General features: G+C 35.2%; 106 protein-coding genes (2 of these 106 cut by a window edge). 67 read left to right on the forward strand and 39 right to left on the reverse strand.

Features of this window, described 5'->3' with window-relative positions; genetic code table 11:
- The 8 genes from ACRHOC_RS12135 to ACRHOC_RS12170 all read left to right on the forward strand — a co-directional run.
- Positions 1–261, forward strand: the final stretch of a protein-coding gene (locus ACRHOC_RS12135) for an MFS transporter (RefSeq protein WP_431158914.1). 1,305 nt of this gene lie to the left of the window's left edge; only the last 261 of its 1,566 coding nucleotides appear in the window; its start codon lies off the left edge, out of view; it ends in the stop codon at positions 259–261.
- A 23-nt stretch (positions 262–284) separates the two neighbouring features.
- Positions 285–1,202 (forward strand): glycosyl hydrolase family 17 protein, encoded by a 918-nt coding sequence (locus ACRHOC_RS12140; protein WP_431158915.1) that lies wholly within the window; start codon positions 285–287, stop codon positions 1,200–1,202.
- 12 nt (positions 1,203–1,214) lie between these two features.
- Positions 1,215–2,108 carry a glycosyl hydrolase family 17 protein gene (locus ACRHOC_RS12145; protein ID WP_431158916.1) on the forward strand — a complete coding sequence of 298 codons (894 nt, stop codon included), beginning with the start codon at positions 1,215–1,217 and terminating at the stop codon, positions 2,106–2,108.
- Between the two features lie 72 nt (positions 2,109–2,180).
- Complete coding sequence (locus ACRHOC_RS12150) at positions 2,181–5,480, forward strand: VCBS repeat-containing protein (protein ID WP_431158917.1); 3,300 nt, start codon at positions 2,181–2,183, stop codon at positions 5,478–5,480.
- 205 nt (positions 5,481–5,685) lie between these two features.
- Positions 5,686–7,080 carry a T9SS type A sorting domain-containing protein gene (locus ACRHOC_RS12155; protein WP_431158918.1) on the forward strand — a complete coding sequence of 465 codons (1,395 nt, stop codon included), beginning with the start codon at positions 5,686–5,688 and terminating at the stop codon, positions 7,078–7,080.
- 85 nt (positions 7,081–7,165) lie between these two features.
- Positions 7,166–8,458 (forward strand): T9SS type A sorting domain-containing protein, encoded by a 1,293-nt coding sequence (locus ACRHOC_RS12160; protein WP_431158919.1) that lies wholly within the window; start codon positions 7,166–7,168, stop codon positions 8,456–8,458.
- A 110-nt stretch (positions 8,459–8,568) separates the two neighbouring features.
- A complete protein-coding gene (locus tag ACRHOC_RS12165) occupies positions 8,569–10,686 on the forward strand; it encodes a thioredoxin domain-containing protein (protein WP_431158920.1) in 2,118 nt (705 codons plus the stop codon).
- A 58-nt stretch (positions 10,687–10,744) separates the two neighbouring features.
- Positions 10,745–11,749 (forward strand): LacI family DNA-binding transcriptional regulator, encoded by a 1,005-nt coding sequence (locus ACRHOC_RS12170; protein ID WP_431158921.1) that lies wholly within the window; start codon positions 10,745–10,747, stop codon positions 11,747–11,749.
- Between the two features lie 39 nt (positions 11,750–11,788).
- Here the strand turns inward: ACRHOC_RS12170 and ACRHOC_RS12175 are convergent, their stop codons facing one another.
- Together ACRHOC_RS12175 and ACRHOC_RS12180 are read right to left on the reverse strand one after the other, a co-directional pair.
- Positions 11,789–12,166, reverse strand: a complete 378-nt coding sequence (locus tag ACRHOC_RS12175; protein WP_431158922.1) for a hypothetical protein — start codon at positions 12,164–12,166, stop codon at positions 11,789–11,791.
- Between the two features lie 92 nt (positions 12,167–12,258).
- Positions 12,259–13,494, reverse strand: coding sequence for a 3-deoxy-D-manno-octulosonic acid transferase (locus ACRHOC_RS12180; protein WP_431158923.1), 1,236 nt, complete (start codon positions 13,492–13,494; stop codon positions 12,259–12,261).
- Positions 13,495–13,613: 119 nt separating this feature from the next.
- Between ACRHOC_RS12180 and ACRHOC_RS12185 the strand changes: the two genes are divergently transcribed.
- Together ACRHOC_RS12185 and galE are read left to right on the forward strand one after the other, a co-directional pair.
- Positions 13,614–14,774, forward strand: a complete 1,161-nt coding sequence (locus ACRHOC_RS12185; protein WP_431158924.1) for a DegT/DnrJ/EryC1/StrS family aminotransferase — start codon at positions 13,614–13,616, stop codon at positions 14,772–14,774.
- Between the two features lie 6 nt (positions 14,775–14,780).
- Positions 14,781–15,797 (forward strand): UDP-glucose 4-epimerase GalE, encoded by a 1,017-nt coding sequence (galE, locus tag ACRHOC_RS12190; RefSeq protein WP_431158925.1) that lies wholly within the window; start codon positions 14,781–14,783, stop codon positions 15,795–15,797.
- 13 nt (positions 15,798–15,810) lie between these two features.
- Here the strand turns inward: galE and lspA are convergent, their stop codons facing one another.
- Genes lspA through ACRHOC_RS12205 form a run of 3 tightly spaced genes read right to left on the reverse strand, consistent with a single transcriptional unit; the run spans position 15,811 to position 18,189 of the window.
- The gene (gene lspA, locus ACRHOC_RS12195; RefSeq protein WP_431158926.1) at positions 15,811–16,314 is read right to left on the reverse strand and encodes a signal peptidase II; all 504 of its coding nucleotides are present in this window, start codon (positions 16,312–16,314) and stop codon (positions 15,811–15,813) included.
- 12 nt (positions 16,315–16,326) lie between these two features.
- Entirely contained in the window at positions 16,327–17,220 is an 894-nt protein-coding gene (fabD, locus tag ACRHOC_RS12200; RefSeq protein WP_431158927.1) for an ACP S-malonyltransferase, read from the reverse strand.
- A gap of 36 nt (positions 17,221–17,256) precedes the next feature.
- A complete protein-coding gene (locus tag ACRHOC_RS12205; RefSeq protein ID WP_431158928.1) occupies positions 17,257–18,189 on the reverse strand; it encodes a dihydrofolate reductase in 933 nt (310 codons plus the stop codon).
- A gap of 286 nt (positions 18,190–18,475) precedes the next feature.
- Between ACRHOC_RS12205 and ACRHOC_RS12210 the strand changes: the two genes are divergently transcribed.
- Complete coding sequence (locus tag ACRHOC_RS12210) at positions 18,476–18,772, forward strand: isoamylase early set domain-containing protein (RefSeq protein WP_431158929.1); 297 nt, start codon at positions 18,476–18,478, stop codon at positions 18,770–18,772.
- A gap of 51 nt (positions 18,773–18,823) precedes the next feature.
- Here ACRHOC_RS12210 and ACRHOC_RS12215 read toward each other — a convergent pair whose 3' ends face one another.
- The 6 genes from ACRHOC_RS12215 to ACRHOC_RS12240 all read right to left on the reverse strand — a co-directional run bounded on the left by ACRHOC_RS12215 (position 18,824) and on the right by ACRHOC_RS12240 (position 24,428).
- Positions 18,824–19,234, reverse strand: a complete 411-nt coding sequence (locus ACRHOC_RS12215; RefSeq protein WP_431158930.1) for a hypothetical protein — start codon at positions 19,232–19,234, stop codon at positions 18,824–18,826.
- Positions 19,235–19,241: 7 nt separating this feature from the next.
- Complete coding sequence (locus ACRHOC_RS12220; RefSeq protein WP_431158931.1) at positions 19,242–20,066, reverse strand: thymidylate synthase; 825 nt, start codon at positions 20,064–20,066, stop codon at positions 19,242–19,244.
- Between the two features lie 158 nt (positions 20,067–20,224).
- Positions 20,225–21,922, reverse strand: a complete 1,698-nt coding sequence (locus tag ACRHOC_RS12225; RefSeq protein WP_431158932.1) for a nucleoside transporter C-terminal domain-containing protein — start codon at positions 21,920–21,922, stop codon at positions 20,225–20,227.
- 15 nt (positions 21,923–21,937) lie between these two features.
- On the reverse strand, positions 21,938–22,552 hold the full coding sequence (locus ACRHOC_RS12230; protein WP_431158933.1) for a bifunctional nuclease domain-containing protein: 615 nt from the start codon (positions 22,550–22,552) through the stop codon (positions 21,938–21,940).
- Positions 22,553–22,705: 153 nt separating this feature from the next.
- Positions 22,706–23,668, reverse strand: coding sequence for an electron transfer flavoprotein subunit alpha/FixB family protein (locus ACRHOC_RS12235; protein WP_431158934.1), 963 nt, complete (start codon positions 23,666–23,668; stop codon positions 22,706–22,708).
- A gap of 13 nt (positions 23,669–23,681) precedes the next feature.
- Positions 23,682–24,428, reverse strand: coding sequence for an electron transfer flavoprotein subunit beta/FixA family protein (locus ACRHOC_RS12240; protein WP_431158935.1), 747 nt, complete (start codon positions 24,426–24,428; stop codon positions 23,682–23,684).
- Positions 24,429–24,671: 243 nt separating this feature from the next.
- Between ACRHOC_RS12240 and ACRHOC_RS12245 the strand changes: the two genes are divergently transcribed.
- From ACRHOC_RS12245 to ACRHOC_RS12260, 4 genes are all read left to right on the forward strand, one after another.
- A complete protein-coding gene (locus ACRHOC_RS12245) occupies positions 24,672–25,649 on the forward strand; it encodes a pyruvate dehydrogenase complex E1 component subunit beta (protein ID WP_431158936.1) in 978 nt (325 codons plus the stop codon).
- A 90-nt stretch (positions 25,650–25,739) separates the two neighbouring features.
- On the forward strand, positions 25,740–28,250 hold the full coding sequence (locus ACRHOC_RS12250; RefSeq protein ID WP_431158937.1) for a DUF5686 family protein: 2,511 nt from the start codon (positions 25,740–25,742) through the stop codon (positions 28,248–28,250).
- Between the two features lie 131 nt (positions 28,251–28,381).
- Complete coding sequence (locus tag ACRHOC_RS12255) at positions 28,382–28,909, forward strand: inorganic diphosphatase (protein WP_431158938.1); 528 nt, start codon at positions 28,382–28,384, stop codon at positions 28,907–28,909.
- Between the two features lie 129 nt (positions 28,910–29,038).
- Positions 29,039–31,429, forward strand: coding sequence for a sodium-translocating pyrophosphatase (locus tag ACRHOC_RS12260; RefSeq protein WP_431158939.1), 2,391 nt, complete (start codon positions 29,039–29,041; stop codon positions 31,427–31,429).
- 57 nt (positions 31,430–31,486) lie between these two features.
- Here ACRHOC_RS12260 and ACRHOC_RS12265 read toward each other — a convergent pair whose 3' ends face one another.
- Entirely contained in the window at positions 31,487–34,003 is a 2,517-nt protein-coding gene (locus ACRHOC_RS12265; protein WP_431158940.1) for a prolyl oligopeptidase family serine peptidase, read from the reverse strand.
- A 155-nt stretch (positions 34,004–34,158) separates the two neighbouring features.
- Here ACRHOC_RS12265 and ACRHOC_RS12270 point away from each other — a divergent pair, with 155 nt between their 5' ends.
- On the forward strand, positions 34,159–35,163 hold the full coding sequence (locus ACRHOC_RS12270; RefSeq protein ID WP_431158941.1) for an App1 family protein: 1,005 nt from the start codon (positions 34,159–34,161) through the stop codon (positions 35,161–35,163).
- On the opposite strand, the gene ACRHOC_RS12275 is transcribed toward ACRHOC_RS12270, so the two are convergent.
- From ACRHOC_RS12275 to ACRHOC_RS12290, 4 genes are all read right to left on the reverse strand, one after another.
- Positions 35,160–35,774: a deoxynucleoside kinase gene (locus tag ACRHOC_RS12275; RefSeq protein WP_431158942.1), complete on the reverse strand. Its 615-nt coding sequence runs from the start codon at positions 35,772–35,774 to the stop codon at positions 35,160–35,162. The two genes, ACRHOC_RS12270 and ACRHOC_RS12275, sit on opposite strands and share 4 nt — an antisense overlap.
- A 3-nt stretch (positions 35,775–35,777) precedes the next feature.
- Positions 35,778–36,476 carry a hypothetical protein gene (locus ACRHOC_RS12280; RefSeq protein ID WP_431158943.1) on the reverse strand — a complete coding sequence of 233 codons (699 nt, stop codon included), beginning with the start codon at positions 36,474–36,476 and terminating at the stop codon, positions 35,778–35,780.
- A 151-nt stretch (positions 36,477–36,627) separates the two neighbouring features.
- Positions 36,628–37,311 (reverse strand): response regulator transcription factor, encoded by a 684-nt coding sequence (locus ACRHOC_RS12285; protein WP_431158944.1) that lies wholly within the window; start codon positions 37,309–37,311, stop codon positions 36,628–36,630.
- On the reverse strand, positions 37,304–38,839 hold the full coding sequence (locus tag ACRHOC_RS12290) for a sensor histidine kinase (RefSeq protein ID WP_431158945.1): 1,536 nt from the start codon (positions 38,837–38,839) through the stop codon (positions 37,304–37,306). Before ACRHOC_RS12290 ends, ACRHOC_RS12285 begins: the two co-directional genes overlap by 8 nt.
- 123 nt (positions 38,840–38,962) lie before the next feature.
- Between ACRHOC_RS12290 and ACRHOC_RS12295 the strand changes: the two genes are divergently transcribed.
- The 5 genes from ACRHOC_RS12295 (at position 38,963) to ACRHOC_RS12315 (ending at position 45,066) form a co-directional block, all read left to right on the forward strand.
- Positions 38,963–39,334 carry a hypothetical protein gene (locus tag ACRHOC_RS12295; RefSeq protein WP_431158946.1) on the forward strand — a complete coding sequence of 124 codons (372 nt, stop codon included), beginning with the start codon at positions 38,963–38,965 and terminating at the stop codon, positions 39,332–39,334.
- 17 nt (positions 39,335–39,351) lie between these two features.
- On the forward strand, positions 39,352–40,203 hold the full coding sequence (locus tag ACRHOC_RS12300; protein WP_431158947.1) for a GLPGLI family protein: 852 nt from the start codon (positions 39,352–39,354) through the stop codon (positions 40,201–40,203).
- 144 nt (positions 40,204–40,347) lie between these two features.
- Positions 40,348–41,190, forward strand: coding sequence for a GLPGLI family protein (locus ACRHOC_RS12305; protein WP_431158948.1), 843 nt, complete (start codon positions 40,348–40,350; stop codon positions 41,188–41,190).
- 160 nt (positions 41,191–41,350) lie between these two features.
- Positions 41,351–42,232: a GLPGLI family protein gene (locus tag ACRHOC_RS12310; RefSeq protein WP_431158949.1), complete on the forward strand. Its 882-nt coding sequence runs from the start codon at positions 41,351–41,353 to the stop codon at positions 42,230–42,232.
- Between the two features lie 71 nt (positions 42,233–42,303).
- Positions 42,304–45,066, forward strand: coding sequence for a carboxypeptidase regulatory-like domain-containing protein (locus tag ACRHOC_RS12315; RefSeq protein ID WP_431158950.1), 2,763 nt, complete (start codon positions 42,304–42,306; stop codon positions 45,064–45,066).
- A gap of 56 nt (positions 45,067–45,122) precedes the next feature.
- On the opposite strand, the gene ACRHOC_RS12320 is transcribed toward ACRHOC_RS12315, so the two are convergent.
- Positions 45,123–46,949, reverse strand: a complete 1,827-nt coding sequence (locus ACRHOC_RS12320) for a carboxypeptidase-like regulatory domain-containing protein (RefSeq protein WP_431158951.1) — start codon at positions 46,947–46,949, stop codon at positions 45,123–45,125.
- A 144-nt stretch (positions 46,950–47,093) separates the two neighbouring features.
- Complete coding sequence (gene metK, locus ACRHOC_RS12325) at positions 47,094–48,347, reverse strand: methionine adenosyltransferase (protein ID WP_431158952.1); 1,254 nt, start codon at positions 48,345–48,347, stop codon at positions 47,094–47,096.
- A gap of 205 nt (positions 48,348–48,552) precedes the next feature.
- Here metK and ACRHOC_RS12330 point away from each other — a divergent pair, with 205 nt between their 5' ends.
- A complete protein-coding gene (locus ACRHOC_RS12330) occupies positions 48,553–49,647 on the forward strand; it encodes an acyloxyacyl hydrolase (protein ID WP_431158953.1) in 1,095 nt (364 codons plus the stop codon).
- Positions 49,644–50,387 (forward strand): head GIN domain-containing protein, encoded by a 744-nt coding sequence (locus ACRHOC_RS12335; protein ID WP_431158954.1) that lies wholly within the window; start codon positions 49,644–49,646, stop codon positions 50,385–50,387. Before ACRHOC_RS12330 ends, ACRHOC_RS12335 begins: the two co-directional genes overlap by 4 nt.
- On the opposite strand, the gene gldA is transcribed toward ACRHOC_RS12335, so the two are convergent.
- The gene (gldA, locus tag ACRHOC_RS12340) at positions 50,380–51,273 is read right to left on the reverse strand and encodes a gliding motility-associated ABC transporter ATP-binding subunit GldA (protein ID WP_431158955.1); all 894 of its coding nucleotides are present in this window, start codon (positions 51,271–51,273) and stop codon (positions 50,380–50,382) included. The two genes, ACRHOC_RS12335 and gldA, sit on opposite strands and share 8 nt — an antisense overlap.
- Before the next feature lie 272 nt (positions 51,274–51,545).
- Between gldA and ACRHOC_RS12345 the strand changes: the two genes are divergently transcribed.
- Genes ACRHOC_RS12345 through ACRHOC_RS12360 form a run of 4 tightly spaced genes read left to right on the forward strand, consistent with a single transcriptional unit; the run spans position 51,546 to position 55,480 of the window.
- Positions 51,546–52,373, forward strand: a complete 828-nt coding sequence (locus tag ACRHOC_RS12345) for a prephenate dehydratase (RefSeq protein WP_431158956.1) — start codon at positions 51,546–51,548, stop codon at positions 52,371–52,373.
- On the forward strand, positions 52,370–53,512 hold the full coding sequence (locus ACRHOC_RS12350; protein WP_431158957.1) for a pyridoxal phosphate-dependent aminotransferase: 1,143 nt from the start codon (positions 52,370–52,372) through the stop codon (positions 53,510–53,512). Before ACRHOC_RS12345 ends, ACRHOC_RS12350 begins: the two co-directional genes overlap by 4 nt.
- Positions 53,513–53,517: 5 nt before the next feature.
- The gene (locus ACRHOC_RS12355) at positions 53,518–54,369 is read left to right on the forward strand and encodes a prephenate dehydrogenase (RefSeq protein WP_431158958.1); all 852 of its coding nucleotides are present in this window, start codon (positions 53,518–53,520) and stop codon (positions 54,367–54,369) included.
- Between the two features lie 28 nt (positions 54,370–54,397).
- Positions 54,398–55,480 (forward strand): chorismate mutase, encoded by a 1,083-nt coding sequence (locus ACRHOC_RS12360; protein WP_431158959.1) that lies wholly within the window; start codon positions 54,398–54,400, stop codon positions 55,478–55,480.
- Between the two features lie 38 nt (positions 55,481–55,518).
- Here the strand turns inward: ACRHOC_RS12360 and ACRHOC_RS12365 are convergent, their stop codons facing one another.
- The gene (locus ACRHOC_RS12365) at positions 55,519–56,001 is read right to left on the reverse strand and encodes a hypothetical protein (RefSeq protein ID WP_431158960.1); all 483 of its coding nucleotides are present in this window, start codon (positions 55,999–56,001) and stop codon (positions 55,519–55,521) included.
- Between the two features lie 79 nt (positions 56,002–56,080).
- Here ACRHOC_RS12365 and rsgA point away from each other — a divergent pair, with 79 nt between their 5' ends.
- The 8 genes from rsgA to rlmN all read left to right on the forward strand — a co-directional run bounded on the left by rsgA (position 56,081) and on the right by rlmN (position 65,352).
- The gene (rsgA, locus tag ACRHOC_RS12370) at positions 56,081–57,031 is read left to right on the forward strand and encodes a ribosome small subunit-dependent GTPase A (protein WP_431158961.1); all 951 of its coding nucleotides are present in this window, start codon (positions 56,081–56,083) and stop codon (positions 57,029–57,031) included.
- Entirely contained in the window at positions 57,028–57,480 is a 453-nt protein-coding gene (gene dtd, locus ACRHOC_RS12375) for a D-aminoacyl-tRNA deacylase (RefSeq protein ID WP_431158962.1), read from the forward strand. Before rsgA ends, dtd begins: the two co-directional genes overlap by 4 nt.
- 146 nt (positions 57,481–57,626) lie before the next feature.
- Entirely contained in the window at positions 57,627–59,531 is a 1,905-nt protein-coding gene (locus ACRHOC_RS12380) for a DUF3857 domain-containing protein (RefSeq protein ID WP_431158963.1), read from the forward strand.
- A gap of 25 nt (positions 59,532–59,556) precedes the next feature.
- Positions 59,557–61,518 (forward strand): DUF3857 domain-containing protein, encoded by a 1,962-nt coding sequence (locus ACRHOC_RS12385; protein WP_431158964.1) that lies wholly within the window; start codon positions 59,557–59,559, stop codon positions 61,516–61,518.
- Positions 61,515–61,841: a nucleotide pyrophosphohydrolase gene (locus ACRHOC_RS12390; RefSeq protein WP_431158965.1), complete on the forward strand. Its 327-nt coding sequence runs from the start codon at positions 61,515–61,517 to the stop codon at positions 61,839–61,841. The genes ACRHOC_RS12385 and ACRHOC_RS12390 overlap by 4 nt, the downstream gene beginning before the upstream one ends.
- 32 nt (positions 61,842–61,873) lie before the next feature.
- Complete coding sequence (locus tag ACRHOC_RS12395) at positions 61,874–63,103, forward strand: 3-phosphoshikimate 1-carboxyvinyltransferase (protein WP_431158966.1); 1,230 nt, start codon at positions 61,874–61,876, stop codon at positions 63,101–63,103.
- A 73-nt stretch (positions 63,104–63,176) separates the two neighbouring features.
- The gene (gene queA, locus ACRHOC_RS12400) at positions 63,177–64,226 is read left to right on the forward strand and encodes a tRNA preQ1(34) S-adenosylmethionine ribosyltransferase-isomerase QueA (protein ID WP_431158967.1); all 1,050 of its coding nucleotides are present in this window, start codon (positions 63,177–63,179) and stop codon (positions 64,224–64,226) included.
- 85 nt (positions 64,227–64,311) lie between these two features.
- Complete coding sequence (rlmN, locus tag ACRHOC_RS12405) at positions 64,312–65,352, forward strand: 23S rRNA (adenine(2503)-C(2))-methyltransferase RlmN (protein WP_431158968.1); 1,041 nt, start codon at positions 64,312–64,314, stop codon at positions 65,350–65,352.
- Between the two features lie 33 nt (positions 65,353–65,385).
- Here rlmN and ACRHOC_RS12410 read toward each other — a convergent pair whose 3' ends face one another.
- Positions 65,386–66,999 (reverse strand): choice-of-anchor J domain-containing protein, encoded by a 1,614-nt coding sequence (locus ACRHOC_RS12410; protein ID WP_431158969.1) that lies wholly within the window; start codon positions 66,997–66,999, stop codon positions 65,386–65,388.
- A gap of 171 nt (positions 67,000–67,170) precedes the next feature.
- Here ACRHOC_RS12410 and ACRHOC_RS12415 point away from each other — a divergent pair, with 171 nt between their 5' ends.
- The 5 genes from ACRHOC_RS12415 to dnaG all read left to right on the forward strand — a co-directional run bounded on the left by ACRHOC_RS12415 (position 67,171) and on the right by dnaG (position 72,854).
- The gene (locus tag ACRHOC_RS12415) at positions 67,171–68,148 is read left to right on the forward strand and encodes a polyprenyl synthetase family protein (protein WP_431158970.1); all 978 of its coding nucleotides are present in this window, start codon (positions 67,171–67,173) and stop codon (positions 68,146–68,148) included.
- Positions 68,149–68,265: 117 nt separating this feature from the next.
- A complete protein-coding gene (locus tag ACRHOC_RS12420) occupies positions 68,266–68,829 on the forward strand; it encodes an RNA polymerase sigma factor (protein WP_431158971.1) in 564 nt (187 codons plus the stop codon).
- Entirely contained in the window at positions 68,816–69,592 is a 777-nt protein-coding gene (locus tag ACRHOC_RS12425) for a hypothetical protein (RefSeq protein ID WP_431158972.1), read from the forward strand. The genes ACRHOC_RS12420 and ACRHOC_RS12425 overlap by 14 nt, the downstream gene beginning before the upstream one ends.
- A gap of 49 nt (positions 69,593–69,641) precedes the next feature.
- Positions 69,642–70,775 carry a hypothetical protein gene (locus ACRHOC_RS12430; protein ID WP_431158973.1) on the forward strand — a complete coding sequence of 378 codons (1,134 nt, stop codon included), beginning with the start codon at positions 69,642–69,644 and terminating at the stop codon, positions 70,773–70,775.
- A gap of 99 nt (positions 70,776–70,874) precedes the next feature.
- Entirely contained in the window at positions 70,875–72,854 is a 1,980-nt protein-coding gene (dnaG, locus tag ACRHOC_RS12435; RefSeq protein ID WP_431158974.1) for a DNA primase, read from the forward strand.
- On the opposite strand, the gene ACRHOC_RS12440 is transcribed toward dnaG, so the two are convergent.
- Both ACRHOC_RS12440 and nadE read right to left on the reverse strand, forming a co-directional pair.
- Positions 72,844–73,476, reverse strand: coding sequence for a response regulator (locus tag ACRHOC_RS12440; RefSeq protein ID WP_431158975.1), 633 nt, complete (start codon positions 73,474–73,476; stop codon positions 72,844–72,846). The genes dnaG and ACRHOC_RS12440 overlap by 11 nt on opposite strands.
- Before the next feature lie 136 nt (positions 73,477–73,612).
- Positions 73,613–74,401, reverse strand: coding sequence for an NAD(+) synthase (nadE, locus tag ACRHOC_RS12445; RefSeq protein ID WP_431158976.1), 789 nt, complete (start codon positions 74,399–74,401; stop codon positions 73,613–73,615).
- Between the two features lie 76 nt (positions 74,402–74,477).
- Between nadE and gldB the strand changes: the two genes are divergently transcribed.
- Together gldB and gldC are read left to right on the forward strand one after the other, a co-directional pair.
- The gene (gene gldB / locus ACRHOC_RS12450; RefSeq protein WP_431158977.1) at positions 74,478–75,452 is read left to right on the forward strand and encodes a gliding motility lipoprotein GldB; all 975 of its coding nucleotides are present in this window, start codon (positions 74,478–74,480) and stop codon (positions 75,450–75,452) included.
- On the forward strand, positions 75,452–75,790 hold the full coding sequence (gene gldC / locus ACRHOC_RS12455) for a gliding motility protein GldC (protein WP_431158978.1): 339 nt from the start codon (positions 75,452–75,454) through the stop codon (positions 75,788–75,790). Before gldB ends, gldC begins: the two co-directional genes overlap by 1 nt.
- A gap of 1 nt (position 75,791) precedes the next feature.
- Here gldC and ACRHOC_RS12460 read toward each other — a convergent pair whose 3' ends face one another.
- From ACRHOC_RS12460 to ACRHOC_RS12480, 5 genes are all read right to left on the reverse strand, one after another.
- On the reverse strand, positions 75,792–76,502 hold the full coding sequence (locus tag ACRHOC_RS12460) for a hypothetical protein (protein ID WP_431158979.1): 711 nt from the start codon (positions 76,500–76,502) through the stop codon (positions 75,792–75,794).
- A 170-nt stretch (positions 76,503–76,672) separates the two neighbouring features.
- The gene (locus tag ACRHOC_RS12465; protein ID WP_431158980.1) at positions 76,673–77,134 is read right to left on the reverse strand and encodes a hypothetical protein; all 462 of its coding nucleotides are present in this window, start codon (positions 77,132–77,134) and stop codon (positions 76,673–76,675) included.
- Between the two features lie 136 nt (positions 77,135–77,270).
- Positions 77,271–78,992 carry an amidohydrolase gene (locus tag ACRHOC_RS12470; RefSeq protein WP_431158981.1) on the reverse strand — a complete coding sequence of 574 codons (1,722 nt, stop codon included), beginning with the start codon at positions 78,990–78,992 and terminating at the stop codon, positions 77,271–77,273.
- 66 nt (positions 78,993–79,058) lie between these two features.
- The gene (locus ACRHOC_RS12475) at positions 79,059–79,406 is read right to left on the reverse strand and encodes a TfoX/Sxy family protein (protein ID WP_431158982.1); all 348 of its coding nucleotides are present in this window, start codon (positions 79,404–79,406) and stop codon (positions 79,059–79,061) included.
- A gap of 16 nt (positions 79,407–79,422) precedes the next feature.
- A complete protein-coding gene (locus ACRHOC_RS12480) occupies positions 79,423–80,328 on the reverse strand; it encodes a hypothetical protein (RefSeq protein WP_431158983.1) in 906 nt (301 codons plus the stop codon).
- Between the two features lie 220 nt (positions 80,329–80,548).
- On the opposite strand from ACRHOC_RS12480, the gene ACRHOC_RS12485 reads away from it, so the two are divergent.
- Positions 80,549–81,169, forward strand: a complete 621-nt coding sequence (locus ACRHOC_RS12485) for a DUF4230 domain-containing protein (protein WP_431158984.1) — start codon at positions 80,549–80,551, stop codon at positions 81,167–81,169.
- Here ACRHOC_RS12485 and ACRHOC_RS12490 read toward each other — a convergent pair.
- Positions 81,166–81,477, reverse strand: coding sequence for a rhodanese-like domain-containing protein (locus ACRHOC_RS12490; RefSeq protein WP_431158985.1), 312 nt, complete (start codon positions 81,475–81,477; stop codon positions 81,166–81,168). The two genes, ACRHOC_RS12485 and ACRHOC_RS12490, sit on opposite strands and share 4 nt — an antisense overlap.
- Before the next feature lie 32 nt (positions 81,478–81,509).
- Here ACRHOC_RS12490 and ACRHOC_RS12495 point away from each other — a divergent pair, with 32 nt between their 5' ends.
- The 15 genes from ACRHOC_RS12495 (at position 81,510) to ACRHOC_RS12565 (ending at position 94,576) form a co-directional block, all read left to right on the forward strand.
- Positions 81,510–82,157, forward strand: a complete 648-nt coding sequence (locus ACRHOC_RS12495; protein WP_431158986.1) for a TetR/AcrR family transcriptional regulator — start codon at positions 81,510–81,512, stop codon at positions 82,155–82,157.
- Positions 82,158–82,220: 63 nt separating this feature from the next.
- Entirely contained in the window at positions 82,221–83,294 is a 1,074-nt protein-coding gene (locus ACRHOC_RS12500) for a 2Fe-2S iron-sulfur cluster-binding protein (protein WP_431158987.1), read from the forward strand.
- A gap of 32 nt (positions 83,295–83,326) precedes the next feature.
- Positions 83,327–84,283, forward strand: coding sequence for a 1,2-phenylacetyl-CoA epoxidase subunit PaaA (gene paaA, locus ACRHOC_RS12505; protein ID WP_431158988.1), 957 nt, complete (start codon positions 83,327–83,329; stop codon positions 84,281–84,283).
- The gene (gene paaB / locus ACRHOC_RS12510; RefSeq protein ID WP_431158989.1) at positions 84,283–84,567 is read left to right on the forward strand and encodes a 1,2-phenylacetyl-CoA epoxidase subunit PaaB; all 285 of its coding nucleotides are present in this window, start codon (positions 84,283–84,285) and stop codon (positions 84,565–84,567) included. The genes paaA and paaB overlap by 1 nt, the downstream gene beginning before the upstream one ends.
- The gene (gene paaC / locus ACRHOC_RS12515) at positions 84,567–85,322 is read left to right on the forward strand and encodes a 1,2-phenylacetyl-CoA epoxidase subunit PaaC (RefSeq protein WP_431158990.1); all 756 of its coding nucleotides are present in this window, start codon (positions 84,567–84,569) and stop codon (positions 85,320–85,322) included. Before paaB ends, paaC begins: the two co-directional genes overlap by 1 nt.
- Before the next feature lies 1 nt (position 85,323).
- Complete coding sequence (paaD, locus tag ACRHOC_RS12520) at positions 85,324–85,827, forward strand: 1,2-phenylacetyl-CoA epoxidase subunit PaaD (protein WP_431158991.1); 504 nt, start codon at positions 85,324–85,326, stop codon at positions 85,825–85,827.
- Positions 85,827–86,177 (forward strand): VOC family protein, encoded by a 351-nt coding sequence (locus ACRHOC_RS12525; RefSeq protein ID WP_431158992.1) that lies wholly within the window; start codon positions 85,827–85,829, stop codon positions 86,175–86,177. Before paaD ends, ACRHOC_RS12525 begins: the two co-directional genes overlap by 1 nt.
- 6 nt (positions 86,178–86,183) lie before the next feature.
- On the forward strand, positions 86,184–86,963 hold the full coding sequence (locus ACRHOC_RS12530; RefSeq protein WP_431158993.1) for an enoyl-CoA hydratase-related protein: 780 nt from the start codon (positions 86,184–86,186) through the stop codon (positions 86,961–86,963).
- A complete protein-coding gene (locus ACRHOC_RS12535; protein WP_431158994.1) occupies positions 86,964–87,899 on the forward strand; it encodes a pyridoxal-phosphate dependent enzyme in 936 nt (311 codons plus the stop codon). It begins immediately after the preceding gene.
- An 8-nt stretch (positions 87,900–87,907) separates the two neighbouring features.
- A complete protein-coding gene (locus tag ACRHOC_RS12540) occupies positions 87,908–89,062 on the forward strand; it encodes a 3-hydroxyacyl-CoA dehydrogenase NAD-binding domain-containing protein (protein WP_431158995.1) in 1,155 nt (384 codons plus the stop codon).
- Complete coding sequence (locus ACRHOC_RS12545) at positions 89,062–89,469, forward strand: PaaI family thioesterase (protein ID WP_431158996.1); 408 nt, start codon at positions 89,062–89,064, stop codon at positions 89,467–89,469. The genes ACRHOC_RS12540 and ACRHOC_RS12545 overlap by 1 nt, the downstream gene beginning before the upstream one ends.
- Positions 89,470–89,477: 8 nt before the next feature.
- Complete coding sequence (gene pcaF / locus ACRHOC_RS12550) at positions 89,478–90,686, forward strand: 3-oxoadipyl-CoA thiolase (RefSeq protein WP_431158997.1); 1,209 nt, start codon at positions 89,478–89,480, stop codon at positions 90,684–90,686.
- Between the two features lies 1 nt (position 90,687).
- Positions 90,688–93,225: a phenylacetic acid degradation bifunctional protein PaaZ gene (gene paaZ, locus ACRHOC_RS12555; RefSeq protein ID WP_431158998.1), complete on the forward strand. Its 2,538-nt coding sequence runs from the start codon at positions 90,688–90,690 to the stop codon at positions 93,223–93,225.
- A gap of 2 nt (positions 93,226–93,227) precedes the next feature.
- Positions 93,228–93,980, forward strand: a complete 753-nt coding sequence (locus tag ACRHOC_RS12560) for an enoyl-CoA hydratase/isomerase family protein (protein ID WP_431158999.1) — start codon at positions 93,228–93,230, stop codon at positions 93,978–93,980.
- Positions 93,980–94,576, forward strand: a complete 597-nt coding sequence (locus ACRHOC_RS12565) for a transferase hexapeptide repeat family protein (RefSeq protein WP_431159000.1) — start codon at positions 93,980–93,982, stop codon at positions 94,574–94,576. The genes ACRHOC_RS12560 and ACRHOC_RS12565 overlap by 1 nt, the downstream gene beginning before the upstream one ends.
- 5 nt (positions 94,577–94,581) lie before the next feature.
- On the opposite strand, the gene ACRHOC_RS12570 is transcribed toward ACRHOC_RS12565, so the two are convergent.
- Positions 94,582–95,055 carry an Lrp/AsnC family transcriptional regulator gene (locus ACRHOC_RS12570; RefSeq protein ID WP_431159001.1) on the reverse strand — a complete coding sequence of 158 codons (474 nt, stop codon included), beginning with the start codon at positions 95,053–95,055 and terminating at the stop codon, positions 94,582–94,584.
- A gap of 169 nt (positions 95,056–95,224) precedes the next feature.
- On the opposite strand from ACRHOC_RS12570, the gene ACRHOC_RS12575 reads away from it, so the two are divergent.
- From ACRHOC_RS12575 to ACRHOC_RS12590, 4 genes are read left to right on the forward strand one after another with little or no spacing between them, the layout of a single operon-like run.
- Positions 95,225–96,529 carry a dihydrolipoamide acetyltransferase family protein gene (locus tag ACRHOC_RS12575; protein ID WP_431159002.1) on the forward strand — a complete coding sequence of 435 codons (1,305 nt, stop codon included), beginning with the start codon at positions 95,225–95,227 and terminating at the stop codon, positions 96,527–96,529.
- A gap of 3 nt (positions 96,530–96,532) precedes the next feature.
- The gene (locus ACRHOC_RS12580; RefSeq protein ID WP_431159003.1) at positions 96,533–97,600 is read left to right on the forward strand and encodes a branched-chain amino acid aminotransferase; all 1,068 of its coding nucleotides are present in this window, start codon (positions 96,533–96,535) and stop codon (positions 97,598–97,600) included.
- Complete coding sequence (locus ACRHOC_RS12585) at positions 97,601–99,649, forward strand: alpha-ketoacid dehydrogenase subunit alpha/beta (protein ID WP_431159004.1); 2,049 nt, start codon at positions 97,601–97,603, stop codon at positions 99,647–99,649.
- Positions 99,650–99,699: 50 nt separating this feature from the next.
- A complete protein-coding gene (locus tag ACRHOC_RS12590) occupies positions 99,700–100,761 on the forward strand; it encodes a bestrophin family protein (RefSeq protein WP_431159005.1) in 1,062 nt (353 codons plus the stop codon).
- A gap of 1 nt (position 100,762) precedes the next feature.
- Here the strand turns inward: ACRHOC_RS12590 and ACRHOC_RS12595 are convergent, their stop codons facing one another.
- The 4 genes from ACRHOC_RS12595 to ACRHOC_RS12610 form a co-directional block, all read right to left on the reverse strand.
- The gene (locus ACRHOC_RS12595) at positions 100,763–102,439 is read right to left on the reverse strand and encodes a SulP family inorganic anion transporter (protein WP_431159006.1); all 1,677 of its coding nucleotides are present in this window, start codon (positions 102,437–102,439) and stop codon (positions 100,763–100,765) included.
- 113 nt (positions 102,440–102,552) lie between these two features.
- Complete coding sequence (locus ACRHOC_RS12600; protein ID WP_431159007.1) at positions 102,553–103,107, reverse strand: DUF4136 domain-containing protein; 555 nt, start codon at positions 103,105–103,107, stop codon at positions 102,553–102,555.
- A gap of 11 nt (positions 103,108–103,118) precedes the next feature.
- Positions 103,119–105,113: a urocanate hydratase gene (locus ACRHOC_RS12605; protein WP_431159028.1), complete on the reverse strand. Its 1,995-nt coding sequence runs from the start codon at positions 105,111–105,113 to the stop codon at positions 103,119–103,121.
- Between the two features lie 14 nt (positions 105,114–105,127).
- Complete coding sequence (locus ACRHOC_RS12610) at positions 105,128–105,289, reverse strand: DUF5522 domain-containing protein (RefSeq protein WP_431159029.1); 162 nt, start codon at positions 105,287–105,289, stop codon at positions 105,128–105,130.
- 380 nt (positions 105,290–105,669) lie between these two features.
- Between ACRHOC_RS12610 and ACRHOC_RS12615 the strand changes: the two genes are divergently transcribed.
- From ACRHOC_RS12615 to hemL, 3 genes are all read left to right on the forward strand, one after another.
- The gene (locus ACRHOC_RS12615; RefSeq protein ID WP_431159008.1) at positions 105,670–106,581 is read left to right on the forward strand and encodes a 1-aminocyclopropane-1-carboxylate deaminase/D-cysteine desulfhydrase; all 912 of its coding nucleotides are present in this window, start codon (positions 105,670–105,672) and stop codon (positions 106,579–106,581) included.
- Positions 106,582–106,652: 71 nt separating this feature from the next.
- A complete protein-coding gene (locus tag ACRHOC_RS12620) occupies positions 106,653–107,378 on the forward strand; it encodes a glucosaminidase domain-containing protein (RefSeq protein WP_431159009.1) in 726 nt (241 codons plus the stop codon).
- Positions 107,379–107,380: 2 nt separating this feature from the next.
- A complete protein-coding gene (hemL, locus tag ACRHOC_RS12625; RefSeq protein ID WP_431159010.1) occupies positions 107,381–108,667 on the forward strand; it encodes a glutamate-1-semialdehyde 2,1-aminomutase in 1,287 nt (428 codons plus the stop codon).
- Between the two features lie 38 nt (positions 108,668–108,705).
- On the opposite strand, the gene ACRHOC_RS12630 is transcribed toward hemL, so the two are convergent.
- A complete protein-coding gene (locus ACRHOC_RS12630) occupies positions 108,706–109,035 on the reverse strand; it encodes a hypothetical protein (protein ID WP_431159011.1) in 330 nt (109 codons plus the stop codon).
- Positions 109,036–109,138: 103 nt separating this feature from the next.
- Positions 109,139–109,576: a hypothetical protein gene (locus tag ACRHOC_RS12635; protein ID WP_431159012.1), complete on the reverse strand. Its 438-nt coding sequence runs from the start codon at positions 109,574–109,576 to the stop codon at positions 109,139–109,141.
- A gap of 150 nt (positions 109,577–109,726) precedes the next feature.
- On the opposite strand from ACRHOC_RS12635, the gene ACRHOC_RS12640 reads away from it, so the two are divergent.
- A complete protein-coding gene (locus ACRHOC_RS12640; RefSeq protein WP_431159013.1) occupies positions 109,727–110,605 on the forward strand; it encodes an alpha/beta hydrolase in 879 nt (292 codons plus the stop codon).
- 34 nt (positions 110,606–110,639) lie between these two features.
- Positions 110,640–111,386 carry an alpha/beta hydrolase gene (locus ACRHOC_RS12645; protein ID WP_431159014.1) on the forward strand — a complete coding sequence of 249 codons (747 nt, stop codon included), beginning with the start codon at positions 110,640–110,642 and terminating at the stop codon, positions 111,384–111,386.
- A 48-nt stretch (positions 111,387–111,434) separates the two neighbouring features.
- Here the strand turns inward: ACRHOC_RS12645 and ACRHOC_RS12650 are convergent, their stop codons facing one another.
- The 3 genes from ACRHOC_RS12650 to lysS form a co-directional block, all read right to left on the reverse strand.
- The gene (locus tag ACRHOC_RS12650; RefSeq protein ID WP_431159030.1) at positions 111,435–113,891 is read right to left on the reverse strand and encodes a zinc-dependent metalloprotease; all 2,457 of its coding nucleotides are present in this window, start codon (positions 113,889–113,891) and stop codon (positions 111,435–111,437) included.
- 133 nt (positions 113,892–114,024) lie between these two features.
- Positions 114,025–115,005, reverse strand: coding sequence for a hypothetical protein (locus ACRHOC_RS12655; protein ID WP_431159015.1), 981 nt, complete (start codon positions 115,003–115,005; stop codon positions 114,025–114,027).
- Positions 115,006–115,150: 145 nt separating this feature from the next.
- Positions 115,151–115,343, reverse strand: partial view of a lysine--tRNA ligase gene (gene lysS / locus ACRHOC_RS12660; RefSeq protein ID WP_431159016.1) — the final stretch only. 1,502 nt of this gene lie beyond the right edge of the window; 193 of the gene's 1,695 nt are visible here — the last part of the coding sequence; the start codon falls outside the window, past its right edge — the gene reads right to left on this strand; its stop codon occupies positions 115,151–115,153.

Raw genomic sequence — 115,343 nt, forward strand, 5'->3', positions numbered from 1 at the left:
GGAGCTATATACTGGTTAATGGTGAAAATTGGTCAGTCTATAGCATTAGTATTAGGAGGTGTTATTTTAAGTATAGTTGGGTTTGATCCAAATGTTACCGAGCAATCAATTGAGACTATGAATAATTTGAGGATAGCCGATATTATTGTGCCTTCTGCCACTGCAGCATTGGCAATTTGGGTAATGTGGAAATACAGCTTAACTGAGGAACGTGCAAAAGAAATAAAAGCGGAGCTTATTGAGCGACGTGGTGAATTATAATTAAAGAAAAATAAATTTTATAAATGTCTTACAGAGAGAAATCTTATTATGATTATAAAGGTTATAGCCAAATTGCTACGCAAGGCCTTGACCTTTCAAGCTTTTCAACAGAAGAACTAAAAGCCCTATGGTTAAAAACATTAAATGATGGGTTTCATGGGATTTGCTTTAGTATGTATGAGGATGGACAAGAACCAGGAGATCATATTAGCTTTAAGCAGGTTGAACGTAGAATAAGTATTTTAAAACCGCATGTAACGGCCATCAGATCATTTTCCTGTATTGAGGGTAATGAACATGTTCCAGTTGCGGCTAAAAAACATGGTTTAAAAACTCTTGTTGGTGCATGGTTGAGTGACGATAAGGAGGATAATGAAAAAGAAATAGAAGGATTAATTGCACTAGCTAAGGCAGGACATGTTGATGTTGCTGCTGTTGGGAATGAAGTCTTATATAGAAATGATTTAACTAAAGAAGAACTTCTAGAGTATATTAAACGTGTTAAAGATGCTCTAGAAGGCCTAGATATACCTGTGGGTTATGTAGATGCCTATTATGAATTTTCTCGTCATCCTGAGATTGTTGAAAATACAGATGTACTACTTGCTAATTTATATCCATTTTGGGAGGGTTGTCCAATTGAGTACTCACTAGGTCATATGCAAGCTATGTATGGTCAGGTTGTCGATGCTGCTCAAGGAAAGCCTATAATTATCACAGAAACAGGTTGGCCAAGTGAAGGAGGTGGATTTAATGGTGCTATAGCAGGTGATGAGGCTGCTATGAAATATTTTATAGATACCATTACGTGGACCAAAAAGAATGATATCCCAATTTTCTACTTTTCGTCGTTTGATGAGTCTTGGAAAACGGGTGATGAGGGCGATGTAGGAGCATATTGGGGCTTATGGGATAAGCACGAAAATCTAAAATTTGTTTAATTAGGACGTTTCATGTCACGGAGAAAAGAAAAGTACTTTGCACTAGCTTCCATGGATTATCAAGGGAAATCTCTTGATGAGTTAAAGGCCATGTTTAAAACTACTTTAAAATCTGGGATGCATGGTTTATGTTCTAGTCCTTATCAAGAAGGACAAAAACCCGGTGATCAATTATCTGAGAAACAGATTCGCAGAAGATTAAAAATCATTAAACCTTATACCAATTGGATTCGTTCTTTCTCATGTACAGATGGTAATGAACTTATACCAAAAATCGCCAGAGAAATGGGAATGAAGACACTCGTCGGTGCTTGGTTGGGTGATGATCCAGAAATTAATGAAAGAGAACTCGAAGGCTTAATCAGTTTATGCCATAATGGGTTGGTAGACATCGCAGCAGTCGGAAATGAAGTGATGTATAGAGGTGATTTGACTGAAGCGGAGTTACTGGGAAAACTACATTATGTAAAAGATTCCATTAAGAATTTACAGGTTCCGGTAGGTTACGTTGATGCTTATTATGAGTTCGAAGAGCGACCAGCCATAACGGAAGCATGCGATATTATTTTAGCAAATTGCTATCCATTTTGGGAAGGCTGTGATTTGGACTATTCTTTACTTTATATGAAGGATATGTATAACAAAGCCAAACTAGCTGGTAACGGCAAACGAGTGGTGATTACGGAAACAGGCTGGCCAAGTGAAGGTACAAATCTACAAGGTGCCTTTCCATCCGAAGCTAATGCCATTAAATACTTTATTAATACTCAAAAATGGTCTCAAGAAGAGGATATCGAAATATTCTATTTCTCTGGTTTTGATGAATCTTGGAAAGTTGGTGCTGAAGGCGATGTTGGAGCATATTGGGGTATTTGGGATAAAGACGAAAAGCTTAAGTATTCCTAGTTTAGCTTTTGTTTTCAAAATTCAATTAAATCTTGGTGTTTCTTTATCTTTACAAAAGTGAATTGAAAAAGTATGAAAAAGAAATTCAATAAGAGCTTAATTAAGGTTTTTACTCTTTATTTATTAGTTTCAAACTGTAATGATCAACCAATTAGAGATTTAAATCCTAGTGAGTTGACCGAAGGATTTAAATTATTGTCACCTGAGCAGACAGGGATTGATTTTAATAATAAAATCAATGAAACCCCAGAGTTTAACCACTTCTATTTTAGTCAGATTTACAGTGGTTCTGGTGTTGCCATTGGAGATATCAATAATGATGGATTATCTGATGTCTTTTTTGGAGGCAATCAAGTCAATGACAGATTGTATCTCAATAAAGGGAATCTTAAGTTTGAAGATATTACTAAATCTTCAAAAATTGCGCGTAAACCCGGATGGACTTGGGGTGTTACTATGGTAGATATTAATTCAGATGGTTATTTGGATATCTACATGAGTAGAAATGGAAATTCGATAAAACTGGAGGACAGAAGTAATCTACTGTATATTAATAATCAAGACTTAACCTTTACAGAATCAGCTCAGAAATACGGACTTGCGGATGTGGGGTTTTCATCCCAAGCTATATTTTTCGATATGGATAATGATGGAGATCTTGATATGTATCAAGTCAATCAGCCAGCCGACGCAAAACTTTTTCTAATTCATGATATACCAAAGAAAGATTACAAATTTTTTGGTGATAGACTCTATGAAAATATTAACGGCAAGTTTAAAAATATTACTGAAAACGCTGGTTTAATTGGTAAGACTTATAAATATGGTCTAGGTGTTTGTGCTGGAGATTTAAATAATGATGGTTGGACTGACTTATATGTTACTAATGATTATGAGCAACCTGATTTGTATTTGCTTAATAATAAAGATAAAACATTCACCAATGTGATAAATGATAAAATGAAACATATTTCATTTTACAGTATGGGCATTGACATTAATGATATAAATAATGACGGACAGCAGGATGTATTAACAATTGATATGACACCATCGGATCACTATAGATCTAAAGTAAATATGCCTTCAATGGATTCAGATAGATTCTATCAATTAGTAAATGATGGGAGCCATTATCAATACATGAAGAATGCACTTCAGGTTAATGTAAATGAAGGTGAGTTTTCAGATATTTCAAATCAAATCGGAATTTCGAGAACAGATTGGAGTTGGTCTGGCTTAATGCAAGATTTTAATAATGATGGTTTCAAGGATATTATCATATCTAATGGTGTAAAATATGACCTTTTAAACAATGACTATAAGGCATCTCTAGTAGGATTAAAAGATGTTTCAGTAGATCATTTTTTTGAACTCAGTAAAAAAGCACCTAAAAAGAAAATTGGAAATCAAATTTTTGTAAACAAAGGTGACTATAGTTTCAAGGATTCTAGCAAGGATTGGAGTTTTGATACACCTACTTACTCTAGTGGAATGGCCTATGGTGATTTAGATAACGATGGTGATCTGGACATTGTAATTAATAATATGGAGGATTATGCTCATGTTTATGAGAATACAGCCAATGGTAATTTTATAAAGATAAACTTTGAAGGTTCTGATCTCAATACGATAGGTATTGGAGCAAAAGTGGTAATTAGTTACGATGGAGAACAACAAGTGGCAGAACATTATAATACGCGAGGTTATTTTTCAGCTGTTGAACCAGGTTTGTTTTTTGGCTTAGGTAAGACCACGTTATTAGATAAGGTTGAGGTAATTTGGTCTAACGGCACATCTAATGTATTTGAGAATGTACAAGCGAATCGAGTTGTTACGGCAAAGTATTCTGATGCAAAACCTTATAAAAAGGATGATATAGAAAATAATAGGCTTCTTGCCAAAGTTGAGTCAAAAGATTTTGGGATAGACTATAAGCATCAAGAAAATTATTTTGATGAATATGTTGAGGAAATCTTATTGCCTCATAATATATCCCAAAATGGGCCTTTTGCTGAAGTTGCTGATATTAATAATGATGGCTTAGATGATCTCTTTATAGGAGGTGCAATGGGACAATCGGGCGTTCTATACATTCAAAATGGTTCTGGAGCATTTACCTTGGCACAAAACCAACCATGGGCAGAAGATAAAGCGTCTGAAGATTTGGGTTGTTTATTTTTTGATGTTGATAATGATGGAGACGTAGACTTATATGTTACTAGTGGTGGTAGCGAATATAAGCATGGCGATAAAAATCTTATTGACAGGCTTTATATAAATGACGGTAATGGTCAATTTAAGAAGTCGCAGAATGCATTGCCTAAAATCAGTGCAAGTACGCAGTGTGTCAAAGCATCAGATATAGATAATGATGGCGACTTAGATTTGTTTATCGGTACACGTGTAATTCCTGGACGTTATGCCTTCCCTGCTGATAGTTATATTTTACTAAATGAAAATGGAAAATTCAGTAAAGCAAATAGTGAGATTGCACCAGATTTAAAAAATATTGGAATGGTCACTGATGCTGTTTTTACAGACATTAATAAAGACGGTAATGAAGATTTAATGATTGTTGGTGAATGGATGCAACCTAAAGTACTTTTAAATACCAATGGTAGGTTTGAAGATGCTTCAACTCAATATGGACTAGAGGATACCAGAGGTATCTGGTGGTCGATTACGGCCTCAGATTTAGATGGTGACGGTGATGATGATTACATCCTTGGCAATCTTGGTAAGAATAATAAATTTAAAGCTACGGAAGAACATCCTTTTAAGGTATATGCCAATGATTTTGATAACAATGGTACCAATGATATTGTTCTGGCAAAATTTTATAAAGATGATTATGTGCCTGTAAGAGGAAGAGAATGTACAAGTCAGCAGATGCCGTATGTTGCTGAGAAGTTTGAGGATTACCACAGTTTTGCATCTTCAAAGCTTTTTGAAATACTCCCAGAAGATAAAGTAGATGAAGCTGTGATGTATGAAATTAAAAGTTTTGAAAGTGTTGTTTTATTCAATGATTCGGGATCGTTAGTAAGAAAAACTCTTCCTAATCAAGCACAGTTCTCTCCAATAAAGTCGTCCATAGTAAAAGATGTAAATGGAGATGGCATCAAAGATATTATTATTGCTGGAAACCACTTTGGGGTAGAGGTTGAAACGACACGCTATGATGCTGGTTTTGGAAGTGTATTAATTGGTTCAGATGAAGGATCTTATACGCCACTAACTCCAAGTGAAAGTGGTTTTTACGTGCCAAATGATAGTAGAAATTTAAAAACTATAAAAATTGGAAGCAAAGAGCTGTTGTTGGTAACAAATAACAATTCTAAAATAGAGTTATTCGAATTAAAGAGTTAATTTTTAGTTGTAGTGGTTTCTCTAAATTGCCAATTTCTTGGATTAGCTTCTTAAGTGCCTGAAAATCAATTAAAAACAATTTATTTGGCTTTAATGATAACTTGTTAAAATTCGTTGTGTATAGTTTTTGTATAGGTTGTTTTAACCTAAAAAATGAATAATTATCACGTTATTGTATTAAATATTAACTAAATATTAAACAAACATGAAAAAAATTACATTTTTATTAGCCGTGTTAATTACGGCTTTTGGTTTCTCGCAGACCGTCGTTCAAGATTTTGAAGATGGAGATGGACCTTACGGACCATTTGGTGGAGGAGCTGGTTCTGTAGTTGCCAATCCATCGGTGGATGCAGATAATGGAAGTGCGAATGTAGCACAAGTTGTCGCAACAGCTGGTCAGCAAGTATGGCAAGGAATCAATATTAGTATTGATCAAAATGTTGAAGTCTACACAGGAGATCCAACTATGACTTTAGATGTTTATTCCACAACACCTATTTCTATTCTTGTAAAGGTAACTGCTAGTACGGATAGTGGTCCTGATTCTGCAACTTCAGTGACTCACACTGGTAGTGGATGGGAAACTTTAACGGCAACATTTGATACTGGGCTTGATGGTACAGCTCCAGCTGATGGTACTTATTCAAACTTTGTAGTTTATCCTAATTGGGATCCTTCTGGTCCTGGATACATCGATCCTTCTATAGATAGAACTGTATATGTTGATAATATTGCAGGTACTGTACCAACAGGACCAACATGTTCTGATGGAATACAAAATGGTGATGAGACAGGTGTTGATTGTGGTGGTAGTGTATGTGATGCATGTCCAGCGGAACCAACAACAGCGCCACCAACTCCACCTGCAAGAGATCCAGGTGATGTAATCTCTATTTATGGAGATGCATACGGTACAGAAGTTGGTTTAAACAACGTGCCGTGGGATGGTTCAGATTTCACCGAAGAGACTTATGCTGCTAACGATTTATTAGAAATCTCTTTTGGAGGCGGTTTCATGGGTTCAGGATTAGGAACTGTAACTGACGCAACGGCTATGACTCATTTCCACATGGATTACTTTATAGCTGATGCTTATTCTGCAGGAATGGTATTTAATTTAAAATGGTCTAATCATACTGGAGGTGCTGGTGAAACAAATGCAGGTGAATTAACTATTGCATTACCAGGAGATGGAACACAAAATCAAACATGGGTTTCGGTAGATGTTCCTTTAACTGACTGGACTGCTGGCATAAGCCCAAGAGAAGCTTTAACGGAGTTCTTAATTACAACTCAAGCAGGTACTGCATACATAGACAATATATACTTCCATAACAACCAAGTATTAAGTACGGATCAGTTTGAAACAGCTGAATTTAGTGTATTCCCTAATCCAACAAATAATGATTGGAATATTAACGGGAATTCAGAAATTACTAAGTTAGCCTTATTTGATATTTTAGGGAAAGAAGTATTATCTATCGCACCAAATTCTAATGAGGTGACTATTGATGCAACTTCATTTAAAACAGGAGTTTATTTTGCGCGTATTGAAGGTGTAAATGGTACGAAAACAGTGAAATTAATTAGACAGTAATTATTTTACAGATAGAATAACTAAAAAAGTGGTTGTTTTTACAACCACTTTTTTTTTAAATAACTAATCTTTCAATTATAGAACTATGAATAGAATTACAATTTTATGTCTTGCCCTTGTAATGCCTTTATCAATATTGGCTCAAGAATTACCTTTGGATTTTGAGGTGGCAGAAGATGATAACTGGAGCGCATTTAATGGTGCTACAGTTGGAGTTGTTGTAGACCCAACAGATGCTGGTAACCAGGTGTTGGAGCTTTCAAGTAATGGTGTAGACTTTGATGGTGCTGCGTTAAATATGGGCACCTACATAGATTTATCTGATGATAATAATAATACAATTACCTTAGACTTTTGGGCACCAGATGCGACGTCTCGTACGCATTTACTCAAACTAGAAGGTGCGGCAAATGGGCCGGTTGCAACAGAATTATATTTTAATACAAATGCAGCGGGTTGGCAAACGATAACTTTAGATTTTGGACCTGGGCTAGCAAATGACTATCCAATTTTGGTTCTATTCGCTGATGCTGGTGGCGGAAATACAGCAACTGGTACCTACTATATTGATGATATCAGTGGGCCAAATGGTGCAGTAATACCAGAAGATCCAGTTCCTTCTGGACCGGCGTCAATTCCTACAGTACCAGATTCTGAAGTTTATAGCATCTACAATGATAATCCAGGTTATTCAACTAACTTTCCAGTAGCTTACGACTTTGGTACACTTTCTGGAGAAATAGACTTGGATGATACGGCTAATGTAAACAACGCACTTAAGTTTAATTTTGGTGTTGCAGGATGGGGACAAGGTGAAGGAGGACCTGATGATGTATCATCATACGGGTTTGTTTCTTTTGATTATTGGGCAGGACCAATGGTAGTAGGTTTTGATTTTGTAATGATTAGTAATGATGGAGGTGTAACAGAACATAAGTATCAAATAAGCATTCAAGAACCAATTGTAAATGAGGCCTGGACAACAGTTGAAATTCCAATGTCATTTTTTACAAATATTGGATTTGCAGATACTGCATTTTGGCAATGGAAGTTTAGTCCACTTAATGATAGTGTAGATAACAATGGTATTGTATATATAGATAACTTGCTTTTAACTCAAAACTCGCTTTCCACAAGTGAATTTGATTTAGAAAGTGTCGGTGTCTATCCAAATCCAACAACAAACAATTGGAATATTAATAGTAAGGCAGAAATCTCAAAGTTGGTTTTATTTGATATGTTAGGTAAAGAAATATTGTCTATTGTACCAAATACAAATGAGGTAGCCATTGATGCGACTTCATATAAAACAGGTGTTTATTTTGCACGTATCGAAGGTGAAAATGGCACACGTACTGTAAAGTTAGTTAAGCAGTAAATTCCATATTTTAAATTAAAAAGATAAAAGTGTGTTTGTTATAAATAAGCACACTTTTTCTTTTACCATCTACTTTAATTGCCTTAATTTCGAGATTCAGTAAAATCATAATGATTAAAAAATTAGTTGTCATATTTGGTTTCCTTTTCATTCTTCTTGGATGCAAACAAGAAGCTAGTTCTATAGATAAGATAGATTCTAGACCAACCAATGATCTTATTAATGAAACAAGCCCATATTTGTTACAACATGCGTACAACCCAGTGGATTGGAAGGCTTGGAATGCGGAGACCTTGGCAAAAGCAAAAGCAGAAAACAAACTTATTGTAATTTCAGTAGGATACTCAGCTTGTCATTGGTGTCACGTCATGGAAGAAGAGAGCTTTGAAAATGATTCTGTAGCAAAGTTGATGAATGAAAAGTTCATAAACATTAAGGTCGACCGCGAGGAGCGACCAGATGTAGATCAGGTTTATGTTAATGCTGTTACTTTAATGACAGGTAGTGCTGGTTGGCCATTAAATGTCATCGCATTACCAGATGGAAGACCTGTATTTGGCGGCACGTATTTTTCAAAGGACCAATGGTTAAAAGTATTAGAACAGACCTCATCACTTTACGATAAGGAACCTAGTGAGATGATAGCTTATGCGGATAGACTTACCGAAGGCGTAAAGCAGTCGGATTTAATTGAAGTCAAAAAGGAGACGAGTCCATATGAAGTTGCAAATTTAGTTGCTATAGTGGATAGTTTAAAGACGAACTTTGATCTTGATTTGGGAGGTTTAAAGAAAGCGCCAAAATTCCCGATGCCAAGCCATTTAAGTTTTGCTTTGCGTTATGCGCATCAATTAGATGATAAAGATCTAATGGCCTATGTTGAAACTACATTGAATAAAATGTCTTCCGGTGGTTTGTATGATCAATTAGCAGGCGGTTTTTCTAGATATTCAGTTGATGATAGATGGCACGTGCCACACTTTGAAAAGATGCTCTATGATAACGCTCAATTGGTGAGTTTATACGCAGAGGCCTTTCAATTAACTAACAATGAAGAATATAAGCGTATCATAATTGAAACACTAGATTTTATAGCTAAAGAAATGACATCTTCTGAAGGTACATTTTATTCCTCTATAGATGCAGATAGTGAAAACGCAGATGGAGAACTCGAAGAAGGTGTTTATTATACTTGGACAGAGGCCAAACTTCAAGAACTTCTCGCGGAAGATTATGCACTCTTTAAAAGCTATTACAATATTAACAGCAATGGTCTTTGGGAAAATGGACAATACGTACTTTTAATAACGCAATCTGATAAGGACTTTTTAAAAGCAAGCAACATTGCACAAGATGAACTAAATACCAAACTAAAAACTTGGAAGGCGCTGTTATTATCGGAAAGAGAAAAACGCAATAAACCACGATTAGACCAAAAAGCATTAACCTCATGGAATGCACTTATGATAAAAGCCTATATAGATGCTTATAAGGCTTTGGGTGACGAGAATTATCTGCAAGTTGCAAAGACTAATGCTTTATTCATAAAGGAAAAACAGATACAACCTAATGGGAGCTTATGGCATAGCTATAAAGATGGTGAAAGTACAATCCTAGGATTTGCAGAGGATTATGCACATGTTGTTAGCGCATATATTGATTTATATCAGGTAACTATGGATCGTTCTTGGCTCGACCTGGCTAAGACTTTGATGGATTATTCATTAGCAAATTTTCAGAATCCCGAAAATGGAATGTTCTATTTTACCTCTAATGAAAATTCAAATTTAATCGCTCGTAAGCTGGAAATCTATGACAATGTAATTCCTTCTTCAAATTCAGTTCAGGCGATCAACCTATTTAAACTTGGGCTTTATTTTTATGATAAGTCTTACTCAGAAATGGCCAATCAGATGTTAGCCAATATCAGTGAGGATATCGCTAGTGCACCTACAGCCTTTACAAATTGGTTAGAGCTATATCTAAATTATACCAAGCCGTTTTATGAGGTGGCCATCATTGGACCTGAGGCAGAAATGAAGTTAAAGGACTTGAATTCACATTATTTACCAAATATTATTGTTGCAGGATCAACTATTGATGATGAATTACCATTATTAATTAATAAATTTACAGAAGATAATACTTCGATTTACGTTTGTGTAAATGGTACATGTAAATTACCTGTTGCAGAAGTAGACGTGGCCCTTAATCAGATTAAAAGATAAATGTAACAGTCTAACCTTATTCATTAAGGCTTAGATTATTGAAACTAACAACTAACTAATGACCACATTAAAGGAATTAGCTAAGCTACTCAACATCTCTGTATCTACAGTTTCAAAGGCATTAAATGATAGCCATGAAATAAGTGAGCAGACTAAGATTAGAGTCCATGAGCTTGCAGAGAAACTCAACTACAAGCCCAATAGAATTGCACAGCAACTCAAAACAAACAAAACTAAGACCATTGGTGTAATTCTACCAACTGTAATAAATCCTTTTTTTGCAGAGGTATTGCATGGGCTAGAGAAAGCCGCTTCTAAGAATGATTATGATATTATAGTTTGTTTATCGGAAGAGAATGTAGAAAAAGAGGCCAGAAGTTTAGAACTATTATCGAGTGGGAGTGTTGATGGATTTATTATTGCTGTGGCAAGAGAAACTCAGGTAAAGGCAAAATGGGATCATATAGAATCGATAATAAATAGAAAAATTCCGGTATTGATGTTTGATCGGGTAATAAAGGACATCGTTTGTGATAAGGTTATTGTAGATGATTTTCAATCTGTATATGAAGCAACCAAATATCTTATTGAGCAAGAACATAGAAAAAATATTCTATTAATAAGCAATGTTGAAGAACTGAGTGTTGGTAAACTCCGAATGAAAGGCTACCAGCAGGCATTAGAGGAGCATAATCTGCCAAGTGATATCCTTAAATTAGATAATGAGCCAAAGGTAAATCAGGCTATGTACGATTATCTGAAAGCACATGATAAAATAGACGCTATTATCTCCAATGATCATGTTACTGGAATTGTAGCTATTAATATGGCAAGACGACTAGGGCGAAAGATTCCAGAGGATATTTCGGTAATTGGTTTTGGATATGAAAACACGCAAATTATATCTAGTCCAAAGATTTCCATTATTCATCAAAAAGCATTCGAGATTGGTGAAATGTCCATAAAACTACTCATTGAAAATCTGAACAGTGAAACGCATGAATTGCAAACTATTGTAGTACCAAGTGAGCTTAAACTAAGTGGGTCTACAAAAAAAGCCTGACCCTAAGATCAAGCTTCTTTATTAATTATGTTCTAGTAACTAGTTGCCTATAGAGCCTTTGGCTTTTTCAACGGCATCATTGCCAGCTTCCTTTACCTTATCTACGGCGTCGTTAGCAGCATCCTTAACGTCATCTGCCATGTCTTCTGCACCTTCTTTTACAGCATCTACAGCATCATTTGCTGCATCTTTAGCGCTATCTATTGCATCGTTAGTAGCATCAGTAGCTTCGTCTACGGCATCACTAGTGGCTTCTTTTGCATCCTCAACAGCATCTGCAGCTGAATCTACGGCATCATTCGCAGCCTCTGATGCATTTTCTACAGCATCTTCTGCCTTTTCTTTTGTTTCTCTACAAGAGTTTAAGGATAAACCAAGAGTAGCTACTAAAGCCAAGCTCATTACAATTCTTTTCATGTTAATAGTTTTAGTGTTTATTGTTATCCTACGAAAATAGTAATTTTAATGAAATTTTAACATTTTATTTACATTTTCTCTAGGCCTCAAGACTATTTACGAACGTAATCTAGTATTTGGTTTACGGCACCCTTATTATTTTCGATGAACTCCTTATTAATTTGTCCAGTATTTAAGCGTTCATCTTGGTTCTTAACAAATCTTTTAATGTGCGCGTCAAATTCTTCACTCGAATCAATAGAGATTACACCTTTCTTGTTTACAAGCGCCACAGCTTCTGGGAAATCTTGAAAATTCTTTCCTATAAGTATAGGTATTCCAAATACCGCTGGTTCTAAGATATTATGAAGTCCAGTGGTCCCAGCACCACCACCAACATAAGCAATATCTGCGTAGTTGTAGGCTTTAGATAGTAAACCTATTGTATCTAAAATGAAGACCTCACTTTGATTAATTGTTGGCTCAGCCATTTCCGTAAAACACGTGGTTTTAAGTTTAATCTGGTCTTTCAATGAATTGATATAGCTCGGTTTAATATTGTGTGGTGCAATGAGGTATTTTACGTTTTTAATGTTGCTATTGTTAATAAAATCAATAAAAAGCTTATCGTCTTCTGGCCAAGTACTACCAAATATTAAGCATAAGTTTTCGCCAATAAAATCTTCAATAAATTTTAATTCGTTATCTAGTTTCAATTGATTAGATACTCGATCAAATCTGGTGTCTCCCGAAACAGTCACTTTATCATATCCTAAAGTATTGAGTAATTTTTTAGAGTTTATATTTTGGGTGAAGATATGTTCGAAGGTAAAGAGTGCATTTTTCATGATGCTACCATACCATTTAAAATAATATTGGTTTTTACGGAATAGGGCCGAAATAAGTAGGGCTCTAATTTTTCGCTTTTTGATTTCTGATAATAAATTAGGCCAAATCTCGTACTTTACAAAGATGACGAGTTCGGGATTTACTACATCTATGAATTTTTTTGCGTTTTTACTCGTGTCAATGGGTAGATAAATTACCACATCAGCTAAATCTGTATTCTTTCTTACTTCGTAACCAGAAGGTGAAAAAAAACTGAGAACAATCTTGTGTGTAGGATAGAGTGCTTTTAGTTTTTCAAATATAGGAAGTCCCTGTTCATATTCTCCTAATGATGCACAATGAAACCAAAATGTTTTATCTGTAGGAAGAAGCGATTGCTTTAACTGAGCGAAGGTGTTTTTTCTGCCTTTTACACCCAGTTTTATTTTGGGATTAAATAAAGCTAAAACCTGTAAAACAAGATTAGCCACATAGATTCCTATGTTATAAAATAACTTCAAAAAGATAAATATTTATGCTAAAATACATTTCTTTCAATTAAATGCATTGGCTTAGCAGTTTCTATTTTGTATTTTCGCCAAAGTCCCTAAATGATTAACACATAAAGGAAGTTTTTAGAATGAAGAAAATCCAAATGGTTGACCTACAGAGTCAATATTCCAAGATTAAAGATGTTGTAAATCCTTCAATACAAGAAATACTTGAGAGTGCCGCATTTATAAATGGTCCTAAAGTTCATGAATTTCAGAAAAATTTAGAGGATTATTTAGGGGTAAAACATGTGATACCATGTGCTAATGGTACGGATGCATTACAAATTGCTATGATGGGTCTTGGTTTAAAACCAGGTGATGAAGTTATCACAGCTGATTTTACTTTTGCCGCTACTGTAGAGGTTATTGCACTATTGCAATTAACACCTGTTTTGGTCGATGTAGATCCAGTTACATTTAACATTGATACTGAAGCCATAAAGAAAGCTATAACACATAAGACTAAGGCAATAGTGCCTGTTCACTTATTTGGTTTGGCTGCTAATATGGAAGAGATTTTAGAGGTTGCCAAAGCGCATAATCTTTATGTTATTGAAGATAATGCCCAAGGTATCGGTGCTAATTACACATATAAAGATGGTTCAAAAGTTAAAACTGGAGTTATTGGAGATGTAGCGTCAACATCTTTCTTCCCATCAAAAAATCTTGGTTGTTATGGTGATGGAGGTGCAATTTTTACCAATGATGATGATCTAGCGCATACAATTAGAGGTATTGTTAATCATGGGATGTATAAACGTTACCATCATGATGTAGTTGGTGTTAATTCAAGACTTGATTCTATTCAGGCTGCGGTATTAGATGCCAAGCTGCCACATTTAGATGAATATAATAGAACACGCAGAAACACAGCACGAAAGTACAATGAGGCCTTAAAGAATCACCCAAACATAACTGTACCAAGTGGTAAAACAGAATGTGAAGGAATTTGTAGTTCTTGTGATTGTCATGTGTTTCATCAATATACATTAAACCTTAAGGGTATTGATAGAGATGGGTTAGTAGCGCATCTAAATAATAATGGAATACCATGTGGTGTCTACTATCCGATCCCATTACACTTACAAAAGGCATATGCAGATGAGCGCTATAATGAAGAGGATTTCGCAGTTACAAATGATCTTGTAAAAAATGTGATTTCTCTGCCAATGCATACAGAACTTGATGATGAACAAATCGAATTGATAACCACTACAGTTTTAAATTTTATAAATAATTCCAAATAATTTTTAATGAAAGTATTAGTTACAGGTGGCCTAGGATTTATAGGCTCGCATACCGTTGTCGAATTACAGAATAAGGGATATGACGTTGTAATCATAGATAACTTAAGTAATTCATCTGCCGAAGTTATCAATGGTATAGTTAAGATTACTGGTAAAATGCCAATATTCGTAAATTTGGATTTAAGAAATAAGCAACATGTAGATGGATTTTTCAATCAACATAAAGATATAGAGGGCGTTATTCATTTTGCTGCTAGCAAGGCCGTGGGTGAAAGTGTAAAAGATCCACTTCTATATTATGAGAATAATATTACTACACTTGTTTATATTCTTCAGCAACTAACTGAATTAAAGAGAAAGAATTTTATTTTTAGTTCTTCATGTACGGTATATGGACAAGCAGATAAATTACCAATTACAGAAGATGCACCTATAAAACTAGCGGAATCGCCTTATGGGAATACAAAACAGATTGGGGAGGAAGTCATTAAAGATACTTGCTGCGCATATAAAGATTTAAATGCTATCGCGCTAAGGTATTTTAATCCAATTGGTGCACATCCAAGTACTGAGATTGGCGAATTGCCAATAGGTGTACCACAAAATCTTGTGCCTTATATTACTCAAACAGCCATTGGACTTAGAGAGCAATTATCAGTTTTTGGTGATGATTATCCAACATCTGATGGGACTTGTGTTAGAGATTACATTCATGTAGTTGATGTTGCAAAGGCACATGTTATTGCTTTAGAGCGTTTAATGGAAAATAAAACAGTTTCTAATTTTGAAGTCTTTAATTTGGGGACAGGGAAGGGAAGTACTGTTCTTGAAGTAATTAATTCGTTTGAAAAAGTTTCTGGTCAGAAACTTAATTACAAAATTGTTGCCCGTAGAGAGGGTGATGTTACAGCGGCCTATGCCAATACCACCCATGCAAATGATGTGTTGGGGTGGAAAACAGAATTATCATTAGATGATGCTATGGCATCTGCTTGGAATTGGGAGAAAAAAATTAGAGGTTAAGAAAAGTTCAATATTAGGCTTCTACTTCGGCTTTTGTCTTTTTGGTAAAAACACCACTAAACAATAGCATTATCATTCCTGTAGTGACAGATAAATCTGCGACATTAAAAATCCCAGTTTTTATAGTATCTGTAATTCTAATAAAGAAAAAATCAGTAACCTGACCGTAGACAATTCTGTCAAAGACATTGGCAATGCCACCACCAACGATACAACAGAAAGCAATCAAACTCAAACGGTCTAACTCTTTTGTTTTTACAATATAGTAGATAACGTAGCCGAGGACTAAAGTAGGTAGTATAAGTAAGAAAATAAGTTTTAACGTAGGGTTCATGTCGCTTCCCATTCCAAGAAAGGCACCCTTATTTTCCACCCATATGAGTTGAAAATAATCTGTTATTAAGTCAATTTGTCCACGTACACCTTCTATCATATTAGATCTAACTATTGCCTTTGAAATCTGGTCAATGGCAATATTAAAGATGATTAATAGGGTTATAAAGAGGTTTCTATTCAAAACTTAGCAGGATTAGATATTTGATTCAAAATTTGCAGACGAAGTTTCAGCCTCTCTGTGAATTTTTCTAACTAATCCTTGTAAAACTTTTCCAGGTCCAACTTCAGTGAAATGCGAAGCACCGTCATTTACCATTTGCTGCACCGACTGCGTCCATCGTACAGGAGCAGTCAACTGAGAAATAAGATTAGCTTTTATTTCATTTTCGTCTGTTACTGCTGATGCAGTTACATTTTGATATATTGGGCAATTAGGTTTGTTAAAACTTGTGTTTTCAATGGCAGTAGCGAGCTCCTCTCTTGCAGGTTCCATCATTGGAGAATGAAAAGCACCACCAACAGGTAAGACCAAAGCGCGTCTTGCGCCTTCTTCTTTTAAAGTTTCACAAGCTTTGTTCACGGCGTCTATCTCTCCAGAGATCACTAATTGTCCTGGGCAATTATAATTTGCTGCAACAACAACCCCTTCTGTCATAGCACATACTTTTTCAACGATATCATCATCAAGCCCTAAAACAGCAGCCATTGTACTTGGTTGAATTTCACATGCTTTTTGCATAGCCTGAGCGCGCTGAGAAACTAATTTTAAGCCATCTTCAAAAGTTAAGGTTCCATTAGCCACTAAAGCAGAAAACTCTCCTAGAGAATGCCCAGCGACCATATCTGGTTTAAAAGTATCACCAAGTGTTTTTGCCAAAATCACCGAGTGTAGAAATATGGCAGGTTGGGTTACTTTGGTTTGTTTGAGATCTTCAGCAGAACCTTCAAACATTATATCTGTAATGTGAAATCCTAATATGTCATTCGCATTTTCAAATAATTCTTGGGCGAAAGGTGATTTTTCATAAAGATCAAGACCCATTCCAGAAAACTGTGCCCCTTGACCAGGAAATATATATGCATTCATAGAGTTATCAATTTAGTGATGCAAAAATATAAATATTTATTTTCTGATATAGGTAATAAATGAGAATGCGTATTTATGCTTCTCATCTGCATCATGAGTTACACGATTTATTTCTTTCCAGATGGATTTATCAACTTCAGGGAAGAAGGTGTCTGCATTTTCAAAAGTTGCATGTACTCGCGTTATTTCTAATTTATCTACAAGATCAAGCGATTGCTTATAAATTTCTCCACCTCCAATGATAAAAGGTTGCTCATCACCTTTTGAAGCATCGATAGCATCATTTAGGTTATTTACAATGATAACACCTTCTGGAGCTTTATAATCATCTTGTCTCGTAATAACGATGTGTGTTCTATTTGGGAGTGGTTTTGGGAAACTTTCGAAGGTTTTCCTACCCATAATAATATGGTGACCGTTTGTAAGTTGCTTAAAACGTTTAAGGTCATCACTTAAATGCCAAATTAAGTCATTGTCTTTCCCAATGGCATTATTTTCTCCAGCGGCCACAATAATGGTCAATTCTTGATCTTTCTTTGCGTTTGATTTTAATGCTTTGGATTTTGATTCGTTATAGGCTTGAGTCTGGGCAATTTTAGTTTCTTCCTTTAAAAAATCCTGCTTAAGTGCATCTATTCGCTTTTGTTGCTTATCAACAAGTTTGTCTAATTGAAGTTTTTCCCAATCCTTACCCATAAACTTGTTAGTTATAAACACATTTATAAAGTGGTAAACAAAAAGAAATAACCAAAACAGAATTGCAAAGACAAACCAGTTTATTCCAGCAATCGTAAAATCCTTTCCGATTCCTAAAACAGTATTGGCAATAATTAAAAATACTGCGCCGATTAAAAAAAGGACAAAATGTATATATAAACGCTTTTTTTGACGGATACGTTTTTGGGCGTATTCTATTAATTCTAGTTGTTCTTTATCTATTGTAGAAACCTGTTTTTTCTTTCCAAACATAAGTGTCATTTAAAGGTATAAAGATACCCATTTTTAACTAAAACGTTGTAGTGATTTTTAGCTGTCGTATCTCGGGTTTATTCGCAAACGATATAGTTGAAAATCAAGCGTTAAACCCTGTAAAACACATTAAGAATCTCATAAAATATGCGCTGTAAAATTGTCTAGTTTATCAAAAAGTAAAGGCTATTTTATTAAAATAATAATTCTTTAGTTATATGTGATATTAACTATTATTTCTGGATTTTTCTTTTATACTTTTGACCCATAATTAAATCTATCTATTATGGCAATTAAAAAGCAGTATTTAAAAAGTAAGCCAGTTTGTAAAGTGACATTTTCAGTTCCTGCAAAAGAGGCTAAAAATGTAGCAGTTGTTGGAAGCTTTAATGAGTGGAATACTGAAGCTACAGAATTAAAAAAATTGAAGAACGGTACCTTTAAAGGAACTGTAGATTTAGAAACTGAAAATTCGTATGAATTCAGATATGTTGTTGATGGAAATTATATCAATGATGAGCAAGCAGATTCTTATGCTTGGAATGACTTTGCAGCTGCAGAGAATGGGATTCTAAATCTGTAAGAAATTACAAATCATTTTAAAGGAGGTGTTTCTTTTTTTGAAGCACCTTTTTTATTGAAAATATATAGTCATTAGAAGGCTGAAAGGAACATCGACAGGTTTTCCGTTTTTAAGACCTGGTGATTTAAACTTTGGGAGTCTTTTTGCCAGCCTTATAGCTTCAATGGCGATAGCTCTATGATTAGCTTTTGCATTAACCTGTTCGACTTTCCCTTTTTTATTGATCACAAAATCTAATTGAAATTGAGTGGATTCCTCTGTTAAGAATACACTATTAGCCATTTGATAATCAAAACTTACCTTTAAAAAATCTTTGATTTTATCGTTAGAACACTTCTTAAGTTCTTCATTACTCAGATTTCTATCACAGCCTCTATATACCGGAAACCTTTCTGTTGTGTCAGTTTGACCAAATCCAATGACGTAGCAGAGAAAAGCAACCCAGAAAAATAAAATCTTCATCACAAGGTTAAACGGCAACAACTCCTTTAATGTGAGGATGCGGATTATAATCAACTAACGTAAAGTCTTCGAACTTAAAATCGAAGATGTCGTTCACTTCAGGATTTAAAATCATTTTTGGCAGTGGTCGAATATCTCTTGAAAGTTGAAGTTCTAACTGCTCAAGGTGATTGCTATAAATGTGCGCATCGCCAAAGGTGTGTATAAATTCACCTGGTTGGTAGCCACATACTTGTGCCATCATCAAGGTAAATAATGCATAAGACGCTATATTAAAAGGCACACCTAAAAAGATGTCCGCACTCCTTTGATATAACTGACACGACAATTTTCCATCTGCCACATAAAATTGGAAAAATGCATGACATGGTGGAAGCGCAGCTTTGCCATTAGCCACATTCTCAGAAAAAGATACTGATGTGTCTGGCATCACAGATGGATTCCAAGCAGACACAAGCATTCTTCGACTGTTTGGATTATTTTTTAGCGTGGTAATTACCTCTTTAATTTGATCTATGTCCTGATCTGCCCAATTGCGCCACTGATGACCATAAACCGGTCCTAAATCACCATTTTCATCAGCCCATTCATTCCAGATTCTTACACCATTTTCATTAAGGTAGTTAATGTTAGTGTCACCTTTTAGAAACCATAGTAATTCGTAAATGATAGACTTAAGATGAAGCTTCTTTGTAGTTACCATAGGAAACCCTTCATTTAAATCAAAACGCATTTGATATCCAAATACACTTTTAGTACCAGTGCCTGTTCGGTCACCTTTTTGGTTACCATGCTCTAATACATATTTTACGAGGTCGTGATATTGTTTCATACGCGGTTCCTTTGTGGCAATGAATGTCTTTTAATTGAACTTAAATTTTGTAGAATTTAATGCATACTGATGCTATGCAATTCAGAAATCGAAAATAAAAAAAAGCTTCAAATGTGTAACGTTGAAGCTTCTAATTCTATTAAAAGTTATTAACGATTTTAACCGATAATCATACCTGCTATTGTGGCTGATAAAAGTGATGCTAAAGTACCTCCAATAAGTGCTTTAATACCAAATTCAGAAAGTGTTTTTCTTTGGCCTGGTGCTAATGACCCTATGCCACCAATCTGAATACCAATGGAAGCAAAATTGGCAAATCCACAAAGCATGTACGTTGCCATAATAATCGATTTTTGGTATTTAAGGTGAAGGAGTCCTGCTGGATTTTTTAATTCTGCAAGTTGAATATAACCTACAAATTCACTTGCGGCCAATTTAATACCCAGTAACTGTCCCATCAGTGCAATATCCTCTTGAGCCACGCCAATAAGCCACATAAGTGGAGCAAATGTATAACCAAGGATAAATTCTAATGATAAAGATTCATAAGTTGTGTTACTAGCAATCCACGAGTTAAGGTTAGTAATGTCGCCAGTCCACCCTAGTATGCCGTTAATCATCGCTATAAAAGCCAAGAACACTAATAACATGGCACCAACGTTAACGGCTAGTTTTAATCCTTCTGTAGTACCATTGGCAATGGCATCTAAAATGTTAGAGCCTATTTTGTCTTGCGTAATTTTTACTTCTGAATTAATTTTTTCTTGTTGTGGGTATAATATTTTAGAGACAACTATGGCACCAGGTGCTGCCATAACAGATGCTGTTAAAAGATGCTTGGCATAAAACAAACGAAGTGCTTCATCAGAACCTCCTAAAAATCCAATGTAAGCGGCCAATACACCTCCTGCAACGGTTGCCATACCACCAATCATAACTAGCAGGATTTCAGATTTTGTCATCTTTTCGAGATAGGCTTTGATCATAAGTGGAGACTCCGTCTGACCAAGAAAAATATTACCTGCAACACTGAGACTCTCTGCCCCAGAAATTTGTAATAATTTAGTGAGTAGCCAAGCCATTGCTTTTACTACCTTTTGAATAACACCTAAATAGAAAAGTACAGATGTTAATGCGGAGAAAAAGATAATTGTAGGTAAAATTGAAACTGCAAATGTCAATAAGGAATCTGCAATTTCATTGGTGCTAAATGAGGCGAACAAAAACTTTGTACCTGCCATGGTGAAATCCAAAACACTAATAAATAAGCCACCAACCCATTCAAACGTCGCTTGAACAAAAGGAACTTTAAGTACACCAATGGCTAAAATAAGTTGTGCTAATAACCCAAACCCAACAGTTCGCCAATTTATAGCTTTCCTGTTCTTACTTAATAAATATGCAATAAGCAATAATACAATCATGCCTAAAGCACCACGCCAAAGGCTGGTCATTGTAAATCCTTGACTAGGTATAATATCATTAACAACTACTTTTTCCTCAACGCGAGTTTTATAGCTGTAGGTAATTTTGTTTTCTGTGAATACTAATGTAGAGTCTGTTAGCTCCTTTATTCTATAATGTCTAATGGTGTCTTTTGGAGTGTCATAATAAAGCATCAAGATGTTATTCTGATGCACATAGTCTCCATTGGCAATTAAATTATTTTTAGCCTGAAGTGAATAATTAAATCTACCATTATTAAGTACTAAGGTGTCTGATTCAATTGTGTCAAATAAAGACGTGCCAGTTTTATCTTTTATTGACTCGAATTGCCATGTTTTTTCAAGATTTTGGGCATTTATAAATGAAATCGAAATCAATAAAATAAATAGGACCTTGAAAAGTTTAGTCATTGAAAGTTGGATTAGTTAGCGTTTAGAAATCTCGTCGCGTAATTTTGCTGCCATTTCATAGTCTTCATTTTTAACAGCTTCAGCCAGTAGTTTTTTGAGTTCCTCTAGTGATTTATCTTTATACCCTTCTTTTTCAATGACAGCGGTTTCAATTTCCTCAGCAATAAGGTCGTCGACCAAAATACTGTCTTGGGCTTCGTCATCCTTTTTAGGATTAACTTTGAGATAAATCCCAGCTTTATCTAAGATGTTCTTATAGGTAAAAATAGGTGCTTGAAATCTAAGGGCTAATGCGATAGCATCACTAGTTCTAGCATCAATTATTTCTTCTATTTTGTCGCGCTCACAAATAAGGCTCGAATAGAATACACCATCAACCAATTTGTGAATGATGACCTGTTTTACAACAATATCAAAACGGTCTGCAAAATTTTTAAACAAATCATGGGTGAGAGGACGCGGTGGTCTAATTTCCTTTTCTAAAGCAATAGCTATAGATTGTGCTTCAAATGCACCAATTACAATTGGGAGCTTTCTGTCACCATCAACTTCATTCAATATGAGTGCATAGGCACCATTTTGAGTCTGGCTATAAGAAATACCTTTAATATTTAAACGTACTAAACTCATAAAGTATAAACACAAAGAACTGTTTAAATTTGGACTTTACCAACTGTAATTTACAGTTTTGTATAATTTTCTCTTTTTCTAATCTTGTAGATCTAGATAACTAAGAGAAAACCCAAATTTAAACAGTCCTTATGATAATACAAGGTAATAAAATTATGCGTTCTGTGCCTTAAACGCTTTTAATTTTTCTGTTAATACCGGGATCACTTCAAAAGCATCACCAACAACACCATAATCAGCTGCCTTAAAGAATGGTGCCTCTGGATCTGTATTAATTACAACCTTAACTTTCGATGAGTTAATACCTGCTAAATGCTGTATAGCTCCCGAAATACCAATTGCGATATAGAGATTAGACGCTACAGGTTTTCCAGTTTGGCCAACGTGTTCGCTATGTGGTCTCCAGCCAAGGTCTGAAACTGGTTTTGAGCATGCTGTTGCGGCACCTAGTACATCTGCTAAGTCTTCAACTAATGCCCAATTTTCTGGTCCTTTAAGACCACGTCCTCCAGATACTACAACTTCAGCATCTGCAATACTAACCTTATCTGTTGCTTTATCTACTGATTCTAGAGCTACACCAGATTCTGGTAAAGACGGAGAAAAGGCTTCAACCGATGCACTTCCGCCATTTTCAACCAACCCAAATGAGTTATTTGATAATCCAACAACCTTTACATCTGTGTTAATTTCCGTATTTGCAAAAGCTTTATTGGTGAAGGCTGTTCTTTTTACTGTAAATGGAGCGGTGCTTGATGGAGCTTCCACCGCATTAGAAACATAACCTGCCTCCAAGCCAACGGCTAAAATAGGTGCTAAATACTTACTATCTGCGCTTGAGCTTACAACAACAACATTAGCGTTTTCTTGTTTTGTAGCTTGCTCAATTACTGAAGCATATTTTTTGGCGTTAAAAGCATTTAAACTGTCGTCATTTACAGACAACACCTTTGTTGCGCCATAATTTCCTAAGCTTTCTGCATTTTCGGCATTGATGGCTACAGCGGTAACTGAAGTGCCCATTTGGTCTGCAATTGCTTTAGCATATGAAACAACTTCGAATGCCGCTTTTTTAAATTTTCCTTTTTCTGATTCTGTATATACGATTACTGACATTTTCTTTAATTTTTTAAATCACTTTAGCTTCGTTGTGAAGTAGGTTAACTAATTCATCTATATTATCTGCATCTACTAACTTAACTGCTCCTTTAGGTGCAGGTTTTTCAAAGCTTGTGGCTTTTGTTTCGTTATTGGCATCCACAGGGTCTAATACTGTTAATGGCTTTTTTCTAGCCATCATAATTCCTCTCATATTAGGAATTCTTAGGTCACTCTCCTCAACTAATCCTTTTTGACCACCAATAACCAATGGTAATGCTGTGGCAACAGTTTCTTTACCACCGTCGATTTCTCTTACAGCTTTAGCACTTGCGCCATCCACTTCTAAGCCTATACAGTTAGTAATGTAGTTTGCACCTGTCATTGTCGCTAACATTCCTGGTACCATACCACCATTATAATCTATCGATTCACGTCCAGCAATAACGAGGTCATAGCCACCATCAGCCACTACTTTTGCTAATTGCTTTGCAACAGCATAACCGTCTGTAGCTTCTGTATTGACTCTTATCGCTGCATCTGCTCCAATGGCCAAAGCCTTTCTCAAGGTTGGTTCTGTTTCAGGACCTCCAACATTTACAACATCAACACTAGCACCTTGCTTTTCTTTAAACCACATAGCACGTGTTAAACCAAATTCATCATTTGGATTAATTACAAATTGCACACCATTGGTGTCAAATTTGGTGTCTCCATCCGTAAAATTGATCTTCGATGTCGTGTCTGGTACATGACTAATACAGACTAAAATCTTCATATTTCTATATTATTTAGGTTTTTATTATTCAATTTATCCTTTACTAAAACGTTATAGTAAAAGAACATTTTTTTCTCAATTTTCTTAATGATAAAGGGCGATTGAAGCACTTTTTGACTGAGACTGCGAAGATAGATATTTTATTTCGAATATTTACTATGCACGCATAATAAATTTTCAAGAAATTTGGTTTATTTAATTTTTCATTTATTCCTATTTTTGCTATTCATTAAAAAATAGATAATGAAGACAATTCAATTTAGAGAAGCTGTTTGTGAGGCAATGAGTGAAGAAATGCGCCGTGATGAGAGTGTTTATCTAATGGGTGAAGAAGTAGCAGAATATAATGGTGCATACAAGGCATCAAAAGGAATGTTGGATGAATTTGGCCCAAAACGTGTTATAGATACTCCAATTGCGGAACTTGGATTTGCGGGAATCGCAATAGGATCTACTATGACTGGCAATCGTCCGATTGTAGAATATATGACCTTTAACTTCTCTTTGGTTGGAATTGATCAAATTATCAACAACGCTGCAAAAATTAGACAAATGTCTGGTGGACAATTTAAATGTCCAATTGTATTTCGAGGCCCTACGGCTTCTGCTGGTCAGTTAGCGGCAACGCATTCACAAGCATTTGAAAACTGGTTCGCAAATACACCTGGTTTAAAAGTTGTGGTGCCTTCTAATCCATATGATGCTAAAGGTTTATTAAAGTCCGCAATTAGAGACGATGATCCTGTAATCTTCATGGAAAGTGAACAAATGTATGGTGATAAAGGAGAGGTGCCAGAAGGTGAGTATACAATTCCGATTGGTGTTGCAGATATAAAGCGAGAAGGAACAGATGTAACGATTGTGTCATTCGGTAAAATTATTAAGGAAGCTTATAAAGCAGCAGATGCTTTAGCTGAAGAAGGCATTAGTTGTGAAATTATAGATTTACGTACGGTTAGACCAATGGATAGAAAAGCTATTGTTGAATCTGTAAAGAAAACAAACCGATTAGTTGTTTTAGAAGAAGCTTGGCCATTTGGAAATGTTGCCACTGAAATTACGTATCTCGTACAATCTGAAGCATTTGACTATTTAGATGCTCCAATTGTAAAAATAAACACAGCAGATACCCCTGCACCTTATTCACCTGTCTTATTAGAAGAATGGTTGCCTAATAGTAATGATGTTGTTAAGGCGGTGAAAAAAGTAATGTATAAGTAAATAAATCGCAGTTTTCTGCGTTGAATAGACTTCATTGATAATCGTTCAAAATTAAAGAGTCGATTATTAATGAAGTTTGTTTTTTTTAATATGAAGTTAAAACTACTTTCTACCTTATTTGTCCTTATTTCTACTTTGACTTTTGCTCAAACAAAAGTGAGCGGACACGTCTACGATGAGAATAATGAACCGGTAGCTTATGCCAACATTTTATTTAAAGGTTCTACAGAGGGAACAACTTCTAATGAAAATGGCAGATTTTATTTAGAGTCTGATGAGACTTGGGAAACATTAATCGTATCGTTTATAGGGTATGAGGTCCTTGAAATCCCATTAACAAAACGGGTTAATTTCGATTTAAAATTTATTCTTAAGGAGGAAGCGTCGTCTCTAGATGAGGTTGTAATTGTAACGGGTAAACAATCAAAAAAAGCATCGGAAAATCCCGCTATTGGGATACTCCAAAAAATTTGGGATCGTAAACGACAAAACGGTCTAAATCAATTTAAACAATACGAATACGATCAATACGAAAAGGTAGAGTTTGACCTTAATTCGATTGATAGTGCCTTGATAAAAAGTAAACTATTTAAAGGTATGGAGTTCGTATTTGAGGAAGTGGATACCTCGAGCGTTACGGGAAAAACCTATTTACCAATATTTCTTAATGAGTCTGTTAAGCATATTTCTGGAGATAATGTTATTAATAAAGAAAGGCAGGATCTTGTTGGAAATAAAAACAGTGGATTTAGTAATAATCAAGTTATTATTGACTTTATCGATGATCTTTATTCTGAGTATAATGTCTATAGTAATTACATTAAATTTTTTGATAAGAGTTTTGTAAGTCCAATTGGAAGATCTGGTGTTCAGACTTATAATTATGTACTGTCCGATAGTGCTTTTATTGATAATAAATGGTGCTATAATATTATTTACTATCCAAGACGAAAAAATGAGTTGACTTTTAAAGGGGACTTCTGGGTTAATGATACCACTTATGCGATTAAGGAGATTAATATGCAAGCCTCTAAAAGTGCCAATATCAACTGGGTCAAAGAAATATATATAGAACAAGAGTTTGAGGTTTTAAATGACTCGGTGTTTTTGATAAAGCGCGATTATTTTTTATCGGATTTTGCGTTTAATAAAAAGGAAAAATCAAGAGGTGTTTATGGTAAGCGAACCACCCTTTATGATAATTATAAATTCAATGAACCTAAAGATCCTAAGTACTATGATAAGGTTGTTTATAATTATGATGCTGATGTCTATAACAGAGATGAGGATTTTTGGGATAACAATAGATTAGAAGCTCTAAATAAAGATGAAAAAGGGGTTTACACTATGCTAGACACCTTGAAGACGGTTAAGAAGTTTAAACGCTTATACAATTTAGGGAGTATTTTGGCCTCAGGATATGTAGAGTTTCCAAGTATTAATTTTGATTATGGCCCTATTTTCTCAACTTTAGGTTTCAACGATGTTGAAGGATTACGGATTAGAACTGGAGGACGTACGTATTTCGGAACAAACGATTTATGGCGCTTAGAAGGGTTTCTTGCTTATGGCTTCCGAGATAATAAGTTTAAGCATGGCATATCTGGGAAATGGTTACTTGATAAAAAGAGTAGATTTACGGTTTTTGGAGGTCATCGACGCGATATTGAACAGATCGGAGCAAGTCTAACAAGTTCTACTGATGTGCTAGGACGAAGTCTAGCTTCAAATGCTGTCTTTACAGCAGGTGCAAACGATAAATTGTCTAATATTAATCTGACTAATTTTGGAATTGCGCTTGAGCCCTTTCGTAATCTTGAAGTCCGTTGGGACGGTAGTTTTAGGCGTATAAGTAGCGCTTCACCAACCTTCAGTTTGGACTATAATGACCCAAGCTCATCAACAGGTATATCATCAGAAGTTTATCAGTTTGAAAGTCGTTTTTCTCTTGGATATTTTCCTCAACGTCAAATGACTGGATTTGGTGTAGAGCGAAAGGAGAAGAATGACAATTTTGCGCGCTTATTTGCGCAGGTGACACGTGGTGACAGTGACTGGTTTAATAGTGATTTTAATTACACCAAGCTACAATTCTCTTATATACAGCCTTGGCAAATTGGAGGATTTGGTCGTTTAGTGAGCTCTGTAGAAATGGGGAAGACGTTTGGTGAAGTGCCTTTAGCTTTGCTCAGTGTAGTGCCAGGGAATCAGACCTATTTCTCTATTTACAACACATTCCCTCAATTGGACTTCTATGAATTTGTAACTGATACATATACCTCATTACATTTAGAACATAATTTTAATGGACGTTTATTTTCACGAATTCCATTTTTAAAGAAATATAATTTGAGAGCAATAGTCGCTTTACGAGGTGTTTGGGGAGAATTATCTGATGAAAATATTGCTTTAAGTACCACAGGAAATCCATTAGAGTTCCCATTAATAGCGCCAGATTCTCAGGTCTATTATGAGTATAGTGTTGGAATAGCTAATATTTTTAAGATACTGCGAATCGATTTCAACTTTAGAGGTAATTATTTGGATACACCAGATGCAAGACGATTTGGTGTTACCGGAAGTTTTGGTTTTTTCTTTTAGCCAATCAAATTATTTCAAATCGCATACATAGTTTGTCGAATTTCTTAGGTAGAATAGGCATCATGTCTTATATTTGCGGCCCTAAAAATAATTAGTGCTCCTCATTAGCATAACTTAAAAGACCTATTTAAATGAAAGATAAAAAGAAAATTACCTTCGATGTCTTAATCGAAATTCCAAAAGGTAGTAGAAATAAATACGAGTACGATTTTGCACTGAACAAAATAAGGTTCGATAGAACTTTATTTTCGTCAATGATGTATCCTGGTGATTATGGGTTTGTTCCAGAGACCTTAGCTTTGGATCAAGATCCTCTAGATGTATTGGTGCTTTCTACAGAACCTTCTTACCCAATGGTAGTTATGGAAGTACGTCCAATTGGTGTATTTCACATGACTGACGAAAAGGGACCAGATGAAAAAATCATTTGTGTGCCCGTGTCAGATCCTGTATGGAGTAAACGCTCGGATATCAGTGATTTAAATCCTCATCGTTTAAGAGAAATCGAGCATTTCTTTCAAGTATACAAAGATTTAGAAGAGAAGAAAGTAGATGTTGGTGGCTGGGGCAACGCAGAAGAAGCACGAAAGATATATTTAAAATGTGTTGAGCGTTACGATGAGAGCGAACACAAAAAGAAACGCACATTTACTATTTAGATAATAGAAGACATACCTTAAAAGCATTAAAATCAAAGCTATCTTTAATTAAAGGTAGCTTTTTTTATCACGTATATTTTTCTATTTTTGGCAGCGTTAAAAACTAGTAACTAACTAACACATATTAATATGGATATTTTAATTAAAGCGCTTCCAGCTTTTGGTGTTTTAGGTTTATTGTTTGTATTCGTAAAGAGTGCATGGGTAAATAAGCAAGACCAAGGAACGGATAAAATGAAAAGAATTGCTAAGAACATTGCCGATGGTGCGATGTCTTTCCTTAAAGCTGAATACAAAATACTTGCAATTTTTGTGGCAGCTGTAGCAGTTTTACTTTACTTTAAAGGTAGTAATGAAGAAGGATCTAACGGTGTTGTTGCCGTATCTTTTATCATTGGTGCTATTTGTTCTGCCCTAGCAGGTTTCATTGGTATGAAGGTAGCAACAAAAGCTAATGTAAGAACAACAAGTGCTGCCAGAACTTCATTAGGTAAAGCATTAGAAGTTGCGTTTGCAGGTGGAGCAGTAATGGGTCTTGGTGTTGTTGGACTTGGTGTTTTAGGTCTTAGTGGTCTATTTATGATTTATAGTGAAATGGGCTGGGGAATCAATGAAGTATTAAATGTATTGTCTGGATTCTCTTTAGGTGCATCGTCTATAGCACTATTTGCACGTGTTGGTGGTGGTATCTACACAAAAGCAGCAGATGTTGGTGCTGACCTCGTTGGTAAGGTTGAAGCTGGTATCCCAGAAGATCACCCATTAAACCCAGCAACTATTGCTGATAACGTAGGTGACAATGTAGGTGATGTTGCAGGTATGGGAGCTGATTTATTTGAATCTTATGTAGGTTCTATAATTGGTACTATGGTATTAGGTGCTTTTATTGTTACACCAGACTATAATGGATTAGGTGCTGTATACTTGCCATTAGTATTAGCAGCTGTAGGAATTGTTATGTCTATTATCGGTACCTTCTTTGTAAGAGTAAAAGACGGAGGAAACCCACAAACAGCATTAAATATTGGTGAGTTTGGATCTGCAGGTTTAATGCTTGTTGCATCATATTTCTTAATTAATGCATTAATACCAGAAACAGTTGAAGGATTACCTAATGGATCACTTGGAGTTTTCATTGCAGTGATTGCGGGTCTTATTGCTGGTTTAGCTGTAGGTAAAGTAACAGAATATTATACAGGTACTGGTACGAAGCCAGTAAATTCTATTGTTAAGCAATCTGAAACAGGTAGCGCAACAAATATTATTGCAGGTTTAGGAGTTGGAATGATGTCTACAATGATTCCTATTCTATTAATTGCTGCTGCAATCTTAGTGTCTCACCACTATGCTGGCTTATATGGTATAGCTATTGCTGCAGTTGGTATGCTTGCAAATACTGGTATTCAGTTAGCAGTAGATGCTTATGGTCCAATTTCTGATAATGCAGGTGGTATTGCTGAAATGGCTGAATTACCAAGTGAAGTAAGAGAACGTACTGATAAATTAGATGCAGTAGGTAACACAACAGCAGCGATTGGTAAAGGATTTGCGATTGCTTCTGCTGCGTTAACAGCATTAGCATTATTTGCAGCTTTTATGAAGACTGCAGGTGTAACTGCTATTGATGTGTCTAAACCAACTGTAATGGCAGGTCTTTTAGTTGGTGGTATGTTACCATTTGTTTTCTCTGCACTTTCTATGAATGCCGTAGGTAGAGCTGCGATGGCAATGATTGAAGAAGTTAGACGTCAGTTTAGAGATATTCCAAAATTAAAAGCAGCTTTAGAAGTTATGAGAGCTGTTGATTCTGATATGTCTAAAGCAACAGAAGCACAAAGAGCAACTTTTGATGAGGCTGATGGTGTAGCAGAATATGATAAGTGTGTTGAAATTTCAACTACGGCTTCTATTAAAGAAATGGTATTACCAGGATTATTAGCAATTGCTGTTCCTGTAGCTGTTGGATTAATCGGTGGTGCAGAAATGTTAGGAGGCCTTTTAGCAGGTGTTACAACTTGTGGTGTATTAATGGCGATTTTCCAATCTAACGCAGGTGGTGCATGGGATAATGCTAAGAAGATGATTGAAGAACAAGGAAGAAAAGGTACTGACGCTCACAAAGCTGCAGTAGTTGGAGATACAGTAGGTGATCCATTTAAAGATACTTCTGGACCATCATTAAATATTTTATTAAAATTAATGTCTGTTGTTGCTTTAGTAATAGCGCCAAGTATTGCAATGTCTGCTGACGACGTAACTGCTTACGCTGAACAGACTGTTGAAAAAACTGAAATCTCAAAAGAGATTAAGGTAGATATGAATGCAAATGAAGATGGTACAGTAAAAGCTATTGTGACAACTACAACGAATGAAAACGGTAACGTCATTACAGAAGAAAAAGTTTTTGAAGGTACAGAAGCTGAAGTTAAAGCAGAAATTGAAGCTTTAAAAGATGTTGATGTAGAAATCAAAAAAGGGAAAAAAGTAGTTAAAGAAGTTATTGAAGAAGTTAACAGCTAATTTTCCATAACATATTAAATAAAAAAAACCACGCTAACTAGCGTGGTTTTTTTATGTCTATTTACTTCTAGGTTTATCCCTATTCATTTCTGTAATATCAATGTTTTGTTCATCATGACCTAACAGATATTTACTAAAGTGATCTGCTCGTAGCCAAAATGAATATTCGGTCATATTTCCAAAGCCGTGGCGTTGACCTGGCATTAGCATAAATTCAAATCGCTTATTTGCTTTAATTAAAGCATTAGCCATTCTAATGGTTCCTCCAGGATGTACATTATTGTCAACGTCTCCAGTGATTAGCATTAAATGACCTTTAAGGTTTTTAGCAAGCTCCTGATTGGTATCAATCATATACTTGTATTTAGTGTTACCATTTTCGTCAATTTCTTCTTGCACGCCATGATGCGTTTCGCTCCACCAACTGTTATAAATAGTATTGTCATGATTACCGGCTGAAGAAACAGCGGCTTTAAAGAAATCGGGATAAACTAGCATTGCTGCTGTTGACATAAAGCCTCCACCAGAATGACCATAAATCCCAACCTTTTCGATATCAATAAAATTATTCTGATCTGCAAGTTGCTCTGCTACATGTTTTTTATCTGCTAAACCATAATCTCTTAGGTTTCCGTATCCATAATTATGATACCATTTAGAACGGTCCGGATGACCGCCTCTATTACCCATTGTAATAACAATAAAGCCAACTTGAGCCATACGGTCTAATCTGTCCATACGAACCGAAAAAGACTTATTTACAGCTTCTGTTTGGGGTCCAGGATAAACATACTCTAGCAAAGGGTATTTCTTCGATTCATCAAAATCAAAAGGTTTATACATTACTCCATATATGTCAGTAATCCCATCATCTGCTTTCACCTTGAAGGGTTCAGGAAATTTATAGCCAGATGCCATTAATTGAGATAAATCGGCCTCTTCGAGTTGCATCACAATCTTACCAGTATTATCTCTGAGTTCAGATTTCGGAACTGTATTAACTCTAGAATAATTGCTGACAAAGTACTTGTTAGAATCTGCCATATTGGTATTGGTATTAAAATCACCTGGATTAAGAGCTCTTAGTCCTATACCATTTAGGTTGATTTTATACATATGCTCATAGTAAGGATCTTGGTCTTTTGGTATACCGTGTGCAGAAAAATATAACGTTCTTGTTTTTTCATCAACACCAATGGCACGCTCAACGTGAAACGAACCTTTTGTCACTTGATTTTTTAGGGTGCCTTCTGAGTCGTACAAATAATAATGTGCCCAACCCGATCGCTCTGCCCAATGCAACATTTCTGTTTCATTATTAATGAGAACTAAGGGTCTTGTTTCAATGTATGTATTGAATCTTTCTTCGATTAAAACCTTTACTGCACCAGTATTAATATCAGCGACACATATGTCTAATTTCTTGCGATCTCGACTTATAGAGTTGAAATAAATTTTGCCCTTTTTAGAAAGTAAGAGAGAAGGTTGAAAGTCATCTCTATAAGTAGACTTTTTTCGTGGTGCTCTATAGATTTGAATACTTTGTTGTTTGGTAGAGTCCAGATCAACTTTTATATTTTCTTTAGAAGGGATATCAAAAATGTGTATTTCGGTTTTGTAAAACTCATCCTCACCAGGCATATGATATTTATAAGTCTCTAATGTTGGTCGCTTACTTGAGGTGGTATTGATTACCCATAAATCCTTTATGTGTCTAGCATCTCGTCTTTGAAATACAAATTTCTTAGAATCGTGAGACCAAATACCACGTACATACTTTCTCTTGTCTTTGTTTTTTAGTTTTGTTTCATTATTCTCACCACGAGACCATGAGCCATAACTGTAATTTTCTTCACCATCTGTTGTCCATTGATTTTCTACAATAGTGGAGTCTTTGTCATTTTTTACAGCTTTCAGAAAATTCTCTTTATCCATCCAATAAAGATTATGGTGTTTAGAGAAGAGAACTATAGAGCTATCTGGAGCAATGTTTGCCCATTGCTTCCAATCTTCCTTTTCTTTCTTTTTATTGTCAAGGATATTTAAGCCATTACTTCCCAGTTTATACTCTAGGTGATACACTTTATTAACCATTTTAGGTTTTGACTTTTTCTTCTTAGCCTTGGTCGAGTCTGTTTTAATGGCGTCCTCTTCATCTTTGACCTCCTCAACTTTTTCTGTTGAAGTCACATAAAACTGAATAGCGGTGTCGTTTTTAACAAACTTAAAGTTTAATCTAGGGAGATGCTTAGCATCATAGGGATCCTTGGTAATTTCGGTAAGCCATACAGACATTTTTTCATTATCAAATAATTCTTTTTTAGTTCTGTTATCGGCATCTACGATGTAGTATTTAGATCCATCAGTTGTCTTGTATTGATACCAAAATCGGTTGCCTTTTTTTAACCAATTAGGTCTTACAGAAGTAGAGTGTACCATTTTTGCAATATTCTTAGGTGAATATTTTGACGCTGCTCTATAGTTTGGTCTAGCAAATTCAGTTTCAGAATTGCTTTGAGCATTAGTAAATCCGAGTAACAAGGAAAATACTAATAGAAAAAGTGTTCTATTCATAATGAGTTGGTTTTTTGTCTTTTAGGAAAGACATCTAAAATACTTGTAAATTGTTGAAGATGATATTACTTTAACATTTCCATTGGTTTTTTAAATATTCATGAAGTCTTAAGCTTTAGATTTATTATCTTCAAGCTTTATAAATAGCTAATTCTTTGGGCTGGTTAAAGAAAGATCCATTACAAATTATTCCATTTGATACCTACGGAACTGAGGAGCACCTGTATTTGAAAGGAAGGGCCTTAGAAGATGAAGATATTGATCTGGACAAAAAAGGATGGCTAAGTCTACTAATAAATTCTTGGAAGCGGTTCGAAACCGATGAGATTAGAAATACGCCTTTAGTAGTTCAATTATCCAATAAGAAGGTTATAAATACCACCACTGATGCAGAAGGTTATTATCTGATTGACCAGTCTTCAAAAGATCTAGAGCAATACATTGATAGTGAGGGTTGGATGTCTTATACAATGTCTTATGAGGCTAAGAGTCGCAAACGAAAAATTCAGTTGAATAATGTCTTTAAAGGCAGAATGCTTATACCAAGAAGCAATACGAGCCTTGGGGTTATTAGCGATATTGATGATACGATATTGCATACAGGAGTAACATCGAGATTAAAGTGGCGTGTTGTCGTGAACACCTTCTTTAAAACACCACACAAACGTAAAGCTTTAGAAGGTGCTGCTGAGTTTTATCATTTATTACACCTAGGCAAATCAAAAGAAGACGCAAACCCTATTTTTTATGTGAGTAATAGCCCTTGGAATTTATATCGCTATTTAGCGTTTTTTTTAAAACAGAATAAATTCCCAAATGGGCCAATTTTACTTCGCGATTTTAGAACGCCTTTTGACAGAACACCTAAAATGGAGTTAGCTCATAAATACCATGAAATCTTTAATATTCTGAAAACATACCCTGAACTAAATTTTATTTTAATAGGAGACTGTGGTGAAAAAGATGCCTACATATATTTAGATGTGGTTAAAGAATTTCCGAGTAGAATAAAAGCCATTTATTTACGAGCTGTAGAGCATACAAAACGTATGAAAAGAATTGGTAATCTATTTAAAGATTATGATGAGGTACCAGTATTGATAGTTCAGGATGGTGATGAGGCTTTATCACACGCCAAAGCCCATGGGTTTATTTCTTAGAATAAGCCGTGAATCTGGGCATCGATTTTATTAATGATGCCACCTAAGTCTTCAGGGTTGGCAACAAAATCTAAATCATCGACATCGATTATAAGAAGATTGCCTTTATCATAACCATGAATCCAAGCTTCATATCTTTCATTCAAGCGACTCAAATAATCAATACTAATAGAGTTTTCATAGTCACGCCCTCTCTTATGAATTTGCGCTACAAGATTAGGGATAGAACTTCTTAAATAAATTAATAAGTCTGGTCCTTTAACAAAGGATTCCATAAGATCAAATAGCGAAGAATAATTTTCGAAATCGCGATTGGTCATCAAACCCATCGCATGAAGGTTAGGCGCAAAAATATGAGCATCTTCATAAATGGTTCTGTCTTGGATAATATCCTTTCCGCTGTTATGAATTTGATTGACTTGTCTAAATCTGCTGTTCAAGAAATATACTTGCAAATTAAAGCTCCAACGTTCCATCTGATTATAAAAATCATCGAGGTAAGGATTGTCTACAACATCTTCTAATTGAGCTTCCCATTTGTAGTGTTTGGCAAGTAATTTGGTGAGCGTAGTCTTCCCAGCTCCTATGTTTCCAGCAACAGCGACATGCATAATTTATTCTAGTTTTAGTTGATATTGACGTAGAATACCGTCGTTGTAAATATACAAGCTTTCGTTGGTTACCAAAAACTGATTTATTAACAAATTTGGATGATCAATTGCCTTGATTTCGTCGTTATTTTTGGTAAGAACATATAGCTTATTTTTTTCCTTAAGTAAAAGGTTTGCTTTGCTGAAAGCGAGACTGTCATAACCCTTATTTTCAAACTTTTTGACCAAGCTTCCAAAGTAATTATAGATGTAGAGATAATTCTTGGTCAGCAAATAACTAAAGTTGTAATCACTCTTTAAATCTAAAACTTCTGATTGTACAGGTACTGTTTTAAGTCTAATCTTATTGGTTTTATAATCATAGAGTTCTAATTGCTGTAAATCTTGATTATATATCCAAATGGTATTATCAAATCCTGTTGAAATGAAAGTAACATTTTTATAAGGTACAGTAGTATTAAAATCTATTTTAAACACTTCTGCCAATCTATTATCGAGAATGATCGCAGTATTAAAATCTTGATAGAATAAATTAATTTTTAAAGGATTAAAAGGATTTGCAGTTGAGATTTCCGCTAGTTGATAGTTGGTATAGGTAATTATGGTGTCTTTTGTACGCTTGTTAAAGGTATTATCATCTGTACTATAGTACATGGTTCCAAAGGTGTCTATTCCAAAAATTTTTTGGACATCAACTTCCATAGAATCTATGAGATTTGCCTTAATTGTTTCTTGACAAAAACAAAGGCTACAAAAGAAAAAAAGTAAGTAAGCGATTTTATTCATTCCGAATTGAAAAATACAAAAATTGAACCACACTTTTTGTATAACGGAAAAGTGAATACCTTAGGTATTATACGGTAAGCTTATATCCAAATCCTCTAACGTTAATAATCTGGATATTTTCATCTTTATTAAGTTTTTTTCGAAGTTTGGTAATAAATACATCCATGCTTCTTGCTGAAAAGAAATCATCTTGGCCCCAAAGTTTGTTCAAAATGAGTGATCGGTCCAAAACCTTATTTTGATTTTTAATCAAATGGAATAGTAAGTGCGCCTCTCGGTGTGTTAATTGTACTGGTGTTTCTTCTTTGTAGCTTAAAAGTTGCTTAGGGAAATTAAAGATATAGGCTCCAAAAGTAATGACTTCAGACTCTATTTGTTGTCTTGTGCGTCCCAGTAAATTATGAATTCGAACTATCAATTCTTCCATGCTGAACGGTTTCTTTAGGTAGTCGTTACCACCTATTGAGAATCCTTCTACGACATCGGCAGTTTGAGATTTCGCAGTGAGAAAAATAACAGGAATAGCATCATCAATAGATCTGATGTCTTTGGCAAGTGTAAAGCCGTCTTTTTTTGGCATCATTACATCTAAGACTAAAAGTTCTGGGGCTTCAGACTTATATTTTTCAAAAGCTAGCTCTCCATTATCACATAATATAACTTCAAAATCTCTAGTTTCAAGGCTTTCTTTTATGATCTGCCCTAATGCAGTCTCATCTTCAGCTAAAAGGATTTTTATCTTATTAGGCATATTGTAACGTAATCTTAAATGTTGTGAGATTATTATTAAGGTCTATACTAATAGAACCTGAGTGTTTTTCAATTATAGATTTAGTATAGTATAAACCAATGCCAAATCCTTTAACGTCATGCTTGTTGCCTTTAGGAACACGGTAGAATTTTTCAAAAATTTGGTCCTTATTGGCCTTGGCAAGTCCATTACCATTGTCAGCTATCGCAATCTGAATGTTCTTTTTGTCTTTAGTTAAGGTCAGAGCAATAATATCGCCTCCATATTTTACAGCGTTGTCTAAGATGTTATTAATGGCATTTTCAAAATGAAAAACGTCAATTTTAGCCACTAATTCATTAACCATAATATTAGAATTAAAGGTTTTGTCCGGAAATTGAATGGTGTATCGATCCATTAAACCAGTGAGCAATGTGATAATATCAGCTTCATCTTTATTCAATTCTAGATTGTCACTATCTAGGGTAGCTGTCTCTAATAGTTTCTCAACCATAAGATTAAGCTTACTGAGTTGTTGAGAAGACATGTTTATGTATTTTTTTGTTTTCTCCTTATCATCGATTCCGTTAAAGTCACTGATGCTTTCAAGAGCTACACCAATTGTCGCAATAGGTGTTTTAAACTCATGCGTTATATTGCTAATTAGGTCATTTTTAACTTCGGCTAATTGCTTTTGTTGTTTAATGACTTTCAATAAATAAAAAAGGCAACTTATTACCGCTAAGACTAAAATTGTAGAAATAAGAATACCGCTTAAACTTCTTTTCAGCACAGTTAATTGTGCATTAGTATAATTTAGTTCTAGTATACTTCCTTTAGGCAGAAATGTTGATTTTGACACTGCCTTAAGTTCATAGTTTTCTTTTTTTGGAGTAGTATTATTTAGGGAGTCTTTTATACGTGCGACTTGCCTTTTTACGTCAGATTCAAAAAAGACCAAATCACTTTGTACACCAATTTGCTTTCGTTCAAATTCTTGATTTAACAAACTGTCAACCTCCTTTAGATTAAGACTATCATTTGTAATCGACACTACTATTTTTGAGGTCAGCATTTGAAAATCATCAAGCTCTAATTGTACAGTATTAGCTTTGAGACTATCAATACGCTTTTTAAATATATCTGGTGTTGTTGATGGAAATAACTTTTCATGAATCACATTCATAGAATCGAGTTTAGAACCTCGTAATATGGTTATACCATCTATATTATCAATTTTTAAAGAGTCTAGAGTTTTAAAGTTTTTATCTAAACTATCTATTTGCTTAAAGATAGCATCAAGTTCTCCACCTTCGTCTAGAGCATTTTTTTGTTGGTCACCTTCTAAAAACACACCAACGGTAGAGCGTTCTGCAAGATTGGTATAATAATTATCTACTGCCTTGTCTAAACTTGCCTGTACATCTGTTACAAGTTGCTGCTTATTGTTTAGGTAATTCTTATAATTCCAGTAGAGTTGAATAGCAATTGTTGCTACAATAACCGTAACAATTAAATACAGAATATATCGATATCGTTTATCATTCATAGGTCAAATGTATAGGTTCTAAATGTTTAAAACCAATCGGTTAACACACGTTAACACAAGTTAACTGAAATGCTAAAAAGGACTTACAATATTTGCAATGTATTAATCAAAATATTTAAAATCATGAAAAATTTAATTTTACCTTTAGCTTTAATTATCAGTGCCTTTGGATTCAGTCAATCAATTACAGATGACGAATTAGATATAAGAAAAGAAGTTAGAGTTGAATCTGTAGATGTTGTGGTAACTGTTGATTCAGCCGAAGAATTAGAATCTACTTTTACTGTTGATGACATAAAGGAAATGTTCGACTTAACTAACGACAATGAATCTGTTTCATTTAAATTAGTATGTAATGGAGATGTAATGTCAAGCGGTAAGAAATCACATATGTCTTACAAAGTCGAAGGCACAACAAAAGACCACGAAGCTTTTATTAAGCGTGTTGAAGCTGTAAGAAAGGCAGCAATAAAATTTTATAACAACAAAAAATAAATATAAATCAATCAAAAATGACAGCAATTATTAGAGTAATCGTTGTAGCACTAGCAGTAGTTTTTACTACTGCTATTGGTGCTCAAGAATTTCAAGGTGTAGCAACCTACAAAACCCAGCGTAAGGTTGACATTAAGCTGGATAGTACTCAAGTGAACTCAGATTTACAGGCAAAGATGTTAGAAATGATGAAAAAACAATTTCAAAAGACATTTCTATTAACCTTTAATAAAGAAGCCTCAATTTACAAGCAAGAAGAAGAATTGGACAAACCAAATGTAGGTATGGGTGATGGTATCCAAATTGTATCTATAGGTGGTGGTGGCGGTTCTGATGTATTGTATAAGAATACTAAAGAAGAGCGTTATGCCGAGCAAGTAGATACATATGGTAAGATCTTTTTGGTAAAAGATAATATCGAAAAGTTAGATTGGAAGTTGGGTTCCGAAACTAAACATATTGGAGAATACCAATGCTTTAAAGCAACATATACTAAAATGGTGGAAAAACCGAGAATAGCATTTGATGATGATGAGGTCGATTTAGATAAAGAACCAGAGATGGAAGAGCGAACGGTTACGGCTTGGTATACACCACAAATTCCAGTGAATAATGGTCCGGATAATTACCAAGGTTTACCTGGATTAATCCTAGAAGTTCATGATGGTAAACTCACTATTATATGTAGTAAGATAGTCCTTAATCCAGAAGATAAAGTAGAAATTGCTGAGCCTACCAAAGGTAAAGAGGTCAATCAAGAGGCTTATGAAAAAATCATGGAAAAAAAGGCCAAGGAGATGATGGAGCGCTATAGACCAAGGAGTGGCGATCGCGAAGGCGAGAGCATCAGTATTAGAATTGGTGGCTAAACTATTATATGTTAAGGTATTAATAAAGCCTGTTTTGTTCATTTTCTAGAAAACCTATAGTGTTAATTTTTTGATAAACAACAGACGATTGTTTAATGTATTTATAAATTTGTTAAACAGTTTAATCAAAAAAATCTATCCACTATGAAATCAGTTTTATTAAAAATAAGTGTCTTTGCCCTCCTTTTAGTCTTTTCTATAGACACAAAGCCTGAGGAAATACAAGAGTTTCAGGGTCAAGCCTTTTATTTTTCAAAATCTAAAATGGAGCTTGGGAGATGGGGCGCTCGTTTAAGCGAAGCACAAAAAAAGCAGATCGCGGCACGAATGAAAAATAGATTGGAAAAAACCTATGTACTTACTTTTAATAAAGAAGAATCATTTTTTGAAGAGGAAGATAAGCTAGATGCTATGTCGGGAGCTACAGATTCTTGGGGTAAGAACTTTGCACCTGGAGATCAATATAAAAACGTTAAAACCAATACACAGATTCAAACTCAAGAATTCTACGGTAAAAAGTTCTTAGTTAAAGATAATTTACAGCCAATAGAATGGGTAATGGGATCTGAGACAAAACAAATTGGCAATTATACGTGCTTTAAGGCAACAGCATCAGTACCTACCAATGAATTGACTTGGTATAACTTCTCTTGGGATAGATTGAGAAATCAAGAACAAACACAAACAGATTCAACTGGTGTAGCAACAGAACCAGAAGTAAAAATGACAGAGATTGAGGCTTGGTATACAGTACAGATTCCAGTGCGTCATGGACCACTAGAGTATTGGGGTTTACCAGGATTAATTTTAGAAGTTAGTGCTGATAATACGACAATGCTATGTTCTAAAATAGTTTTAAATCCTGAAGAAACTGTTGAGATTGTAGCACCAGATAAAGGAAAAGAAATTACCAAAACAGACTATCAAAAAACGATTACTGCAAAAATGAAAGAGTTCCGTGATAATCGCGGTAGAAGACGTAGTTAATCTTTTAACAGCATTTTAACTTTAAGCCATTAAACTAATCAATTTTTGTTTAGTCCAAGTGTTGTTAGTGTGGATACCGCCTTGTTAATATTATGATAAACCAATTAGTGTCGGTTCACCATTACATTACATTTGTTATTCAATCAATTTGCAATCTATAATGAAAACAACAACACTTAAACTTAGCTTAATTCTTTTAACATTGTGCTTTGGTCTAACATTGACTGCACAAGACTTTCAAGGTAAGGCATATTATATGTCTAAAACCACTATGGACTTAGATCAATGGGGCGGAAGGCAAATGTCTCCAGATCAAAAAAAGCGTATGGAAGAGCGTATGAAGAGCTTTTTGGAGAAGGAATATGTCCTAACCTTTAATAGAACAGAATCGATATATAAAGAAGATGAACGTCTTGAAGCACCTGGAGCCGGAAGAGGATGGGGTAGCTTTGGAAGTAGCTTTACTGGTGGGCCAAAATATAAGAATGTAAAAGATAAAGAGTTGTTGCAAGACCAAGAGTTTTTTGGAAAGCAATTTTTAATAAAAGATGAGCTTAAACCTCTCGAATGGACAATGGGAACCGAATCTAAACAGATTGGACAATACACCTGTTTTAAGGCTACAGCGATTAAGGAGGTAGACCAATTTGATTGGAGAAGTATGCGAAGAAGACAGCCACCAGTAGAGAAAAAGAAGGATTCTACTAATGCAAAGGATAAAGCTGATTCGGACGATCCAATGCAAGAGATTGACATACCTAAAACAATAGAAGTTGTTGCTTGGTATACACCACAAATTCCAGTTAATCAAGGTCCTGATGATTATTGGGGATTACCAGGATTAATTTTAGAGGTCAATGCAGATAAAACGACAATTCTGTGTTCTAAAATTGTAATGAATCCTGAGGAGAAAGAAGAAATTAATAAACCAAAAAAAGGAGACGAAGTTACGCAAGCCGAGTATAATGAAATCATCACCAAGAAGATGCAAGAAATGAGAGAGATGTATGGTGGACGCGGTAGAGGAGGTAGACGTAACTAATTAATTAAACCAAAAAAAGGGGTTTTTCTAAAATGAAATGCACCTTTCCAACCTAAAGAAAACAAACCACAATGAAAAAAATATTAACGCTACTCTTAGTTATAGTGGCAAGCAGTTCTTTTGCGCAATTAAAAATGCAAGGGGTTGTTAAAGATAGCATCGGTACGCCTCTAGAATTGGCAAATGTTATCGCAATTAATCAAGAATCTAATGCCTTAGAATCCTATGCTGTAACCAATGATAAGGGAAAGTACATATTGTCCTTAGGAAAAAATGGGACTTATAAAATACAAGTAAGCTATATTGGATTAAAGTCTTTAGATGAAGTTATTACAACCAAAGAAGAGAACATTACACGAGATTTTACTTTACTACCAGATAATGCACTAGATGCAGTGGAATTGACCTATGAGATGCCAGTAACAATTAAAGGTGATACACTTATCTATAATGCTGACTCCTTTAAAAATGGTTCTGAACGAAAGTTAGAGGATGTACTCGAAAAACTACCAGGTGTAGAGATAAATGAAGATGGGCAGATTGAAGTAGAGGGTAATACTGTACAGAAATTAATGGTTAATGGAAAAGACTTTTTTGATGGTGATACCAAATTAGCAACTAAGAATATTCCATCCAATGCAGTAGACAAAATTCAAGTATTAAGAAATTATGCTGAAGTAGGACAGTTAAGTGGTGTGCAGAATAATCAAAATAATGTGGCTATTAATATTAAACTAAAAGAAGGTAAAGAGAACTTTTGGTTTGGTGATATTACAGCAGGAGCCGGTCAAGCACCATCACCTAATGATGAATTGTACTTATTTCAACCAAAGCTCTTTTACTACAGTCCAAAGTACAGTATTAATGTTATTGGTGATTTAAATAATATTGGTGAAGTCGCTTTGACGAATAGAGATATACGCGGCTTTGGTGGTGGCTTTAGGTTGCCAAGTAGAACAAGTGGTACTAGTATTAATTTAGGAAATAACGGATTAAGTGGTTTAACAAATATCGCAGATGCCCAAGAGGTTGTGACTAAGCTTGCGACCGCCAATTTTAGTTATTCGCCAACAAAAGCATTAGATCTAAGTGGCTTTGTTATTTACAATAGCAGTCGATTAAGAACACGTGAGGAAAACTTCTTTGATTATATAGAAAATGACTTCACAACACCACCTGATGAAAGAACAACATCTACTGGTAGAGAAGCGACAAACCAGTTTGTTGCAAAATTAAGTGCCGTTTATAAGCCTAATTTTAATAATCAGTTAGATTATGATGTTATTGCTAGGGTTTCGGATGATGAGGAAGCACAAGTTGTAGATTCTGATGTTGTAGGTATAACAAGACAGTTAGATGAAGTTAATCCGTATAGTATAAATCAAAATTTAAACTATTATTATACTGCAAATGAGGATAATATTTTTGCCTTAGAAATACAGCATTTATTAAGTGATGAAGATCCGTTTTATAATGCACTCTTGGTAAATGACCCTGATAATAATGACGAGCCTCTACCAGATGATAGAGATGCTTTTGATACAACTGCAGCAGGTTTAGGGTTAAACCAAGATCAATTTTCATATGATGTAAACCAAGATAGACGTGTAAAGAGTAATAAACTCGATGCAAAACTAGATTATTACAATATTTTAAATTCTAAGAGCAATATCAATCTAACACTCGGAACTATAATAAGTAATCAGAAGTTTGATTCTAATATTTTTCAATTCTTAGATGATGGAACGCGTTTAGATCCAACACCAAATATTACAGATATTGATGGTGATCCGTTATTAGCTACTAATGATAACGTAGATTACACCTTTAGTGATGTGTATTTAGGTGTGCACTATAGATTTAAAACTGGTAAGTTTACTTTTACACCAGGTGTATCATTCCATGCGTATAGCAATCAAAACACACAGTTAGGAAATAATTTTAAGGATAATTTCTTTGATGTATTACCTGATTTTGAGGCACTGATTCAGTTTAAGAAAAGTGAGTCTTTAACGCTGAATTATAGGATGATCAATACATTTACAGATGTGACTAATATTGCCGAAGGATTGGTATTAAATAATTTTAATAGTATTCAATTTGGTAACCCAGAATTGCAGAATGCCTTGTCGCATAATGTGAGTTTATTCTATCGTAGTTTTAATTTATTCAATTACACCAATGTTATTGCCAGTGTAAACTATAACAAGAATATCGATCAGATTAGATCCTTAACTAATTTTGAAAGTGTTATTAGAACCAATTCCTTTTTTAATTCTCAGTTTGCAGATGAAACGGCTTCAGTTTTTGGTCGTGTAGAGCGCACGTTTGGAAAAATTAGAGCGCGATTTAGAGCAAATTTCTCTTACAGTAAACTAAATCAGTTTATTGGTGGAACTCAGTCTTTAAATGAAAACTATAGACAAAACTATACACCAGAGTTACGTACTAATTTTAGAGAAGCACCAAACATTAGACTACGTTATGGTTATACCGTAACAGATAATGTTCAGGGTGATAACACCACTAAGTTTATCACTAGAGCACCGTCTGTAAGATTTGATGCTTATATCTGGGATTCGGTGACCTTTATTACGGATTTTGCTTATACAGAGCAGGAGACACAAGGGCAAACGGAAGCCTTTAAAACATGGGATGCGTCTTTACGATACAGAAAGAATAGAGATGCCAAATGGGAATACTCATTAAGAGCTTCTAATATTTTAGATATCGATTCTAACATAAGTAATGGTGCCTCTAATATCTCGGTATTTAGTTCAGAAACATTTATACAACCACGGTTTATTACCTTTAGGTTAACATATACGTTATAAAATTAAAAAGCCTTCCATAATCGGAAGGCTTTTTTAGGAGGCATAAAAAGGTGCTATTAATTATCTCTAATGACGTGTACTGTGCCAGAAATGGTATGTGGTTCGCCATTATAATCTTCATAGGTGCCAGTGAAATTAACATCGATATATTCACCCACTTCGCCTAATGTGTTTAGGTTATAAGAAATCGCATTAGATACATTAGATACACTGAGACATTCTCCAATAAAGAAGCCTGTGTCACCTTCTGTATTCCAATCTAAACTATCATAAGTTCCTAGATAGTCCGGGTCTGATAAAACGCCATAAATATAAAAACATGTTTCTTGGTCATTACCACCACCAAAAATATCTAAGGTGGCATTATTTGTAGTTTGACCTTGGCCTTCTGCATAAAAATTAGCATATATATTTTCTAAAATATAAACAGTTTCCTGGTCGTCTATTGTAAATTGAATAAACTCATCAACTTCATTACAAGCACTTATGGCTCCAACATCAGTTAATGGCGTTGTAAAGGTGTAAGCAATGTTTCCTGTAGATTGTAAGTTAGCATAATCGTTACCCTTTAAAACGAATGTATCATCTTCTGTACAACGTAATAGATTTATTTCGAAGGCACCATTGTTTACAGCATCCACAAAAGTTTGGTCGCCATAAGTCAATTGCACATAGCCATCCGTAACAGGATTTCCATTACATGTATTAAACATACCTATTACAGTTTCTGAAACAACGTCTGTATTATCAGACACTATAGCTAATAATGAGCTATCTGCTGTGAACGGGCCAATAGTTTCTGTATACAATGGCGTATCACTACAATTGTCGTAGCTGTAGATGTTAAGTTCTAAGGTTTCGTTACTAGGCACATAACCGCATACTTCACCATTTTCATTGGTATAACCATAAGTAGTACCAAAAGTAGCACTCGTAATACTTACCCAAAGGTTATTTAATGGTTCTTCATTTGAATTTATTGCATTCACACAAAGCGTTACTGCTTCAGCAGGAATATCACAGTTCCAAAATGAAAAGTGAGATACTGTACCTACATAAATATTGCCTTGTAAGGTCGCCTCACCTTCTTCTTTCCAGTACCCATTGACTTCATCAAAATACCATAGTGGAATTGTTGTAGGTGCTATTCCCATTAAACTTGGATCTAATGGAATCCTAATTTCAGAAGTTGATCCTTCTGGCAGATTTAAATCTTCACCAGCTTCACCTCTTAGCTCTACTGCCAACATACCCATGGTTTGTAACATGCGTTCTGCACCTGCTTCATTTTGCGCATAGAGCATTCCTGGCATTTGCAATGGCATATCCTCATCTGCTGGATCTAAATGATGTAAGATAACATCAACAGAACCCGTATATTCAGTACCGTCCTCTTTAATGAAATTACCATCAAAACTCACTGAGCTACCATCGTTCGCTGTTACTGTCGATGCATTACCACTAGAGATAGTCTCAGTGGTATTAGCTTCAAGAAGCATTATGGTTACTTTATTGGTTCCGTCCGTAGGAACAACAGCTCGCGAGCCATGAATATAACCTTGTTTTTCAGCTTTGATATAACCAAAACGTTCATTAACAGAAGCATTGTTGATTATAAATACACCATTACTGTCTGTAGTTGCAGTTTCATTTCCAATAGTAATTGTTACGCCTTCAATTGGAGATTTATCGTCGTCGATGACATTACCAATGAAGTTTTTTGATACGGAATTGCCAAAATAATCCGAGAAGTTATCAGGAATGGTTTCCTGTTGTGAACCATTGTTTATAGAGGGCCCATCATCTTTCTGACAAGCTGTAATGGTTAACAGTGCGAATAACAATACTAGGATAAGATTTGGGGACTTTGTAAAGTTTTTCATAATAGACTGATTTGATTAAGTTTAGGTTTGTTGTTGATAAAACAGTTTAATCAAAAAAATTCCTACCCTATTTTTTATCTGCCTTAAAAGCAAAACCCTCAACATGAGTCATATTGAGGGTTTTGAGCGTAAATTATTATTCTTTTAAAGTCCAAAGGCTTCCTTAACCTTGTCAACGTAATCTAATTTTTCCCAGGTAAATAATTCAACATCTAATGTTACGCGTTCGCCATTAGGTTGTTCAAACGTTTTGCTCACCGTTGTGTTGTCTCTTCCCATATGACCGTAGGCAGCAGTCTCACTGTACATAGGCTGGCGAAGTTTAAGACGTTTTTCTATGGCTGCCGGACGCATATCGAAAATCTTAGAGATCTTCTCAGCAATTTCTCCATCTGTTAAATTAAATGGACATGTGCCATAAGTATCTATAAATATACCCATTGGCTCAACAACACCAATGGCATAAGAAACTTGTACCAATATTTCTTCACATAAACCAGCTGCAACTAGGTTTTTAGCAATATGACGTGTGGCGTAAGCTGCACTTCTATCCACTTTACTAGGATCCTTGCCTGAAAACGCACCACCACCATGTGCACCTTTCCCACCATAAGTGTCTACGATGATTTTTCTTCCTGTTAAGCCTGTGTCACCATGTGGACCTCCAATAACAAATTTTCCTGTTGGATTTATATGATAGGTTATGTCCTCATTGAATAAAGGCTTTATATGATCAGGTACTTTAGCAATCACTCGAGGCATAAGGATCTTAACAATGTCCTCACGAATCTTGCGCAGCATAGCTTCATCAGAATCAAAATCGTCATGTTGCGTGGATATCACTATAGCCTCAATGCGCTGTGGTGAATTATCATCACTATATTCTATTGTTACCTGACTTTTAGAATCTGGTCTCAGATAGGTGATGTCTTTATGCTCACGTCTAAGTGCTGCTAATTCTTTTAAGATAAGATGTGATATATCTAGTGCCAAAGGCATATAGTTATCTGTTTCGTTTGTGGCATAACCAAACATCATCCCTTGGTCACCAGCACCTTGCTCTTCTTTGGTGGCTTTATCTACACCACGATTAATATCATCAGACTGTTCATGGATCGCAGAAATAACACCACACGAATTCCCGTCGAACATATATTCACCCTTGGTATATCCAATCTTATTAATGGTATCTCTTGCTATTTTTTGAACATCTAGGTAAGTATTAGACTTTACTTCACCAGCTAGTACTACCTGACCTGTTGTAACTAATGTTTCGCATGCCACCTTAGACTCAGGATCAAAAGCTAGAAAGTTATCGATTAAAGCATCACTAATTTGATCTGCTACCTTGTCTGGATGTCCCTCAGAAACACTTTCTGAAGTGAATAAATACGCCATAAAAACAATTTTAGTATAAGGATTTGACGTAATTGTTGGGAAAGTTAACACTGTCTTTAGCATTTTTTTCCTGAGGTTGCAATCAGTCAAATCATTCCTCGAATTTTCGATGGCAAAAATACGTATTAATAAGTAAACAGAAAACCAATAAAGCTTAAGATACTCTTAAATAAAAACAATTATTTTTGGACTTAATTATAAACACATGAAGCAAAGGCTTAGTTTCCTTTTTTTACTGATGAGCTTGTTGGTTTTTACGCAAAATGAGAGCTCCTCTAGTGCCTATTTAGATCTCAATTACTTTTCAGGTAATATAGCGCTTCATAACACAGATATCCTTCATTTGATTAGCGGAAGGCCGCAGGGTTTTATATTAAGCTGGAACAAACGCACCTTTGGAGATGAGGCTTGGGAGCAACGTTATAATTATCCAGATTATGGAGCTTCATTTATTTATCAGGACCTTGTCGATCCTCGACTCGGTGATAATTATGGCTTATATGCGCACTATAATTTCTACTTTCTTAAGCGCAATTTATCGTTAAGGGTGGCACAAGGTATTGCCTATGCGTCTAACCCATATGATAAGGTAGATAATCCTAAGAATATTGCATTTGGATCACGGTTTTTGAGCTCAACGTATTTGATGATTAATTATAAGAAGGCCAATCTTTTTGATCGTGTTGGTTTACAGGCTGGTTTGTCTTTAATCCATTATTCCAATGCAAATGTTAAGGCACCAAATACAAGTATAAACTCCATTACATTTAACCTAGGATTAAGCTATGATTTATCAGAAACAACCAGAGTATATATTGAAAAGGAGAACGAAGAGAAATTTACAGAACCAATTAGATATAATCTGGCTTTTAGAACAGGAATAAACGAAAGTGATGTCATAGACAGTGGTCAGTTTCCTTTTTATATCCTTTCTGCATATGCCGATAAAAGATTAAGTCACGTTAGCGCAGTTCAGTTTGGTGTAGACGCATTTTTTTCTAATTTTTTAAAAGAACTGATTTATTATCAGTCAGTTTCTTTTCCTGAAGAAAATGTCTCTGGTGATGAGGACTATAAACGCGTTGGTGTTTTTGCTGGGCACGAATTATTTATTAATAAAATGTCTATTGAAACGCAGTTAGGCTATTATGTATACTATCCATTCGACTTTGAAGGTAGAACTTATATAAGAGTAGGACTTAAGCGCTATTTTAGTGATAAGTTCTTCGGTGCAATTACATTAAAATCTCATGGTGCCAAAGCTGAAGCTGTTGAATTTGGAATAGGAGTTAGATTATGAAAAAGTGTATTTACATAATTGTTTTATTACTTTTTGCTTGTAATAGTGAAGATGCTAATGATTGCTTCCAGATAGCAGGTGATATTATACAGGTAGAAATTGATGTAGCAGATTTTGATGAAATTCTAGTTAATAGAGATGTTGAATTAATCATCAAAGAAGCGCCTCAATATAAAGTAACTGTTGAAACAGGTTCAAACTTATTGAATGATATTAAGGTTGAGGTGCTCGGGAATCGGCTGGTTTTAACAGATAATAATACCTGTAATTATGTGAGAGATTTTGGGATAACAAAAGTATTTGTTGAAACACCAAACTTAAGCGTAATAAGAACCTCTTCACAGTATGAGGTTTCCTCTGATGGCGTTCTAGGTTTTCAAGATTTAACCCTTGAGTCCGAAGATTTTAATGGAGATAGTGAATATACTGTTGGTGATTTTAGGTTAAGTATCGATGCTGAAAGTCTTAATATAGTTTCAAATAATATTTCACTATTCTATATCGATGGTGAAGTTGACGATTTGTCTATTGGTTTTTTTGCAGGCTCAGGACGTTTTGAAGGTGAAGATCTAATTGCACAGCAGGTCACCATTAATCATCGTGGTAGCAATGATATGATTGTTAATCCACAACAGTCTTTAACTGGTGTAATTCGTGGCACTGGAGATGTGATTTCCCTTAATGAACCTCCAATTGTAGACGTAGAGATTATTTACACAGGAGATTTAATATTTAACTAGTCAGCTCTCTAAATAAACTTTCTAGACTCGCATTCTTTTGATTCAGCTGAAGAATTTTTAAGTCATTGTCGTGTGCAAAATCAAAAACATGAGATCGCATGTCTTCTTTTGTACTAAAGGTAATCTCATAAATAAATCCATTAGGATTTTTTACAGCCTTAACCTTAGGTAGTTTTGTTAAAAAGGCATCTTCAACACGGTAGTCAAACTCTACAACAACAACTTGTTCTTGTCCCTCCCTTAAATCCTTTAAATATTTATCTGCTACAATTTCACCCTTGTTAATTATGATTACGCGATCGCACATGGCTTCTACCTCTTGCATAATATGTGTCGAAAGAAATATAGTCTTCTCTTTGCCTATGGATTTAATGAGGCTTCTAATTTCAACAAGTTGGTTAGGATCTAAACCTGTGGTAGGTTCATCTAAAATAAGAACTTCGGGATTGTGTAGAAGTGCATTGGCAAGTCCTACACGCTGTCTATAACCTTTAGATAATTGCCCTATTTTTTTATGAGCTTCTGGTGAGAGTCCTGTAAGTTCAATAACCTCCTGGATTCTAGATTTTGGAACACCATATACATTAGCATTAAAAGCGAGGTATTCCTTTACAAAGAGTTCAGTGTATAAAGGATTATGTTCTGGTAAATACCCAACACTCTGTTGTACAGCTTTTTTGTTCGACACAACATCATAACCATTAACCTTTGCATCACCTTCGCTAGCATTGATAAATGTGGTTAGAATTTTCATCATTGTTGATTTTCCTGCGCCATTTGGGCCTAAAAAACCAACGATCTGTGCATCATTAACCTTAAAGGAAACATTATTTAGTGCCTTCTGATCTTTATAAAGCTTCGTGATGTTAGATACTTCAATAGACATTTTTCAGGTAATTTCTTCAAAAGTAAGTATTCTCTAATATTGTCCCTCAATAATTATTAAATCTTTAAAAGTCTTATTTATTATTTAAAAAAATTGGTAACAATTTTAATTTGTAAAAATATTATTTACTTTAGCGTCAGAATAATAACGATGAATCATACAAAAACATATTATAACTGGTTTTATTTCTTTTTTTGCAAAAGGAACGAGGCTTAGTATGTTTTAATAAAATATAATTATGAAAGTCTCGATTTAATCGAGACTTTTTTATTGTGAGTAAGCCAATAGCAATACAAGGAATAAGAGGATCATTTCATCATGAGGTGGTAAAGCACTATTTTAATGGAAGTGATGATGTCATTGAATGTATGTCTTTTGATAGTGCTGTAGATAGTCTATTAACTGGGCAAGCAGACGATATTGTTATGGCTTTAGAGAATTCTATTGCAGGATCAATTCTGCCCAATTATGCGTTAATCGATAAGTATGATTTAAAAATTGTAGGTGAGTATTTTTTAGATATTCAGCATAGTTTAATGGCGATTGATGGACAATCCATAGAAGATATAAAGGAAGTGCATTCACATCCAATGGCCTTATTGCAGTGCAAGGAATTTTTAAAGACTTACCCACACATAAAGCTGGTAGAAGCTAAAGATACTGCTGATGTTGCTAGACAAATTTCAGAAGAAAAGATTTTAGGTATTGCAGCAATAGCTAGCAAAAATGCTGCTCATATGTTTGGACTTAAGGTATTAGCTGAAAGTATTCAGACCATTAAGCACAATGAAACTCGATTTGTTATTGTGAAGCGAGATAGTTCTAAAGACGATAATCCAGAATTAAACAAGGCCTCTTTAAAATTCATATTAGACCATAAAAGAGGAAGTTTAGCGACCATTCTAAATGTAATGAGTGACTGCAAACTTAATCTCACCAAAATTCAATCTTTACCGAAAATTGACACACCTTGGAAATATGCTTTTTTTGTGGATGTAACATTTGATGCGTATAACGATTATGCCAAGGCAAAATCGATTATCACATTAATGGCGGATGATTTTAAAATATTAGGGGAATATAAAAATGCAAGACAATGATTGAAGTAGCAAATCGCTTAAAGAACGTTGAAGAATACTATTTCTCTAAAAAACTGAGAGAGGTTGCTTTTTTGAAATCTCAAGGTAAACCGATTATAAATTTAGGTATTGGTAGTCCAGACTTAGTGCCACCTCAGAAGGCTTCAAGTGTGTTGCAAGAGAGTTTAAATGATGAAGGTGCACATAAGTATCAGAGCTACCAAGGTTTGCCAGAATTAAGAGAAGAGATATCTAATTTTTACAGAGATAGATACAAAGTAAATCTTAGTCCTCAAACGGAAGTTTTACCCTTATTGGGTAGCAAGGAAGGGATTATGCACATTTCGATGGCATTTCTTAATCCTGGTGATGAGGTGTTAATTCCAAATCCTGGATATCCTACTTATGCTGCAGTAACTAAGCTCCTTGAGGCTAACCCATTGTATTATGATTTAACTGAGGACAATCATTGGTTGCCAGATTTTATTGCACTTGAGCGCTTAGATTTAAGTAAAGTGAAGATCATGTGGATCAGCTATCCTCATATGCCAACCGGAGCAAAAGCAACAAATAAATTTTACGATGAGGTTATTGCCTTTGGTAAACGCCATAACATCTTAATAGTAAATGATAACCCTTATAGTTTTGTGCTTAATGATAAGCCTATAAGTATAATGCGCTATCGTAATGCTAAAGATGTGTGCTTAGAACTTAATTCTCTGAGCAAAACATTTAATATGGCAGGATGGCGAGTAGGTATGCTCGTTGGAAACTATGATTATGTACAATCGGTACTAAGGGTTAAGAGCAATATGGATTCGGGTATGTTTTATGGTGTTCAAAAAGGTGCCATAGAAGCACTAAAATGTTCAGACCTTTGGTTTGTAAGTTTAAACAGTGTTTACCAACAAAGAAGAGAATTAGTTTGGAAATTAGCTACTGATTTAAATTGTACTTATGATGAGGATGCCGCAGGTATGTTTGTTTGGGCAAAATTACCACCACATTTAAAGTCAGAAGAATTTACAGATATAGTTTTAAAAGAACATTCAATATTTATTACTCCAGGAACAGTTTTTGGTAGTAATGGTGAAGGTTACATTAGATTTTCTCTATGTGCCTCGGAAGATATAATTAAAGAAGCTATTGCAAGAGTGTAAACGCTATGAATAATGTATATGTAATAGGAGTTGGATTAATTGGAGGCAGTTTTGCTATAGATATTAAATCACTGTATCCAAGCTGTAATGTTTATGGGATTGATTCTAATTCTAATCACATTGAGGAAGCCCTAGAACTAGGCTTTATAGATAGTGAAGCTACTATTCAAGATTTAGAAAATGCAGAGGTTGTAATAGTTGCAATTCCGGTTGATGCGACTTTAAAAGTTCTACCTGAGGTTCTCGATCATATTTCAGATGAAACTATTGTTTTTGATGCAGGGTCTACCAAAGAAGACATATGTCTTCAAGTTAAAGATCATAAAAGACGAAGAAATTATCTTGCGGCTCACCCAATTGCAGGTACTGAATTCTCAGGTCCAAAGGCGGCGATTAAAGGTTTGTATAAGGATAAAACAAACATAATTTGTGAGGTTGAGGATACTGCATTTAAACTACAGGAAAAAGCATTAGGACTATTTTCAGAGTTAGGTATGCGCATACGATATATGAATCCAAAAGCCCATGATAAACATATAGCCTATGTTTCGCATTTGTCACACATAAGTTCGTTTATGTTGGGCAAAACCGTCATTGAAAAGGAGAAGAACGAACGCGATATTTTTGATATGGCTGGCAGTGGTTTTGAAAGTACAGTACGACTAGCAAAAAGCTCACCAGCTATGTGGACGCCAATTTTTGAACAAAATAAAACCAATGTCATTGAAACATTAGATGAATATATTTCCAACTTGACACATTTTAAAACCTTAATGGAAAAGGAGGATTTTGATGCTGTCTATAAAGAAATGGAGGATACCAATCATATTAAACACATATTAAACGGAATTAAATAAAATTTAGAAAAAGAGATTTATAAGCAAAATGGAAAATAAGAAAGAATTACGAAATTGGTTAGATGCTTACAACTTAGATCATCCACTTGTTATAGCAGGACCTTGTAGTGCTGAAACAGAGGAACAAGTTTTAAAAATAGCGCACCAGCTAAAAGATAGCGATGCTACAATTTTTAGAGCAGGTATTTGGAAGCCAAGAACACGTCCAGGAAATTTTGAAGGTGTAGGAGCATTAGGCTTAAAGTGGCTTCGAAAAGCTAAGGAAGAAACTGGGATGAAAATCACAACAGAGGTTGCAAATCCCAATCATGTAGAATTGGCTTTAAAACACGATGTTGATGTGCTATGGATTGGCGCCAGAACTACAGTAAGTCCATTTATTGTACAGGAAATCGCAGAAGCCTTAAGAGGTACAGATAAGCCTGTACTAATTAAGAATCCTGTAAACCCAGATTTGTCCCTTTGGTTAGGAGCTGTAGAGCGTTTCTATACTGCTGATGTTAAAAAATTAGGGGTTATCCATAGAGGCTTTTCTACCTACGAAAAAACGCGCTATAGAAATAATCCAGAATGGCAGATAGCTGTGGATCTTCAAAATCGTTTTCCAGATTTACCATTAATACTAGATCCGTCTCATATTGCAGGTAGACGCGATATTATATTCGATTTAAGTCAAACAGCTTTAGATCTTAATTATGATGGTTTAATGATAGAGACACACCACGATCCTGATAATGCATGGAGTGATGCGGCACAACAGATTACACCAAACACTTTAATTCAGTATACTGAAGACTTAAGAATTAGAAAGGAGACTGGTGACGACGTAACTTTCAATAATAAGATTAATACCCTAAGGACTAAAATTGATGTTATCGATCACCAACTACTAGAAATACTAGGAAAGCGTATGAAAGTTGCTGATGATATAGGGCAATTAAAGAAAGATCATAATGTTGCAGTTTTACAGTCTAAGCGTTGGAATGAGATTTTAGGTAAGATGATTTTAGAAGGTGAGGAACGTAACTTAAGTGAAGAATTTATTCTTCGAATGTTTAAGGCGATTCACCAAGAATCTATTAATCATCAAGAAGAGATTATTAATCACTAAGCATATAAATAAAGGCCTCGCTATTGCGAGGCTTTATTTTAATTTTTTTCGCGTTTGAAGATATATCTGGTAACAAAAATACCTTGTCCATCACTTTTGCCTGCATCACTTTCAGAGCTACTTGTTACAAAAGCTAGTTCCCATCCATCCTGTGCCATAGCAACTAGTTTTGAGCTAATAACAGCGTCGTTTGCAACAATATTTTGAAATCTAATCCCTCCAAGATTAAAGAAATTTAGGAGTTTTGTTTCTTCAAAATCCTTCACTCGAATTTCTTTACGTTTAGATTTATTTCTACCATCTTCTTCTTTATTACTTGATCGTTCAGAAGTAAATTCATTGTAGTCTCGTTCAACATTAGATGAGATCAGCCTAGATCTCCCTAAACCGTTAGGTACAATAGATTCTACACTGGTTACAACCTTGTACTCAATTTCTTTATAGGCCACCTCTTTACTTATAAAGGAGAATGAAATTGCGCCTAATAATAGTAATCCGATAAATAAAAGCTTTTGTTTCATATTATTTGGTTTGGTTTGAATCTTAATTTAAGCATTTTTTTATTCAAATGTTGTTTCTTTGTTAGAGTCAATTTTTTGAATGAACGGAACAGTCTATAAATCAACAGGAAGCTGGTACACGGTAAAAACCTTAAATGGTAAATTTTACCAGTGTAGAATTAAAGGGCGCTTTAGAATTGATGACATTAAAAGCACAAATCCTATTGCTGTTGGTGATCAGGTTCAGTTTGAACTAGAAACTAAAAATAATCAAGAAACAGGTGTCATTAATCGGATAGAAGAACGTAAAAACTACATCGTTCGGAAATCGGTTAAACTTTCCAAGCAAACCCATATTATTGCTGCCAATATAGATCAGGTTTTTCTTCTTGTGACCCTTAATAATCCACCTACATTTACAAGTTTCATAGATCGGTTTTTAGTAACTGCCGAAGCGTATTCCATAAAGACAGTTTTATTATTTAATAAGATCGATACTTATGATGAAGAGGAACTTCTCGAAGTTAAGTATCTCGCCAGTCTTTATCGTAAGATTGGTTACGAATGTATTGGTATTTCTGCTGCTACAGGTAACAATGTAGATAAAGTAAAAGTACTTATGGAGAACAAGGTGAGTATGTTTAGTGGGCACTCTGGTGTTGGTAAATCCACTCTTGTAAATGCGATTGAGCCTTCTTTAAATTTAAAGACAAAAGAAATATCAGAACAGCATATGCAAGGGCAACATACAACTACATTTGCCGAAATGTTCGATTTAAGTTTTGATGCCAAAATAATAGACACACCAGGAATAAAAGGATTTGGTGTTGTTGATATGGAACAAGAGGAAGTAGGTGATTATTTTCCGGAGTTTTTTGCATTAAAACAAGATTGTAAATTCAATAATTGTTTACATCTAAAAGAACCAAAATGTGCTGTAAAAAGGGCTTTGGAGAATGATGAAGTATCCTACTCAAGATATAGAAGCTACCTTCAAATATTAGAAGGTGAAGAGGAGAATTATAGAACTGATAATTGGGATAATTTATGAAAGTTGTAATTCAAAGGGTGTCAGAAGCTTCAGTAACCATTGGTGGTGAGCGTGTTGCATCTATTGGGAATGGATTGCTAATTTTATTAGGAGTGGTTAATGAGGATAATCAAGAAGATATAGATTGGTTATGCAATAAAATAGTAAACCTTAGGATTTTTCCAGATGATAATAATATGATGAATAGATCTATTAAAGATGCAAATGGGCACATTATAGTAGTAAGTCAATTTACATTGCACGCAAGCACAAAAAAAGGGAATAGACCAAGTTATATTAAGGCTGCCAAACCAGATATTGCGATTCCCCTTTATGAAAAATTTGTTCAAGATTTAGAAAAAGTATTTGAAAAACCAGTGCAGACTGGAGAATTTGGCGCAGATATGAAGGTGAGTTTAATTAACGATGGACCAGTAACCATAATTATAGATTCTAAAAATAGAGAATAGCCTCATTACTCTTAACCCTTTTTAAATATTAGTAGCCTAAAATCAATATTTTAGACTCTAGTATTACATCTTTTTTATAACATTTACAACTTGCATATTTTAGAACTCTATGTTATACTTGTAGTAGCTATAACTAATTCTAATTTATGCCCTTCCAAAAAAAACTACTCTTTTTATTTGTTTTAAGCCTATCACTACACATCCAATCACAGTCAGAATCAGATTATATTTCTTTATTACTTTCTGAAGATTTAAAATCTAATGCAAATGCTGTAGTTCGTTTTGAAAGAAAAACTGTTGAGATCAACGATTTTGACAACATGACGATTAAGACACACAGAATTGTTACTGTTTTAAATAAATATGGCGAGCGACATTTAAACACAGTTGAATTCTATGACGATAATACCGATATAAAAAAAATTGAAGCTCGGGTTTATAACGAATTTGGTGAGGAAATAAGAAAGGTTCGAAAAAGTGATTTTACGGATCAAAGTGCTGTAAGTGGTGGTACATTATATTCAGATAGTCGCGTGATGTACTTCGATTATAATGCAGTGAGTTATCCATATACTGTAGAATTTATCTCAGAAGTTCATCATAATTCTACTGCCTTTGTGCCATCTTGGTATCCAATAGATGGGTTTTATCTAGCCATTGAATATGCAGAATTTCGACTTATCAACAACTCCTCTGAAGAGGTGAAAATCAAAAAAAGATTATTAAAGGAATTTGATATTCAAGAAGTGAGTGAATATCATTTTAGAGCAAAAAATTTAAAAGGGATAAAATATGAAGCGTATTGCCCTACCATTTCAGAGATTGCTCCAGGTATTAAATTAGCCTTAAAACGATTTAATCTAGATGGTGTTGAAGGAATAAATAATGATTGGAGTGAGTTTGGTACATGGGTACAAGACAAACTACTAAGTGAAGCTAATAATTTACCAGAAACTGCAATTGAAGAAGTAAAGAAGCTTACGGAAGGTGTTGAAGATAAATTAGAAAGAGCAAAAATTGTTTACAATTACATGCAGGATAGAACACGATATATTAGCGTACAAATCGGCATTGGTGGTTGGAAACCTATGGAGGCAGAGGAAGTAGATCAACTTGGATATGGAGATTGTAAAGGCCTTACCAATTATACAAAAGAGCTACTACAGGCAGTTGATGTTCCGTCTTATTATACACTGGTTTATGGTGGCAAAGAGATAAGGGATATTGATGCTGAATTTTCATCTGCACAGGGTAACCACGCTATCCTTTGTATTGAAAATAATGATGAAAATATATTCTTAGAATGTACGAGTCAAACTGCGCCTTTTGGATTTATTTCGGGTTTCACCGATGATCGCGATGTTTTAATTATTAAGCCTTCAGGAGGTGAAATAGTCCATACAAAAGCTTATAGTGCCGAAGAGAGCCAGCAAATCACTACTGCAAATGCAAAATTTGATGCCAGTGGAAATTTTACTGCAGATATCAAAATAGCATCAACAGGATATCAGTATAACACTCACGAAGGGATACAGAATGAATCATCAAGAAATCAGGATCTTCATTACAAAGAATATTGGGATAATATCAATGATCTCTCATTAGATGCGGTGACTTATACTAATGATAAGGATAATGTCATTTTTATAGAACAAGTGAAAGTGTCTGCGAATCGTTACGCTTCAAAAAGTGGTACGAGATTAATTTTACAACCAAATTTGTTCAACAGATTGTCTTCTGTGCCTCAGCGCTATTTAGATCGTAACCATAACTTCAAAATAGATAGGGCTCTTAAGGATGTAGACGAGTATATCATAGAATTTCCTTTGGACTTAAAGATTGAAGCAATGGGTGAGGGAAAGTCGATGTCTACCAAGTTTGGTAGCTATGAATTTAAGCTCGAAAAATTAAACGATAACAAAATAAAATATACTAGAACATTAATACTTAACAAGGGCGAATTTGCAAAGTCAGAATACAAATCTTACAGAGACTTCTGGAAGAATATTGTAAAAAATGATAAAACCAAGATGGTCCTAATCAGCAACTAATCAATTAAACAATCACAAAAATCATATGAAATATCTCGCTTTAATCACCATTCTTTTTTTGACTATTAACTTATCTACCGCGCAGAACTTTGATTTTGGTAAAGTATCAAAGGATGAACTTCAGGAAAAATTTCATCCAACGGATTCTTCGGTTGAAGCAGCTGTGCTTTACAAGAACGAATTCATACATTATCAATATATCAGTAATGAAGGATTTATTCAGCAACGTGAGGTGCATGAGCGAATTAAGATTTATAATAAGGAAGGACTAGACTGGGCCACTAAAAAGGTTTACTTATACTATGGTTCGGCTGGTAGAAGTGAAAAACTAATTAATCTTAAGGCGACTACTTATAATCTCGAAAATGGTAAAATTGTAAAGACAAAGCTATCTAAGGATGGAAAGTTTAAGGAAGATTATAATGAATACACCAAAATAAGCTCTTTTACAATGCCAAATGCTAAAGAGGGCTCGGTTATAGAGTACAGGTATAGAATTACCTCGCCTTTCACTGGTATCGATGATGTCATTTTTCAATATAATATCCCAATTAATAAGTTTGATTTAAAAATTTCAACTCCAGAATATTATATCTACAATAAACAATTGAATTTAAGTTCTAGTTTTATGCCACGTCTATCAGAAACTAGGAAAAATATAAATACACCTTTTCAATATGTAGAGAATGTTGTAACAGCTAATGAGGAGAATATCCCTGCGTTAAGAAAGGAGGCCTTCTCAGGGAATTTAAATAATTACCGAGCAAAATTGGCTTTAGAACTTACAGCGCTTTTAAATAATCTTAAACAGGTTGAAAAATCATTTTCGAGTGATTGGGAAGATGTTACGAGAACGATTTATCAAAGTAGTAATTTTGGAGAACAATTAAAGAAATCTAGCTTTTATAAGGATGAATTAGCAGCTTATTTAGAGGGTGCATCAACGGATAGAGATAAGGTTACAAAAACCTTAGAATTTATAAAATCTAAAGTGAAATGGAACGGAAACTATGGTAAATATGCACAAAAAGGAGTACGTAAAGCGTATAAAGAAAGTGAAGGGAATGTCGCAGATATTAACCTCTTGTTAGTTACAATGTTAAGGTCATTAGATCTAGATGCAAATCCTGTTCTTGTCAGTACTAAGGACAATGGGATACCTTTATTTCCTACTCGAGAAGGTTTCAATTATGTAATATGTATGGTTAAAAGTGAAGATGGTGCGATGTTAATCGACGGTACCGAAAAGTATGGTAGTATTAATGTTTTACCATTTAGGGCACTAAATTGGCAAGGTAGACTTATTGAGAAAAATGGAACTTCGCAATGGATTGAACTTAATTCACCTTCACAATCTGAGGCAACAGTTATGTTAAATGTCAAAATAGATGAAGACTTTGGTACCACAGGTACACTCAAAAAGAACATAACGTCGTATTTGGCTATGAAATACAGACAAGACCACAATGATTTAAGTTTAGAGGGTAAAATTAAAAATCATGAGTCAGATAAAGAGGGAATTGAAATCGTAGAGTACAGTTATCAGAATGAGGATGATTATTTAAAACCTGTGAGACTAGCTTATGATTTTGAATTAGCTGATGCTGTTGATGAAATTGGTGAAAAGTTATACTTTAATCCATTGTTTTGTTTTGCATTAAAGGAGAGTCCATTTAAATTGGAAGAACGTCAATATCCAATAGATTTTGTTATTCCAATGAAGGATAAATACACTATAAATATTATGATACCAGAAGGGTATAATATAGAATCGCTTCCTAATAGTGAAGCATTTACCTTTAATAATGGCCAATCTAATTTCAAATATATAATTAAGCAAAGTGGTCGTTTCTTGAGATTATCCTTTAACTTTGATATTAATTTTCCGGTGATTAATTCTGCAGATTATAAAGAGTTTAAAAATTTCTACAGTAAGTACATCGAAAAACAATCAGAGCAAGTCGTTCTGTCTAAAGCACAACCATGAAAATTAAAAACGCCCAATTAGAGGTAGATAACTGGATAAAGGAACACGGAGTTCGATACTTTAATGAACTTACTAATATGGCACAGCTTACTGAGGAAGTTGGAGAAGTTGCGCGCATAATTGCAAGACGCTATGGTGAGCAAAGTGAGAAGGAAAGTGATAAAGAAAAAGATTTAGGTGAAGAACTCGCAGATGTTGTTTTTGTAGTATTGTGTCTTGCTAATCAAACAGGGATTGATCTCCAGGAAGCCTTTGATAGAAAAATGGATAAAAAAACGAAACGAGATCACGATAGGCATCATAATAACGAGAAATTAAAGTAATTTTATTCCCGCAAAAAGCGGGAATTTTCTTTATGGATATACAAATTCTAAATACATCAAAAGTTCACTTAAAATCTAAGGTAGAAGTAACGGGTTCTAAAAGTGAGTCTAATCGTCTACTGCTGTTACAAGCCTTATATCCAGAAATAAGTATTCGTAACCTCTCCAATTCAGACGATTCTGTTTTAATGCAAAAGGCTTTAAATTCGAATGAGGAAATTGTAGATATACATCATGCAGGCACTGCTATGCGATTTCTCACAGCCTATTTTTCTATTCAGGAAGGAAGAGAAGTTGTATTGACAGGCTCAAAACGGATGAAAGAACGTCCGATTAAAATATTAGTTGAGGCCCTAATCCAATTAGGTGCAGATATAACCTATCTCGAAAATGATGGTTTTCCTCCATTAAAAATAAGAGGAAAGCGCTTGGCTAAAAATAAAGTCGCGTTAGATGCAAATGTAAGTAGCCAGTATATCTCAGCATTATTGTTAATTGCTTCGAAATTAGATAACGGAATTGAGCTCACTTTAAATGGTGAAATAACATCTGTACCTTACATTAAAATGACTTTGGCGCTATTAAATGAGATTGAAATAGCATCAAGCTTTGAAGGTAATTGTATTAAAGTATTGCCTTTTACAGAATCTTCTCATAAGGATAGTCTAATCGTAGAATCCGATTGGTCGTCGGCATCCTATTTTTACAGTATTGTTGCACTGAGTGCTGTTGGGACTGAAATAAAATTGTCATCCTACAAAAAGAATTCATTGCAGGGCGACTCTGTTTTAGCAACTATATATACACATTTTGGCGTAGAAACCATATTTTCTGAAACGTCAATTACCTTGAGAAAGGTTGAGAATAATAGTGCTGAACCAAATCTCGAGTTAGACCTTAGTAATGCGCCAGATATTGCGCAAACCATAGCAGTAACATGTTTTGGATTAGGAAGGTCATGTGATTTAACTGGGCTACACACCTTGAAGATTAAAGAGACAGATAGATTAGTTGCTCTAAAATCAGAGCTTGAGAAATTTGGAGCTGAGATAACAATAACCAATGACTCCTTGCATCTTAGCCCTTCTTCAACTATTAATGAGGGTGTCGAAGTCGCGACCTATAATGATCACCGCATGGCTATGGCATTTGCACCTCTTGGATTAAAGACGACATTGACAATTAAAGACGCTATGGTTGTGAGCAAGTCGTTTCCGCAATTTTGGGAGGATTTAAAGCATGTTGGTTTTGTTTTAAAATAACATTCAATTTACTTGACAAGGCCTATGTTGAGATTGTATATTTGCAACTTCAAAAAAAATTCCAATATCATTTATGAAACTATCACACTTCAATTTTGATCTACCAGAAGAATTATTAGCTGAACATCCTGCAGAGCATAGAGATGAATCGCGTTTAATGGTTTTAGATCGACAAAAGCAAACTGTTGAGCACAAACTATTTAAGGATGTTATCGATTATTTTGATGAAGGTGATGTAATGATATTAAATAACACCAAAGTATTTCCAGCGCGTTTGTATGGTAATAAAGAAAAAACAGGTGCACGTATAGAAGTATTTTTATTGCGTGAATTAAACCAAGACCAGAGACTTTGGGATGTGCTAGTAGATCCAGCTCGAAAAATTAGAATTGGTAATAAATTATACTTTGGCGAAGACGAAACTTTAGTTGCTGAGGTTATAGATAATACAACTTCTAGAGGGAGAACTTTACGTTTCCTTTATGACGGATCTTACATGGATTTTAGAAGAAAGTTGCGTGAACTTGGAGAAACACCATTACCAAAGTACATTAAGCGCGATGTGGAGCCAGAGGATGAAGAGCGATATCAAACCATTTTTGCTAAAAATGAAGGTGCCGTAGCAGCGCCAACAGCGGGCCTACACTTCTCAAAGCATCTTTTAAAGCGTTTAGAAATAAAGGGTGTGGATATGGCTGAGGTAACCTTGCATGTAGGATTAGGAACATTTAATCCTGTTGAGGTGGAAGATTTGTCTAAACATAAAATGGATAGCGAAGAAATATTTATTGATGAACGTGCAGCAAATATTGTTAATCGTGGTATAGAAAATAAAAAACGTGTATGTGCTGTAGGAACCACATCCATGCGTACTATAGAAAGTTCAGTGTCTTCAAGTGGTCGATTAAATCCATATGAAGGATGGACAAATAAATTTATTTTCCCGCCTTACGATTTTAGTATTGCTAATAGTATGATTACTAATTTCCATACGCCGAAATCAACATTATTAATGATGATTTCTGCATTTGCTGGGCACGATTTTGTAAAACATGCTTATGAAGAAGCTGTAAAAGAGAAGTACAGATTTTATTCATATGGTGATGCAATGCTTATCATTTAATAAAGTATATAACATAACTAAGGCCTCTACAAGAGGCTTTTTTTATGCCTAGTCTTAACCAATACATTTAAGTACTTTTGCATTGATGGAACCAAAGAAGAAAGACATAAGAGCTTTAACCAAAGAACAACTAAGAGAGTTCTTTGTAAAGCAAGGTGATAAGGCCTATCGTGGTAATCAGGTCTATGAATGGTTATGGCAGAAATCAGCCCATAGTTTTGAGGATATGACCAATATATCTTTAAAAACGAGAGACTTATTAAAAGCCAATTTTGTTATTAATCATATTAAAGTCGATCAGATGCAACGTAGTTCAGACGGGACTATAAAGAATGCTGTGCGTCTGCATGATGATTTAATTGTAGAGTCTGTTCTTATTCCTACTCCTACACGAACAACGGCCTGTGTTTCATCACAAGTAGGATGTAGTTTAGATTGTAAATTCTGTGCAACGGCACGATTAAAGCGGATGAGAAACTTAAATCCGGATGAAATTTATGATCAGGTCGTGGCCATCGATAACGAAAGCAGATTGTACTATAACAGACCACTTAGTAATATTGTTTTTATGGGTATGGGAGAGCCTTTAATGAACTACAATAATGTACTAAAGGCCATAGATAAAATTACATCTCCAGAAGGTTTAGGAATGTCTCCAAAACGAATTGTTGTATCGACATCTGGCGTACCTAAAATGATAAGAAAAATGGCTGATGAGGATGTTAAATTTAAATTGGCAGTCTCATTGCACTCAGCAATAGACGAGGTAAGAACATCTATTATGCCCTTTAATGCAACCTTTCCATTAAAGGATTTGCGAGAAGCATTACAATACTGGTATTCGAAAACAAAAAATAGAATTACTTACGAATATGTAGTCTGGGATGGGATAAATGATAAAAGAAAAGATGTAGATGCATTAGTGGAGTTCTGCAAATTCGCACCAAGTAAGGTTAATTTAATAGAGTATAATCCTATCGATGACGGCGAATTTCAGCAAGCAGATTCGAAAGCGATAGATATGTACGTAAAGGTTTTAGAAGCCAACAATATTACCGTTACAGTGAGACGTAGTCGTGGTAAAGATATTGATGCAGCTTGCGGACAACTTGCAAACAAGACATAAAAAAGGAGGCAATTTTGCCTCCTTTTCTTTTAATTATTTTCTTATGAATTTGAGGGTTTTAAAATTTCCATCAATTTCAACTTTAGCGAGATAAACACCAGGTGATAAATCACTAACATTTATTGTTTCAGATTTTTTAGATAATGATCTGCTTACAACACTTTGACCTAAGGTTGAGAATATCTCAAGACCTGTTAATGGTAAGTCCGATGATTCTAAATTTAAGGTTTGTGAATTTTCATCATAATAATGAGAAAAAGAATTTCTTTCAAATTCATTATCACTTAATGTTTCAGATACCGCGATACTAGAAACTAAGAATACATCACTATTTGCAGCGGTAGTATTAGCATGGATTCCAATATAAAAATCACCACTTGAAGTCGGTGTATAGGTCTCAGAACTTGTGTATGCCTGCGTTAAAAAGTCATTACCAGTCATGTCACCAAAAACACCTTGTTGTGTAATTCCAGAGTAAGAACCAATAACAGTCTGCATAGTCGCCATTGATGACGGAGAATCTGTAATTACTAATTCAAAAGATTCATTAGCTGTTGCATTGATATCTACACCATTATATCTAACTGTAATCATATAGTCAGCATTTGCAATACCGCTAATTGCAGGTGTAAAAACCCAATCATCTTTTGCCACATTGGCTGCCTGTGGAAAAATGTTTATGATATTATCATCTGTACCATCACCATCAAAATCATTCACACCATTAAAAGTCCATGAGAGACTATCTGCATTCGCATTATCAACAGTGTAGCAAGAGAAATAGGCATTATCATTGGCCCAGTTTTCATTGTATGGTAAACCGTATTGAGAACAATCATAAGCTGTAGTGAAACCAATTGGTCCTACCCAGTCACTATCACCTTCAGCTCCTCCACAATTTGTTCTTATATAAAAGTCATACGCTGTGTCCTGCGTAAGGCCTGTAAAATTATAGGTTGGAGTTGCAATATTTGAAACAAGTGTACCAGATCCTTGAGTAAAACCATCAGCACCCCATTCTATTTCCCAAGTTGGACTTCCCGAATTTGTATCAGTCCAATCAATTTCAAACGAAGTTGATGTGATTGTTCCTGCAGTAAATCCACCTGGTTCAAAACATGAAGGGAGTTCAACTAGATCAACGTTATCTAGAATCCAAGCATCTCCATCGTCATTTGTCATAACAAATGCAACATAAACACTTGAACCTTCATAGGCACTTAGATCCACTGAAAAAGTTTGAAAAACTTGAGGGGTTGTAATGTCCGCTTCGTTAATAGTTAATAAGGTTGTAAAGTCAGGTATGTTAGTTTGACTTGCACCTGTCGAGACTCTAATGGTAATATTAGATGCAAAGTCTCCAGCATTTAAATCTGAAATATCCACTGTAAGTAGATTTGTCATTGAGGTAACAGATAGTTGCGGAGTAACTAGCCAATCTTCAGCGAGTCCACCTACCACGTCTTCCCAAATAATTAATGGGAAACCATTTGAATTCCAGCCCCAAGTTTGATTTGGCCCAAGTCCATTGGTACCGGGAAATATTGCCCATGTAGCTGGTATTTCTGTGTCAAAAGTTTCAGGTAACTGTGCATAACTAGAAAGACTGAAACAAATTGTTAAAATAAATAAAGTAATTTTTCTCATATAGTTCTCGGATTAATTAATTCCTTAAGTTACAAATTATAATCTGTAAGAAAAGTTAAATTCTGAATATTGAAGATTTATACGATAAAGCGCTTTCTTATTAGTAATTTTGTAATTCTGAATGAAATAAAACAGAGCATTATTAATTGTATAGTTTTTCTTAGAGTGTAGATGAAAATTACCGAACAAATAAAACAACCTATTGCCTATGAAATGGAGCTCTTTGAGCAAAAATTTCAACTTTCCATGGCAAGTAAGGTGGCCTTGCTCAATAGAATAACCCATTACATTGTAAATAGAAAAGGCAAGCAAATGCGACCTATGTTTGTTTTTTTAGTTGCCAAAATGCTCAATGATGGTAGAATAAGTGATCGCACCTATAGAGGTGCTTCGGTTATAGAGTTGATTCATACGGCAACTCTAGTTCACGATGATGTTGTAGACGACAGTAATCGTAGGCGTGGTTTTTTCTCAATTAATGCACTATGGAAAAATAAAATCGCTGTTTTAATTGGAGATTATTTATTATCTAAAGGGTTGTTACTTTCTATAGATAATAATGATTTTGATTTGCTCAAAATTATTTCTGTTGCTGTACGTGAAATGAGTGAGGGTGAGCTATTACAAATTGAAAAAGCACGGCAACTAGATATCACTGAGGCTATTTATTATGATATTATTAGGCAAAAGACAGCCACTCTAATAGCGGCCTGTTGTAGTCTTGGTGCGGCATCTGTTAAGCCAAATTCTCAAGAAGTAGATCGAATGCGAAGATTTGGAGAACTTATAGGTATGGCTTTTCAGATTAAGGATGATCTTTTTGACTATGGGACTGAAAGAATTGGTAAACCTACGGGCATAGATATAAAAGAGCAGAAAATGACCCTACCTTTGATACATGTCTTGAATAATAGTTCTAAAAAGGATAAATCTTGGTTAATCAATTCTGTGAAAAATCACAATAAGGATAAGAAACGTGTTAAAAAGGTCATCACCTTCGTAAAAGACAATGGAGGATTAGAATATGCGGTTAATAAAATGAAAAGTTTTCAAGAAGAGGCTATTCGACTCCTAGATGTTTATCCCGATTCACCATATAAAGCTTCTCTTAAGCTAATGGTAGACTACGTAATTGATAGAAAAAAATAATTTTAAAGCACTGTAATACAGTGTATTAATAAAAAATTTCAATCTTTTTTAATTTTCAGGCAACCATTTGCATGGCATTTGCGTCTTTACTAATAGAAGAGCAATCTTAAAACCAACATGAAAGTTATACAGCTTCATAAAAACGAGACTAAACTCATTCAAAAGGCTTCAAAGAACAATCGTGAAGCACAACATATACTATATGAGCTACATGCGCCAAAAATGCTTAGTATCTGTAGATATTATGTTAAAGATGTGCACCAAGCCGAAGAGGTTATGTTAAATGGTTTTTTTAAAGTTTTTAAGTATTTAAAATCATTTAAGGGTGAAGGAAGTTTCGAAGGTTGGATGAGGAGAATTATGGTTAGAGAAGCGATATCATTTTTAAGAACACAAAAGAATATTGAGTTTGTTGCAGAAGATGATTATTTGGAGAAAGATTACTCTAACAATATTAAAACGAATATTGAGGTTGCAGAAATACAACAGGTAATAGATAGTTTACCTGAAGGCTATAAAATGGTATTTGTGATGTATGCAATAGAAGGTTATAAACACAATGAAATCGCTGAACTACTAAACATTTCAGAAGGAACTTCTAAATCGCAGTTATTCAAAGCAAGACAGATACTACAACAAAGAATAAAAGAATTAAATAACAACAGTTATGGCACCAATTAAATTTGAAGAACAACTAAAGGATAAGCTCGAAAAGCGCACTATGTCGCCATCTACGGAAAGCTGGGCCAAACTGTCTGATCGCTTAGATGCTGAGGATAAGAAGAACAAAAGACCAATTTATTGGTGGTTGAGTATTGCGGCAATGTTTATAGTAATGATTGCAATTACAGTGCAGGTATTTAATAAAGATGAAGGTACATCAGTTTCTCCGACCATAGTTAATGAAGAACCTCAGGAGATTAAAATCAATGAGGACGCCTTGATAAATGACCAAGATGAAATACAATTAACTAGTGAAGATGAGGTTGAGGAAACTTTAACCATAGAAAGAGAAGAAATAAAGAGACCTCAAAAATCAAATCAACAGAAACAAATTGTAACCATTCCAAAAACTAAAACGCAGCTTGCTGTTAATACACACTCTGAAAAAAATAAGGTGCAGGAGACTATTCCAACAGATTTGAATGATGGGATAACCAATTTGCCTGAGTTAGATAAAACAGCGATAGCTGAAGCGATAGACAATTTAAATACAGCCAATGAGGCTAAACTTAATAGAGAAGTAGATTCTTTGCTTAAGGTTGCTAGTAAAGAGTTAACTAAAAATAATGCACTTAAGGATGCTTCAAAAACAGTAGATGCCAATACCTTATTGGATGAGGTACAAGACGAAATGGGACAATCATTTAGGAGTAAGGTCTACGAAGTTTTAAAGGATAGCTATAAAACAGTTAAGACTGCTGTAGCACAAAGAAATAATTAAACGCGAATCAATTTAAACAATTATAATAATCATCAAAAAACGAACAGTTATGAACACATTTACTAGAATTTTAATTCCATTAGTCATATCATTATTATGTACTATTTCAAACGCTCAAACAACAGAGCAAAATGATTCAAAAAAGGATTCTACCGAAATAGAATCTTCTAGAGAAGCTTATAAAAATGAGCAAATCGAGAAACTAAAAAAGCAAAAGGCTAATGTCGAAAATCAAGAACGTGAGTATCTAAAGGAGGACATTGAAAAAATTAATGCACGCTTAGATAGTGGAGCGATAACAGCTGAAATGGCAGAGCAACTTAAAAAAGAAGCGGCCGAAAAGAGAGCTGCAAATATTGCAGATAAATTAGCAATAATAGATAAACAGATTGCCATTTATAAAAGAACAGATAAAGCTTATCAAGTGGGCTTACCAGGATCTGAAGACGACCAGACTATTATCAGAATTGGTGGTGATGACGATACAAGTGAAAGTTTCATTTTTATAGGTAAGAAGGAGGATGACAAACCTAGACGATATGATAGAAGAACAACAGAGGATATTGTCTTTGGTATAGGATTTAATAATGCATTAATCGATGGCCAGAGTTTAGACGATTCACCATATAAATTAGGAGGCTCTGGATTTGTAGAATTAGGCTATGCGTGGAAAACGAGATTGTTTGACAATACAAATTTCTGGAGAGTTAAATATGGATTTTCATTCCAGTGGAACAAGTTCGATATTAAAGACAACATGTTTTTGGTAAATAATAATGACCAAATCGAATTACAAGAATTTGCATTGGATTTGGATAAAGCAAAGTTTAGAACAACCAATTTAGTTTTCCCATTACATTTAGAATTTGGACCATCTAAAAAAATAGAGCGCGATGACTACTTTAGATATTCTACACGCAATCAATTAAAGATTGGATTAGGGGGCTATGCAGGATTTAATATTGGTAGCATGCAGAAATTAAAATATAAGGAAAACGGTGAGCGTGTAAAAGACAAGCAAAGAGGAGGCTTCGAAGTCAGTGACTTTGTATATGGATTAAGTGGTTATTTAGCTTGGGGTGGCACGGCACTATATGTTAAGTATGATCTTAACCCTCTATTTAAAGACCAAGTTGTTGAGCAAAATGCTATATCTGTTGGCGTCCGATTTGATATGGATTAAATCAATCAAAATTTCAGTGCAAAAGCCTTAATCTAGATTTAGATTAAGGCTTTTTTATTAGATTATCTTAAATTTACAGACTTACTAATTTTCTAAGTTTTGATTTCACAAAATACCATATCTCAAGTTTTTGAAACCGCTCGTGTAGAGGAGGTGATTGGTGATTTTGTGCAATTAAAAAAGGCTGGAAGTAATTTCAAAGGGCTCAGTCCATTTAGTGATGAGCGTACACCGAGTTTTATGGTATCGCCAGTAAAGCAAATTTGGAAAGATTTTTCAACTGGTAAAGGAGGTAATGCAGTTACCTTTTTAATGGAGCATGAGCATTTTACCTATCCTGAAGCCATTAAGTACCTCGCTAAGAAATACAATATTGAAATTGAAGAAACGCAACGTACAGATGAGGAAAAGGCTTTAGCAGATGCAAGAGAAAGTCTTTATCTGGTCAGCGAATATGCAAACACTTATTTTCAAAAAATACTTCACGAAACGGATAAAGGTAAAGCAATAGGGTTGAGCTATTTTAAGGAGCGTGGATTTACTGAAGCTACCATTAAAAAGTTTCAGTTAGGGTATGCTCTAGATGAATGGCAAGCTTTTACAGATACTGCGATAAAAAACGGTTATAATATTGAGTTCTTGGAGAAGACAGGACTTACAATTGTAAAGGACAACAAACAATTCGATCGTTTTAAAGGTAGAGTGATGTTTCCAATCCAAAGTATGAGCGGTCGTATTTTAGGATTTGGTGGACGTATTTTAGGTAATGATAAAAAAGCAGCAAAATATTTAAACTCTCCAGAGAGTGATATCTACCATAAAAGTAAGGTGCTCTATGGTTTGTATTTTGCAAAGCAAAGTATTGCTAAAGAAGATAATTGTTACTTGGTTGAGGGTTACACCGATGTTATTCAATTCTATCAAACAGGAATAAAAAATGTGGTATCCTCCTCTGGTACCGCTTTAACGCCAGAGCAAATTCGATTAATCAATAGATTAACTAATAATATCACTGTTCTATTTGATGGTGATGAGGCAGGTATAAGAGCTTCGTTAAGAGGTATTGATCTTATTTTAGAGCAAGGGATGAATGTAAAAGTCTGCATGTTTCCAGATGGCGAGGATCCAGATAGTTTTGCAAAATCAAATACCTTAGAGGAACTCTCTAGTTATCTCAATGAGAATGCAAAGGATTTCATACAATTTAAAGCTTCACTCTTAGTAAGAGAAGCCAATAGCGATCCGATTAAAAAGGCAGAGACCATAAGAGATATTGTAAATAGTATTTCTAAAATACCAGATCAGATAAAACGAGAGGTCTATATCCAGGAGTGTTCTAAAATAATGGATATTAGTGAAGATGTACTCTTTAGTACATTAGCTCAAATTCGTAAAAAGGAATTTCAAGAGGTTAACAAAAAATATAAGCAAGAACAAAAAGCCTTTGATGTTGTAAAAAACGAAGAACCATCAAAACCTAAGGTGAATGTTCAGTATGAATTAGAGCGCAAAATCATAGAGATTCTGATGCTCTACGGAGATCGTACCGAACAATTTGAGGATTTAGTACTCAAAGAAGATGAGGTCTCAGGCGATTTAATAATGGAGCCACAGGTGCAAGAGGCTAGAGTTTTTGAAAAGATATATTTAGATCTTCAAGAAGATGAAATGATGTTTTCAAATGATAAATTTAGAGAGTTGTATTACACAATCATTGATAAGTTAAATCAGGATGAAAATTTCTCAACTAAAAATTTTATAAATCAATTAAATCAGGAAAGCGCTTCGACGATAACAAGCATACTTATGGAAGATGAGAAATACAATCTTCACGATTGGCATCGCAATAATATCATTCCAAAAGAAAAGGAACATACCATTTCGCAATTGGTTAGTCAAACCATCCTTAGTCTGCGGTGTTTTTTAATTGACCAGAAAGTAGCAGAATACAAGCAAGAAACCTTACTAGAAAGTGCCGACGGCAAATCTATTCTCGAAGATGTAAAGGATTACGTTAGCCTAAAAATGTTGCTTTCAAGAAAGCTTGGTAAAGTTATTGGTGGTTACGTTACGAAGTAAGATTGTGATGTTTCGCCTGGTGGATTAAATCAACAATATTATTCACGTTCAACTTTTTAAACAATCGCGCTTTGTAGGTGCTTACTGTTTTTTCATTGATATCTAACTCTTCCGCTATTTCTTTGTTTTTACGGCCAATAGAGAGAAGTTTTAAAACTTCAACCTCTCTAGTAGAGAGCTTTTTAAATAAACGGCTACGACTTTTGCGCGTGTCTTCATAACGAAGGTGTTTATCCATCTTTTCACTTAAAGAAATTTCGCCTCCATAAACTTTACGGACTGCCATTTCGATGTCTTCTGTACTGGCAGATTTAGTTAGGTAGCCAGAAGCTCCCGCTTTAATTGTACTTACCGCATAAATTTCTTCAGGTTGATGGCTGAAAATCAAAACACGAATTTCTTTGTTTTCTTTTTTAATAGCACGTAATGCCGTGATACCATTCAGTTCTGGTAAGTCAATCTCCGAAATGATAACATCAACATCATTTCGTCTAATAAATTCGAATATTTCTATACCACTATTCAGCTTGCCAACTACGTTAAAATCGGCTTTACTGCTTAGAAATAAATCGAGACCAGTTCTTACAATGGGGTGGCTGTCAACAATCAATATATTTACCATGATGATTGAATTTAGGATTAGTTAGGGAATGTCAATACAACAAGTCGATCTTGAGCCTAATTATTTGGAAGATTCGTTAACGAAAAGGTACGAAAAATAATATAGATGAAGTAATTAATCCGTTAAACGGCAAAAATTAGTGCAAATTATTAGGAATTTCGCAAATTGGAATAGGAATCATCTTGTGCTTGTTCATAGAATTAAAGCGTTTATAAATTTCGAATGCCTCTTTTTGACGGCCTTCAAAATCCGATGCTGTTTTGCCTGCATCATCCATAGCCATGGCCCACTCTAATTCTGGATACGATGCTCCAATTTGGTCTTCGTCACTGCGCGCATCACCAAATAACCCATCACTTGGTGCAGCTTTCATTATAGATTCGGGCACTTCCAAAAATTCACCAATTTTATAAACTTCAGATTTAAGTAAATCTGCAATCGGACTTAAATCAACACCACCATCACCGTACTTTGTGTAGAAGCCCACACCAAAATCTTCAACTTTATTGCCAGTACCTGCTACGAGCATGCCTAATAATCCGGCATGATAGTAAAGCGTGGTCATACGTAATCTAGCTCTTGTATTCGCTAATGCCATATCAACAGTAGACTGTTTGCCATCTAAACTGACTTCAGTTTTAAATTCTTCAAAAACAGGTGTTAAATCAACACGTGTATCTTTTACATTTTTGAAGCGCTTTTTTAATTGCTCTATATGCTCTTGGGCACGACTTACATGGCTAGGAGCCTGGTGAATTGGCATTTCAACACAAAGGACATCCAATCCTGTTTTTGCACACAATGTAGAGGTCGTTGCAGAGTCAATACCACCTGATACACCTACAACAAATCCATTTACATTGGCCTTTACAGCATAATCTTTCAACCAGTTTACAATATGTTCTACAACCTTCTCTGTCTGCATAATTTTTAAAATATTTTAATACAAAAGAAATGTACCTTTGCACAACAAAAATAACGGAAACCAGTTAGGATTAAAAATGTTTTACCCTAGAGCAATGCGATTTTACATTATTTTAATATTAGCCATATTATTAGCGGCATGTAGTGAGGAAAATAAAATCGAAACTGATATTGAAAAGTTAGAAGTAAACTTTGATGTTGAGCGCTTTGATAAAGCCATTTTAAATGCCAAGACTAATGATTTGCTTAAACTTAAAGAGGCATTTCCGTTTTTGTTCTCCAAACATATCCCAGATTCAATCTGGGTTGAGCGACTTAATGATACCTTACAGAGAAGTCTTCTTGAAGAAGTGATGGATCAATACGAGGATTTTAAATCAACAAAATTGGAGTTGCAACAATTATTTCAGCATTTAAAATATTACGAAAAGACATTTGAGGTACCTCGAGTAATTACACTAACCAATGATGTTGCATATAGAGATAAAACCATTGTCACAGATACAATTGTTCTAATTGCTTTAGATAATTTTTTAGGTCAAGAACATGAATATTATCAAAACATTCCAAGGTATATAACTCAAAATATGGAACAACCTCAAATAGTAGTTGATGTCACAGAGGGTTATGCTGAGAAATTTGTTTACCAGGCTAATAGAAATACCTTACTAGATGAGATGATTTATTACGGGAAACTCTTGTATTTTAAGGATGTGATGATTCCATTTAAATCAGATGCCGAAAAAATTGGTTATTCTCAAGCCCAATTGGATTGGGCTGAGGCAAATGAAAGTCCAATTTGGAGCTATTTTGTAGAAAAAGAGTTGTTGTACGATACCGACAATAAATTACCACCAAGATTTATTTCAGAGGCACCATTTTCTAAATTTTATTTAGAATTAGATAGAGAATCACCTGGACGTCTTGGACAATATATAGGATGGCAAATTGTAAGGGCTTATGCAGATAAAACTGATGAATCTGTATTTGAGATACTGCAAAAAGATCCTGAAGAAATATTTAGAAAATCAAAATTTAAACCAAAGAAATAATGTCTAAAACCTTGACGAGTAAAATAGAACTTAATGTAGAATTAGATGAGAATCGTGTGCCTGAAAAGTTAAATTGGTCAGCTGAAGATGGTGGTGTAAGTAATGAAGAGGCAAAAGCAATTATGCTTTCAGTATGGGATAGTAAGGCACAAGAAACATTAAAGATAGATTTATGGACTAAGGATATGCCAGTTGATGAAATGAAGTTGTTCTTTCATCAAACTTTAGTGACCATGAGCGATACATTTTTGAGAGCTACACAAGACGAAAAAATGACGGCAACAATGCGCGATTTTTGTGATTATTTCGCTGAAAAGTTGGAGCTTAAAAAGAGCTAATTTAATCGTTCTCTGTGTTATAGTATGGCGATATATTAAACGCCTCAGAACTAGCAACACTTGCATATTGTGGATTAAGCCTTTTTAACTTCATAAACTCTTTTTTATCATAGACTTCCCAAACTGTCAATTGGTTAAATTTTCCAAGACGTGTTTGGATGTCGAGTTTATTCTGTTTAATGAGTTCTTCAACGACCCGAAGATCGCCAGCTCTTTTTATGGTGCGAGAACTATTTCCATTTTTAATTTTACTTACAATCCAATAGCCAGTTACTTTTTTTAATTCCGTTTTTTCTTCCCGTTTACCTGCAGCAATATTTAAACTTTGTGCTGATTCAAAAGTTTCAGATTCAACTTTTGAAGTTTCTTTAAGATCTGATGTCACTAAAATAGGTTCTATTCGAAGAAGTGTCAAAATGATTAATTTATTATTCAATTTGACTTCAGTGGTATAACGACCAAGTGGGATATCCTTTAAAGGAATGCTCACTTTATTTTTATTAACCTCAAATTGCTTATCAAATTCGGCGTTAAAAATTGAGACTCCATGTATAGTACGCTCAGCAGATAGTAAAAGTGAGTCACCTTGCTTATTGAGTCTATGATTTAATTCTTGAGCTCTAAAATTTATATTCTTGATTAATGCAGAATTTTGACCAAAAGTGAATGCAGTCAAAAACAAAAATACGAGGGTATATCTTGTCGTTTTCATAAGTAGGAATATTGAGGGCAATACTGATACTAATAAGTTATCAGAATTATTATTACTCCAAATCTATTAAGGGTAACCCAAGGTGGTAAAATATGCAGATGTAAGGCTTAAATTAATAGATGATCAGGAGAAAAATGTCAATATATCAGATGAATATCAGGTAATATTGACTAGAAAGCACCACTGAATGTCGTCTCTAGATAGGCCTTATAATTGGGATTAGGTGATGACTTTAGGATGTGTTTTGTCCAGGCCAATCGCTCAAAATTTATAACTTCTAATTCCCATATACATGGTGCCAACCCATTACCAGAAATTAATTCGAAGTTGTGCAATTGATCGTAATCACTTTTAAAGATAAGTGTGTTTAACATGTTTTGACCAACCCACCAATTTATTAAGGAGAAGATACCCTCTGTACCAGCATGAAGAATTAAAAATCCAATGCCATCATTGTCATTATTAAATCCATTATCAGACTTTATCCATTCAGGTATTTGTTTAAGGACTTCCTTATAAAATTCAGGGTAATGAAACGTCTCAGATTTAGAAATGGTGTAAGTTTTAATCTTCCAATCATTAACTTCAATTGTGTTGTAGTAATTAATATATCTAACTCGGTAATCAGACATCTTCTATTTAGGAATTAGTAACTTTTATTTAACCCTGAGGTAATAAAATCTATGTATCCAAATGGTAATTTTGGAATCGCTATTAATCATTATAACATTAGCCGGTTCTTCTAAATTAAATAAAGGCTAATGTTTTTTATTTATTAGAATCGTATAAAATTTCACCATTAAAAATGGTCATTATTACTTTAGTATCTAAAATTTTATTTTCTTCCACTGTCATAATATCTTGGTCATAAACGGTGAAATCAGCTAATTTACCTGGTGTAATAGAACCTTTTATGTCTTCTTCAAAAGCACCAAAAGCCGCGTCCAAGGTGTATGATTTTAATGCTTGGTCTCGGGTCATTTTTTGATCTGGTTCATAACCACCTTCAGGAGTTCCTTTAAGCGTTTTTCTGCTCACACTTGCGTAAAAGCTCGCAATAGGATTTACAGGCTCAACAGGAACATCAGTACCATTTACAATCGGAACACCACTTTGTAATAGGGTTTGCCACATGTAAGCACCTTCTTTAATACGTTTTTCACCAAGACGATCAATAGCCCAAGGTCTATCAGATGACATATGAACCGCTTGCATAGCTGGTATAACATTCAGTTCAGCAAATCTTGGGATATCATCAGGATGAAGATGTTGAGCGTGCTCAATTCTAAATCGATGATTGTTTGCAGATTCAGGTAATTCAGTTAACGCAAATTCATAACGGTCTAAAATTTCTCTATTTGCTCGATCACCAATAGCATGCGAACAAACTTGAAATCCATGTTTAAGGCCATTAAGTGCTGTTTCTTTTACAAACTCCATTGGTAAGGTTTCATGACCAAAATGATCCGGTCTATCTGTGTAAGGTTCAAGAAGCCACGCACCACGTGAGCCCAGTGCACCATCGCAATTTAGTTTAACAGATCTTATCGTGAATAGATGTTGGTCATCTACCATGATGCCTTTATCAAACCATTCATTTAGTAACTCTTTATCCCAACCTGTAAGCATGGCATAAATCCTAGTTTTCATTTTGCCATTCGCCTTCATTTTATTGTAAAGCGTAATAGTTTCTCTAGGTATACCTGCATCGTGAAAACTTGTAACACCATTTTTAAGACAGGCTTCTACAGCCAGATCAAATGCTTGGATATCTGAAGCCTCAGTACGCTCTGGAATGTGTTGCGTAATGAGGGTTTGAGCACGCTCATTAAATACACCAGTAGGTTTGCCAGAGGCATCAACCAGAACCTCACCACCTTCTACCTTATATTCTTTAACACCATCAATTGAAAGATCAATGAGTCCTGCAATTTCCATGGCCTTTTCGTTTGCAAATCCAGCATGCCCACTGGCATGTCTCAAATAAACAGGGTTGTCTGGAGATACGGCACTTAATAAATGATGAGTCTGGAAGCCATGTATGGTTTCGGCAGGCATACTATCCCATTTGCTTTGGTGCCAACCTCTCCCAGTAATCCATTCTCCTGGTTTGGCAGTCTTAACGCGTTCTGCAACGGCATCAACTATGGCTTGATAACTGGTTGTATTCATTAAATCCAAATTCAGTTCATTATAGCCTAAGCCCATAAAATGGCCATGACCTTCTATTAATCCAGGTGTCATGGTTTTACCTTTTAAGTCAATAAGTTGCGTGTTTTCCGATTTAAAAGTTTCAGCATCTTTTAGGCTACCTGCAAATAAAATTTTATCTCCCTTCGTAGCTACAGCCTCTACAGTTCTTAAAGAATCTACTGTATAAATAGGGCCACCATATATGAGTAATGTTGCTTGCTCAGATTTGTCATTTGTACAAGACCAGACTATGAGTAATAATAGAATAAAAAGTTGAAAAGATTTCTTTGTTGACATAGGTTAGGATTTAGATGATGAAATTACAATAATCCAGATAATTTATCGATGTTTCTATCGATTACTTTATCCGTATTGTTCCTTATTGAAGTTTAAGGCCAGCTCAACCCAGTACTCGAGATCCGAGTCTAAATCAAATCCGTCTGGTATAATAAAAATATAGCCTCTCATAGGTCTTCCTGTAAAATCCATAGGGAGACAAACGGGCTTTTTTATTTCCTTATGATAAGCGACTTCCCCAATTTTTAGCATTAATAAACTTTCGCCGCGAGATTTGTCGATATGCGTACCACAACACATTTTGTCATTAACCATAAAAATGAGACCACCCATCATTTTTTTATGATAATAAGGAATGTTTTTTGATCTTATAATTTGATCTATACGGTCAACAATATGTTCATCGTAAGCCATTAATGTGAATATAACTTTACCTAGAGGTGATTGATTGTGGTGTAATATAGTAAGGCGTTGGGTTAAAACACTCAGATGTACTAGCATTGGTTACATAGTGTCTGTCGAATTGCAATGCGGCCATAAACTTTTTTGTATCGTAGACTTCCCAAATGGTTAGTTTATTATTTCGACCTCTTGCGGTCATTCGCTCAGCTTTATTATGTGAAATTAATCCTGAAATGAGATCGCCCTGAACAAGTTTTTTGGTCTTAGAAGAACTATTCCCATTTACAATTTCTAAAACAACCCAATAGTATTTATTTGGACGTTCAGATGGTTTTTTAAGTCTCGTATTTAAAAGTGCTGAAGGACTATAACTGTGTTTTTTAATAGCACTATTTCTGTCATTAGCTTTAATTTCAGCATGAGTTTCAGTATTTATAGACTGTAGGCTAATATTTTGATCCTCATCAGATACGAGGGTCTGTTCATTTTTTGTGGCTTCATTAGATTCAATAGTTGTTAAGGGAATTGTCCCTTTAGAAAGGTCTGATGCTACTATGTCCTCCACTCTAAAACGTTGAAGGTTCTTGTCTGAGAGGGCCAGTGCCTCGGTCGCTGTTTCATGACGTATCAAGGTCATAATGATATGTCTGTCACTTAGCTTGACTTCTACCACATAGCGTCCTTCGGGTAAATCATTGACAGGTATATTACTCTTATATCTATTAACCGCTAATTTTTTCTCGTAGTAGTTATTATATATGTCTACTTGATAGATAGTTTTATTGCTTGCAAGTAACAAGGTGTCACCATTTTCATTGAGATTATGCTTAAGGTCTTGAGCTCTAAAATTCACATTTTGAATAAGGCTTGCCTTCTGTCCAAAACTCATGGAATTGGAAAGCACAAAAAGTATCAAAAAGATATACTTTTTCATTGGTTAACGGCGAAATTGATTTAGTTGAAGCTGAGTTAAAACTCGGGGAAGAACAGCTTAAACTATACAAGATAGCATAACATGTTAGATTTGCAAGTGAATTCCTCAGGCATGTTTATATTAATAGTTTAAGTGCAAAAAATGAAAGATGAAATGTGTGAAATAGGAAATCTAGGTTTTTATTTCACCAAAAAATCCACTTATTTTTTTAAATTCACTTATGCGAAAGATTCTATTTGGAGTAATAATTACGCTCATTGTTTTATTCACCTTTAAGTATTGTGATGAAAGAAATGAGGATAAGATTATTATTCAAGAAAATACAAACCTCATTGAAGAGCAAATTAAAAATGTAGGTAAGTTAGTCGTTACGGAAGGTCATTTTAGTGAAGTCTTTACTTATAAAAATTCTCAAAATTATTTTGGCGATTTATTGGAGGCAAAAAAACAAGCAATCGTAATTGTTAATGCTGATGTAACTGTAAGCTACGATTTAAGTAAAATCGAATATGTAATCGACGAGGTTTCAAAAACCTTAAGAATAACAAGTATTCCTAAAGAGGAAATTAATATTAATCCTGATTTGGAGTATTATGATATTCAGGCAGATTTTTTAAATCAATTTGAAGCGAATGATTATAATGAGATTAAGGAAATAGTTCAATCCTCATTAATGAAAAAAATAGAGCAATCCGATCTAAAATCAAATGCAAAAAACAGGCTTATCAGTGAGTTATCAAAATTCTATATTTTGACGAATTCATTAGGATGGACCTTAAAATATAATGAGACTTATATAGAATCAGCAGATGACTTTAAGGTATTAGACTTGAAGTTTTAGTCGCTTATTGCCTTTCGCAATTTTGAAATACTGCCACCATTTATTGCGTCGAGGCGATTTTGAGTAGGAATTTGCACAGCCATTGCAGAACGCACACCACTAGCACAATAAACAACAATAGGCCTATTGAGTTTGGCCATTTCTTTAATGCGACCATTTAACTCTTGCAAAGGGATATTAATTGAAGAATTAATGTGATTTTGATTAAATTCTTTTTTTGTCCTAAAATCAAGCAAAACTGAGTCTTTTTCGATGTAAGTCTTTAGTTTAATATTCGATTTACCCAATAAGGTATTTAAAATTCCCATGCTTTAATTTTTGTCAAAGTTGAGAACTTTACTTGGTAAATAACGTAACCATTGTTACAAGAGCAATTGTGGCTAATAATTTTCTTGTTAATTTCGCTTTTGATATGGAGAACAAAATTGAATCCCGAAAGGAGGAAATAATTAGAGTTGCGGCAAAGCTTTTCAAGGAAAAAGGTTATAGTGCAGTTACCATGAGAGATATTGCCAAAACAATGGATATCAAGGCGGCGAGTCTTTATAATCATATTAATTCCAAGCAAGATATTTTAAAAGATATTATTATTTCTTTAGCAGAGCAGTTTACGGCTGGCATGGCATTAATAAAGGATTCTAAACAAAAATGTATTGATAAACTCAAGGCAATAATAAAACTGCATATCGATTTATCGAGCCAGAATATATATGGGATGGCCTCATTAAATAATGACTGGATGCATTTGGAGGACCAACTATTCTATTATCAGAAATTAAGAACAGAATACGAAAAGGATTTTCGAAGTGTATTAGAGAAAGGTATTGAAGATGGTGAATTAGTAAATGTTAAACCAGATGTAATGATGTTTTCTATTTTAACCACATTACGTTCTCTTTATTTATGGATACCTAAGAAGGATGATCTCGAACTTCAAAATCTTTCAGATAGTCTTACCCAAATTTTACTTCAAGGGATTAACAAATAGTTTAGATATATTTTTTTAACTTTGTCAACTAACTAACAGTTGTTAGTTAAAATAAATAAGAGCATGGCACAGTTCCATAAATTAACAATTGAAGATATTTATAAGGAAACAGACGACTGTTCGGTTGTAACATTTGCTGTTCCAGAGAATTTACATTCCGACTTTAAATTTCATCAGGGTCAGCACTTAACTTTACGAGCTGATATTGATGGCGAGGACGTTCGTAGATCGTACTCGTTATGTTCAAGTCCTTTCGAAAAAAAGTGGCAAGTTGCCATTAAGCAGATTCCAGGAGGTAAATTTTCAACTTATGTTAATGAACAACTTACTTCAGGACAAGTGATAGACGTTATGGTCCCAAGTGGTACCTTTGGTGTTGAAGTCAATAAGGATGCATCTAAAAATTATCTATTCTTTGCTGCTGGTAGTGGTATCACACCAGTTATGTCCATGATAAAGACACACCTTAAAGCAGAGCCTAATTCTACGTGTAAACTCTTTTATGTAAATAAGACGGCAAAATCCATTATCTTTAAGGAAGAGCTAGAACAGTTAAGAAACACCTATTTTGGGAGATTGGAGATTTATTATTTTCTAACTCAAGAAAAGCGTGATATAGATCTTTTCAACGGAAGGTTTGATGATGATAAGATGGCGGTACTGACCAAGGTCTTTATTGATGTGCCAGATACTAGTGAAGTATTCTTATGTGGGCCTGAAAAAATGGTGTACTATGTGAGTAATTATTTAATTGAAGCTGGATTACCGAAAGAATTGGTGCATTATGAATTGTTTGTCACCGGATTAACGGAAGAAGATATTAAACGCCAGGAGCGTCTAGCTAAGCAAAATGTTGAAGGAGTTGAGGTCATTATTATTGATGGAGGAAAAGAATTCTTGTTCACTATGACCAAGGATTATGATAATATTTTAGATGCGGCATTAAACGCAGGTGCAGACTTACCGTTTGCTTGTAAAGGTGGTGTATGTAGCACGTGTAAGTGCAAGGTTAAAGATGGTGATGTAGAGATGAAAATAAACTATGCGCTTGAAGAAGATGAAGTTGCTCAGAATCTAGTTCTGAGTTGTCAAGCGGTACCAACAACCCAAAAAGTTGTTGTTGATTTTGATGTATAAATTGAAAAAGAAAAAGATAAAATCATTTTAAGATGAGTGAAGATCAGATTAAAAATTTAGAAGCAGAGTTCGAAGCACGTATTGCACGTGATGAGAAGATCGAACCTAAGGATTGGATGCCTGAGAAATACCGTCAAACACACATAAGACAAATTTCTCAGCATGCCCATTCTGAAATTGTTGGGATGTTGCCTGAAGGCAATTGGATTACAAGAGCACCTTCTTTGAGAAGAAAAGTGGCCTTATTAGCAAAGGTACAAGATGAAGCAGGTCATGGACTCTATTTATACAGTGCCTGTGAAACTTTAGGGATTTCGAGAGAAGAGTTGTATGATCAACTACACAGTGGTAAGGCCAAGTATTCTAGTATTTTTAATTATCCTACCATTACTTGGGCAGATATGGGTGCGATAGGATGGTTGGTAGATGGCGCTGCCATTATTAATCAAGTTCCTCTTTGTAATACATCGTACGGACCATATGCGCGAGCAATGATTCGTGTGTGTAAGGAAGAAAGCTTCCACCAAAGGCAAGGTTATGAGATTATGATGACTTTGGCAAAAGGAACTCCAGAGCAGAAAGCAATGGCCCAAGATGCATTAAATCGCTGGTGGTGGCCATCTCTTATGATGTTTGGACCTACAGATGCAGAGTCGGTTCATACAGCGCAATCTATGAAATGGAAACTAAAGCGTAAGACGAATGACGAATTGCGTCAGCAGTTTGTAGATCAAACAGTACCACAAGCAGAGTTGATTGGTTTAACAGTTCCAGATCCAGATTTAAAATGGAACGAAGAACGTCAGTCCTATGATTTCGGACCAATTGATTGGGATGAATTCTGGCAGGTTGTGAAAGGTCATGGACCAATGAATAAAGAGCGAATGAATGCAAGAGTATCAGCATGGGAGAATGGTGCATGGGTGAGAGAAGCTGCTCTAGCGTACGCAGAAAAACAAGAAGAATATAAATCTAAACAAGCAGTCTAATGAGCAAGAATTGGCCACTTTGGGAAGTCTTCGTTAGAAGTAAAAATGGATTAGAACATCGTCATTTTGGTAGTCTTCATGCTGCTGATGCAGAAATGGCATTAGAGAATGCAAGAGATGTTTATACACGCAGAAACGAAGGTGTTAGTATTTGGGTTGTAGAGTCCAAACATATAACGGCTTCAAACCCTGAGAATAATGGAGAACTTTTTGAGCCAGCTCAAGATAAGGTGTATAGACACCCAACTTTCTATAAAATACCAGACGAAATAAAACACATGTAATGAAGAGCGAGGATTTATACAATTATATTCTTGGTATTGCAGATAATACATTAATACTAGGACAAAGGCTAGGTGAGCTTTGTGGTCATGGTCCAAGTCTTGAAACTGATATCGCTTGCACTAATATGTCACTTGATCTATTAGGGCAAACACGGAGTTATTTTCAATATGCAGCAAAGATAAAAGGCGACAATAGTACAGAAGATTCTATTGCCTTCCTTAGGACAGAGCGTCAATACCTCAATGTGTTGTTGGTGGAGCAACCTAATACAGACTTTGCATATACCATCGCAAGACAATTCTTTTTTGATGTTTATCATTATTTGTTTTTAGAAAAACTACAACTTAGCAAGGACATCAATTTATCAGCAATTGCTCATAAAGCAATTAAGGAGGTTAGCTATCATCAACGTTTTTCATCAGATTGGGTTAAACGCTTAGGCGATGGTACGGATGAGAGTAAAAAACGCATGCAAAATGCGATTGATGATTTATGGCGATATACAGACGAGTTATTTCATACCACTGCTGCAGATGATGCGATGATTACTGAAGGGATTGGTGTGGATGTTTCATCATTAAAGGTTACTTTTTATGAGCGTGTCAATGACATACTCAATAAAGCTAAACTGAATATTCCAGAATCAAAGTGGTTTCAAAAAGGAGGTAAACAGGGTATTCATACTGAGCATATGGGATATATTCTAAACGATATGCAATATATGCAAAGGACTTATCCAAATATGACTTGGTAGCATGACAGTGATTCAAGCTGTAGATATAGATCAAATCCTATTTCCAATACTTGAAAAAGTTTCGGATCCAGAAATTCCGGTACTTTCTATTTTAGAAATGGGCGTAGTACGGTCTGCTATATTGAATGATAAACATGCTATTGTCAAAATTACCCCTACCTATAGTGGTTGCCCAGCAATGGATGTTATCGGTGATGATATTAAAAGGGCTTTAAATGAACATGGATATACGGCTGAGGTGGAATTAATCCTCTCACCAGCATGGACAACAGACTGGATAACTCCAAAGGGAAGAAAGGCGCTAGAAGATTATGGTATTGCGGCACCATTAGAAGCTGAGGCTGATAAAGGGGTGCTCCTAAATGGAAAGCGCCTGGTTAAGTGTCCGCAATGTAAATCTACAAACACACGTTTAGTGAGTCAGTTTGGTTCAACAGCCTGTAAAGCACAGTTTCAATGTAATGACTGTCATGAACCTTTCGATTATTTTAAGTGTCTCAAATAATGTTAGGATTAAGAACAACCATATATAAAGTCGGTAATCTTAATGACGCGAAGGCATGGTATACAAAGGCTTTTAGAATAGAGCCGTACTTTGATGAATCCTACTATGTAGGATTTAATATTGCAGGTTATGAATTAGGGTTGCAAGAACATGATGCAATAAAAGGTGATAATGTTTTTACATATTGGGGTGTTGAGGATATCCATAAAGAATATGAATGTTTTTTAGAATTAGGTGCTACCAAACATGAAGAACCTATGAATGTAGGTGGTGAATTAATGGTATGTTCTGTTAAGGATCCTTGGAACAATATAATTGGATTAATTTATAACCCATATTTTAAATTATAAGGTTAAATGAGTTTTATTGAATTTCAGATAGAAAATAAAGTTGCATCTATTGCATTAAATCGCCCAGAGGTTTTTAATAGTTTTAATCGCGAAATGGCACTTCAGTTACAACAGGTATTAGATGATTGTGCTGAAAATCCTGAGGTTAGAGCCATTGTGCTTACAGCTAAAGGAAAGGCCTTTTGTGCTGGGCAAGATCTCAAAGAAGTAACAGATCCTGAATTAAATCCTGGTTTTAAAAAAATATTAGAAGAACATTACAATCCAATAATTCTCAAAATTAGAGCCATAAAGAAACCGATTATTGCCGCAGTTAATGGCGTTGCGGCAGGTGCAGGTGCCAATATTGCCTTAGCATGTGATCTTGTTATTGCACATGATAAAGTGAGTTTCATACAAGCCTTTAGTTTAATTGGATTAGTGCCAGATAGTGCTGGGACCTACTTTTTGCCAAGGCTTATTGGTTTTCAACGTGCTTCTGCATTGGCCATGTTAGGTGATAAAGTTGGGGCAGAAGAGGCTGAACGTATAGGAATGATATACAAATGTGTTTCGTTAGAATCGTTTGAGAGTACGGTTGATCAATTAGCCATAAGACTAGCCAATATGCCAACAAAAGCATTAGGGATGATTAAAGAATTATTCAATGCTTCCATGACTAATAGTTTAGAAGAGCAACTGGCAACGGAATCAAAATATCAGATTGAAGCAGCCCAAAGTGAAGACTATGCAGAAGGTGTTGCTGCCTTTATTGAAAAACGTCAACCAAAATTTAAGGGGCAATAAGTGAATAAAGAAACTCTTATAGATGTTCAAAAGCGCATTCAGCCATACATCCATCGTACACCGGTTTTAAAATCTAAGTTGTTAAATGAAATCAGTGGTGTCCAATTATTTTTTAAGTGTGAGAACTTTCAAAAAATGGGTGCTTTTAAAATACGAGGGGCCACCAATGCCATTTTATCTCTATCTGAAGCAGAAAGACAAAAAGGTGTGGTAACGCATTCTTCGGGTAATTTTGCTCAAGCTGTGTCGTTGGCAGCTAAAAAATTAGGCATAAAAGCCTATATCGTAATGCCAGAAAATGCACCTCAGGTTAAAAAGAATGGTGTTAAGACTTATAACGGTGAAATTATTGAGTGCGAATCAACGCCAGAGGCTAGAGAAGCAACTGCTGCAAGAATCAAAGATGAAAAAGGTGCTTCTTTTTTGCATCCATCTAATCAAGATGAAGTAATTTTAGGTAATGGAACTGCGGCAATGGAATTGTTAGAAGACCATCCAGATTTGGATATTCTAATGACTCCTGTTGGAGGTGGCGGTCTCATTGCAGGTACTGCATTGGCAGCGCATTACTTTACTGAAAATTGTAAAGTTATCGGAGGTGAGCCTATGGTGGCTGATGATGCCTACAGATCGTTACTTTCTGGGAAAATTGAATATAATACAACCTTTAATACGGTTGCGGATGGTTTAAGAACCCATCTTGGAGATCGAAATTTTCCAATAATTCAGAAGTATGTAGATCGGATTATTAGAGTTGAAGAAGATGAGATTATTGAAGCGATGCGACTTATATGGGAACGCATGAAGATTATAATAGAACCTTCATGTGCTGTGCCGTTTGCAGCGTTACTTAAGAATAAAGAAGAGTTTAAAAATATGAAGGTTGGTATTATATTATCGGGTGGTAATGTAGATTTAAGTAACCTTCCATTTTAGTACAAATTATGAATGTTGGAATAATTGGATCTGGAACAATGGGAAGCGGTATCGCACAAGTTGCGGCAACTGCAGGTTGTAACGTAAAACTATATGATACCAATATCGATGCTTTACATAAGGCAGAAAGTGCTTTGGAAAGGATACTTTCAAGACTCATTGAAAAAGGACGTATTGATAGTGACGAAAAGAATAGGATTCAATCTAATATCAGCTATGTTAATAGTTTAGATGAGCTTGGTGATTCTAATCTCACAATCGAGGCTATTGTAGAGCGCTTAGATGTAAAGAAAAAAGTATTTGAGCATCTCGAAAGTTATGTTTCCGAAGATTGTATTATTGCTTCAAACACTTCAAGTTTGTCGATTGCATCCATTGCATCTGCGTTAAAAAAACCAGAACGCTGTGTTGGAATTCATTTCTTCAATCCTGCACCATTGATGAAATTAGTAGAGGTCATTCCAGCAGTACAAACATCAGATGAGGTGTTAGAAAAATCTATTGAAACCATCTCTAATTGGGGCAAAACCGTTGCTGTTGCTAAAGACACACCAGGATTTATTGTTAATCGTGTTGCTCGTCCTTTTTATGGAGAGGCTTTAAGAATTTATGAGGAAGGTATTGCAGATTTCGCAACCATAGATTATAGTTTAAAAACTGTTGGTGGATTTAGAATGGGTCCGTTCGAATTAATGGATTTTATTGGTAATGATATAAATTATACAGTAACAGAAACTGTTTTTCAATCCTTCTATTACGATCCAAGGTATAAGCCTGCATTTACTCAAAAACGATTTGCTGAAGCAGGTTATTTAGGTAGAAAATCAGGGCGAGGCTATTATGATTATAGTGAAGGTGCCACGAAGCCACTACCAAATAAAGATGAAAAACTAACAAATACCATATTTAATCGTGTTTTAGTAATGCTTATCAACGAAGCGGCTGATGCCCTATTTTTAAATATTGGTACTGTTGAGGCTATAGATAATGCCATGACAAAAGGTGTAAATTATCCAAAAGGCTTGTTAGCGTGGGCCGATGAAAAAGGTATAGATTGGTGTGTTGAGGCACTTGATAATTTATATAACGAGTATCATGAAGATCGTTACCGTTGTAGTCCTTTATTGCGAAAAATGCAGAGAGCAAATCAGACATTCTATTAATGAAGGGTACAGACATTCCATATAAAATGCTCAGCCAAGACGCTTTTAGTCAATGGTTAGGTATTGAAATTTTAGAATGTGAAATAGGAAGATGTAAATTAGGAATGACCATAAGAAAGGATATGCTTAATAGTATGAATAAAACACATGGAGGTATCAGTTATTCCTTAGCAGACACAGCATTTGGATTTGCAGCGAATACGTATGGAAAGTATGCAGTAAGTATAGAAACAAGTATCAATCACATTGAGGCTCTGGAAGAAGGGGATTACTTAGAAGCAGAATCAGTGATTGGAAAAGTTAAGAATAAGCTTGGCTTTAACGTTATTGAGGTAAAGCGAAATAATGAGTTAGTAGCACTTTTTAAAGGTATAGTGTACCGAACTCAAAAAGATTGGGAAGAATAAAAAATCAAATGAAAGAAGCATATATCATAGATGGTGTGCGTACACCAATAGGAAACTATAAAGGAACATTATCTGCAGTTCGTACAGACGATTTAGCAGCTTTGGTGATTTCAGAATTGGTGAATAGGAATTCTAACATTCCTAAAGAAGCTTATGACGATGTTATTTTAGGCTGTGCAAATCAAGCTGGAGAAGATAATCGAAATGTAGCACGCATGGCCTCATTACTTGCTGGCTTACCATATTCTGTACCTGGAGAAACTGTTAATCGACTTTGTAGTTCAGGGCTGTCTGCAATTATCCACGCGAACAGAGCTATAAAGGCTGGTGATGGAGATCTTTTTATTTCAGGTGGTGTGGAGAATATGACACGTGGCCCTTATGTAATGGCTAAGCCAAGTTCGGCATTTGGTGGTGATTCAAAAATGTATGATTCTACTTTTGGATGGCGTTTCGTTAACCCCAAAATGCATGCGATGTACGGAACGGATGGCATGGGCGTAACTGCTGAAAATTTAGTGGAGAAGTACAATATTTCACGTGAGGATCAGGATAAATTTGCGTATTGGAGTCAAATGAAAGCTTCAAAAGCACAATCTAATACGCGATTGGCGAAAGAAATCGTCACCGTTGAGATACCACAAAGAAAAAAAGAACCTATTCAATTTTCGAAGGATGAATTTGTAAAACCAGGTACAACTTTGGAAGTTTTAGGAAAATTACGTCCTGCATTTAAAAAAGAAGGCGGTAGTGTTACGGCTGGCAATTCTTCTGGACTCAATGATGGTGCTGCGGCTACTATTATCGCATCATCCGATGCTGTAAAGCAATACAATTTAAAACCATTAGCAAGAATTGTTAGTTCAGCTGTGGTTGGGGTAGAACCCAGAATAATGGGTATTGGCCCTGTTGAAGCCTCTAATAAGGCACTTGAGAAAGCAGGGTTAACCATGAAAGATATACATATAATAGAGTTAAATGAGGCTTTTGCAGCACAAGCACTAGCTTGTACTAGAGCTTGGGGATTGGCAGATGATGATCCTCGTTTAAATCCTAATGGAGGCTCAATAGCAATTGGTCATCCCTTAGGTGTTACAGGTACAAGAATTGCCTATTCAGCAGCACTAGAATTACATGAGCAACAAAAACGTTACGCACTAGTGACGATGTGTATAGGAGTTGGTCAAGGCTATGCTGCAATATTAGAACGCGTTTAATATGAAGAAAATTCAACATTACGTCCAAGGTCAATGGACTATAGGTAAGGAAGACGGAATTCCAGTTCTTGATGCGGTTACTGGCGAAGCATTTGCTTCAGTAGCAATTGAAGGCTTAGATATACCAGAAATTCTTCAATACGGAAGAACAAAAGGAGGTGAGCAATTGCGAAAAATGACCTTTCAGCAACGTGGTAATATGCTTAAAAAATTAGCATTATATCTAACCAAGCGTAAAGATGCCTTTTATGATTTAAGTTATAGAACTGGTGCGACTAAAGTAGATAGTTGGATTGATATTGAAGGTGGATTTGGTAATCTATTTGCAAATGCATCCTTACGTAAACTATTTCCTAATCAATCATTTCATGTCGAAGGTGATCCCATTGATTTATCGCGAGGAGGTCGCTTTATGGCACATCATATTATGGTGCCAAAAAAGGGTGTGGCAGTACATATCAATGCTTTTAATTTTCCAGTTTGGGGAATGCTTGAGAAGTGTGCGGTCAATTGGATGGCAGGAGTGCCAGCTGTCGTATTGCCAGCACCATCATCATCATATTTAGCAGAAGCTGTAGCGCGAACTATTATAGATTCTGGTATACTTCCTGAAGGTGCATTACAGATTATTAATGGAACTGTAAAAAATATTCTAGATACGGTCGAGTCACAAGACGTTGTAACCTTTACGGGTTCTGCTCAGACAGGACGATTATTAAAAGCACATCCTAGGCTTATAGAAGAATCGGTGCCTTTTACTACTGAAGCAGATTCGTTAAACGCTTCTGTTCTTGGGGAAGACGCCGTGCCAGGAACTTCAGAATTTGATTTATTTATCAAAGAGGTGAGAAAAGAAATGACCGTAAAAGCAGGTCAAAAATGTACGGCAATACGACGTATTATTGTTCCAGAAAAATTGGTAGAAGATGTTCAGATTGCTTTAGGAAATGCACTTGATAAGGTTACAATAGGAGATCCAAGACTTAAAGAAGTGCGAATGGGATCCTTAATAAGTCAGCAACAGGTACAATCTGTTAAAGATGCTGTTAATGACTTGGCGAAGGAAGCAGAGATTGTCTATGGTCATTTGGATAAGATTGAAACCATTGGTGCCGATGCAAAAAAAGGTGCATTTATAAGTCCAATCGTGTTGCGATCTAATAATCCATTTGAGAATACCATTATTCATGAGCGAGAGGCTTTTGGACCAGTAAGTACCATAATGCCATATAAAACTCTAGATGAAGCTGTTACGCTTGCTCAAATGGGTAAAGGGTCATTGGTTTCATCAATTGCTACAAATAACGACGATATTGCTAGAGAATATGTTGTAAATGCTGCGAGCCATCATGGTAGAATTTTAGTATTAAATAGAGAAAGTGCCAAGGAAAGTACAGGTCATGGCTCACCATTGCCATATTTGGTGCATGGTGGACCAGGAAGAGCTGGTGGTGGAGAAGAAATGGGTGGTATGCGTGGTATAAAACACTATTTACAACGTACTGCTATACAAGGGTCTCCAAGTACAATTACAACGATTACTGGAATTTACCAACAAAATGCGAAGTATAAGGAAACAGAACAACATCCATTTAAATACCATTGGGATGATATTGAAGTAGGAATGTCTTTGAAAACGCATAAGCGTACCATTACAGATTCAGATATCGTCAATTTTGCTAATCTTACCTGGGATCATTTCTATGCACATACCGATATCACATCCTTAGATGGTAGTATTTTTGAAAAGCGAACGGCACACGGCTATTTTATAATCTCAGCTGCAGCCGGACTGTTTGTTCATCCAGATAAAGGACCAGTAGCCGCGAATTATGGATTGGATAGCATTCGTTTTTTGAGGCCTCTTTATCATAACGACACAATTTATGTGAGGCTAACATGTAAAGAAAAAGTAGATCGTGATGTAGCATCAGCAGAACACCCAAGTGGCATAGTAAAATGGCATGTGGAGGTGTTTGATGCCAATTTTAATGAGAGGCCAGAAAGTCAAAAGAATGATAAGGATAGTCCATTAGTAGCAGTAGCTACAATTTTAACAATGGTACAAAAGAAGCAACAGACATTTGTTGAGATGACATCAGCTAAAATTGATGAATGTTTATCAAAGCTTACAGAAGAGACTGAGCCTAAATGGGGAATTATGACGCCTCAACACATGATTGAACATTTAGAATATACCTATAAAATTGCGGCTGGAGAAATTCAGGATTTTGAAATTTCAACACCAGAGAAAATCCTCGAAAAGGTAAAGAACAGTTTATGGAACTATAAGAAGTTTCCACAAAACAGTCAGTTTCCGCAATTGGAAAAAGATACATTAGATGATTTAAAGCATCCAGATTTAGCAACTGCGATTTTAAAGTTTAAAGAACAGCGAGATGCATATATCGAATATTTTAAGGTACATCCAGATGCTATCCTAAAAAATATGGTATTTGGAGAATTAAATAAATATGAGTGGTATTTACTCGAAAGGAAGCACTTAAATCATCACTTTGAACAATTTGGATTACTATAATTATGACACAACCATACGTTAAGCAAACTATTGAGAATGAAGTTGGATATATAGAGTTTTTTCATCCAGCTCATAATTCATTACCAGGAGATCTCTTGTCGCAATTGGCAGATACCATAACAGAGGCAGGTGAGAATGAAGCTATAAAAGTTATTGTTTTAAAAAGTGGAGGTAATCGAACCTTCTGCGCAGGAGCCAGTTTTAAAGAGTTAATAAATATTAATGATGAAGATACCGGAAAGGTATTTTTCTCGGGTTTTGCAAATGTCATCAATGCTATGCGTAAATGCCCAAAATTTATTATCGGACGCGTGCAAGGGAAAACTGTAGGTGGTGGTGTAGGTCTTGCATCAGCAACAGATTATTGTATGGCAACAAATTTTGCGGCAATTAAGTTGAGTGAGCTTAATGTGGGTATTGGACCGTTTGTAGTTGGGCCAGCGGTTCAAAGAAAATTAGGATTAAGTGGGATGTCCCAAATTGCAATTGATGCCAATAGTTTTTACCCAGCTGAATGGGCAAAAAGCAAAGGACTTTTTACTCAAGTATATGAAACGACGGAAGAATTGGATGCTGAGGTTAAAGCTTTTGCCGAAAATCTTTGTAATTATAATCCTGAAGCCATGCGTGACATGAAAACTATGTTTTGGGCAGGTACTGAAAATTGGGATACACTTTTGGCAGAACGTGCCGCAATTAGTGGGCGATTAGTTTTAAGCGATTTTACAAAGGAAACATTGAAAAGATTTAAATAATGATTTACAGTTTTCAAGGATTTATTCCAGTTGTTCATAAGAGCAGTTTTGTACATCCATTGGCTACCGTTACTGGTAATGTAATCATTGGTAAAAACTGTTATATAGGTCCTGGAGCTGCAATCCGAGGTGATTGGGGACAAATAATTTTAGAAGACGGAGTAAATGTTCAAGAAAATTGTACTGTGCACATGTTTCCAGGTAAATCAATTACTTTAAAAGAAAGTGCTCATGTTGGGCATGGTGCTATTATTCATGGTGCAAATTTAGGACGTAATTGTCTTATTGGTATGAATACAGTTATAATGGATGATGCCCAAATTGGAGATGAATCCATAGTCGGAGCCATGTCCTTTGTAAAAGCTGAAACAATTATACCAAAGCGTAGTTTAGTTGTTGGAAATCCTGCAAAGGTGATTAAGCAAGTGACGGATGAGATGATTGCATGGAAAACAAAAGGAACAAAACTTTATCAGCAATTACCTCAAGATTGTCAAAATACCTTAAAGGAAGTTGAACCACTACGTGAGGTGCCATCCGATAGAAAACTACAAGAAGGCACGTATAGTACATTAAGAGAAACATTCAAAAAGTAGAAAGGCTAAATTCTACTTAAATCAATTTCATTGGTTTCCTTGCCTGTACTCAACGTTATTAAACTTTGCACATTACCTAAATAAGGTAATAAGGTTAATTTGGAAATTATAAAATGTTCATAGGCCTCAATATCTTCTACCACTAGCTTTAATAAATAGTCAAAGTTTCCACTCACGCGATGGCACTCTATGATTTCGGGAAAATTATTGATTTCTTTCACGAATTTTTCAAGGTAGCTTCGCGTATGACCTTGAAGAGTAATACCAATAAATACGGTAAGCTTAAGTCCAATCTTCTTGTTGTCTAAAACCGCAACGTACTTTTTGATATAACCTTCACGCTCTAGCTTCTTTATCCGTTCAAAGACAGGTGAGGTGGTCATACCTAATTCATCTGCAAGGCTCTTAGTCGTTCTGTTGCTATTAGACTGTAGTATGGATAGTATTTGAGTGTCAATTTTATCTAAGGTATAGGCCATAAGAATAATATTTTGTTGGGCATTTTAAAGGGATATATAAAAAGAATATAAATCTGATAAAATAACAAAATAAAGAATAAAAAACCTAATATAATCAATTTATAAGTTTTTTAAGTCTTTAAAATACCTCTTTAAGTATCTTTGATGCTTAAGAATAATAGTATTTTTTGTGGCAAGAATTGAATTTAAAATGCCCAAATTGGGTGAGAGTATTACCGAAGCGGCAATTATTACATGGTTTAAAAGCGTAGGAGATCACATTGATGAAGATGAGATGCTTCTCGAGGTTGCAACTGATAAGGTAGATTCTGAGGTGCCTTCAAATGTATCAGGGACCATAGAGGAAATATTATTCAATGCCAATGATGTCATTAAAATTGGAGATACTATTGCGATTATAGAGAGTGATGGTGTCTCAAGTAAACCTACGGAAACTAATCAAGCTAAGCCAGATAAGGTTAAAACACCAAAAAAGAATACTAAAAAAGCACCGTTACGATCTAAGATTGAGAAGCCTGCGGCATTCGAAAAATTTAGTGTTTCGAATAGTAATACCTTCTTTTCACCATTAATTATTTCTATTGCAAAAGAGCATCATATCAGTTTTGAGGAGTTGGCCAGAATTCCTGCTACAGGTAAAGAGGGACGTTTGCGAAAGAGCGATGTTTTTCAATATATCGAAGATGGTCGACCGTATAAATTTGCCCAGCCAGTAACACAAGATCCAACAGCATATAGAATTCCACAATTAACCTTCGATAAGGGTAATGGAAAAATTGTAGAAATGGATAGAATGCGCCAAATGATAGCAGATCATATGGTGTACTCAAAGCATACTTCACCGCATGTAACGGCGTACGTTGAAGCAGATTTAACCAATATGGTGAATTGGAGAAATGCCAATAAAACCGCCTTCTTTGAGAAGTATGGAGAGAAATTAACCTTTACGCCATTGTTTATGGAAGCTGTGGCTAAGGCAGTTGAGGACTTTCCAAATATTAATGCATCTGTTGATGGTAATAAAATAATTATTAAGGATGCAATTAATGTTGGTATGGCAACCGCATTACCTTCTGGTAATCTCATTGTACCAGTTGTAAAGAATGCTAATACAAAGGATTTGTTGTCCTTAGCTAAAGATGTGAATTCACTTTCAAATAAAGCTAGAGAAAACAAGCTTACAGCCGATGATATCCAAGGGAGCACCTTCACAATATCCAATGTTGGCACGTTTGGAAGTGTTATGGGTACACCTATCATTAATCAACCTGAAGTGGCCATTCTTGCCTTAGGAATTATTAAGAAGCGTCCAGAAGTTATTGAAACAGAGAAGGGTGATGAAATTGCAATAAGAAGTATGATGTATTTGTCCTTGTCATTTGATCATCGCGTAGTTGATGGTTATTTAGGAGGAAGTTTTGTAAGACGCGTAGCGGACTATTTTGAACAATTTGATACTAATAGAAAAATATAGCATATGGCTTTCGATATAAAAATAAATAAAGTAGGGCAGTCCAAGATTAATCAATTAGATTTTGATAATATCCCATTGGGAACATCATTTACAGATCATATGTTTATCTGTGATTATGAAAATGGTGAATGGGTGAATCCAAGAATTGAACCATTAAGACCCATTCCCACTCATCCAGCGGCAATGGCCTTACATTACGGACAAGCCATTTTTGAAGGTATGAAAGCTTATAAGGATCCTAATGGAACACCAATGCTTTTCAGGCCAGAACATAATGCTAAAAGATTAAATCTAAGTGCAGACAGGATGGGAATGCCCCATTTTCCTGAGGATTTATTTGTTGAAGGATTAAGGGAATTAGTGAGTTTAGAGAGACAATGGATTCCACCTCAACAAGGGAGTGCATTATATTTAAGACCTTTTATGTATGCGGATGAACCATTTATTGGTATGAGAGCCGCGACTCATTTTAAATTTATAATTATGGCATCGCCATCAGGACCATTTTTTAGTAAACGTATTAAATTATGGGCAGAGAACTATTTTATTCGGGCAGCGCATGGTGGAACAGGTGAAGCTAAGGCAGCTGGTAATTATGCGGCAGCAATAAGACCTACTGAGTTAGCAAAATCTAAAGGATATGATCAGGTATTATGGTTAGATGCCGCAGAACATAAATATATTCAAGAGGTAGGTACCATGAATATCTTTTTTAAGATTAATGGCGAATTTATAACACCTGAATTGGATGGTTCTGTATTGCATGGTATTACACGACTGAGCGTTATTGAACTTTTGAGACATTTAGGTTTTAAAGTTACAGAACGCAAAATCACGATTCAAGAAATTATTGAAGCATCAGAAAATAAAACTTTAGAAGAAGCATTCGGTACTGGAACAGCTGTAGGAATAGCTTATATCCAAGAAATTGGACTTGAAGGCGGTGCCATCCATGTTTCAGATGAGAGTCCGGTTGGTTTAAAAGTAAATGATACACTCAACGCCATCAAAACCGGTCTTCAAAAGGATGAATTTGGTTGGATGAATAAGGTTGAAAAGGAATTGGTGTAAATGAAAAAGGAAATTCTTAAGGAAGGGTTTGTGAAACTCTGTACGGCCAAAGCAATGGCTGAATTATACGAGGTAAATTTTAAACAAGTCTCTAAATATGTTCATGCAACTTCACGTGGACATGAAGCCATTCAGATTGCATTGGCTTTGCAATTATTACCTCAAGACTATGCCTTCCCATATTACCGAGATGATGCTATGTTATTGGGTATTGGAATGCGTCCTTATGATTTAATGTTACAGCTTTTAGCGAAAAAGGATGATCCTTTTTCGGGTGGACGTACTTACTATTCGCATCCTAGTTTAAATGAAGAAGATAAGCCTAAAATACCACATCAGTCTTCAGCAACAGGTATGCAAGCCATTCCTGCTACAGGTGTAGCAATGGGAATGTTGTATAAAGAACAACAGGGATTAAATGATTCGTCGGTTGACAATCCAATAGTCGTCTGTTCTCTTGGTGATGCTTCGGTTACAGAAGGAGAAATTGCTGAAGCATTTCAAATGGCAGCTCTAAAACAAATGCCTATTCTATACTTAGTACAAGATAACGGTTGGGATATTTCGGCAAATGCTGAAGAGACAAGAGCCCAAAATGCCTACGGATATGCGCAAGGATTTCATGGACTGGATGCTATAAGTATTGATGGAGCCAATTTTATAGAAAGCTATAGCGCCATCGAAGAGGTAATTTCAATTATAAGGAAAGAAAGACGTCCAATATTAGTACATGCCAAAGTACCGCTACTAAATCATCACACTTCTGGTGTACGTATGGAATGGTATAGAGATGATTTGGAAGAAGCTAAATCAAGAGATCCATATCCAGTCATTAAGCAACAATTATTAGATGGTGGATTTTCACTTAATGACATTGTAGAATTAGAACAAAAGGCTGTAGAAATTGTTAAAGCAGATTTTGAAGAAGCATTAAAAGCTGAAGATCCAAAACCTGAAGATTTATTTACGCATGACTTTGTTCCAACTCCAATAACCGAAGAGCAGGGCACTAGAGAACCAGAGGGAGCGGATCGGGTAGTCATGGTAGATTGTGCTTTATTTGCTGTAGAGGAGTTAATGCGCAAGCATAAAGAGTGTTTGCTTTATGGACAAGACGTAGGTGGACGATTGGGTGGTGTTTTTAGAGAGGCAGCAACCTTGGCTCAGAAGTTTGGCGACGATAGAGTTTTTAATACACCAATTCAGGAAGCCTTTATTGTAGGTTCTACTGTTGGTATGAGTGCTGTTGGTTTAAAGCCAATTGTGGAAGTACAATTTGCAGATTATATATGGCCAGGATTAAATCAATTATTTACTGAGGTAAGTCGAAGTTGTTATTTGTCAAATGGCAAATGGCCAGTAAGTATGATACTGCGAGTTCCTATTGGTGCTTATGGTTCTGGAGGACCCTATCATTCATCATCTGTTGAGAGTGTACTTACTAACATAAGAGGTATTAAAATTGCTTATCCAAGTAATGGCGCTGATTTAAAAGGGATAATGAAGGCGGCCTACTATGACCCTAATCCAGTTGTGATATTAGAACATAAAGGATTGTATTGGTCAAAAGTACCAGGAACGCAAACTGCAACTTCAATTGAGCCTTCTGAGGATTATGTGCTTCCAATGGGAAAAGCTTGGGTTTTACAAGAAATTTGGAAGCAAGAAAATGTGGAAACTTTAACCATTGTAACCTACGGAATGGGAGTACACTGGGCCTATAATGCTTCAGGTGATTTAGATATGCGAGATCAAATAGAAATAATAGATTTGAGAACGCTCTATCCATTAGATGAGGACACCATTATGAAATCCGTTAAGAAAACTGGAAAATGTTTAGTTGTTACGGAAGAGCCATCTAATAATAGCTTTGCAAGAGCACTTTCTGGAAAAATACAAGAAGAATGCTTCAAATATTTAGATGCTCCGGTAATGGTAATTGGAAGCGAAAATATGCCAGCAATTCCTTTAAATTCAACTTTAGAGCAAACCATGATACCTTCTACCGAGAAGGTGAAAGCTAAAATTGAGGAACTCCATAATTATTAATTTTTGCAATTTAGAATTTCTGTATCTTAGAATCATCTAAGATTTTTATCATGCTAACTAAAAAACGATACTCTGTCAAAGACATGGCGCTTTGGACAAGAGGAGAAACTCTAATTTATTTGCTTTATGCAGGTATTATCACAGTACTATATCATGTTTTTGAATTTACTTTCTTAAATGTGCCGTGGACACCTGTTGCACTCATAGGTACCGCAGTTGCCTTTCTTGTAGGTTTCCAAAATAATTCTGCTTATGGACGTATTTGGGAGGCGCGAAAAATTTGGGGTGCTATAGTAAATACATCACGAACTTGGGGTATGAAGGTGCAAGATATGGTTGCTAGCAGAAACCAAGATACAACCTTATCGGACTCAAAAATTAAGGCTGAACAAAAAATCCTAGTATATAGGCATATTGCTTGGATGACCGCACTACGGTATGCTATGAGAACCCGAAAAACTTGGGAGACCCAACATAAGGCAATAACGAATAGAGAATGGAGAAACCGAATTCATATTCCTGAAGAGGTATCTACACTCGAAGATAATTTAAGATTGTATTTATCAGATGAGGAGCGTGAATATGTAATGAGTAAATCTAACAAGCAAACGGCTTTATTATATCTTCAGTCGGCACACATCAGAAAGCTAAAAGAACAAGGTCTTGTTTGGGAATTTGCATTTTTAGAGCTCGAAAATGTGCTAGAGGAATTATTTACACACCAAGGCAAATCAGAACGGATTAAGAACTTCCCATATCCAAGACAATATGCTAGTATTTCGCTTTATTTAACTCGAGTATTTGCCATTTTATTACCATTTGGTTTGATTCCTGAATTTGCAGAAATAGGCAATTCGATGGCAGGTAGTTTTTTCTTAGTGGGTAAATATTTTATATGGACAGCTGTGCCATTTTGTGCAACCGTATCTTGGGCGTTTCATACCATGGAACGCTTGGCTAGAGCAGGAGAAAATCCTTTTGAAGGTAATCCAAATGATGTGCCAATATCCACAATTTCAAGAGGTATAGAAATAGACCTTAGACAAATGCTAGATGAAGATCCTAAAGATATTCCTAGTCAATTTCCAGAAGAAAAGAATGTTCAGATGTAAACTATAATTTATAGTCAGACAGTGGTTTTGTGAATTTTTCTGGATCTGCGGCAAGATGATATCTCGGATCATCAATATCCTCCACGATAACCTCTTTAAATTTTGGACTTGCTTTGTACATGAGGTTTTTACAGTCTGTGCTGAGGTGTTTTAATTTGATAGATTTTCCTGCAGCTTCGTATTTATTTACCAAATTAAAAATAGCTTCTAGAGCAGAATGATCACTTACTCGAGATTCAATAAAATCTATTTCTACAGAATCAGGGTCATTTTTGATATCAAACTTAGCATTGAAATTTTGTATCGAGCCAAAAAACAACGGACCCCATATTTCATAGGTTTTGGTACCATCAGCTTGAAAGCGTTTACGTGCTCTAATCATTGTTGCATTTTTCCATGCAAATACTAATGCTGATATGATTACACCTGCTATAACAGCAATTGCTAAATCCTTCCAAACAGTTATTGCTGAAACTGCGATTAAAACAATAGCATCAGATATTGGAATTTTTCTAATAATTCTAAAACTACTCCATGCGAATGTTCCGATTACGACCATAAACATCACTCCAACTAAGGCGGCAATTGGTATTTGTTCTATGAGTGGAGCTCCAAAGAGTACAAAACACAATAAAGCTATAGCAGCAACTGCACCAGAAAGCCTTCCTCGACCACCAGAATCAACATTAATTATAGATTGTCCAATCATGGCACAACCACCCATACCTCCAAAGAGTCCATTTAAAATATTTGCACCACCTTGTGCGACACATTCTCTATTGCCACTACCTCGAGTTTCTGTGATTTCATCAACAAGGTTAAGAGTCATTAAGGATTCAATAAGACCAACAGCAGCTAAAATAAACGCAGTTGAAATAATTGTGTCCCAATGCCCAGATAGCGTCCCGAAAAGACCAAATATTTGATCTTGAAATGTTGGTAGGCTACCTTGAAGTCCTTCACCTCCACCTTCTCTAATAAAAGAGCCAACAGTACTCATTTCAATATTTCCAAAAATGGTAATACACGCCACTGCAATAATAGCGATCAACGCGGCTGGGATTTTCTTTGTTAATTTAGGTAAGCCATACATAATAGCCATTGTGAGTCCAATGAAACCCATCATTTTCCAAAAGGAAATATTTGAAAATAGTGCACTAAACCATTCTGACGTATTATTTAAAAATGAAATTTCTTTTGGTACAGCGTTAGGAAATAAGCCTAATTGAGATAAAAATATGACAATAGCGAGGCCATTAACAAACCCCATCATCACAGGATGTGGAATAAGTCTAACAAATTTCCCCAGTCTAAATACACCTGCAGCTATTTGAATAGCACCTACAAAAAGAAGTGTTATAAATAACCACTGTAAACCTAAATTTTCAATTGGTGATTCTAAAGTTAAACCAACCTCATTACCTTTTTGAATGAGGTGTACCATAACTACAGCCATTGCGCCAGTAGCTCCTGATATCATTCCTGGTCTACCACCAAAAAGAGCTGTAACAATACCCATCATAAAAGCGCCATAAAGACCAACAAGTGGATCTACGCCAGCAACGAATGCAAATGCAACAGCTTCAGGCACTAAAGCTAAGGCAACAGTTAAACCAGATAATATATCGTTTTTTGGATTTTGGGTAAAATTCTTCCGTGTAGTTTGACCAAGTATCATAATAAATAGGCTTAAAGGTGGGCAAAGATATATTTTTTAAGCAAATACAGGCATTCTTGAGTTTATGGTATAAAAAAAGCGCCGAACTGGCGCTTTTTGAAAATTTCATACTTTTATTTTTCCGGAGGGAACTGCATTAAGGTTTTCTGAACGAACTCTTTTATCCTTGCTTCTTTTTTCTCAACATTTTTCGTCACTAAGAAGCCAGTTCCTGATCCTTGCCAAATTAATTCCTTTTCAGCATTGTCTATAATATCTATGAAGAGCATGCCTTCGGTTCTTGTAGAAACCTGATTACCGCCCCAGCCGGCTCCCCAGCCAGGTCCCCAGCCCCAACCAGGACCCCAGCCCCAGCCTCCCCAGCCCCAGGCATTGTTATACACATCTACGCGTTGAGTAGACTTTGTAAACATGCTTATGAGCATATCAGGGTTTTCAGATTTGGTATAACCTTTGGCCATCAATTCTGTTTCAATGGCTCTAAGAATTCGTCTTTTATCAATATCGCTAATCTCTGCTTTATCAATTCCTGGCTTGAAAAAAGCAAAGGTTTTGTATTGGTCAAAATTTGCCTCTCTATCATAATCTGCAGCTACTCTAACTGAACTACAAGAGGATAGAAGGAATGCAAATAATAAAACTGGGATAATTCTTGTCATTCTTTTCATGTCGCTTTTTTTTAGATGTTATCAAACAATTGGTCATCTACTTGATTTGGTAATGTCACTTTTAGATTAGGTTCAGATTCCATAGCACGCTTAATTGCAAAAATTGCACCGTCATTACGTGCCCAACTTCGTCTTGAAATACCATTATTTACATCCCAAAATAACATTTGTTTTAAACGTTTAGATGCTTCTTTAGTACCATCAAGAATCATACCAAATCCACCGTTTATAACTTCGCCCCATCCTACACCTCCGCCATTATGTATGCTTACCCATGTAGCGCCTCTAAAACTGTCTCCTATCACATTATGAATTGCCATGTCTGATGTAAATCTCGAACCGTCGTAAATATTACTCGTTTCTCTGTATGGTGAATCGGTACCAGAGACATCGTGATGGTCTCTACCTAAAATTACACGACCAATAACTCCTATTTCAATAGCTTTATTAAAGGCTTCAGCAATTTTTATTCTTCCTTCAGAATCGGCATAGAGTATTCTAGCCTGAGAGCCTACTACAAGTTTGTTGTCTTGAGCACCTTTTATCCATTGGATATTATCAGCCATTTGCTGTTGAATTTCAACAGGAGAATTTTCCATGATTTCTTCCAAGACACGACAAGCAATTTCATCTGTTTTTTCTAAATCCTCTGCTTTTCCAGAGGCACATACCCATCGGAATGGTCCAAAACCATAATCAAAGCACATTGGTCCCATAATATCTTGAACGTAGCTAGGATATTTAAATTCTCTGCCTAGTTCATTGCTTTCTGATAGCACATCAGCACCTGCTCTAGAAGCCTCTAATAAAAACGCATTACCATAGTCAAAGAAATAGGTGCCTTTATTCGTATGCTTATTTATAGCATCAGCATGCCTTTTTAAGGCATCTTGTACCTTAATCTTAAATTTTTCAGGAGCATCAGCCATCATTTTATTGGCTTCTTCAAAGCTTAGCCCAACAGGATAATATCCTCCTGCCCAAGGGTTGTGTAGAGAAGTCTGATCACTACCTAAATCAATATGAATGTCTTCTTCATGAAATTTTTCCCAAACGTCTACTACATTGCCTAAGTATGCTAATGAAACTGTTTCATTTGTGGCTTTTGCGCTTTTAACTCTATTTACAAGTGTATTGATATCTGTTATTTTTTCATCTATCCACCCTTGATCAAGTCGTACTTGGGTGATTTTTGGATTCACTTCTGCACAGACAGTAATACAGCCTGCTATATTACCTGCTTTTGGTTGTGCTCCAGACATACCTCCCAAACCAGAGGTAACAAAAAGGCCACCTTTAGGAGATTTGCCAATTTTTCTAAATCCATTTAATACCGTAATTGTGGTGCCATGGACAATGCCTTGAGGGCCAATGTACATATAACTACCAGCAGTCATCTGGCCATATTGAGTTACGCCAAGCGCATTGAATTTTTCCCAATCATCTGGTTTTGAGTAGTTAGGGATCATCATTCCGTTTGTAACTACAACTCGTGGCGCTTCTTTATGAGATGGAAATAGACCCATAGGATGACCGGAATACATAACTAGTGTTTGCTCGTTATTCATCTCTGCTAAATATTTCATAGTTAACAGATATTGGGCCCAATTTTGAAAAACGGCGCCGTTACCTCCATATGTAATCAATTCATGAGGATGCTGTGCCACAGCATGATCCAAATTGTTTTGAATCATTAGCATTATACCGGCCGCTTGCATCGATTTTGCTGGGTAAGAATCAATAGGTCTAGCATACATTTTATACTCTGGTCTAAATCGATACATGTATATACGACCGTAAGTATCTAATTCTTCTTTGAATTCTGGTAAAAGCGTAGAATGATGCTTTTTATCAAAATAGCGTAGTGCATTTTTAAGGGCTAATTTTTTTTCTGGCTCTGATAAAATTGCTTTACGTTTTGGCGCATGATTGATCTGTGGATCATATGGTTTTGGTGCAGGCAATTCGTTCGGAATTCCTTCTAATATTTGATCTTTGAATGACAATTTTGTTGTTTGCATTATTTAGTTTTTAGATCGTCTTTATTAAAACCGTACGGGCAATGACGGCAACCACTTTCGCAACAATAGCCACGTTTTAGCAGATATTGTTCAGTAAAACAGCGATATCCTTCTGGCGTGTAATAAAAATCACCATCTTCAATTGGGACATATTTCTTCATCATACACAAAGATAGCGTAATTTGGTCTGATTATTGAAGACTTAAGAATGTGGTAATAATTTCAAAACATATTGTGCCTAACGGTTATTTAGGGATCACATTATTCCCTTTCATATTTCTAAAATCAAAACAATTCGGAGATAATGAAGTGCTTCTAAATCATGAAAAAATTCATCTAAGACAACAGTTAGAGTTGCTAATTATTCCATTTTACCTGATCTACACTTTAGAATTCTTATTACATCTTCTAGTAAAAAGAAATTGGAAACTCGCATATAGTAGTATATCGTTTGAAAAAGAAGCTTTTGTTAACGAAGCAAATCCTAACTATTTAAATAATCGAAGATTTTGGTCTTTTATGAATTACTTTTGAAGTGTCTATGAAGGATATAAAAAATTCAAGAATTCAAGAATTGAAAATAAACGCTCGGGAGCAATTAAGACTTTTCATAAAGCGGGAAGACGAATTGCATCCTTTTGTTTCAGGTAATAAGTTTAGAAAATTAAAGTATAATCTACAAGAGGCCAAAAGACAAAACAAAGAGACATTACTTACGTTTGGAGGAGCATATTCAAATCACATAGCAGCTACAGCTTATGCAGCGAAAAAAGAAGGTTTTAAATCCATTGGCGTTATAAGAGGAGAGGAGCTTACTAGTAAAGTAGAAGTAAATCCTACACTGAAATTTGCCAAGTCTTATGGTATGGATTTTAAGTTTGTATCAAGAGAGGATTATAGGAAAAAAAATACGGATTCATTCCTCAAAGCACTAGAGTATACACACGGAGATTTATATCTTATTCCAGAAGGTGGTACCAATGAATTAGCTCTAAAGGGCTGTGAGGAAATCTTAAATGAGTCGGATCAGGATTTTGATTTCATCTGCGTATGTGTTGGCACTGGAGGTACTATTGCTGGATTAATAAATTCATCACGTTCTGATCAAAAAATACTTGGATTTCCTGCTTTAAAAGGTGATTTTTTAAGTAGAGATATTCGTAAATTTGCAAAATCAAAAAACTGGGAATTAATTTCAGATTACCACTTTGGTGGTTATGGAAAAATAAAGCCAGATTTAATTACGTTTATTAATCAGTTTAAGACGGATCATAATATACAACTAGATCCAATTTACACTGGTAAGATGATGTATGGGTTATTCGATTTAATAAATAAAAATTATTTCCCAAAAGATGCAAAAATACTTGTAATTCATACTGGTGGCTTACAAGGTATAGATGGAATGAATTTAAAATTGAAACAAAAAAAATTGCCCCTAATAGAATTATGAAAATTTCAAATTATATCATGCCATGTATTTTAACACTACTGATTTTTAGTTGTGGACCTAAGAAGGGAATTGTGACAAAAAAGAAGCATGATAAAAGTAAATCTGTTGAGGTAGTTGTATCAGAAAAAGATAAAGAAGAGGAAAATGAGGTAATAGTAAATTCCAAGCCTATTACTTCGGTTGACGCCTATATTTCAAGATATGCGAATATTGCCAAGAGCGAAATGGTTAAATCTAAAATACCTGCAAGTATTACGTTGGCTCAAGGAATTCTCGAATCAGGTTCGGGGAAAGGCCGACTAGCAGTTGAAGCGAATAATCATTTCGGTATCAAATGCCATGGTTGGAAGGGTGCTAAAATTTATCACGACGATGATAGGGCACAAGAATGTTTTCGAAAGTATCGACACGCAGCAACATCATATCAAGATCATTCAGATTTTCTCACTGGTCGAAAGCGCTATGCTAAATTGTTTAAGTTAAGGCAAGATGATTATAAGGGTTGGGCGAGAGGTCTCAAGGATGCTGGTTATGCCACAGATCGTCGTTATCCTCAAAAATTAATTAGTTTGATTGAACGTTACGAATTATATAAGTATGATGATGAAGTTCTAAATCAAAAAGAGCCTAATAGGGTTAGGGTAAATAGTGGTTTAACATTTCATATTGTCGCGAAAGGCGATACGCTTTATTCGCTTTCAAAAAGATACAACACTACGGTTGAAGCTATTAAAAAAATGAATAATTTAAATTCCAATGACTTGGCGGTTGGCCAAGAGTTAAAGATTCCAAATTAGAAATGCTATATCAAAGAAGTAGTGCCTTATTTAAGGAGGCAAAAACAGTTATTCCAGGAGGTGTAAATTCACCGGTACGTGCATTTAATGCAGTTGGAGGAACACCAATATTTGCAAAATCAGCTAAGGGAGCTTATGTGTATGATGAAGATGGTAATAGATTTATAGACTATATCAATTCTTGGGGTCCAATGTTACTTGGTCATGCATTTCCGCCAGTTGTTAATGCAGTTATAGATAAAACCAAAGAGGGAACCTCTTTTGGCATGCCAACGGAACTAGAAACTCAAATTGCTAAATTGGCTGTTTCTATGGTGCCAAATATTGATAAGATTCGATTTGTGAATTCTGGTACTGAAGCTTGTATGAGTGCCATTAGATTAGCAAGGGGCTTTACTAAAAGAGATAAGATTATAAAATTTGCAGGCTGTTACCATGGTCATAGTGATTCTTTTTTAATCGCTGCTGGTAGTGGTGCTGTGACTTTTGGTACACCAAATAGTCCAGGGGTGACACAAGGAACAGCTAAAGATACTTTGTTGGCTAGATACAACGATATTTCTAACGTGGAGGAAATCGTTAAATCAAATCCAAATGAAATAGCTGCTATTATTGTAGAACCAGTGGCAGGTAATATGGGATGTATTCCTCCTGTAGAAGGATTTTTGGAAGGTCTTCGACAGGTTTGTGATGATAATGGTATTCTTTTAATTTTTGATGAGGTAATGACCGGTTTTAGAATGGCTAAAGGTGGCGTACAGGAACTAAAAGGAATTAATGCTGATATTGTCTGCTTCGGGAAAGTAGTTGGTGGTGGACTACCAGTTGGCGCATTTGCTTCGAGAAATGAAATTATGGATGTATTAGCACCAAATGGACCCGTTTACCAAGCAGGAACTTTAAGCGGTAATCCATTAGCAATGGCAGCAGGTTATGCCATGCTAAAAGCTATTAATGAAGATAAGGGGCTTATGAATCGCTTAGAAGAGAAAACTAAGTACCTCCATACTGGTATCACCGAAGCTCTATCAAAGAATAATGTTACACATACTATAAATCGAATTGGGAGCATGATTTCAGTGCATTTTGCAGAAGACAGTGTCATTGATTTCGATAGCGCAGCTAAGGGTAACAATGAAACTTTTAAGGCATTTTTCCATGGGATGTTAGAACGAGGTATTTACATTGCTCCAAGTGCTTTTGAGAGCTGGTTTATTACCGATGCTTTGACCTACCAAGATTTAAATGAAACTATAGCGGCAGTAGAAGAGATAGCCAAAGCACTTTAAAAAAAAGTCTCGCAAAAGCGAGACTTTTTTTTAACTTTTTAGTTTTTAGGAAATTCTTTGTACCGAGCAAATTGCTCTTCGTTTAAGATTCCTTTTATTTTTTCGTCTAACAGATTATTTATTTTTTCACGGACACCTTCTTCAACAACTTCGACTTGTTCTAAATCTAATGTAGCCTGCATATACTCTTGGCAAGCCTCATAAACTAAATCTTTTTGGTCATCATCAAACTTAATAAATGATCTAAGTGCTTCGGTCATTTCAGATGCTTTCTTATTGACCTCAATTATACCTGTTTGTGCAGATACAGTCTGTGTTCCTATTAAGAGTGCAAAAACAAAAAAGCAAAGCGTAATTACTTTTTTCATATTTGGATTATTTAATTATTTGAGCCTAAAATAACAATTTTATTTAATTAAATAAAAAAGTATCGCCTAAGCGATACTTTTTAATGTAAAACCAATTAAGTCTTTATTTTTTCTTGGCTCTTCTACCTTTTTTATGATGTCGACGTGGTTTCATTTTTTCAAATTTAGCATATTGCTCTTCAGATAGAATTTCTTTCATTTGGCGCTTCATTTCAATTTGATGATCAAGGCGTTGATTTTCCATTTTTAGAAATTCTTCTTTAGACGGTTTCTCTCCCTCAGCTTTTCCATTACGAGCTTCACGTTTCTTTTGGCGCTCTATAGCTTGATCTAGCAAAATAGATTCAACTTGTTGTTGTTGTCTATCGGTTAAATCTAATCTTAAGGTCATTTTCTTTGTTTTAAGATTAGCCACCTCTTCTGGTGTCAAGTCCTTCATAATTTCCTTCATATGATCATGGCCTTTGCGGTCTTGTCTGCGTTCTTGTGCACTGGTACTCAAAGTAAAGATTGCCAATACAGCTAATACTAAGTTTTTCATTTTTAATTGTTTTAAGTTACACTCGTAAGACCAGCTATTTATGGATTGGTTTAATGGTAATTATGTATTTAACAAATATTTATCAAACCCTAATTTGAGTAAGAATGCAATATTCAAATTTTATTATCTTGTAAACAGTAATCTGCAATTATGCCATATTGGGTATCTACCGTTTTATTAATCTTAGGGATTTATGTCGCCATTAGTGTTGCGCTCTATTACCTGCAAGATTATATGTTATTTAAGCCGGAAAAACTTCCAGAAGACTTTCAGTTTGATTATGAGAATCAGGAAACAAAAGAGTATAATCTTGAAACTCGTGATGGTGCTGTAATCAATGGTTTAAGATTTTTTCCCAAAGGTGAGAGTAAGGGTGTAGTTTTATATTTAAAAGGGAACTCGAAGAGTATAAAAGGTTGGGGAAAGTTTGCTGTAGATTTTACAAGACATGGCTATAACGTCCTGATGGTAGATTATAGAGGCTTTGGTAAAAGTACTGGTAAACGCTCTCAAAAAGCTATAAAAAGAGATCTTCAAAAGGTATATGATAAAATTAAAGAAAGAACTTCTGAAGATAGGATAATTCTCTATGGGCGATCTTTAGGCTCAGGTTTCGCGACTAAATTGGCATCCTTAAACAACCCTAAGCTTCTAATATTAGATGCGCCTTATTACAGTTTAACTAAGGTCACTGCACGATATGCGCCATTTATGCCATTGTCCTTATTGATTAAATACCCATTACCAACATACAAATGGTTAAAATACGTTAGATGTCCAATCCACATTATACATGGGACTCACGATAAATTAATACCCTATAAATCTAGTATTAAACTAGCGCAAATAAAACCTGAGCTAACTAAATTACACACTGTCATTGGAGGTGGTCATAAGAACTTGAATAATTTTGAATCATATCATAAAATGTTGGATGACATATTAAATAGTCAGCCTAAAACCATAGACCTCGAAAGCACAAGTATCAATGTCATCCATTCATCAAAAAAATCTAAGAAGAAGGCTTAAAACAATAGCTTTAATACTAATTATAATTTATGTTATGCTAGGTGCCGCACTTCATTATTTTCAGGAAAAACTCATATTCTTACCAACGACCTTAGATGAGAATTATGTTTATGAACTTCATTACCCTCATGAAGAATTATTTTTAACAACAGAAGAAGGTACGTCCATAAATGCCATACACTTTAAGGCAGATAAACCTAAGGGTGTAATACTATACTTTCATGGTAATGCTGGTGATCTGAGCCGATGGAGTAAAATCACAGAGTATTTTGCCGAGAAGAACTATGATGTACTGGTTATGGATTACCGCACTTACGGAAAGAGCAAAGGTAAATTGAGTGAAATAGCTATGTACAGAGATGCACAGTATTGCTATGATTACCTATTAAAGCAATATTCTGAAAATGATATTACTTTATATGGAAGATCCCTAGGTACAGGTATAGCATCTTATTTGGCAAAGGAAAACAAGCCAAAGCAACTCATTTTGGAGACGCCTTATTACAGTATACTTGATGTCGCTAAACATCGATTTCCAATATTTCCAGTTAAGTCATTGTTGCGATACCATTTTCCCAATTTTGAGAACTTACCTCAGGTGGATTGTCCAATTCACATATTCCATGGTACGGATGACAAACTGGTACCTTTTGAGTCCGGTAAAAAACTATCAGAAGTTGAAATTAAAGATCTAAATTTTGTGAAGATTGATGGTGGCAGACATAACAACCTCATAGAATTTGAGGCATATCATAATGCAATAGAAACAATCCTAAATTAGAAAAGGCTCCAAGATAACTTGAAGCCTTTAATATTCTGGATCTACTTTTTATTTGGGGTCCAATATGTTATTGACGCGCTCTAGGGCATCGGCAATATGAATCCTACTCATAGAATCAGCACCGCGTGCATTTCTCAATTGCGAACGTAGCGACTTTAATTCTGCTCTAACTACAGCTCTAATATCTGATTGGCTCACATCAACATTTGTAGCTCTTACAAATCGTCTAAAAGCAGCAGGAACTTGAGGTTGCTCATTAGTCATAATAAACTCCATTCTTTCGATATAAGCACGTTGTAAATTACGTCTGTAGATATCAATTTTTCTACCAGTTCTTAATTCGCTGAATAAGCCTCGACGTAGTTCTTTCATCATATCATATAATCCATAAGCTTGACTTCCATTGATAGATTCATTTTCCAATAAGCGTTGCATACGTCCAAAATCCATCATATTATTTAAGGTACGTGTTTGAATTCCTCTTACACGCTCAATATGACCAGCGCTTTCAATTTTATTGAAGATATTATTATCTAACATCCAATCTGGAGTTGTAAATAATTGATCTTGTAAAAATTTCATAGCCTTTTTCTGGTGATCGCTATCTACATGTGTGTATACAGCACCTTCTTGATCATATGTTTTATAGTATTCGTATACACCTCCTATATTAGATGCTACGTGGCCCATATATCTATTAAATTGGCCTAATACTTGACCGTACATAGTTTCTAAATCATCATAATTCTTGCCATCTTCAGCGGTCCATTCGATTAGATTAGGTACAATACGTTTTAAATTTTTAATACCATATTCACTTGCTAAAACAGCATCGTCACCTAAATCTTCGGTTTGAGAACTTGGATCAATAACACCAAACTGTTGTCTTCCAAAACGATACATCGGATCATCCGCACGCTCTAAAATCCATTTATCTAAAGTTGCTTTTTCATCCTCAGCAGTTTCAGCCTCTAAAATAGGTCTGTAACCCCACATTATGGAGTACTTATCGTAAGGACCAATGTTAGGCATTAATGCAACACCTTCATCTCCAGGCTGTGCAACATAGTTAAAACGGGCGTAATCCATAATTGAAGGTGCAGTACCGTATTTTTTAGTAAATTCTGCATCACGTAATTTCTCTACAGGGTATGCCACGCTACTTCCCATGTTATGAGGTAATCCTAACGTATGGCCAACTTCGTGGGCAGATACAAAACGAATTAGTCGACCCATAACTTCTTCTTTAAATTCTACACCTCTAGCATCAGGATTAATGGCAGCAGTCTGTACGAAGAACCAATTACGTAATAAGGTCATTACATTGTGATACCAGTTGATATCACTTTCTAAGATTTCGCCAGTTCTTGGATCACTAACATGCGGTCCGTTTGCATTCGGTATAGGAGAAGCTAAGTATCTTACAACAGAGTATCTAACATCTTCAGGAGACCACTCAGGATCTTCTTCTGGAGTTGGAGGATCCATTGCAATAATTGCATTTTTAAAGCCTGCTGCTTCAAAAGCGACTTGCCAATCTTCAATACCTTGCTTTATATATTTACGCCATTGTTGTGGTGTAGCTCTATCAATATAATAGATGATAGGTTTTTTAGGTTCTACCAATTCACCACGCTCAAATTTTTCAATGTCTTCATCTTTTACCTCAAGTCTCCAACGGTCTAAAAAACGTACCGTTTTACTTTCTTGAGCGTCTAATCCATAATCAACTTGTCCTCTAGCAAACCAGCCTACACGTTGGTCGAACATTCTTCGTTTCATAGGCACTTCAGGAAGTAAAATCATAGAATTATTTATTTCTAATGAGATACTACCAGTACTAGAATTTGAAGGTGGTCTACCAGCAGCATAAGTTTTTACATGACGTGCTTCAATATTACGCGGATAACTCTTTACGGACTCAATGAAAGATTTATCAGACTCTAATCGTGTAATTCTATATTGCTGTCTTCTTGATTGAGGAAAGCCTAAAGCTTTAACATCTCTCTCAAATAGTGGTGTTACATCAATAACTGTACTTGTTGAGTCTTTGCTATATGCTTTAATTGGAAAAGTAGCTAACACTGGCTCAAAGTTAGAGTTAACAACAGCTTCACTTACAGGAAGAGAGTCTGCAGCGACCACTTGATGAGAAACTACCCTTAAAACAACTTTCTTGTTTTTCTTTTGCCAACGTAACACTTGTGTGTTTTGCTTGCCACCACCAAAACCAATACCGCTAGCTGTTTTAGCAATACGTGTTACCATTAACATTTCTCTGTCAAAAAGCGAATCTGGTATTTCGTAATAGAACTTGTCATCTAATGAATGAACTGTGAATAGCCCTTTATCACTTTTGGCATCCTTAGTTATAACTTTGTTGTAAGGTTTTGGGTCATTTTTGCCAGGTTTTTTTCCTGGTGGTTTTGCCATGGCAGTGGCATCTGGAGTTTTACTAGTTTTACTTGCTTTCTCAGCTGTTTTACATGAAAAGGCAAGAAACATCAATGCTACAAGGAGTAGCTTAATCTTAGTGTGTTTCACTTTAGTCGGTTTTTAAAAATTTGCCTGAAATTACGGATTACAAGGACAAAATTGAGTTAAGAAACTAGACTTTAATATATATTTAACGCAGAAATTATAAGGTATCTAAGTACGCCTGTATTAATGAAATACCTTCACTATGAGTCATAGTTGTGCCTATAAATGGCATGCTGAATCCATCATTGAAATTTGATATTCGTAAGTTGATACTTTCCTTCCTGTCAATGATATTTGATTCAACTAATGTGGTGCCAAAATCTAATCGCAAAGTAGATTGGTTTTCGCAGTAACCACCAGCTGTATGGCAGTGTGCACAATTAATATCTAAATAGGCTCTGGCGCGTTCTTCTAGGGAAACGCTGTTGTCTAACCAGTTTGGAATACTTGAAACAGAATTCGGATTTGAGATACCAATGAGCGCACCAGAATTGATGAGTTCTTGTAATTGATTAACTCCATTTGTCTCAAAGTTTAGTGCTCTTAGTTTTGGCCCAATAGGTGTTAAATTATCGTAGGTACTATGGCAAGTAAAGCAATCTGCATTAGATGGAATTTCATAATTTGTAGTTTGCTGATTACCGTCATTATCAACCCATGTCACTGGTAAAATGCTGCCATTAGGATCTAAAACGGCCTCTGTCTGCTCTTGGTTCCAGATATAGTCACCAGATTCCCAATTTCCGTTGAGTTTAATTAATACACGTGTCTCTATAATTTGTCGACCTATGGACGGATCACGCTCATCTAAATTGTAATAAAAGGTTTTGGCAATAACCGTATTATCAGGAAAGATTGGTAAGCCATCACCATCAAATGTCAACGAACTGTTATTGGGTAATGCAATTAATCGTTCCTTATGTGCGTAATCTGTAAATAAAGGAGTGTTAGTCTCGTATTCGAAGGCTTTCGAGCTTATTTCAAGATTGTTTAATTCACCTGTATAAATATTGAGTTCGGACAGATTTGTTCTAAATTCTGCTACAACATCTGGTATGGTATCTAAGGTGATAACGTCATCGTCTCCACATGAAAAAATCATGATAAATAAGCAGAAAGTGACAATAATTTTTTTCATTGAGGGACAGCTAGCTATTTTTAACGTTCACCAATTTACTAAAAAAGGCAAGACTTCCAAGTTTTCTGTGTTATATGGGCTTTTATCAACGAAAAAAGGGACTACCATATGAAAATCCCTTTATATTTATTTGTTCTACAGGTTATTATGAAATTACTTCGACGAATAAGCCTTCATCTGTTTTTTCAACTTTAGTAAGTCCTAGCTTACTTAGGCCTTTCATGCCCTTGTCCCAGCCTTTATTACTCAATCCAGATTGCGATTTTAACGCACCTAAATCCATGCGTTTTTCGGACTTAAGAATATCGAAAATTGCTTTCTCATTATCACTTAATTCA

It is taken from the genome of Winogradskyella poriferorum, from assembly GCF_050618035.1.
Classification (GTDB): domain Bacteria; phylum Bacteroidota; class Bacteroidia; order Flavobacteriales; family Flavobacteriaceae; genus Winogradskyella; species Winogradskyella poriferorum_A.

Excerpts from the sequence above, each read along its gene's own strand:
- ACRHOC_RS12595 (WP_431159006.1), bottom strand. The coding sequence starts at position 102,439 with ATGATACTTGGTCAAACTACACGGAAGAATTTTACCCAAAATCCAAAA.
- ACRHOC_RS12460 (WP_431158979.1), bottom strand. The coding sequence starts at position 76,502 with ATGAAAACGACAAGATATACCCTCGTATTTTTGTTTTTGACTGCATTC.
- ACRHOC_RS12650 (WP_431159030.1), bottom strand. The coding sequence starts at position 113,891 with ATGTTTCTTGCCTTTTCATGTAAAACAGCTGAGAAAGCAAGTAAAACT.
- fabD (WP_431158927.1), bottom strand. The coding sequence starts at position 17,220 with ATGAATGCATATATATTTCCTGGTCAAGGGGCACAGTTTTCTGGAATG.
- gldB (WP_431158977.1), top strand. The coding sequence starts at position 74,478 with ATGTTTTACCCTAGAGCAATGCGATTTTACATTATTTTAATATTAGCC.
- ACRHOC_RS12590 (WP_431159005.1), top strand. The coding sequence starts at position 99,700 with ATGCTAACTAAAAAACGATACTCTGTCAAAGACATGGCGCTTTGGACA.
- ACRHOC_RS12380 (WP_431158963.1), top strand. The coding sequence starts at position 57,627 with ATGCCCTTCCAAAAAAAACTACTCTTTTTATTTGTTTTAAGCCTATCA.
- ACRHOC_RS12470 (WP_431158981.1), bottom strand. The coding sequence starts at position 78,992 with ATGTCAACAAAGAAATCTTTTCAACTTTTTATTCTATTATTACTCATA.
- ACRHOC_RS12275 (WP_431158942.1), bottom strand. The coding sequence starts at position 35,774 with ATGCATGTCGCTGTTGCTGGAAACATAGGAGCTGGGAAGACTACGCTC.
- ACRHOC_RS12545 (WP_431158996.1), top strand. The coding sequence starts at position 89,062 with ATGAAGGGTACAGACATTCCATATAAAATGCTCAGCCAAGACGCTTTT.
- paaA (WP_431158988.1), top strand. The coding sequence starts at position 83,327 with ATGAGTGAAGATCAGATTAAAAATTTAGAAGCAGAGTTCGAAGCACGT.
- pcaF (WP_431158997.1), top strand. The coding sequence starts at position 89,478 with ATGAAAGAAGCATATATCATAGATGGTGTGCGTACACCAATAGGAAAC.
- ACRHOC_RS12245 (WP_431158936.1), top strand. The coding sequence starts at position 24,672 with ATGAAGACAATTCAATTTAGAGAAGCTGTTTGTGAGGCAATGAGTGAA.
- ACRHOC_RS12560 (WP_431158999.1), top strand. The coding sequence starts at position 93,228 with ATGACACAACCATACGTTAAGCAAACTATTGAGAATGAAGTTGGATAT.
- galE (WP_431158925.1), top strand. The coding sequence starts at position 14,781 with ATGAAAGTATTAGTTACAGGTGGCCTAGGATTTATAGGCTCGCATACC.
- ACRHOC_RS12285 (WP_431158944.1), bottom strand. The coding sequence starts at position 37,311 with ATGCCTAATAAGATAAAAATCCTTTTAGCTGAAGATGAGACTGCATTA.
- ACRHOC_RS12360 (WP_431158959.1), top strand. The coding sequence starts at position 54,398 with ATGGAAAATAAGAAAGAATTACGAAATTGGTTAGATGCTTACAACTTA.
- ACRHOC_RS12355 (WP_431158958.1), top strand. The coding sequence starts at position 53,518 with ATGAATAATGTATATGTAATAGGAGTTGGATTAATTGGAGGCAGTTTT.
- rlmN (WP_431158968.1), top strand. The coding sequence starts at position 64,312 with ATGGAACCAAAGAAGAAAGACATAAGAGCTTTAACCAAAGAACAACTA.
- ACRHOC_RS12145 (WP_431158916.1), top strand. The coding sequence starts at position 1,215 with ATGTCACGGAGAAAAGAAAAGTACTTTGCACTAGCTTCCATGGATTAT.
- ACRHOC_RS12250 (WP_431158937.1), top strand. The coding sequence starts at position 25,740 with ATGAAGTTAAAACTACTTTCTACCTTATTTGTCCTTATTTCTACTTTG.
- ACRHOC_RS12635 (WP_431159012.1), bottom strand. The coding sequence starts at position 109,576 with ATGAAAAACTTAGTATTAGCTGTATTGGCAATCTTTACTTTGAGTACC.
- ACRHOC_RS12385 (WP_431158964.1), top strand. The coding sequence starts at position 59,557 with ATGAAATATCTCGCTTTAATCACCATTCTTTTTTTGACTATTAACTTA.
- ACRHOC_RS12295 (WP_431158946.1), top strand. The coding sequence starts at position 38,963 with ATGAAAAATTTAATTTTACCTTTAGCTTTAATTATCAGTGCCTTTGGA.
- ACRHOC_RS12585 (WP_431159004.1), top strand. The coding sequence starts at position 97,601 with ATGAAAAAGGAAATTCTTAAGGAAGGGTTTGTGAAACTCTGTACGGCC.
- dtd (WP_431158962.1), top strand. The coding sequence starts at position 57,028 with ATGAAAGTTGTAATTCAAAGGGTGTCAGAAGCTTCAGTAACCATTGGT.
- ACRHOC_RS12415 (WP_431158970.1), top strand. The coding sequence starts at position 67,171 with ATGAAAATTACCGAACAAATAAAACAACCTATTGCCTATGAAATGGAG.
- ACRHOC_RS12525 (WP_431158992.1), top strand. The coding sequence starts at position 85,827 with ATGTTAGGATTAAGAACAACCATATATAAAGTCGGTAATCTTAATGAC.
- ACRHOC_RS12155 (WP_431158918.1), top strand. The coding sequence starts at position 5,686 with ATGAAAAAAATTACATTTTTATTAGCCGTGTTAATTACGGCTTTTGGT.
- ACRHOC_RS12225 (WP_431158932.1), bottom strand. The coding sequence starts at position 21,922 with ATGACTAAACTTTTCAAGGTCCTATTTATTTTATTGATTTCGATTTCA.
- ACRHOC_RS12425 (WP_431158972.1), top strand. The coding sequence starts at position 68,816 with ATGGCACCAATTAAATTTGAAGAACAACTAAAGGATAAGCTCGAAAAG.
- ACRHOC_RS12140 (WP_431158915.1), top strand. The coding sequence starts at position 285 with ATGTCTTACAGAGAGAAATCTTATTATGATTATAAAGGTTATAGCCAA.
- ACRHOC_RS12465 (WP_431158980.1), bottom strand. The coding sequence starts at position 77,134 with ATGTCTGATTACCGAGTTAGATATATTAATTACTACAACACAATTGAA.
- ACRHOC_RS12410 (WP_431158969.1), bottom strand. The coding sequence starts at position 66,999 with ATGAGAAAAATTACTTTATTTATTTTAACAATTTGTTTCAGTCTTTCT.
- ACRHOC_RS12165 (WP_431158920.1), top strand. The coding sequence starts at position 8,569 with ATGATTAAAAAATTAGTTGTCATATTTGGTTTCCTTTTCATTCTTCTT.
- ACRHOC_RS12630 (WP_431159011.1), bottom strand. The coding sequence starts at position 109,035 with ATGAAAAAAGTAATTACGCTTTGCTTTTTTGTTTTTGCACTCTTAATA.
- metK (WP_431158952.1), bottom strand. The coding sequence starts at position 48,347 with ATGGCGTATTTATTCACTTCAGAAAGTGTTTCTGAGGGACATCCAGAC.
- ACRHOC_RS12480 (WP_431158983.1), bottom strand. The coding sequence starts at position 80,328 with ATGAAAAAGTATATCTTTTTGATACTTTTTGTGCTTTCCAATTCCATG.
- ACRHOC_RS12310 (WP_431158949.1), top strand. The coding sequence starts at position 41,351 with ATGAAAACAACAACACTTAAACTTAGCTTAATTCTTTTAACATTGTGC.
- ACRHOC_RS12305 (WP_431158948.1), top strand. The coding sequence starts at position 40,348 with ATGAAATCAGTTTTATTAAAAATAAGTGTCTTTGCCCTCCTTTTAGTC.
- ACRHOC_RS12530 (WP_431158993.1), top strand. The coding sequence starts at position 86,184 with ATGAGTTTTATTGAATTTCAGATAGAAAATAAAGTTGCATCTATTGCA.
- ACRHOC_RS12640 (WP_431159013.1), top strand. The coding sequence starts at position 109,727 with ATGCCATATTGGGTATCTACCGTTTTATTAATCTTAGGGATTTATGTC.
- ACRHOC_RS12175 (WP_431158922.1), bottom strand. The coding sequence starts at position 12,166 with ATGAAAAGAATTGTAATGAGCTTGGCTTTAGTAGCTACTCTTGGTTTA.
- ACRHOC_RS12580 (WP_431159003.1), top strand. The coding sequence starts at position 96,533 with ATGGCTTTCGATATAAAAATAAATAAAGTAGGGCAGTCCAAGATTAAT.
- ACRHOC_RS12185 (WP_431158924.1), top strand. The coding sequence starts at position 13,614 with ATGAAGAAAATCCAAATGGTTGACCTACAGAGTCAATATTCCAAGATT.
- ACRHOC_RS12500 (WP_431158987.1), top strand. The coding sequence starts at position 82,221 with ATGGCACAGTTCCATAAATTAACAATTGAAGATATTTATAAGGAAACA.
- ACRHOC_RS12265 (WP_431158940.1), bottom strand. The coding sequence starts at position 34,003 with ATGAATAGAACACTTTTTCTATTAGTATTTTCCTTGTTACTCGGATTT.
- ACRHOC_RS12610 (WP_431159029.1), bottom strand. The coding sequence starts at position 105,289 with ATGAAGAAATATGTCCCAATTGAAGATGGTGATTTTTATTACACGCCA.
- ACRHOC_RS12215 (WP_431158930.1), bottom strand. The coding sequence starts at position 19,234 with ATGAAGATTTTATTTTTCTGGGTTGCTTTTCTCTGCTACGTCATTGGA.
- ACRHOC_RS12570 (WP_431159001.1), bottom strand. The coding sequence starts at position 95,055 with ATGGCCTATACCTTAGATAAAATTGACACTCAAATACTATCCATACTA.
- ACRHOC_RS12235 (WP_431158934.1), bottom strand. The coding sequence starts at position 23,668 with ATGTCAGTAATCGTATATACAGAATCAGAAAAAGGAAAATTTAAAAAA.
- ACRHOC_RS12655 (WP_431159015.1), bottom strand. The coding sequence starts at position 115,005 with ATGAAAAAAATTATTGTCACTTTCTGCTTATTTATCATGATTTTTTCA.
- ACRHOC_RS12205 (WP_431158928.1), bottom strand. The coding sequence starts at position 18,189 with ATGTTTGGAAAGAAAAAACAGGTTTCTACAATAGATAAAGAACAACTA.
- ACRHOC_RS12600 (WP_431159007.1), bottom strand. The coding sequence starts at position 103,107 with ATGAAAAGAATGACAAGAATTATCCCAGTTTTATTATTTGCATTCCTT.
- ACRHOC_RS12565 (WP_431159000.1), top strand. The coding sequence starts at position 93,980 with ATGATTTACAGTTTTCAAGGATTTATTCCAGTTGTTCATAAGAGCAGT.
- ACRHOC_RS12335 (WP_431158954.1), top strand. The coding sequence starts at position 49,644 with ATGAAAAAGTGTATTTACATAATTGTTTTATTACTTTTTGCTTGTAAT.
- ACRHOC_RS12475 (WP_431158982.1), bottom strand. The coding sequence starts at position 79,406 with ATGGCTTACGATGAACATATTGTTGACCGTATAGATCAAATTATAAGA.
- ACRHOC_RS12490 (WP_431158985.1), bottom strand. The coding sequence starts at position 81,477 with ATGGGAATTTTAAATACCTTATTGGGTAAATCGAATATTAAACTAAAG.
- ACRHOC_RS12390 (WP_431158965.1), top strand. The coding sequence starts at position 61,515 with ATGAAAATTAAAAACGCCCAATTAGAGGTAGATAACTGGATAAAGGAA.
- paaZ (WP_431158998.1), top strand. The coding sequence starts at position 90,688 with ATGAAGAAAATTCAACATTACGTCCAAGGTCAATGGACTATAGGTAAG.
- ACRHOC_RS12280 (WP_431158943.1), bottom strand. The coding sequence starts at position 36,476 with ATGGAAGTTGATGTCCAAAAAATTTTTGGAATAGACACCTTTGGAACC.
- ACRHOC_RS12365 (WP_431158960.1), bottom strand. The coding sequence starts at position 56,001 with ATGAAACAAAAGCTTTTATTTATCGGATTACTATTATTAGGCGCAATT.
- ACRHOC_RS12300 (WP_431158947.1), top strand. The coding sequence starts at position 39,352 with ATGACAGCAATTATTAGAGTAATCGTTGTAGCACTAGCAGTAGTTTTT.
- ACRHOC_RS12645 (WP_431159014.1), top strand. The coding sequence starts at position 110,640 with ATGCTAGGTGCCGCACTTCATTATTTTCAGGAAAAACTCATATTCTTA.
- ACRHOC_RS12320 (WP_431158951.1), bottom strand. The coding sequence starts at position 46,949 with ATGAAAAACTTTACAAAGTCCCCAAATCTTATCCTAGTATTGTTATTC.
- queA (WP_431158967.1), top strand. The coding sequence starts at position 63,177 with ATGAAACTATCACACTTCAATTTTGATCTACCAGAAGAATTATTAGCT.
- paaB (WP_431158989.1), top strand. The coding sequence starts at position 84,283 with ATGAGCAAGAATTGGCCACTTTGGGAAGTCTTCGTTAGAAGTAAAAAT.
- ACRHOC_RS12430 (WP_431158973.1), top strand. The coding sequence starts at position 69,642 with ATGAACACATTTACTAGAATTTTAATTCCATTAGTCATATCATTATTA.
- nadE (WP_431158976.1), bottom strand. The coding sequence starts at position 74,401 with ATGCAGACAGAGAAGGTTGTAGAACATATTGTAAACTGGTTGAAAGAT.
- rsgA (WP_431158961.1), top strand. The coding sequence starts at position 56,081 with ATGAACGGAACAGTCTATAAATCAACAGGAAGCTGGTACACGGTAAAA.
- ACRHOC_RS12240 (WP_431158935.1), bottom strand. The coding sequence starts at position 24,428 with ATGAAGATTTTAGTCTGTATTAGTCATGTACCAGACACGACATCGAAG.
- ACRHOC_RS12395 (WP_431158966.1), top strand. The coding sequence starts at position 61,874 with ATGGATATACAAATTCTAAATACATCAAAAGTTCACTTAAAATCTAAG.
- ACRHOC_RS12485 (WP_431158984.1), top strand. The coding sequence starts at position 80,549 with ATGCGAAAGATTCTATTTGGAGTAATAATTACGCTCATTGTTTTATTC.
- ACRHOC_RS12350 (WP_431158957.1), top strand. The coding sequence starts at position 52,370 with ATGATTGAAGTAGCAAATCGCTTAAAGAACGTTGAAGAATACTATTTC.
- gldC (WP_431158978.1), top strand. The coding sequence starts at position 75,452 with ATGTCTAAAACCTTGACGAGTAAAATAGAACTTAATGTAGAATTAGAT.
- paaD (WP_431158991.1), top strand. The coding sequence starts at position 85,324 with ATGACAGTGATTCAAGCTGTAGATATAGATCAAATCCTATTTCCAATA.
- ACRHOC_RS12315 (WP_431158950.1), top strand. The coding sequence starts at position 42,304 with ATGAAAAAAATATTAACGCTACTCTTAGTTATAGTGGCAAGCAGTTCT.
- ACRHOC_RS12260 (WP_431158939.1), top strand. The coding sequence starts at position 29,039 with ATGGATATTTTAATTAAAGCGCTTCCAGCTTTTGGTGTTTTAGGTTTA.
- ACRHOC_RS12210 (WP_431158929.1), top strand. The coding sequence starts at position 18,476 with ATGGCAATTAAAAAGCAGTATTTAAAAAGTAAGCCAGTTTGTAAAGTG.
- ACRHOC_RS12170 (WP_431158921.1), top strand. The coding sequence starts at position 10,745 with ATGACCACATTAAAGGAATTAGCTAAGCTACTCAACATCTCTGTATCT.
- ACRHOC_RS12160 (WP_431158919.1), top strand. The coding sequence starts at position 7,166 with ATGAATAGAATTACAATTTTATGTCTTGCCCTTGTAATGCCTTTATCA.
- ACRHOC_RS12255 (WP_431158938.1), top strand. The coding sequence starts at position 28,382 with ATGAAAGATAAAAAGAAAATTACCTTCGATGTCTTAATCGAAATTCCA.
- ACRHOC_RS12330 (WP_431158953.1), top strand. The coding sequence starts at position 48,553 with ATGAAGCAAAGGCTTAGTTTCCTTTTTTTACTGATGAGCTTGTTGGTT.
- paaC (WP_431158990.1), top strand. The coding sequence starts at position 84,567 with ATGAAGAGCGAGGATTTATACAATTATATTCTTGGTATTGCAGATAAT.
- ACRHOC_RS12420 (WP_431158971.1), top strand. The coding sequence starts at position 68,266 with ATGAAAGTTATACAGCTTCATAAAAACGAGACTAAACTCATTCAAAAG.
- ACRHOC_RS12540 (WP_431158995.1), top strand. The coding sequence starts at position 87,908 with ATGAATGTTGGAATAATTGGATCTGGAACAATGGGAAGCGGTATCGCA.
- gldA (WP_431158955.1), bottom strand. The coding sequence starts at position 51,273 with ATGTCTATTGAAGTATCTAACATCACGAAGCTTTATAAAGATCAGAAG.
- ACRHOC_RS12290 (WP_431158945.1), bottom strand. The coding sequence starts at position 38,839 with ATGAATGATAAACGATATCGATATATTCTGTATTTAATTGTTACGGTT.
- ACRHOC_RS12220 (WP_431158931.1), bottom strand. The coding sequence starts at position 20,066 with ATGAAACAATATCACGACCTCGTAAAATATGTATTAGAGCATGGTAAC.
- hemL (WP_431159010.1), top strand. The coding sequence starts at position 107,381 with ATGCTATATCAAAGAAGTAGTGCCTTATTTAAGGAGGCAAAAACAGTT.
- ACRHOC_RS12230 (WP_431158933.1), bottom strand. The coding sequence starts at position 22,552 with ATGAGTTTAGTACGTTTAAATATTAAAGGTATTTCTTATAGCCAGACT.
- ACRHOC_RS12150 (WP_431158917.1), top strand. The coding sequence starts at position 2,181 with ATGAAAAAGAAATTCAATAAGAGCTTAATTAAGGTTTTTACTCTTTAT.
- ACRHOC_RS12440 (WP_431158975.1), bottom strand. The coding sequence starts at position 73,476 with ATGGTAAATATATTGATTGTTGACAGCCACCCCATTGTAAGAACTGGT.
- ACRHOC_RS12615 (WP_431159008.1), top strand. The coding sequence starts at position 105,670 with ATGAAGGATATAAAAAATTCAAGAATTCAAGAATTGAAAATAAACGCT.